This window comes from Sphingomonas sp. CV7422 (assembly GCF_027945725.1).
Taxonomy (GTDB): domain Bacteria; phylum Pseudomonadota; class Alphaproteobacteria; order Sphingomonadales; family Sphingomonadaceae; genus Sphingomonas; species Sphingomonas kyungheensis.
On record NZ_CP115900.1, the window covers coordinates 2,455,001 to 2,569,281 of the forward strand.

Consider the following 114,281-nt stretch of genomic DNA (forward strand, 5'->3'; position numbering starts at 1 on the left):
GCGGCGGGCGCTGCAACTTCACCAATGTGCACACCGCGCCCGACCGCTATGTCTCGGCCAACCCGCATTTCGCCAAATCGGCGCTCGGCCGCTATCGCGCCGCCGACTTCCTCGCCCTGGTCGAGCGATACGGCATCGCCTGGCATGAGAAGACGCTCGGGCAATTGTTCTGCGACGGCTCGGCGCGGCAGATCGTCGCGCTGCTGCTCGATCAATGCCGACTCGGCGGGGTCGAGATCGCCCGGTCGTCGGCGTTCGGCGAGATCGGCCATGACGGCGATCGTTTCACCGTCGCGCTGCCCGGCCGAATCGTCACCGCGCCGCGCCTCGTCCTCGCGACCGGCGGACCATCGATCCCCAAGCTCGGCGCGACCGGCATTGCCTATGACATCGCCCGCAGGTTCGGCCTCAAGGTGGTCGAGCCGCGGCCGGCGCTGGTGCCGCTCACCCTCGGCGGCGACGAGGCTTTGTTCCGCACGCTTTCCGGAGTCGCCGCGACCGTCACCGCCAGCGCCGGCAAGGCGCGCTTCCGCGAGGCGGCGCTGTTCACGCATCGCGGCCTGTCGGGACCGGCGATCCTGCAGGTGTCGAGCTATTGGCGGCCGCGCGAGCCGATCGCGATCGATTTCCTCCCCGATGCGGAGCGCGACTGGCTGATCGGCGCGAAGCGGGCGCAGCCGCGGACGACGCTGCGCCGCGCCTTGGCCGCCACCCTGCCCGACCGGCTGGCCGAGGCGCTTGCCGAGCGACTCGCCTTGCCCGGCGAGCTCGGCGCGACCACCGACCGGCAGCTGGACGAAGCGGCGACGCGCCTGTCCGCCTGGCGCTTCCTGCCCAACGGCAGCGAGGGATTTGCCAAGGCCGAGGTGACGGTCGGCGGGATCAGCACCGCCGATCTGTCGTCGCAGACGCTGGAGGCGCGGCGCGTGCCGGGGCTGCATGCGATCGGCGAGGCGGTGGACGTCACCGGCTGGCTCGGCGGGTATAATTTCCAATGGGCCTGGGCGAGCGGCTGGGCCGCGGCGCAGGTGCTCTAGATCAATCCTGCGCGGCGGGGCCGTCGGTCGACACCGGGATCGCATGCACCGCCGCATCGGACGAGGCGAGCAGATAGTCGGCGCTGGTCAGGAAGGGGATCGGGTTGACCGCATGACCGTCGATGCGGACCTCATAATGCAGGTGCGGGCCGGTCGAGCGGCCGGTCGAGCCCATCAGCGCGATCAGCTGGCCGCGGGTGACGCGCGCGCCGTCGGTGACGAGGATCTTCGACAGATGGCCGTAGCGGGTGGCGATGCCCTTGCCGTGGTTGATCTCGACCATATTGCCGTAGCCGCCGAGCCGCGACGCGTGATCGATGATGCCGTCGGCGGTGGCATAGATGGGCGTGCCGACCGGGCCGGGGATGTCGACGCCGGCATGCATCGCCGCGGTGCCGCGGAACGGATCCGAGCGGATGCCGAAGTTGCTGGTGAAATTGAGATGCTGGACCGGCTGGACCGAGGGGATGGCGATCACGCCCTGCGGCCGGGTGTCGAGCTTCTTCCAGCTCTGGAACAGGGTGCGGAACTGCGCGTCGGCGGCGAGATCGGCCTGCGCCTCGGCACCGTTGGCGGCGAGCATCGGGCCACCCGTGCCGTCCGTCGCGCTCGCCGGCGTCGCGCCGCGCGATACGCCGTCTTCCGCCTGGGCCGCGCCATAAGCGAAGGACAGGGCGCCGACGGTGGCGACGATCGTAGCTGCGCGGAAGATGCTCATCGGACCCCAATATGATGCGCCGTATCCGCCGGAGCGGCGGACCCGAACATTGACCTGTCGTGAAACCGCAGCCCCACCCGCGTTCCTGACCCGCTTTGTCTGCCCGCATTTGCCGGCGCCAGACAAGAGCGGGCGCGTGACGCCGCGATCAACCGCCGTCGCGTCGCGGCGAACCGAGCAACCCTTGGCGCGATCAGGCGATTCGGATCAGTAGCCCTGACGTTATCCATCGCCTGCCGCGGCTTTCGGCGGCATCAGGCGCGCAAAGGACGACGGATCGCGCGACAAGGCATGACGGCGCCCGTGGCTTTCCGTATAAGCCCCCTGTCTTCAACTGGATGCCTAGCATGCTCGATACCGCTTCCGCCCAGGTCCCCACGCTCAGCCTCGCCGATCAGGCGCGCGACCCCGATGGCTTCGCCGCGGCGTTCGGCGCGTCCTTCGAACGGTTCGGTTTCGCGATCGTCGCCGACCACGGCATCGCCCAGCCGCTGATCGATCGGGCGTGGCGCGAGACCGAGGCGCTGTTCGCCTTGCCCGAAGCCGAGAAGCGCGACCATTTCATCGCCGGCGGTGGCGGTGCGCGCGGCTATACGCCGTTCAAGACCGAGATCGCCAAGGACGCCAAGCACGTCGACCTCAAGGAATTCTGGCATATCGGCCGCGAGCTGCCCGCCGGGCATCGCTTCGCCGCAGTGATGGCGGACAACGTCTGGCCGGTGCGGCCGGAGGGGTTCAAGGACACGTTCCTCGAGCTGTTCACCGCCTTCGACCGCGCCGGCGACCGGTTGCTGTCGGCGATCGCCCGCTATCTCGACCTCGCGCCCGACTGGTTCGATCCGGCGGTGCGCGACGGCAATTCGGTGCTGCGCCTGCTCCACTATCCGCCGATCCCGGTCGATGCCGAGGGCGTCCGCGCCGGCGCGCATGAGGACATCAACCTCATCACCTTGCTGCTCGGTGCCGAGGAAGCCGGGCTCGAGCTGCTCGACCGCGCGACCGGCGACTGGCTGGCGATCAAGCCGCCCGAGGGGGCGATGGTGGTCAATGTCGGCGACATGCTGCAGCGGCTGACCAACCACCGCTTGCCGTCGACCACCCACCGCGTCGTCAACCCGCCGCCCGAGCGGCGCGGCCATTCGCGCTATTCGATGCCCTTCTTCCTCCACCCGGCGCCCGACTTCCTGATCGAGACGCTGCCGCAGACGATCGATGCGGAGCATCCGAACCGCTATCCCGAACCGATCACCGCGCACGATTATCTGCATCAGCGGCTGGTCGAGATCGGCCTCATCAAGAACTAGGCCGCGGCTCAGTCGAAGCCGCGCTCCAGATAGCGGGTGGCGACGGCGCAGTGGATCGCGATGCCCTGCGCCATCACCGATTCCTCGATCGTCATCCGCGTATTGTGCAGCGGCGGATTCGTCGCGGGATCGCTGCCCTGCGGCGCGGCGCCGATGAAGGCGAAGGCGCCGGGGATCTTGCGCAGCACATAGGAAAAGTCCTCGGCGCCCATCATCGGCTGCGGCATCGGCGCGAACGGTCGGTCGAGCTCCACCGCGACCTGCTCGATCAGCGCCGCGCCGCGGGGATCGTTGACGACGACCGGATAGCCCTCGTCGATCCACGCCTCGGCGGTCGCGCCGTGCGCCGCGGCGATATGCGTCGCGATCCGGTCGATCGCGGCGCGCATCGTCGTCCGCGTCGCCTCCGACAGCGTGCGCAGCGTACCGAGCATCCGCACCTCGCCTGGGATGATATTGTGCGCCGACCCCGCCTCGATCTTGGTGATCGACAAGACCGCCGGGTCGGTGACGGCGATGTTGCGCGCGACGAAGGTCTGGAAGGCGGTGACGATTTCGCAGGCGACCGGCACCGGATCGATACAGTCGTGCGGCATGGCGGCATGGCCGCCGGCGCCGCGCACCACGACATGGACGGTATCGGCCGAGGCCATGATCGGGCCGCTGCGGGTGATGACGACGCCGGCCGGTGCATTGGGGGTGATGTGCAGGGCGAAGGCGGCGTCGGCCGCGGCGATGTCGAGCAGCCCGTCGTCGATCATGAAGCGCGCACCGTGATGCCCCTCCTCGCCCGGCTGGAACATGAACACCACCGTTCCCGGCAGGGCGTCGCGCCGCGCCGACAGCGCCCGCGCCGCGCCGACCAGCATCGCTGTGTGCGAATCATGGCCGCAGGCGTGCATCCGGCCGGGGATGGTGCTGGCGAAGGCGAGCCCCGTCTCTTCCTGCATCGCCAGCGCATCCATGTCGCCGCGCAGCAGCACGGTGCGGCCGTTGTCGCCCTTCTGCCCGCGCAGGATCGCGATCAGCCCGCTGGTCGAGCCGCCCTCATGATATTCGAGCGGCAGCCCGGCGAGCGCCGCCTTGATCTTGGCGGTCGTCTCGCGGCAGTCGAGCCCGATCTCCGGCTCGGCATGGATCGCGCGGCGCAGGCTGACGGCGTCGTCGAGTTCGGCCTCGCCGGCCGCGGTCCATTCGCTGGTGCTGAGGTCTAGGGACATGGTCTGGCTCCGTTTCGCGGCGCAGTGTGAGCCGGTGCGCGGCGAATGTCGAGGTGGCGGGGGTTGGCCGGGAGGGGGGCGGCGGCGGGTGGCTGGTGGCGGCGGGTGGCTGGTGATTGGTGGCTGGCCGCTGGCCGCTGGCAGTTAGCAGTTAGCAGGAGGAGGCGCAGTGCGACGAACGGGAGGCAGGAGCCAGAAGGCGAAGACGAGCGGCGGCGGCGCGGCGGGCGGAAAGCCGCTTGCAGCCGTTGAGAGACGAGGGCCTTCACCTACGTCAGCCCGCCTCCCGTCCTGTCGCTCTTCGCCACCCAGTCCCCCACTCTCGTCATCCCGGCGCAAGCCGGGATCCATGGAGGCGGGACGCGAATGGCAGCGCGCCGACGCCGGTCCACCGTGTCCATGGATCCCGGCTTGCGCCGGGATGACGAATGGGGGTGAGAGAAATATCACTCAACGAGGCGGTGGACGCGCCTGCACGATCGCGGCGAGGTCCCGTCGAGCCGTCCGCCCCTCATCGCATCGGGCTGCCCAGCACTCTGCGCGGCACCGTCCCCTACCACGTCAGCCTGACCCACGACGGATCGCCCTCCGGCCCGCTTCGCAGTCACCCCCCACTCTCGTCATCCCGGCGCAAGCCGGGATCCATGGAGGCGGGACGCGAATGGCAGCGCGCCGACGCCGGTCCACCGTGTCCATGGATCCCGGCTTGCGCCGGGATGACGAATGGGGGTGAGGGAAAGATCACTCAACGAGGCGGTGGAGGCGCCTGCACGATCGCAGCGAGGTCCCGTCGAGCCGTCCGCCCCTCATCGCATCGGGTTGCCCAGCACGCTGCGCGGCACCCCCCTCACCGCATCAGATTGCCCAGCACGCTGCGCAGCACCGTCCCCATCAGACCGCCGCCGGCCGACCCGCGGCGCGAGCCGCTGCCGAACACCTGTTTGCCGATCTCATTGGCGACCTGCCGACCGATCGAGGCGCTCGCGGCGCGGGTGGCGGAGGTCATCGCCTTGGCCCAGGGCGAGTTGGCGGCCTCGCGCGCCTGCGCCGCCTGGGCGCGCGCGGCCTCCTTGGCCGCCTGCGCGTCGGCCTTGGCCTGGACCGCGGCAGCCTTGGCGGCATCGTCCTGCGCGCGCGTCGCGGCCGCCGCCGCGGCGGCCTCCTGCGTCTTGGCGGCGAGGATCTCTTCCGCCGATTCGCGGTCGACCGCGGTGTCGTAGCGGTCGCCGATCGCATCGGTCTGGATCATCACGCCGCGCTCCTGCGGCGTCACCGGCCCGACGCGGCTCGCCGGCGGCTTGATCAGCGTGCGTTCGACCGGCGACGGCGCGCCGTCCGCCTGCAAGAGCGACACCAGCGCCTCGCCGACCTTGAGCTCGGTGATCGCGGTGGCGACGTCGACGCCGGGATTGGCGCGGAACGTCTCCGCCGCCGACCGCACCGCCGCCTGATCGCGCGGGGTGAAGGCGCGCAGGGCATGCTGCACCCGGTTGCCGAGCTGCCCGGCGATCGTATCGGGCACGTCGATCGGGTTCTGCGTGATGAAATAGATGCCGACCCCCTTCGACCGGATCAACCGCACCACCTGTTCGATCTTGTCGAGCAGCGCCTTGGGCGCGTCGTCGAACAACAGATGCGCCTCGTCGAAGAAGAAGACGAGCTTGGGTTTGTCGGGATCGCCGACCTCGGGCAGATGCTCGAACAATTCGCTCATCAGCCAGAGCAGGAAGGTGCTGTAGAGCTTGGGCGCCGCCATCAATTTGTCGGCGGCGAGGATGTTGACGATCCCCCTGCCCTTGTCGTCGGTGGCGATCAGATCGGCGATGTCGAGCGCCGGCTCGCCGAAGAAGTGATCGCCGCCCTGCGTGCGCAATTGCAGCAGCGCGCGCTGGATCGCACCGATCGACTGTTTGGAGACATTGCCGTAGCTGGTGGTGAGCTCGTCGGCCCGGGTCGCGCAATGCGCCAGCATCGCCTGCAGGTCGTCGAGGTCGAGGAGCAGCAGCCCCTCCGTGTCGGCGACATGGAAGGCGATCGTCATCACGCCCTCCTGCACCGTATTGAGGTCCATCAGCCGCGACAGCAGCAGCGGCCCCATCTCGCTCACCGTGGTGCGGATCGGATGGCCCTGCTCGCCGTACAGGTCCCAGAATTGCACCGGCGTGTCGGCATAGGCCCAGTCGCTCTCGCCGATCTCGGCGGCGCGGGCGGCGAAGGCCGCGTGCGTCTTCGCCTGCGGCGATCCGGCCATGGCGAGGCCGGACAGATCGCCCTTCACGTCGGCGACGAAACTCGGCACGCCGACCCTCGAAAAGCTTTCGATGATCCCCTGCACCGTCACCGTCTTGCCGGTGCCGGTCGCGCCGGCGATCAGCCCGTGGCGGTTGGCGCGCCTCAGATCGAGGGTCTGCGGCTTGCCACCGCCCAGTCCGATGAAGATGCCGTCGCTCATGTCCGTTCCTGTCCCTTGTCCCGAGCAGACCTACCGCGGCTGACCGGGAAAAGGAAAGGGCCGCCGCTCCGATGGGAGCGACGGCCCTGACGGCGTCCGGACAGCGGCTTACTTGACCTTCAGCGCCAGGAACTGCGGCACGCCGCGGCCGCGCTGCACCAGCAGCAGCACCTGCGGGCGACCCGCCGCCTTGGCCTGCGCGACCAGTCGCGCCATGTCCGCAGTGGTGCGGACCGGCGTACCGTTGATCGCCTGGATCACGTCACCGCGCTTCAGCTTGCCGGCCGCGTCGCTGTTCGAATCGACGGTGGCGATCACCAGCCCCTGCACGCTCGAATCGACGCCGATCGCGCGCGCGATCCCCGGCGTCAGCGGCTGGACGTTGAGCCCGAGCGGGGCGGTGCTGCCCTGCGTCGAGCCGTCGCTGTCGTCGTCGCCGTCCGTCTGCGGATCGTTCGGCCCGAAGCCGCCCGAATCCTCGCCGCCGTTCGCCAGCGCGCGGATCTGATCGTTCGACGGGCGGGTCGCGACCTGGATGTTGACCGACACCGGCTGACCGGCACGCAGCACCTCGAACCGGGCGGTGGTGCCCGGCTGGAGGTTCGAGACGAGGCGCGTCAGCGTCTGGTCGGGGGTCACCTGCTGGCCGTTGATCTTGGTGACGACGTCGCCGGCGCGCAGGCCGCCCTTCGCCGCCGGACCGGCCGGCTCGACGCGGGCGATCAGCTCGCCCTGGTTCTTGGGGATGCCCAGTGCCGCGGCGGCATCGTCGTTGACCGCGCCGCCGATCGTCACGCCGATATAGCCGCGGGTGATCTTGCCGCCCTTCATGAACGTCTCGATGATCGGCTTGGCGGTCGCCGCCGGGATGGCGAAACCGATACCGATATTGCCGCCCGACTGGCTGAAGATCTGCGAATTGACGCCGATCACATTACCGTTGAGGTCGAACATCGGGCCGCCCGAATTGCCCTGGTTGATCGAGGCGTCGGTCTGGATGAACTGGTCATAGGCGCCGCCCTGGCCGGTGACGCGGTTGATCGCCGAGATGATGCCCGCCGTGACGGTGCCGCCGAGACCGAACGGCTCGCCGATCGCCAGCACCCAGTCGCCGACGCGCGCGCGGCTCGAATCGCCCCATTTGACGAAGGGCAGGCCGGCGGCGTCGATCTTGAGCAGCGCCAGATCGGAATCCTGGTCCTTGCCGATCACCCGCGCGGTATATTCCTTGTTGTTGCTCAGGGTGACGGTGATCGAATTGACCGTCGCCCCCTCCGCACCCGGCGCGATGACGTGGTTGTTGGTGACGACATAGCCATCGGGCGAGATCAGGAAGCCCGACCCCAGCGACGCGCCCTCGCGCTTGACCGGCGCACCGCCCTGCCCGCCGCCCATGCCGCCGAACAGATCGCCGAACGGCGTGCCCGAGAAGGGGTTGGCCGGCTGGCGCTGGACGATCGTCTGCTTGGTCGAGATGTTGACCACCGCCGGCTGCAACTTGGCGACCATGTCGGCGAAGCTCATCGGCGCGCCGGCGCGCGGCACCGCCGCCTGGATCGCGCCGGGCTCGTTCTGCGCCTGCTGCGCGGTGCTCGGCTGGAGCGCCAGGGTGGCGGTCGCGCCGCCGAGGAGAAGCGCACTGGTGATGGCGTAAGCGTAGCGCACTAGGAGAAGATCCTCTTGATAAGGGGCATTCGGACGTGGTGCCTTACTGCGACCAAACGCCTGAACGCCGCTTGAATGTTCATACTGCCGAAAGTTGGGGGCTCATTTCCCGCGGATCAACGCCCCCGCCCTTCGAACTCACGCAAGTAACTGTTTCCGGGCGACAGGATGATCGACGTCGACCCGCTCGGCGGAGTGCCGCCATCCGCGCCGAAGGTGTGGCGGTAGGACTGCATCGCCCGGTAGAAATCGTAGAAGTCGGCGTCCTTGGTGAAGCTTTGCGCATAGATGCGCGCCGCCGCGGCATCCGCCTCGCCACGGATGATCTGCGCTTCCTTCTGCCCCTGCGCGCGGATGGTCGTCGCCTGCTGCTGGCGCGCGGTCGCCATCCGGGCGAGCGCGCGGTCGAGCGGGCTGCCGTCGGGCAGGTCGGCATGTTTGATCCGCACGTCGACGATCTGCACGCCATATTGGCTGGCGAGCCGCTGCATCCGCGTCTGGATATTGTCCATCACCTGATCGCGCTCGGGGCTGAGCAGCGTCGCGAACGGCTGGTTGCCGAGCTCGTTGCGGATCGAGCTGCCGAGCAGCGGACGCAGCGCCTCGGTGATCGCGCTTTCCGTCTGCGAGGTACTGCCGGTGGCGTTCACCGCCTTCAGCGGATCGATGATGCGGAAGCGCGCATAGGCGTCCACCTCCAGCCGCAGCTGGTCGGAGGACAGCACCTGCTGATTGTCGTAATCGACGTCGAGCACGCGCTTGTTGAGCCAGACCAGTCGGTCGATGAACGGGATGCGCAGGATCGGCCCGGCGCCGGTGCGGCCGAACTGCTCGTTCGGCCGCCACGCGTTGACGGTGCGCACCGGCTGTTCGAAGCGCAGGATCACCGCCTGCTGCGTCTCCGGCACGATGGTGATCGTCGCCGACAGCAGGATGACGAGGATCAGCGCGCCGAGGCCGAGCGCGATCGGATGCCGCCAGAGGCCGGTCACTGGCCGCCTCCCGCTGCCGAGACAGTCGGCTCGGTGGCCTGCACCTGCGGCGGCTGCGTGGCGTCGGGCAGGCGACGCGCATTGCCCATCGGCAGATAGGGTACGACGCCGTTCGGCTCGACGATCGTCTTGTCGGACTTGGCCAGCACGGCCTCCATGGTCTCGTAATACATGCGGCGGCGGGTCACCTCGGGGGCGAGGCGATATTGTTCGTACACCTTGTCGAACTGCGACGCTTCGCCTTCGGCGCGGGCGACGACCTGCTTGGCATAGGATTGCGCCTGGTTGCGCAGGCCCTGCGCATCCTGTTGCGCGGCGGTGACGTCCTTGAACGCATCGTTGACGCGCGCGGGCGGATCGGCCTGTTTGATGCCGACGCCGACGACGACGATCCCCGACTTATAATCGTCGAGCACCTTCTGCATCCGCTCCTGCACCTGATTCTCGATCAGCGCGCGGCCCGGCCCGAGCGCCGAATCGAGGCTGACGTTCGCCACCACCTCGCGCATCGCGCTCTCCGCGGTGGCGCGCACCGTGTCGCGCGGGCGATCGATCTGGAAGACGTAATTCTGCGGGTTCGAGATCTTCCAGCGCACCGCATAGGCCAGATCGATGATGTTCTGGTCGCGGGTCAGCATCAGATTCTCGGTGCCGCTCTCGGGGAAGTTCTCGATGCGGATATTCTGGACGTCGACCTTGACGACGCGGGCGATCGGCGCGGGCATCGTCATCGCGATGCCGGGATCGAGCGTCCCCGAATAGCGGCCGAGATAGGTGACGACGCCGCGTTCCTGCGGCGCGATCGGGTGGATCGAGGTGTAGAGGATCCATACCAGCAGGATGATCCCCGCCCCGATCAGCCACAGCGCGCGCGGGTTGGACGATCCGGGCAGGCCGCCGAGCCCGCCGCCATTGTCCCCGCCGCCGCCGCCGCGCGCCTTCTTGAGAAACTCGTCGAGCGCGATCGGTTTCACGCCGGGCTTGCGTGCGCCGGGGGGCAGCGACCAGGGATTGCGCGGGCCGCCGCCGTTGGCGTCATCACCCTGTCCCCAGGGCCCCTTGGGCGTTTCGGTGGCGAGAATGGGAGGGCGCGATCGGCGACCCGGCAGAATTGTCATCCGTTCCTTATAAGAAGGCGAACGCGGAAAAACAGTGGCAAGCCGCCGCCGCGGGCCTATCTGGTGCGCGATGATACAAGACGTAACGAAAGCCGCGGTGCGCGCCGCCGCGGGCGACCGCGCGACGCTCCGCTTCGACGGGACGCGCGCCGGCATCGTCCTCGACGCGACCGGGCTCGGCGGCGCGGAACGCGACGCGCTCGAGGCGAAGGTGCGCGCGGCGGCGGAAGCGACCTGGTCGGGCGAGGTGCGGCTGGTCGTCACCGCCGAGCGGATCAACCGCCGCATCATCGCGGTGGCGAGCGGCAAGGGCGGTGTCGGCAAGTCGACGCTCGCCGCCAATCTCGCCATCGCGCTCAAGGCGCGTGGTCGCCGCGTCGGATTGGTCGACGCCGATATCTACGGCCCGTCGCAGCCGCGGCTGATGGCGGCGGAGGACGAACGGCCGACCGCCAAGGACAAGGTGCTCGATCCGGTCGCCACCCCGTTCGGCGTGCCGATGCTGTCGATGGGCCAGCTGATCGCGCCCGGCAAGGCGATCGCCTGGCGCGGCCCGATGGCGGCGGGCGCGCTCACCCAGCTGGTCGACGCCGACTGGGGCGCGACCGACACGCTGGTGCTCGACCTGCCGCCGGGCACCGGCGACGTCCAGCTGACCATGGTGCAGAAGCACAAGCCGGCGGGCGCGGTGATCGTCTCGACGCCGCAGGATCTCGCGCTGATCGACGCGACCCGCGCGATCGACCTGTTCGACAAGGCCGGAATCCCGATCATCGGACTGGTCGAGAATATGGCGGGCTATATCTGCCCGCATTGCGGCGAAGCCTCCGACCCCTTCGGCAACGGCGGCGCGCAGGAGACGGCGGCGCGGCTCGGCCTGCCCTTCCTTGGCCGGGTACCGCTGGCGATCGGCATCCGCACCGCCTCCGACGCGGGCGCACCGCCGGCGGCGGGGAACGGCGCGGACGGCGTGGCGTTCCACACGATAGCCGCAGCGGTCGACGACTGGCTGCATCAGCATTGAGGAGACGGGCATGCCGCTGACCGACGACGCCGCGATCAAGGCGCTGCTCGAAGGCGCGCGTACGATCGCGATGGTCGGCGCCTCCGATCGCCCTGACCGCCCCTCCTATGGCGTGATGGCGATGCTGCAACGGCACGGCTATCGCGTCATCCCGGTCAATCCGCAGATCACCGGCGAGCACGTCCATGGCGAATTCGTCTTCCGCGACCTGCACCAGCTCGGCGACCCGATCGACATCGTCGACATCTTCCGCCGTCCGGAGGCCGCCGGCGAGGCGGTCGACGAGGCGATTGCGATCGGCGCCAAGGCGGTGTGGCTGCAGCTCGGCGTCATCAACGCGGCCGCGGCGGCGCGGGCCGAGGCGGCAGGCTTGCAGGTGGTGATGGACCGCTGTCCGGCAATCGAGATCCCGCGGCTGGGGGTCGCACCGATCGCGGCTTGATTCGCGCCGGCGGCTGGACGACACTGGCGGCATCACCCGTCGTGGGAGCCGATGCCGATGCTTGCGCTGCTGTTGCTCCTGACCGCCGCCGACGACGATGCCGCGACGATGCTCGCCCGCTCCCAGTCGATGATCGCCGGCGAGCGCTGCGCCGCGGACAGAGACCATACCGACATCACCGTCTGCGGCCGTCGCCGCGCCGACCGCTTCCGCGTGCCGTTCGTCGGCTACGAGCCCGGCGATCCCAAACATGAGGCGGTGGCGGTCGAACGCGATCGGTTGCTCCACCGCACCAACCCCGTCGAGGAGCTGACGCCGTTCCTCGTCGGCGGCGGCATGGCCGGCGCGACGATCAGCAGCCGCACCGGCGTCGGCGGGATCCGCGACCGGCCGCTCGCGCCATGATCGGGCTGGCGCTGCTGATCCAGGCCGCGACGGCCGCGGCGACTCCGGCACCGGGGTCCGAACGCTGGTCGATCCTCGCCCCGCAACCCTGCCCGACCCGCGACGACAGGAGCGACATCGTCGTCTGCGGCAACGGCAGGAGCGCGCAGCGGCTGCCGCTTCCCGACGAGGTCGATCCGCCGGCGGGCCGCGGCGCCAATCCCGACCGGTCCACCACCAAGGTCTTCGCGCTCCAGGCGCCACCCTGCGCGGCGCGCCTTGAGGGCTGCACCGTCGGCGTCGCGCCACCGATCGTGCCGATCGTGACCGCGTTGGTGAAGGTCGCCCGATCCGCCGTCGCTACGAAGCCAGACAAGCGCGGGCGGGTAGCCATCGATCTCGGCGAGCCGGCGCGGTGACCGGCGGGAAGGAACGCCAACGGTCGCCCGACCAATTGCGCACCACCCCGGCGCAGGCCGGGGTCCAGTTGGGTAAGATGCAGGGATAAGACGCGACGATCTCCCAACTGGACCCCGGCCTCCGCCGGGGTGGTAAGGGAGATATCTGTCACACGTAATCGCACAGGGAGGTGTCTCGGCCACGCTCGGCAGGCGCGCAGGGCGTCGACACCATGCCCCCCGCCTGCGCGGGAGCACGGAACCAATCTTGGCGACTGACCCGGCGGCCGACAATCTCAGCGACAATCGTCGACGGGCCACCCGACACGCCGCTCACCCCAGGATCGGCATCCACAACGGCTGTCCCGACAGGCTCTGCGAGCCGCGCAATTTCTCCAGCGCCTGCGCGACCGACCGCTCCGGCCCCTCGTGGGTGACGATCGCGACGATCGCGCCGCCCTCGGCGGTGACGCCGCGCTGGATCAGGCTCTCGATCGAGACGCCGGCGTCGCGCATCGCCGCGGCGATCTCGGCGAGCACGCCGACGCGATCCTGCACGGTGAAGCGCAGATAGGCGCGCGAGCGGCGTTCGCCAGTGTCGGCGGCGGGCTCGGCGGTGAGCGCCGCGGCGGGCATCGCATAAGGCGCGCCATATTCGCCGCGCGCGATATCGATCAGGTCGGCGACCACCGCGCTCGCGGTCGGCCCCTCGCCCGCGCCGGCGCCCTGGAAGAACAGGCGGCCGACATAATTGCCCTCCGCGACCACCGCGTTGAGCGAACCGGTGACATGCGCGAGCGGATGGTCGATCGGCACCAGATGCGGGTGGACGCGCTGGAACAGGCCATGCGCATCCGCCTCGGCGACACCGACCAGCCGCACCCGATAGCCGAGCGCCGCCGCCTCGGCGATATCGGCGGCGATGACGTGGCGGATGCCGGTCGCCGACACGTCGCCGAACGCGGGCCGCGTGCCGAAGGCGAGGCTGGCGAGGATCGACAATTTGTGCGCCGCATCGACGCCGTCGATGTCGAAGCTCGGATCGGATTCGGCATAGCCGAGCGCCTGCGCCTCGGCGAGCACCTCCGCGAAATCGCGGCCTTCGGCCTCCATCTTGGACAGGATGAAATTGCAGGTGCCGTTGAGGATGCCGTAGACGCGGCCGATGCGGTTGGCGGCGGCGCCCTCGCGCAGCCCCTTGATCACCGGCACGCCGCCCGCCACCGCCGCCTCGAACTTGAGCGGCACGCCCGCCGCTTCCGCCGCGGTCGCGAGCTCCAGGCCGTGATGCGCGATCATCGCCTTGTTGGCGGTGACCAGCCCCTTGCCCGCGGCGATCGTCTGCCGCGCCAGCGTGAGCGCCGGGCCGTCCGAACCGCCGATCAGCTCGACGACGATATCGGCGGCGGCATGGCCGGCGAGATCGCGCATATCGTCGACCCAGGCGAAGCGCGTCGCGTCGAAGCCCCGATCCTTGCTGCGATCGCGCGCGGAAATCGCAACGATTTCAATCGGACGGCCGGCGCGGCGGGTGATCAGATCGCGGTTGCCGTCGAGCAGACGGACGACGCCGCCGCCGACCGTACCGAGCCCGGCGAGGGCGACGCGCAAGGGAGTGTTGGTTTTCATGGCTGCCGCCTAGCGGAAAGCCGCGTCATCTGTCGAGCCGGCGCAGCTTTATGTCGTTCACGCCGCAAGCATTGCCCGACCGGTTCGCCTCGTGCCACAACCCGCCGCCTGTTCCCTTTGCCAGCGAGCGCATTACCCCCATGGCCACCGCCCCCAGCCCCGCCGCGCGGCCCGTCGCCGAACTCACCGTTCGCGGCATCCTGCTCGGCGGGCTCATCACCTTGCTGTTCACCGCCGCCAACGTCTATCTCGGGCTCAAGGTCGGGCTGACCTTCGCCACCTCGATCCCCGCCGCGGTGATCTCGATGGCGATCCTGCGCTATCTGCCCGGCGCGACGATCCTCGAAAACAATATCGTCCAGACGGTGGCGTCGGCGGCGGGCACGCTCGCGGCGATCATCTTCGTGCTGCCGGGGCTGGTGATGATCGGCTGGTGGCAGGGCTTCCCCTATCTGCTCACCGCCGGGATCACGATGACCGGCGGCATCCTCGGCGTGATGTTCTCGGTGCCGCTGCGCCGCGCGCTCGTCGTCGATACCGATCTGCCCTATCCCGAAGGCCGTGCCGCCGCCGAGGTGCTGATGGTCGGCGCGGGCAGCCGCGCCGGTGAGGCGGAAAGCAGCCGCGGATTGCGGCTGATCGTCGTCAACGCTTTGGTCTCGGCCGGCTTCGCGATCCTCACCCAGACCAAGCTGGTGGTCGCCGAGGCGGCGCATTTCTTCCGCGTCGGCGGCGGTGCCACCGCGATTTCGGGCGGGCTCTCCTTCGCGCTGATCGGCGCCGGCCATCTCGTCGGCCTGTCGGTCGGGCTGGCGATGTTCGCCGGCGTGATCATCGGCTGGTGGATCGCGCTGCCGATCCTCACCGGCCTGTCGCCCGCCGCCGCGGGTGTGGGCCTCGAGGACTGGGTCGGCGGCGTGTTCCGCACCGACGTCCGCTTCCTTGGCGCGGGCGTGATCGGCGTCGCGGCGATCTGGACCTTGCTCAAGATCATCGGCCCGGTGCTCGGCGGCATCCGCTCGTCGATCGCGGCGAGCAAGGCGAAGCGTGGCGGCGCGGTGCTCGAACTCGGCGAGCGCGACCTGTCGATCGGCCTCGTCGTCGCGGTGACGCTGGCGACGCTGGTGCCGATCGCCGGGCTGCTCTGGTCGGTGATCGCGGGCGGGCCGCTGGCCGGCTCGGCGCTGGTGCTGATCGCCGGCGCTTTGGTCTTCGTTCTGGTGCTCGGCCTGATCATCGCCGCGGTCTGCGGCTATATGGCGGGCCTGATCGGCGCGTCGAACAGCCCGGTGTCGGGGATCGGCATCCTGTCGGTGCTCGCCGCCAGCCTGATGCTGGTCGGCCTGTTCGGCCGCGGCGCGGGCGCGGACACGACGCAGGCGCTGGTCGCCTATGCGCTGATCGTCACCGGCATCGTCTTCGGCGTCGCGACCATCTCCAACGACAATCTGCAGGACCTCAAGACCGGCCAGCTGGTCGGCGCGACGCCGTGGAAGCAGCAGGTCGCGCTGATCTTCGGCGTCATCTTCGGCAGCCTGGTGGTGCCGCCGGTGCTCGAACTGCTCGCGACGACGCTCGGCTTCCAGGGCGCGCCGGGCGCCGGCCCCAATGCGCTCGCCGCGCCGCAGGCGGCGCTGATCTCGGCGCTCGCCAAGGGCGTGCTCGGCGGTGATCTCAACTGGGCGATGATCGGCTATGGCGCGCTCGTCGGCGTCGCGGTGATCGCGCTCGACGAGGCGCTCGGTCGGGCGGGCAAGCTGCGGCTGCCGCCGCTCGGCATCGGCCTCGGCGTCTATCTGCCGATGGCGGTGACGCTGCCGGTGGTGATCGGCGCGGTGATCGGCGCGATCTACGATCGCTGGGCGGAGCGGACGGCGGATGTCGAACTCGCCAAGCGGATGGGCGTGCTGACAGCGACGGGCATGATCGTCGGCGAAAGCCTGTGGGGCGTCGGCTTCGCGGTGATCGTCTACCTCACCAATTCGGACGCGCCGCTGGCGATCGCGCCGGCCGGCTTCGCGCCCGCCGCGCTGATCGGCGGCACGATCGCCTTCCTCGCGCTGATCGCCGGCCTGTATCGCTACACCCGGCGCTCCGTCGCGGCGTGAAATGCGGCCAACCGTTGGTCGCGGTGGGAACGCGGTCGGACATCGTCCGTTTGACCGACTGAACCCGGTGATCGCCCCGCCATCCCCCCCCTCGGCCGGCGATTGCCGGGTTTGCCGTTTGCGTCTTGTAGGGTCAGTCGTGACATCGTCAGCAAAAGAGCAGCGTGACCGCCTGTCGCGCGTCGGCGAGGCGTTACAGTCGAGCGTCGCGGTGCCGACCGATACCTTCATCACCGACGACATCCCGCTGCTGCTGACGAAATTGTCGCGGATACCGGCGAAGCGGAAGGGCAAGGGCAAGACGGACGAAGGCGAGGGCTAGACCCGCCGCGGCGCAATCAGCGTCGTCACTCGTGCGACTGTCATCCCCGCCTGCGCGGGGATGACATTAATAGATTGTGCCAAAGCGGCCGATGCCGAGCCGCAGGACTGGGCGCTCGCCGGACGCCCGCCTCCTCACACCATCGCGGCGAGCAGATCCGTGATCTTGACGAAGGCGAAGCCCACCGAACTGTCGGCGATGCCATAGGGCAGGAACAGCGTGTCGCCATGGCGGATCGCGCCGCAGCTGTAGACGACGTTGGGCACATAGCCCTCGCGATCCTGGTCCTTCGCGGCGAGGATCGGCTCGCGCGTCCGCCCGAGCACCTTGGAGGGATCGTTCTTGTCGAGCAGTGCCGCGCCGATCGAATATTTGCGCATCGCGCCGACGCCATGGGTCAGCAGCAGCCAGCCCTCGTCGAGCTCGATCGGCGGTCCGCAATTGCCGATCTGCACCAGCTCCCAGGGGAAGACCGGCGTCAGGATCTTCTCGCCCTCGTCCCAATGTTCGAGGCTGTCCGACTTGAGCAGGAACAGGTTTTCGCCGTCCTGCCGGCCGATCATCATATACTGGCCGGCGACCTTGCGCGGGAACAGCGCCATGCCCTTGTTGCGCGCCGCCGGGCCCGACATCGGCACGAGATCGAACGCGCGGAAATCGCGCGTGCGCAGCAGCTCGGACTGGATCACCGAGCCGTTATAGGCGGTGTAGGTGCCGATCCACTCGATGGTGCCGTCGTCATGCTGGAAATGGACGATGCGCAGATCCTCCAGCCCCTTCGACTGCGCCTGGGTGATCGGGAAGATCACCGTGCCCGACAAGGTCGAATCGCGATGCCGCCAGACCGTCACCGGCCCTTCCGGCATCTCGTCCTCGCCGGCGCCGACGACGTCGGTCGCGGTGGCGAAGGGCGGCTCGGGCGCGAGCTTCAGTTCATGGTCGCTGGTGATGATCCCCTCGCGGAAGGCGACCGAGGAGATATGCCCCTCACCCACCGACCGCAGGCTCATCAGGATGCGCATCGATCCTTCCGGCATGCCGGTCTGGTCGAAATGCGGCACCGCGCTGGGATTCATCAGCGCCGCGGCGGCATAGCTGTATTCGTGGCAGAAATAGGCGCCGATCAGCTGGCGCTTCTCGTCGCTGATCTCCGCCCCGTCGAGGCCGAGCAGATCCTCGATCTCGTCATAGCGGGTCATGAACACGCGCCGCGTCTGCCAGTGGCGCGCCTCGAAGTCCTTGAGCACCTCGGACAGCTGCTCGCGCGCTTCGCTCGTCGACATGGCGAGCACCTCGCCGACCAGTCGCTCGGTACGGTTGGGCGGGCCGCCCTTGCCGCCCCACGCAATGTGGAACGGCCGGACGACGACGCGGGACGGATCGGCATGAAGCCGCAAGCGGTGGGTGAACAGATCCATCGCGATTGTTAAGCCTCGCCGGTCGGGTCGTTGACTGAGCGGTCGCCCGAACCGATCAGGCGACGCGGGTCGTCCCTGCCACGCCTTGGACTGACTTTGAAAGCCCCGAAATCGCGCAGCTGGCGAGTTGCAGCGCCAAAATCGACTCGGCGCCCTGATTGCGGTTGAGCCCGGTCGGCATCAGACCGTCGAAACAGCCGCCGTCCGCCGGGCTGGCAAGCGGCAGATCGAGGTCGTTCTGACCGAGATACCAGGCATAGGCACGCTCCGCCTCGGCGACCCAGCGCGCATCGCCCGTCGCCTGCCACGCGGACAGGCAGGCATCGACCGTCGCCTGCGCCTCGAGCGGCTGCTGGTCGAACTGCAGCGGATCGGCATAGGGCCGACCGAAGCTCTCGGTCCCCACCGCGCGGAACCGCCCCTCGGGCGAGGTCTGTTTGGCGACGATCCAGTCGAGCGTCTCCAGCCCGCAGTCGATCAGGTCCTTGCGGCCCAGCGCCTTGCCGGCGACGATCAGCGCCTGCGGCAGGCGCGCGTTGTCATAGGCGAGGACGATCTCGAACCACTTCCACTCCGGCCGGCGCGCCTCGGCGAGCAGCGCGAGCTGGTCGTCGGGGAAGCGCTCGAGGATCGACCGGGCGAGATCATGGCCGGGCGAGGCTTCGAGCATCGCCGCCGCGCCGAGCATCGCGAACGACTGCGCGCGCAGCGAGCCGAGGTCGAGCGCGAGGCTCGCGGTCGCGTCGAACATGTTGCGCGCCCAGTCGCGATGCTTGGCATCCTTGCCGTCACGCGCGGTGACGCCGAGCGCCCAGATCGCGCGGCCGTTCGAATCCTCCGACCCGACATCCTCGCACCAGGTGCGATCGAAGTTCATGAAGTTGCGGAAGCGGCGCTCGTCCGGGTTCCACGCATATTGCACGAAGGACGCATAGATCGTCGTCCATTTGTCGCGCTCGACCGGGTCGAGATCATCCATCGCGCTCATCAACATCAGCGCGCGGGCGTTGTCGTCGATACAATAGCCGTGGCGTCGATCCGGCACCGAATAGATCGAATGCTGGAGCATGCCGGTGGCATCGCTCATCCGCTCGACCGCGGCGAAATTGGGCTTGAGCGCCCGCACCCCCTGCGGCTGCGCCTGCGCCAGCCGCCTAGGGCGGGCGGCGACGGCGACCTCGGTCTCGTGCAGCGTCGCCTCGGCGAGGCGCGGCCAGATCATCGTGCGGCCGCGGTCATAGGCCCGCTGCGCCAGCCGGTTGCGATCGCGCGCGCTGGTCAGCAGCCGGTCGATCTCGCGCGCGAAGGCGGCGACGTCGCGGAAGTCGACGAGCACGCCGTGCCCGTCGGCAAGGATCTCGGTGGCGTGAACATAGGGGGTGGAAATCACCGCCTTGCCGACGCCGACCGCATAGGACAGCGTGCCCGAGGTGATCTGCGCCGGGTTGAGATAGGGCGTCGCGTAGATATCCGCCGCCTGCAGATAATCGATCAGCTCGTTATGCTCGACGAAGGCGTCGATGAAGGCGACATTATCGGCGACACCGCGCTCGGCGGCGAGCGCCTTGAGCCGGTCGCGATACGCCTCGCCCTCATGCGCAACGAGATTGGGATGCGTCGCGCCGAGCACGACGTAGAGCAGATTGGGGTGCCGTTCGGCGACCGCGGGCAGCGCATCGATGATCGTCTCGATCCCCTTGTTCGGGGCGAGCAGGCCGAAGGTCAGCACGACGTCGCGCCCCTCCCAGCCGAAGCGCGGCTTGAGCGTCTCGGGATCGACGAACAGACGGTCGGGCACGCCATGCGGGATCATCGCGATCTGGCGCGGCGCGGCGCCATAGACGCGGCGGAGGATATCGCGGCCACGCTCGGCCATCACCACGACCTTGGCGGCGCGGCGCAGCAGGCCTTCGAGCACGCGGCGTTCGTCGGCATTGGGCTTTTCGAGCACGGTGTGCAGCGTCACGATCACCGGCAGCGTCGTGCGGTCGAGCAAGGCGAGCAGATGCTCGCCCGCCGGGCCGCCGTAGATGCCATATTCGTGCTGCACCCAGATCGCCTGCGCGCCGCTCGCCTCGATCGTCCGGGCGGTCGTCAGATAGGCCGACAGCTCGTTCTGCGGGATCGTGCCGGTCACCGCTGGCGGATAGTCGTAGCGCCCGGGATGATCGTCCATCGCATAGACGTCGACCTGCACGCCGGGGAAGCGATCGCGCATCGCCTGATACACGTCCGTGGTGAAGGTCGCGAGACCGCACTGGCGCGGCAGGAAGTTGCCGATCATCGCCAGATGCTGGATTGCGTCGCCATTCCCCGCCGTCGTGACCATGCCCGTCCCTTCATTGATGCCGATCAGGGCGCACCCATGACCTTGCAACAGGATGAACACGCGCCCGGCCCAAAGGTTGCATGGTTGTTGCAGTGCAACCAAAGGATCGGGCTGATTTGGATCAACCTCGCCCGCGGTACGGCGCAACCCCCTGATCGGGCAGCCAGAGGTCAGCGGGCGGCGCGCCCGATTGCCAGAAGACGTCGATCGGGATGCCGCCGCGCGGATACCAATAGCCGCCGATGCGCAGCCACAGCGGCTTCATCTCGCTGAACAGCCGCTGGCCGATGCCAACGGTGCAATCCTCGTGGAAGCCGGCATGGTTGCGGAACGCGCCGAGGAACAGCTTGAGCGACTTCGATTCGACGATCGTCTCGCCGGGCGCATAGTCGATGACGAGATGCGCGAAGTCGGGCTGGCCGGTCACCGGACAGAGCGAGGTGAACTCCGGCACCGCGAAACGGACGAGATAGGTCGTGCCGACGCGCGGATTGGGAACATAATCGAGCACCGCCTCTTCGGGAGAAGCGGGCAGCTGGCTGGTCTGGCCGAGATGCTTGGGGGTCATGCCCCGCCATGTAGGACGTCGACCCCGATATGAAAACGCTCGTTCCCGTACTCGGCGATCAGCTCACCATGACGCTGTCGTCGCTGCGCGACGCCGATCCGGCGGAGACAGTCGTGCTGATGATGGAGGTTGGCGACGAGACGACCTATGTCCGCCATCACAAGCAGAAGATCGCCTTCATCCTTTCGGCGATGCGGCATCACGCCGCGGCACTGCAAAACGTCGGCTGGACGGTCGATTACGTCCGCCTCGACGATCCCGCCAACAGCGGCTCCTTCACCGGCGAGATCGCCCGCGCGGTGCAGCGCCACGCCCCCGACCGGATCGTCGTCACCGAGGCGGGCGAATGGCGCGTCGTCGCGATGATCGACGGCTGGCAGACGCTGTTCGGCACCCCGGTCGAGATCCGCGGCGACGACCGCTTCGTCTGCGACCATGCCGAGTTCGAGGCCTGGGCCAAGGACCGCAAGCAGCTGACGATGGAATTCTTCTATCGCGTCATGCGGCGCAAGACCGGGCTGTTGATGGACGGCAAGGACCCGGTCGGCGGCCGCTGGAACTTCGACAAGGAGAATCGCAAGCCCGCCAAGGCCGACCTGTTCATGCCGCACCCGCATGTCTTCAAGCCAGACGTGACCACCCGCGAGGTGCTCGCGCTGGTCGCCGAGCATTTTGCAGATCATCCCGGCACGCTCGACGGCTTCGGCTATGCCGTCACCGCCGCGCAGGCGGAAAAACAGGCCGCCTATTTCCTGGACCAGGCGCTGCCCAGGTTCGGCGACTATGAGGATGCGATGCTGACCGGCGAGCGCTATCTGTGGCACTCGATCCTGTCGCCTTATATCAACGCCGGCCTGCTCGATCCGCTCGACCTCTGCCGCCGTGCCGTCGCCGAATATGAGGCGGGCCGCGCGCCGCTCAATTCGGTCGAGGGCTATGTCCGCCAGATCATCGGCTGGCGCGAATACATGCGCGGCATCTATTGGCGCGAGGGGCCGGACTATGTCAGCCGCAATTTCCTCGACCATCATCGGCAGCTGCCCGGCTGGTATTGGACCGGCGACACCGACATGCATTGCCTGAAAGAGGCGATCGGCCAAACGATCGCCACCGCGCATGCCCATCATATCCAGCGGCTGATGGTCACCGGCAATTTCGCGCTGCTGATCGGTGCCGACCCCGCCGAAGTGCATCGCTGGTATCTCGAAGTCTATATCGACGCCTATGAATGGGTCGAGCTGCCCAATACGCTCGGCATGAGCCAGTTCGGTGACGGCGGCCTGCTCGGATCGAAGCCCTATATCTCGTCGGGCGCCTATATCGACCGGATGAGCGACTATTGCGGCCATTGCCGCTACGACGTGCGCAAGCGGGTCGGCGAGAACGCCTGCCCCTATAACGCGCTCTACTGGGATTTCCTGCACCGCCACCGCGACAAGCTCGGCGACAAGATGCGGCTGCGGATGCCCTACAGCACGTGGGACAAGCAATCTGCGCAATCTCGTAACGAAACGCTAGGTCAGGCCGAAACATTCTTGCAAGCACTGGACGCATCGGGTCCGGCCGGCTATTGACCGGCGGCGGGCATTCCTCCCCAGTCGTTCGCCCGGTCAAGCTATGTGCAGGAGGAATGCTATGGACGCGTTGGTGACCACCGAATGGCTGGCGACGGAGATGGGCGCAAGCGATCTGCGGATCGTCGATGCCACCTATTTCGCCAACTTCCCCGGCGAAGCGCCGCGCGACGCCGCCGCCGAATATGAGGCCGCGCATATCCCCGGCGCGGTGTTCCTCAACCTCGGCGAGTTGCGCGATACCGACAGCGACCTGCCGATGATGCTGCCCAGCGCCGAGAAATTCGCCAGCCGCATGCAGAGCCTCGGCCTCGGCGACGGCAGCCGCATCGTGCTCTACGACAATTCGCCGCATCACACGGCGGCGCGCGCCTGGTGGATGCTGCGCACCTTCGGCGCGCATGACGTCGCGATCCTCGACGGCGGCCTCGCCACATGGCAGGCGGAGGGCCGACCGACGGCGAGCGGCCGGGAGGCGTTGCGCCACCGCCATTTCACCGTCTGGTCGGATCGCGGCAACGTCCGCACGCTCGACCAGATGAAGGCCAATATCGACAGCGGCGCCGAACAGGTGGTCGACGCCCGCTCGGCCGCGCGCTTCACCGGCGAGGAGCCCGATCCGCGCCCCGCGACTCACGCCGGCCATATCCCCGGTTCGCGCAACCTGCCGCAGGGCAAGCTGTTCAATGCCGACGGCACGTGGAAACAGGGCGACGCCCTGCGCGAGGCGTTCGCCGCGGCGGGGGTCGATCTCGACCGGCCGATGGTCGCGACCTGCGGCTCGGGCATCACCGCGGCGGTGCTCGCCTTCGGCGCGCATCTGGTCGGCAAGGCGATGCCGATCTATGACGGCAGCTGGTCGGAATGGGGCGCCGATCGCTCGACCCCCAAGGCCATGGGAGCCAGAGAGACAGTTGACGGATAAAGCGAGCAAGGACCGTGACCTGGCCGACGCGACCCGCGTCGTCCAGGCCGGGCGACGCGCCGAATGGACGCAGGGCATCGTCAATCCGCCGGTGTGGCGCGCCTCGACGATCCTCTACGACAGCATCGCCGATCTGCGCGCCAATGCCGGGCGCGACACGCATCACCGCCTGTATTACGGTCGCCGCGGCACGCCGACGCAATGGAGCCTCGCCGATGCGCTGACCAGCCTCGAACCCGGTGCGGAGGCGACCTTCCTCTATCCGTCGGGCGTGGCGGCGATCGCCGCGGCATTGCTGTCGGTGCTGTCGCCCGGCGACGAGCTGCTGCTGGTCGACAGCGCCTATGACCCGACCCGCGGGCAGGCGATGCAATTGCTCAAGCGCTTCGGCATCACCACGCGCTTCTACGATCCGCTGATCGGCGCGGGGATCGAATCGCTGATCGGCCCGGCGACCCGGGCGATCTTCATGGAAAGCCCGGGCAGCCTGACCTTCGAGGTGCAGGACGTGCCGGCGATCGTCGCCGTCGCCAAGCGCCACGGGCTGGTCACCCTGCTCGACAATACCTGGGCGACGCCGCTGTTCTTCCCCGCAATCGAACAGGGGGTCGACCTCACCATCCTCGCCGCGACCAAATATGTCGTCGGCCACAGCGATGCGATGCTCGGCTCGGTGACCGCTGCGCCCGGCCATTTCGCGCGGCTGCGCGACATGAGCTTCCAGCTCGGCCAGGTCGCCTCGCCCGACGACAGCTGGCTCGGCAGCCGCGGCCTGCGGACGATGGCGGTGCGGCTCGCGCAGCATCAGCGCAGCGCGCTGGCCGTCGCGCGCTGGCTGGAAACGCGGCCCGAGGTCGCGCAGGTGCTCCATCCGGCGCTGCCCGCCTGCCCCGGTCACGCGACATGGGTGCGCGACTTCAAGGGATCGAGCGGCCTCTTCTCCTTCGTGCTCGACGGCGGCGGCGAGGCGTCACGCGCGGCGCTGATCGACGCGTTGGAGCTGTTCGGCATCGGCTACAGCTGGGGCGGGTTCGAAAGCCTCGCCATCCCCGCCGACCCGGCGCGCATCCGCACCGCCGCACCGCGCGACTATGCCGGCCCGCTGGTCCGCCTGCAGATCGGCCTGGAGGATGCGGACGACCTCATCGCCGACCTCGACCGCGGCCTGGCGGCGTTCCGCGCGGCTTTGTAGAGGGGGCCTTCGTCAGACCCGGCGGGGGTTCCTGCGGACGCAGGAGCCCAGGGTCGCGAAGCGTCCGGCTTCGCTCCGCTGCGATGTGGCCCTATCTTCGCAGATCGTCGGACACGACAATCCTTTGCGCTATCCTGAGCCCCACCCCGGTGAAGGCCGGGGTTCGGTTGGATCAAGCTCCGTGACAGCTCGCGACTGCTTTCCCACCTGGACCCCGGCCTCCGCCGGGGTGGGGATAAGAAATCGGCAGCGGCTTCGTGCCCGCCGAAATGCACGCCAACCTACCACCAAGCTCAGTCGGTTATCCCGCCCGCGGCGTTACTGCGCAGACGCGCGGGCGTCCTGACCGTCGCCCTCGGGCGCCGCAACGATGTCGCGCGTCGTCGTGCCCTTGTCGACGACGTTGGTCGCCGGATCGCCGACCGACGAGCGGATGCCGGTATCGGCGACGTCGCCGCCGGCCTGGTTGACGACGCCATTCTCGGCGGCGCTGCGCTGCGTGTTGCCGCCGAACAGCGCGTCGAGAGTCTGGGCGCTGTTGGCATTGTCCTGCGGGCGGGCGGCGCCCGGCTGCGGCGGGACCAGCGCATAATCGGGCGGGATCACCAGCGGCGCCTGACGGGCGACGGCGAATTCGTCGGGACGCGCCCGGTCATAGCCACGCTTGCCGCAGCCCGAGAGGAGGACGACGCAGGCGAGGCCGGCGAGAATCGGAACTGACTTACGCATGGGGATTCTCCGAGGGAATGTCGCGCTTGTCGCGCATCAGGAGCGCGCGGACAAGCAGCACCAGCACGCCGAGGGTGATCGCCGCATCGGCGACGTTGAAGACGAGGAACGGCCGCCAGTCACCGAAATGCAGGTCGGCGAAGTCGACGACATAGCCGAACCGCACCCGGTCGACGATATTGCCGAGCGCGCCGCCGAGCACCGCGCCCAGCGCCATCTGATCGCCGCGCTGCGGCTCGCGCGTCATCCAGATCGCCACCGCCAGCGCGATCGCCCCGGTCATCGCGACCAGCCCCCAGCGCATCGTGTTGCTGTCGGCATGGAGCAGCCCCAGCGAGATGCCGTGATTGGCGACGAAGCGCAGGTTGAAGAACGACGTCACCGTCCGCTCCGCGGTCAGCTCGTTGAGCTGCAACACGTCGGTGATCGTCACCTTGGTCAGCTGGTCGACGACGAACAGCACGGCGGCGGTGGCGAGGCCTGCGATCGGCAGCTTACGCATGCTGGACGACCTCAGCGCAGCGGTTGCACAAGGCGCCGTCCACCGTCACCTCGGGCAGGTGTCGCCAGCAGCGCCCGCATTTGTGGTAATCGGTCCGCGTCACGGTGACGTCCTCGCCCTGCGCGACATCGGCGACGATGAACGTCTCGGCGAGCGCGGCGGCGGACAGCGGCAGCGCCGGCACCGTCACCTCCGCCTCCAGGCTGGAGCGCACCGTCTTCGCGCGGCGCAGCGGCTCGATCGCCTCGGTCACCGTCGCGCGCAGCCGGCGGACGTCGGCCCAGTCGGTGGCGAGCGGCTGATCGCCGGGCAGCGCCGGCAGCTCGGGCCATTCGAGGAAATGGACCGATCCGTCCTCGCTCGGGAAGCGCGCCTGCCACACCTCTTCCGCGGTGAAGCAGAGGATCGGCGCGGCATAGCGGACGAGCGCGTGGAACAGCGTGTCGAGCACCGTCCGATACGCCCGCCGCTTGGGATCGTCCGCGGCGTCGCAATAGAGCGAATCCTTGCGGATATCGAAGAAGAAGGCCGACAGATCTTCGTTGGCGAAATCGGTCAGCCGGCGCAGATAGCGGTTGAACTCATAACCGTCCGCCGCCTCGCGCAGGTCCATGTCGAGCTGGCCGAGCAGGGTCAACACATAGCGTTCCAGCTCCGGCATCGCCGCGACCGGCACCCGCTCCGCCTCGGTGAAGCCGTCGAGTGCGCCGAGCAGATAGCGGAAGGTGTTGCGCAGCTTGCGATAGGCGTCGGACGCGGTGCCGAGGACCTCCTTGCCGATCCGCACGTCGTCGAAATAGTCGGTCGATGCGACCCACATGCGCAGGATGTCGGCGCCGCTCTCGCCGATCACCTTGAGCGGATCGACGACATTGCCGAGGCTCTTCGACATCTTGCGCCCCTGCCCGTCGAGCGCGAAGCCGTGGGTCAGCACCGCATCATAGGGCGCGCGGCCGCGCGTGCCGCAGCTTTCGAGCAGCGACGACTGGAACCAGCCGCGATGCTGGTCGCTGCCTTCCAGATAGAGGTTGGCGCGGACGTCCGCGCCATAGCGCGCCTCGACGGTGAAGACGTGCGTCGAGCCGCTGTCGAACCAGACATCGAGAATGTCGTTCTGCGGTTCGTAATCGGCGAGGTCATGATCCGCGCCGAGCAAGGTCTGGTGATCCGCGGTGAACCACGCATCCGCCCCGCCGTCGCGGAAGGCGGCGATGATCCGCGCGTTGACCGCGGGATCGTTGAGATAGTCGCCGGTGGCGCGATCGACGTAGAGCGCGATCGGCACGCCCCAGGCGCGCTGGCGGCTGATCACCCAGTCGGGCCGCCCCTCGACCATCGAGCGGATGCGGTTCTGCGAGCGCGCCGGCACCCAGCGCGTATGTTCGATCGCGTCGAGCGCGGTCTCGCGCAGCGTCGCGCCGTTGCTTGCCCCCTCACCGCCGTTGAGGATCGGCCGGTCCATCGGGATGAACCATTGCGGCGTCGCGCGGAAGATCACCTTCGCCTTCGACCGCCACGAATGCGGATAGCTGTGCGCGAAATCGTCCGACGCCGCGAGCAGCGCGCCGACCTCGCGCAGGTCCGAACAGATCGGCCCGTCGCTGCCGACGAACTTCTTGTTGATGACGCTGCCCTGCCCGCCCAGCCACGGCCAGTCGGCGCGGTACATGCCGGCGCCGTCGACCGCGAACACGGGTTCGAGCCCGTTCGCCTTGCACAGCAGGAAATCGTCCTCGCCATGGTCGGGCGCCATATGGACGAGGCCGGTGCCCGCGTCGCTGGTGACGAAGTCGCCGCTGAGGAACGGCCGCGGCCGCGCGAAGAAGCCGCCGCGCGCGTGCATCGGATGCCGTGCGGTCGCGCCCTCCAGCGCGCTGCCCTTGACCAGCGCGACGACGCTGTCGACCGCAAGGCCGGTGCGCTTGCCGAACGCCGGCAGCAGGTTTTCCTCGACGAGGAAGCGCCGCCCGCCGCTCTCGAACAGCACGTAATCGAGCGCCGGATTATAGGCGAGCGCCTGGTTGACCGGGATCGTCCACGGCGTCGTCGTCCAGATCACCGCAATCGCGCCGACCAGCAGCTCGGCCTCCGGCGCGGAGGCGATCTCGAAGCCGACGTCGATCTGCGTCGAGACGACGTCCTCATATTCGACCTCCGCCTCGGCGAGCGCGGTCTTCTCGACCGGCGACCACATCACCGGCTTGGCGCCGCGATAGAGCTGGCCGCTCTCGGCGAATTTGAGCAATTCGCCGACGATCGCCGCCTCGGCGTCGTAGTTCATCGTCAGATAGGGATCGGCCCAGTCGCCCATCACGCCGAGCCGCGCGAACTGGTCGCGCTGCACGCCGACCCACCGGTCGGCATAGGCGCGGCATTCGGCGCGGAACTGCGCGACCGGCACCTCGTCCTTGTTCTGCTTCTTGGCGCGATACGCCTCCTCGACCTTCCATTCGATCGGCAGGCCGTGGCAGTCCCAGCCGGGGACGTAGGGCGCATCCTTGCCCATCAGCGACTGGCTGCGGACGATGATGTCCTTCAGCACCTTGTTCATCGCATGGCCCATATGGATGTCGCCATTGGCATAGGGCGGGCCGTCGTGGAGGATGAACCGCTCGCGCCCGGCGCGCTGCTCGCGCAGCCGGTCATAGACGCCGATCCGCGCCCAGCGTTCGAGGATCGCCGGCTCCTTGGAGGCGAGGCCCGCCTTCATCGGGAAGTCGGTCTTCGGCAGGAAGACGGTGTCGCGCCAGTCTGGCGCGGTTGTTGGGGCGTCGGTCATACGGGGCGCGTCTTATCGTGAGTGTCGGTCAGCACAAAGCGCATAAACGCGAACGGTTAACCGCCCAGCAACGCCCGTGCCGCGGCGCAATCGCGCGCCATTTGCCGGGTGAGCGCGTCGAGGCTGTCGAATTTCGCCTCCGCGCGCAGATAGTCGATCAGTGCGACCTCGATCGGCTGGCCATAAAGATCACCCGAGAAATCAAAGAAATACGGCTCGAGCAGCTCTTTCGGCGGATCGAAGGTCGGCCGGATGCCGAGGTTCGCCGCCCCGTTCAGCCGCCGCCCGTCGGCGAGCGTCGCCGTCACCGCATAGATGCCGTACGCCGGACGGAGATATTTGCCCATGTCGAGATTGGCGGTCGGATAGCCGATCGTCCGGCCGACCTTGTCGCCGTGCTGGACGATTCCCTCGACCGCGAAGGGCCGGGTCAGCAGCCGCGCCGCCTCGCGCGGCTTGCCCGCGCGCAGCAACGTGCGGATGCGCGTCGACGAGACCGGCTCGCCGTCGAGCGTCACCGCCGCCACCGTCTCCGCAGTGAAGCCGTGCGCGCTGCCACGCGCGGCGAGCAGGGCGACATTGCCGCTCTTGCGATGGCCGAAGGTGAAATCCTCGCCGGTCACCACCCCCGCCGCGGCGAGGTTACGGTGCAGCCCGGTCGCGATGAAGTCTTCCGCCGACAGGGCGGCGAGCGCCGCGTCGAAGTGGAAGATGACCATCGCATCGACGCCGGCCGCGGCGAACAGCCGCTGGCGCTGGTCGGGCGTGGTCAGCCGGAACGGCGGCGCGTCGGGCCGGAAGTGGCGCACCGGGTGCGGATCGAAGGTCGCGACCAGCGCCGGCCGCCCCTCGGCGCGCGCACGCGCGACCGCCCGACCGACCACCGCCTGGTGCCCGAGGTGAAAGCCATCGAAATTGCCGAGCGCGACGATCCCGCCCGCCAGATGCGACGGCACCGCCGAGCCACCGTCCAGCCGCTCCATCGCCCGCGCCTTAGGCCGCGCGCGGCGATCGGGCAACAGGGTGCAAACGCCCTCTTTCCGCCCCCTCCCCGGCGCGGGTAGAAGGGCGGGCATGACGACCCTCCCCTCCCTCGGCAACGGCCTCGCCGCAGAGCCGATCGTCGCGCGGCTGCTCGCCCAGCCCGGCCTGCAGAAGGTGCCGAGCCCCAAGCTCGACCTGTTCATCGCGCGCGACTTCATCGGCGCCCTGCTGTGCGAGGCGCTGATCGAGCGGATCGACGCGGTGCGTCGCCCGTCGACGATCGCCGATGCCAACGGCGACGCCACCTTCCGCACCAGCGAGACGGGCGACCTCTCCGCCACCGATCCGGTGGTGCAGGCGGTCGAGGCGCGCCTCTCCGCCTTCACCGGCCTCGACCCCGCTTATGGCGAGCCGTTGCAGGGCCAGCGCTACGCGGTCGGCCAGGAATTCAAGGGCCACACCGACTATTTCGACCCGCAGGGCGCCGACTTCGCGCAATATTGCTCGGTGGCGGGCAACCGCACCTGGACGGTAATGGTCTATCTCAACCAGCCCGAGGCGGGCGGCGCCACCCGCTTCAAGGCGGTCGACAAGATCATCCAGCCGGAAACCGGCAAGCTCGTCGCCTGGAACAACCGCCGTCCCGACGGCTCGCTCAACCCGGCGACCCTCCACCAGGGGATGAAGGTGCGCACCGGCGTCAAATACGTCATCACCAAATGGTATCGCGAGCGGGAGTGGGCGTGACGCGGGCGGCGTGACCGCAGGTACTTCCGACCGGCACGCCCCAAACCGAAGGGCCGCGACGCGGATCGCCTGATCGCATCCTAAAAGACAGATGGTCTCATCCTCATCTGCGCGGTCCTCTCATGATTGTCGGCATCGACCTCGGCACGACCAACAGTGCCGTCGCCTGCTTCCGGAACGGAGCGCCCGAGCTCATTCCGAACGCGCTCGGCGAGCTGTTGACGCCGTCCGCCGTCAGCCTTGCCGACGATGGGCAGCTGCTGGTCGGGCGGCCGGCGCGGGATCGCCAGTCGACGCACCCCGCGCAGACCGCGACCGTCTTCAAACGCCTGATGGGCACCGGCAGGACGATGCAGCTCGGCCGCCACACCTATCTGCCCGAGGATCTTTCGGCGCTGGTGCTCGCCAGTCTCAAACGCGATGCCGAGGCGTATCTCGGCGCAGCGGTCACGCATGCGGTGATCACCGTGCCGGCCTATTTCAACGATCGCCAGCGCAAGGCGACACGCCGCGCGGGCGAGATCGCGGGGTTCACGGTCGACCGGCTACTCAACGAACCCACCGCCGCCGCCCTCGCCTATGGCATTCACGACCGGCAGGATCGCGGGCCGTTCCTCGTCTTCGACCTGGGCGGTGGCACCTTCGACGTGTCGGTGGTCGAGGTGTTCGACGGGGTGGTCGAGGTGCGCGCCTCCGCCGGCGACAACCGGCTGGGTGGCGAGGACTTCAACGATGTCGTCATGCGGCTCGCGCGCGAGACGATCGATCCTGCCGACGCCTTGGCGGGCGGCGCGCGCGCCGATCGGTTCGAGGCGGTGTGGCGCGCGGCAGCCGAACGGTGTCGCCGCACGCTCAGCGAAGCCGAGGAGGCGCTCTTCCGGATCGTCTGGGACGGGAAGGAGCATGTCGCCACCCTCACCGCGCACGCCTTCGAGGCGGCGGCCGAGCCGCTGCTGCACCGCCTGCGCGATCCGGTGCTGCGCTCGCTCCGCGACGGCGGCCTGCGCAGCGACAGCCTGTCGGACATCGTCCTGGTCGGCGGCGCGACCCGCATGCCGATCGTCCGCCGCGCGGTGACGCGCCTGTTCGGCCGCTTTCCCAATGCGTCGCTCCACCCCGATCATGCCGTCGCGCTGGGGGCGGCGGTACAGGCCGGGCTGAAAGCACGCGATGCCGCCTTGGAGGAGGTGCGGCTGACCGACGTTTGCCCCTTCACGCTGGGTGTCGCCGCCGCCGACCACGATACCTTCGGCAACCTCCACCATGACGTCTTCGTGCCGATCATCGAGCGCAACAGCGTCGTGCCGCTCAGCCGGTCGCACGGGTTCCAGACGATCGTCGACCGGCAAACGAAGATCCAGTTCCAGATCTATCAGGGTGAGGCGCGACGGGCATCGGACAACGTCCTGCTCGATACCGTGGAGGTCGCCGTACCGCCCCGGCCCGCCGGCGAGGTGCGGGCGGACGTACGCTTCTCCTATGACGCGAGCGGCCTGCTTGAGGTCGATGTCACGATCCCGATCACCAAGCAGACGTTCCAACGGGTGGTGAGCGAAGGGGATGGCGACGCCGACACGCTCGATGCGCGGCGGAGCGCACTGGCGGCGCTCAAGATCCATCCCCGCGAGGCGGCGCCCAATGCGGCGGCCATGGCCCGCGCCGAACGCTGCTACGAATCGTTCCTCGGCGACCAGCGCGAGCGGATCGGACAGATGGTCATGGCCTTCCAGGCCGTGCTCGACCGGCAGAAGCCACATGCGATCGCCGATTTGCGCCGGGAGCTTGAGGCGATGCTCGACGCCATGGAAGGCGAGCGCTTCCTATGAACGACGCGATCTGGCACCGCCTGAAGATCGCCGCGACGCGCGACGAGGCGAGCATCCGTCGCGCCTATGCCGTGCAGCTGAAGCGGATCGATCCCGAGGGGGAGCCCGCGGCATTCATCGCTCTCCGCCACGCCTTCGAACAGGCGCGCGCCTTCGCCAGAGCATCGCCGGACGAGGATGAGGCGGCGCCGTTCGATGCGTCGGACACCGACGCCGGGATCGCACCCGACGCACCCGCCAGCGTTACGGAGGTGCCGAATCGCATCCCGGAGCCCGCGCAAGCCCCGGCGCCGCTCGCCGCCGCACCGCCGGCGTGGATGGCGGACGTCGAGGCCGTCGAGCGGCTCATCTGGAGCGATACGCCCACGACGGAGATACGGGACGACCTGATCGCGCGCACATCGCGGATCCTGCAAGACCCCGCGATGCTCTCGATCGCTCATGCCGCCGAGATCGAACGCTGGGCGATAGACATCGCGATCGACGGCATGCCGCGATCGGACGCCCTGCTGATCCTCGCCGCCGACCATTTCGACTGGGTCGCCACGGCCGAGCGCTGGGATTGCCCGCCGCGCATCCGCGAGGTGATGAAACGCTATTGGGACATCGGCTGGATCCAGTCGCTCGAGCGCGACGGCCGTGCGGACGAACGCTTTGACGAAGTCTATGCGCTCGCGCTGCTGCGGGATCCGAGCCTGCCGCCGCGGGGCGGCCCGGCCGCGATGGTCGCGGCGCTGCTGGGGGTCATCCGGCGCCATCACCCGACCGCGCTCCACGATGTGTCACCGGCCGCCGTGACGGCGTGGGACGCCTATCTCACCCGCCGCGACGCCCGCTGGTATCGCCGCGCCGGCCGGTGGCTGCTGAGCCTGTCGCCTGCCGCCTGGTATGACCGACGCCAGCCCGGCACGCAGGCGATCCTTGCCCGCATCTGGCAGTATCTGGTGTGGACGATCGGTGGCGCCGCTTTCCTGTTCCTGTGCCTGGTCCTCATCGCCATTGGGCCGATTGGCTGGGTGGCGGCCTATAATATGATGTCCCACCGGTCCGGCTATCGATCGTAGGACAAGCTGTCCGACCGGGGATAGCTCCGGACGCCGGGCGGGTGCCGGCCAGACGCCGCCCCCGCCCTGCCCCCATCAGAACGTCGTGCTCACCCCGAGGCTGAACACCCGCCCGAGGTTATAGCGGTTGATATAGACCTCGTTGCCGTTGCTGAACGTCTGGCTCTCGCGATAGCGGGTGCGCGTCAGGTTGCGCGCCTCCGCCTTGATCTCGAACTTGCCGCCGATCAGCTCGAATCCCTGGCGCGCGACGAGGTCGAGCCGGATACCGGGATATTCGACGATGTCGGGTTGGAAGCCGGTACCGCTGAGCAGCGACGGCCCGCGATTGGTGACGCGCTTGCTCGCATAGTTGAACAACAGCGTGATCTGCGACAGCGCCGCGCTGTCCTCGATGCCGAGTTGCAGATTGACGAGATGATCCGACTGGCCGGTCAGCGGCGCGCCATCGCGGAACAGCGACGAAGCCGGCGCGAAGCCGACCGGGCAGCCGCCGACCGCCTGCGTCGACGAGGCGACCGAGGGGGCGCATTCGCCGTTCGCGGTGATCCGCGACTTGGTATAGGTGTAATTGGCGATCAGCAGCGCTCGCCGCGTCGCAAAGAAGTCGCCGCCGAAGACGTTGGCGAGCGGGAAATATTTCTGCACCTCGACCTCGCCGCCGTATAGCGTCGCCTTCGGCAGATAGGTGAAGCCGGTCTGCAACCGGTCGTCGGCGCCGGTGTAGAAGCCGACCTGCTCGATCGGATTGTCGATCCGCTTGTAGAAGCCCGCGAGCGTGAAGCGCTGGTCGCGCTTGAAGAACCATTCGTAGCGCGCTTCGAGATTGTAGAGCTTCGAATCGCGGAGCAGCGGGTTGCCGAAGAACAGCCGGTCCGAATCGGGATCGCGGAACTGCTGCGGCGCGAGCTCGCGGAACTGCGGGCGCGAGATCGTCTTGGCGGCGCTGGCGCGCAGCTGCATGTCGGCGGCGAAATTCCAGGTCAGCGTCGACGCCGGCAGGAAATAATCGTTCTTGAGCCGGGCCAGCCCGGTGGTCACCCCGAATGGCGTCACGCGCTCGTCGCCGCGCTCGTAGCGCACGCCGACCACCGCGCGCAGCCCGTCGAACGCCTCGCCCTCCGCCTGCACATAGCCGGCATGGACGTCGAGGCTGGCATCATAGCGATAGGCGCCCGCCGCGGTGTTGAACTGCAACTGGATCGTGCAGGGCGCGGTATTGGCGGTCAGCGGACAGGCGTTATTGAGCACGTCCGGGCTGAGCAGATAGTCGGGCCGCAGCAGATTGTACGGATAGCCCGGCGCGGTGCCGCCGCCGTTCGAGGTCTGATAGTTGAACTGCAGCCGCGACGAGGTGCGGTCGGTGCCTTGATAGAAATAGCCGGTCGACAATGTGATCGGCCGGTCGCCATCGATCTTGTACGAGGCGTCCGCCTGGCCGGTCCACAGATTCTCGTTGAGCTCGCTGAAGATGATCGAGGCGAACGGCGTGAAGCGCTGCGTCACCTGATAGGCGCCGGCGCATTGATAGCCGCCCGCCTGCTGCTCGCCGTCGCTGGTGATCGGCAGGCCGGTGGTGGTCGTCGCCGAGCAGAGATAGTCGAACTGGCGCTCATAGGGCGCGTTGCGCTTCGAATTGGCATAGGCGCCGCGTGCGTCGATCTTCAGCGCGTCGCTGAGCTTGAACTCGCCGACCAATTGCGTCTCGATCAGCTGGCGCTCGAACCAGTTGGTGTTCTGCTGGAAACGCAGCCCGCTGGCATTGTTGTACAGCGTCGCCGCCGAGCCGCGGCCCTGTTTGAGCGTGTCGTGGATATAGACGTTGGTCCAGCGGATCGTATTCTCGCCGAATTCTAGCCCGACGCCGACCAGTGCATTGGCGACGATGCGATTGTCGGTGATTAGCGTGGTGAAGTCGTTGCGCAGCGTGCCGTCCGCCGACACGCTGTCCTGCTGGTTGGCGAAGCGCGTGCGGAAGGTGTTGCTCGCGCTCAGCGAGGCGATCACGCCGAGCCGCGAGCCGCCGATGTCATAGACCGAGCCGCCGCTGATCTCGCCCGACCAATTGGCCGGCAGCTGGTTGTTGCGCTGGAGCAGCGTCGTCGAGGCATTGGAGAGCTGCGCCACCTGTTCGGCGGGGATGATGCCGCTGCCGTCGGGGGCGTTGCGGATGAAGGCGGGCACCTTGCGCGTGCCGTCGTCATAGCCGATCCAGTCGGCGTCGCCGCCGGCATAGGTATAGCCGAGCTCGCTGGTCGTCGCATCGTCGGCGGCGATCGTCGCGCCGAACGAGAGGAAGTTCTTGTCCGGAATCGCCTTGGTGGTCAGGTTGATGACGCCGCCGCCGAATTCGCCGGGATAATTGACCGAATAGGTCTTCTGCACCAGCGCCGAACCGACGATCGTCGTCGGGAAGATGTCGAGCGGCACCGACCGGCGCAGCGGCTCGGGGCTCGGCAGCGGCGATCCGTTGAGCAGCGACGACGAATAGCGGTCGCCGAGGCCGCGGACATAGACGAAGCCGCCGCCGACCACCGACAGGCCGGTGACGCGGGTCAGCGCCCCGGCGATGTCGCCCTCGCCCGTGCGCGCGATATCGGCGCTCGACAGGACGGAGACGATCTGCGGCGTCGCGCGGACGACGTTGGGGATGTTGCGGCCGACGACGACGATATCGCCGGCATCGCCGTTCATGCCGGGCGCGGACACCTCGACCGGCGCCTCCTGCTGGTCGTTGGCGGTCGGCTCGGCGCTTTGCGGATCGCTCGCGCCGCCGGGCTGCGAGGTGGCGGGGGTCGAGGTCTGCGCCGGCGGCGGCGTCGGTGCCGCGGTGCCGCCCGCGGTCTGCGCAAGCACGGCGGGCGCGACCAGCATCGAGGAAAGTGAAAGAAGGGTGGCGAAAGCGAGCCGCTGCGGCATGACCGTCAATCCCGGATCAGAAGTCTGGATACAGGTGTCCGCAGGTGGCGGGATCGCCACCTGCGGCACCGATGCTGGGTCGGGGCACCGTCAGGCGCCCCATCGCCTCAGCGGCCCTGGCAGGCGAAATAGACCGAGTTGAACGACGGCGGGCCGAAGTCCTGCAGCGTCGTATCCGCCGGGCGCACCGTGGTCCGGCCGCCGCTGGTCTGTTCGCCGGCGATGATGTTGACGCAGGCGACGTTGCTCACCGTCTTCACCACGCCGTTGACGAAGCGCATGTCGCTGCCGCCGCGCTGACGGATCGCGGCGGGGGCCAGCGCGGTCTGGACGAAGGTGAAGTTGGCGTAGGTCGCGAAGGTCCGCGGCAGCAGGTCCTCGGCGTTGTTCGAGTCGATCTCGGTCGAGAAGCTGTCGACGGTCGCGCCGCTGGTCCGCTGCGCGGCGATCATGAACTGGATGAAGCCGCGATAGCCGTTGTCGATGTCGAAGCCGTCGTCGTCCGCGCCGGTGATCGCGATATATTTGAGGTTGCTGGTGCCGCCGAAGATCTCGATGCCGTCGTCCGCCGAATTGTGGCTCTGGATATGGTCGAGCACGGTGCCCGAACCGGTCGCGCCGAGCGTCAGGCCCTGCAATTCGTTGCCGTCGCTGATCGCGATGCCCGAATAGCGGATCTGGACATAGGACATCTGGCCGCTCGAGTCGGCGGTGTTAGTGCCGCCGTAGAAGCGGCCGGTGACGCCCTCGATCGCGAGCTGGCACGGCGTCGGGTTGCTGCCGCCGCTGCCGGTCGCGCACACCGCGGTCGGCGCGCGGCCGAGCAGGATGATGCCGCCCCAATGGCCCTGGCTGGTTTCCGATTCGCCGGTCGCCGAGCTGACGTTCTGCTGCGAGGTGAAGATGATCGGCGCATCGCGCGTGCCGATCGCATTGAGCTTCGAACCGCGGTTGACCAGCAGCAGGTCGTTGGTCGACTCATTCGCGTTCGCGAAGACGGTGACGCCGGGCTCGATCGTCAGCGTCACGCCGCTGCCGCCGGTCGCGCCGAGATCGGTGCCGACCTCGGTCTGGCCGGTGAAGCGATAGGCGATGCCGGCGATGCGCGGCAGCGTCAGGCTGGAGGTGATCGCCTGCGGGAGGTCGCAGACCTTGAAGCCGCCGATCGTCGCCGCGGTCGCGCTGCCGCTGCCGCCGGTCGCGGCGGTGGTGCCGCTCGGGCAGGCGGCGCCGCTCGCCAGCGCGCCGATCGCCGGCACCGCGGTGCAGCGCGCGCCGCTGCCGCCGAATTCGGCGGCGGTCGAATTGCAGGTCCAGCCCTGGAAGCTGGTATCGGTCGGCCCGCTCAGCGCGCCGACATAATTGGTGCTGGTGAAGAAGCTGTTGATCGTCGACGGATCGATCGCGGTGGTCAGCGACGTCGCCGAGGTCGGATAGACGCCGTTCAGCACCGAGCCGACGCCGTTGACGTTGTTGTTCGACCCGGCGTTGACGATCGCGAGCTGCTCGTCGGCGGTGACCGAGATGCCGTTGACCGTGGTGACCGCAGCGAATTGCGCGGCGGTGATCGCGCTCGGCGTCGCCGACGGGGTCGGGGTCGCCGCCGGGGTCGGCGTCGGCGAGACGATCGTCACGCTGCCCGCGCCCGGCGAGGCGACGCTGTCCGCGCCGCCGCAGCCGGCCAGCGCGAGGCAGGCGCTCGACGCCATGAGGATGGTACCGATGCGCATGTGGCTCGCCATGATCGAAAGCTCCCGGTCGTATATCGTGTCGGCCGGCCGAGGCTCCCCCTGCGGCCGGTCCCTGAGAGCCGCGGTACGAGCGGTAAATGACTCCTGAATGAGATTCGGGAGACAGAATGATGACGGTGATGTGATGCTTTTGTTACGACGGCGGCGGAGGGCGGCATCCAGGCCCTGCCCGCCGCTTCAATCCGCGCTGCATCGAAGGATTTAAATCATGCCGCCGGCCGCCCCGGCGGAGGCCGGGGCCCAGTTGGGTTAAGGCCGCTATTGCTCGCACAGCGTCACCGAACTGGACCCCGGCCTGCGCCGGGGTAATCCGGAGGAGGAAAGGATCGTCGCCCCCAACGCAAAACGGGCGCCCCTCTCGCGAGGGACGCCCGTCGAAACGCCGATCAGGCGAAGCTTACTTGTCGCCGTCCTTGACGCCGACCGCAGGCACCGAGATCGTTTCCTTCTTGGTTTCGACCTTGGGCACCTCGACCGTGGTCTCCTTGGTGCCGACGACGACCTTCTTCGAATCGAGGTCAACCTTCGGCAGCGAACCGCCCTTGGCGCTGACGTCGACCGACGGCAGCGAGCCCTTCTTGGTCACGTCCGCGCTCCAGAAGCCGGTCAAGAACAGCAAGGCGACGATGATGATCGCGATCACGGCGATGATCGCCAGCACGCGGCCCGCGCCGCCGCGACGCTCGACGATGACACGATCGCCATTCCGGTCGGTGGTGTATTCAACCATGATCACTCTCCCTTTGAACTGAGGAAGGTAATCCGGTCAGCAACATATTGTTCCCTGCCCGCAACGACCGGGCGATCGGCGATGGCCCGCGGCGGGACGGCGCCGGAGACCAAAAAGCCCGCCGATCGGTGGATCGGACGGGCTGATATGGTGGGCGCGACAGGGATTGAACCTGTGACCCCACCCGTGTGAAGGGTGTGCTCTACCGCTGAGCTACGCGCCCGAAACTGTTCGGAGGCGCGCCTTTACGGAACGCCGCCGCCGCTGTCCAGCCTCAGTTGACCGAATCTTTGAGGCCCTTGCCCGCCTTGAACTTGGGCTGGTTGGACGCCTTGATCGTCATCGGCGCCAAGGTGCGCGGATTGCGGCCCTGCGAGGCCTTGCGCTTCGTCACCGAAAAGGTGCCGAACCCCACCAGGCGCACTTCGTCGCCCTTCTTCAAGCTGTCGGTGATCGCTTCGAAGACCGCCTCGACCGCCTTGATGGCATCGCCCTTGGCGAGCCCGGACGTATCGGCGACGGTCGCGATCAGCTCTTGCTTGTTCATGAAATGCAGCCCCCTTCGGTATTCCTGGAGAATCATTGCCGAGCCAGAACGATCAGTAACGCGCTCCGGCCCGGCCGAGTCAATCGATATGCCGCCTATGAAGGCAATGTGGTTTCAAAACCTTAACCGCCGTGCTCGGCAGCAGCTGGTCAGTGATGCAACTCGCCGCCGGCCGGTGCAACCCCCGCGGGCGGCAGCGCGGCGAGTTCGTCGGCGTCGGTCCATTCGATCGCGGCGAGCGGTTCGGTCAGCGCGAGCGTCAGCACCTCGTCGACATGGCTGACCGGCACGATCGTCAGCCCGTCCTTGATGTTCTGCGGAATGTCGGCGAGATCCTTCTCATTCTCCTGCGGGATGAGCACCGTGGTGATGCCGCCGCGCAGCGCCGCGAGCAGCTTTTCCTTGAGCCCGCCGATCGGCAGCACCCGGCCGCGCAGCGTCACCTCGCCGGTCATCGCCACATCCTTCTTCACCGCGACGCCGGTCAGCGTCGAGACGATCGAGGTGACGAGGCCGATGCCCGCCGACGGACCATCCTTAGGCACCGCGCCTTCGGGCAGGTGGATGTGGATGTCCTTGCGGTGGAACAGCGACGGCTTGATGCCGTAGCTCGGGCTGCGCGCCTGGACGAAGCTGAAGGCGGCCTGCACCGATTCCTTCATCACGTCGCCGAGCTTGCCGGTCGTCTTGACCGCGCCCTTGCCGGGCACGGTGACGCTCTCGATCGTCAGCAATTCGCCGCCGACCTCGGTCCAGGCGAGACCGGTGACAGCGCCGATCTGATGCTCGGTCTCGCCGAGGCCGTGGCGGAACTTCTGCACGCCGGCAAACTCGTGGAGATTGTCGGGCGTGATCGTCACGCGCGTCGCCTTGCCTTCGAGGATCTGGCGCAGCGCCTTGCGCGCCAGCTTGGCGATCTCGCGCTCGAGCGTCCGCACCCCAGCCTCGCGGGTGTATTTCTGGATCAGCGCGCGCAGGCCCTCCTCGGTCAGCGTGAACTCGCCGGCCTTCAGGCCATGCGCCTCGATCTGCTTCTCGATCAGATGGCCCTTGGCGATCTCGACCTTCTCGTCCTCGGTATAGCCCTCCAGCCGGATGATCTCCATCCGGTCGAGCAGCGGCTGCGGCAGGTTGAGCGTGTTGGCGGTGCAGACGAACATCACGTCGGACAGATCGATGTCGATCTCGAGATAATGGTCGTTGAACTTGCCGTTCTGCTCGGGGTCGAGCACCTCGAGCAGCGCCGAGGCGGGATCGCCGCGGAAATCCTGGCCGAGCTTGTCGATCTCGTCGAGCAGGAACAGCGGATTGCCCGTCCCCGCCTTCTTGAGGTTGGTGACGATCTTGCCCGGCAGCGAGCCGATATAGGTGCGGCGGTGGCCGCGGATCTCGGCCTCGTCGCGCACGCCGCCGAGGCTCTGGCGGATGAACTCGCGTCCCGTCGCCTTGGCGATCGACTTGCCGAGGCTGGTCTTGCCGACGCCCGGCGGGCCGACGAGGCACAGGATCGGCCCCTTCAGCTTGTTGGTGCGCGCCTGCACGCCGAGATATTCGACGATCCGGTCCTTGACCTTCTCCAGCGCGTAATGATCCTCGTCCAGCACCGCCTGCGCGGCGGCGATGTCCTTCTTGATCTTCGACTTCTTGCCCCACGGCAGGCCGAGCAGCACGTCGAGGTAATTGCGCACCACCGTCGCCTCGGCGCTCATCGGCGCCATCGTCTTGAGCTTCTTCAGCTCCGACGTCGCCTTGCTGCGCGCTTCCTTGCTCAGCTTGAGGCCGGCGATCTTCTGCGTCAGCTCGGCGATCTCGTCGCCGTCGCTCTCGTCGTCGCTATTGCCCAGCTCGCGCTGGATCGCCTTGAGCTGCTCGTTGAGATAATATTCGCGCTGCGTCTTCTCCATCTGGCGCTTGACGCGGCTCTTGATCTTCTTCTCGACGTGGAGGACGCCGAGTTCGCCCTCCATAAGCGCATAGGCCATCTCCAGTCGCTTGACCGGATCGGGCTCGACGAGCAGCGCCTGCTTGTCGGCGACCTTGACCTGGACGTTGGCCATGATCGCATCGGCGAGCTTGGACGCCTTGATGATCTCGCTCAACTGCTGCGCGGTCTCGCTCGGCAGCTTCTTGTTGAGCTTGGCATAGGTTTCGAACTGCTCGACCGCCGAGCGCATCAGCGCCGCGACCTCGACACCCTCCGCCTCGCGCTCCTCGAGCATCTCGACGGTCGATTGCAGATAGCCGTCCGCCTCGGTCAGCTCGCCGAGCCGGCCCCGCGCCTTGCCTTCGACCAGCACGCGCACCGTGCCGTCGGGCAGCTTGAGCAATTGCAGCACCGTCGCGGTGACGCCGACCTCATACAGGTCCTCGCGCGCGGGATCGTCCTCCGCCGGGTCGAGCTGCGCGACGAGGAAGATCTCCTTGTCCGCTCCCATCGCCGCTTCCAGCGCGGCGACCGATTTGTCGCGGCCGACGAACAGCGGCACGATCATATGCGGAAAGACGACGATGTCGCGCAACGGCAGTACGGGAAAACTGGTCATGGATACTCCGGCGCCGCCTCGAACGGGGCGGCTGTGACCCTCTATATGGGGTCGGAGGCCTATCCATCAATCGTTGCGCGCACGGCACGGCGGGACTTGTCTTCGCTCCGCCGAGCGTGGAAACCCGCCGCTTCCACCCGGGAGTATCGAATGTCGCCTCGCCTGCCGTTTGCCGCCCTGCTGCTGCTGTCGACCGCCGCTTATGCCGCCGAGCCGGGCAAGCCGCCGCTCAGCGCACAGACCGCGGCCTCGGGCGGGCCGCTCGATCCGGCGCAGAAGAAGGTGACGTTCGACACCGCCGATCTGCAGATCGAGGTCGATCCGGTGCGCGAGGTGATCAACGGCACCGCGACTTTGGTGTTCACCGCCAAGGAGCGTACCGACCGGCTGGCGATCGACCTCGACAAGAATTTCACCGTCACCGCGGTGACGGTCGACGGCGTCGATCCGGCGAGCGTCGCCAATCCCGAAGGCCGCATGACGATCAAGCTCGCCAAGAAGGTCGCCAAGGACGCCAAGCTCACCGTCAAGATCACCTATGGCGGCCGTCCGCATACCGCCGTCCGCGCGCCGTGGGACGGCGGCTTCGTCTGGGCCAAGACCCCCGCCGGCGCGCCGTGGATCGCCACCGCGGTGCAGGGCGAGGGCTGCGACCTGTTCTGGCCGTGCATCGACTATCCGACCTACGAGCCGCAGAAGGTGACGCTGCACATCACCGTGCCCAAGGGGCTGAAGGCGCCGTCGAACGGCAAGTTGCTCGGCGTCGATCATCTCGACGACGGCCGCACCACCTGGAACTGGGAGGTGGCGCACCCCAACCCCTATACGATCGCGCTCAACGTCGGCCCTTATGAGGAGCTGTCCGGCACCTATAAGAGCCGGTTCGGCAACGAGATCCCGATGTTCTACTGGTATCTGCCCGGCGAGAAGGACAAGGCGGAGAAACTGTTCGCCGAATTCGCCCCGACGCTCGACTTCTACGAGAGCGTCGTCGGCCCCTACCCCTGGGCGGACGAGAAGGTCGGTGTGGTCGAGACGCCGCACAAGGGCATGGAGCATCAGACGATCAACGCCTACGGCAACGACTATGCCAAGGCGCCCGAGGGGTTCGACTGGCTGTTCCAGCATGAGTTCGGCCACGAATGGTTCGCCAACCAGATGACCGCGCCCAATTGGGACGACTTCTGGATGCACGAGGGTTTCACCGAATATATGCAGCCGCTCTACGGTCGCTGGCGCGAGGGCGAGGCCCGCTATGCGGCGATGATGCTCGAGATGCGGCCGAAGATCCTCAACCAGTCGGCGCTGGTCGCCGGCAAGCCGCAGACCGCCGAGGAGGTCTACAAGACCGCGCCCGGCCGCGGCGGCGACATCTATTACAAGGGCGCCTGGGTGCTGCACACCTTGCGCAACGCGATCGGCGACAAGGCGTTCGACGAGGTGCTGCGCTGGACCGTCTACGGCCGCGCCGATCCCGCGCCGGGCAATTTCCAGCCGCTGTTCCGCTCGACGCCTGAATTCATCGGCTATGTGAAGCAGGTGACCGGGCAGGACTGGCAATGGTTCTTCGACGTCTATCTCTATCAGGCGGCGCTGCCCAAGCTGACCGTGACGCGCAACGCGACGCAGCTGTCGCTCAAATGGACGACGCCGACCAACAAGCCCTTCCCGCTGCCGGTCGAGGTATCGGTCGACGGGAGCGTCCAGACGGTGCCGATGAGCGGCGGGCTGGCGACGATCACCGTGCCGGCCGCCGCGCATGTGATCGTCGATCCGATGGCGCGCGTGCTCAAACAGGATGACGCGATCGACGCCTATCAGGCGTGGCGCGCCGCCCAGCCCAAGCCGAAATGAGCGGAGGACGCCCGATGACCGACCAGCCCTGGACCGCGCGTGCCGCCGAGATGGCGGCGATCTTCATGGTCGGCGACGGCCTCGTCGGCCTGCTCCAGCCCACGCGCCACGTCGACCTGTGGAAGGACGAGGCGCTCGGTGCCGAGGCGACGGTGCGCCCGTTCGTCGGCCGCCCCGGCCGTCGGCGGCTCTATGCGCTGGCGCAGATCGCCGGCGGCCTGTGGCTGGCGAGCCGCCAGCGGCCACGCGCCGGTCAGGGCACGATCGTCGTGAACAGATAGGCTGCGAAGATCACCAGATGCACCACCCCCTGCAACACGGTGGTGCGTCCGGTGCCGAGCGAGATCGTCGTCACGAACAGCGACAGCGCCAGCAAGGTCATGCTCTTCGCGCCGATGCCGAGCGTGAGCGGCAGGCCGAGCATCAGGCTGACGATCGCCACCGCCGGGATGGTCAGCCCGATCGTCGCCAGCGCCGATCCGAGCGCGAGGTTGAGGCTGGTCTGCAGCCGGTCGCGCCGCGCGGCATTATAGGCGGCGAGGCTCTCCGGCGCGAGCACCAGCGCGGCGATCACCACGCCGACGATCGCCAGCGGCAGCCCGGCGGCGAGGATCGCCGCCTCGACCTGCGCCGACAGCCCCTTGGCGAGCAGCACGACGACGACCAGTGCGACGAGCAGCACGCCGAACGCCGTCCAGGCGGTGCGGTCGCTCGGTGGCGCGGCATGGTCGTCGGGCTCGACGTCGCCGGCGGGGAGGAAATAGTCGCGATGGCGCACCGTCTGCACCAGCACGAAGGTGCCGTAGAGGACGAGGCTGACGATCGCGACGAAGACGAGCTGCGACGGCGCATAGGTCGGCCCCGCCGCGCTCGTCGTATAATTGGGCAGGATCAGCGACAGCACGGCGAGCGCCGCGAGCGTCGCCAGCGCCGCGCTGATCCCGCGCAGCGTGAAGCGCTGCTCGCCATGCGCGATCCCGCCGGTGAGCAGGCACAGGCCGATGATGAAGTTGAGGATGATCATGATCGCCGCGAACACGGTATCGCGCGCCAGCGCCGCGACGTCGCCCGATCCCGACAGCATCAGCGACACGATCAGCGACACCTCGATCACCGTCACCGCGATCGCCAGCACCAGGGTGCCGAACGGCTCGCCGACGCGATGCGCCACCACCTCGGCATGATGGACCGCCGCGATCACCGCGCCGATCAGCACCACCGCCGCGACGATCGTGCCGACCAGCCCCATCGCATAGACCGATCCCAGCACCGCCGGCACGCCCACCGCCGGAAAGAGGATCGCCCAGCGCGGCAGGCCGATCCATCCGTTCGTCGCCGTCATCGCCATGGTCCGCACATCGTCATGGCAAGCGAATGCTCGGTCGCGCCGAAAGCTCCGGTACGGCCCTGACGCATGCGCGCCGTTCACACTTTAACACAATGGCCCCCACGGATGCGGCGGTCTGCCGACCAGCGGGCCGGCCTCACCGCCCCTGCGCCGCGCGCGCCTGCGCCGGCCGGTCGAACGCCTGGTCCTTGTAGCGCCCGTCCTTCTCCACCCAGTGCAGGAAGAGATGCGCCGACCAGCTGTTGGGATTGGGGTCGAGCCGGCCATGCCGGTGATGCGTCCCCTGATAGAGCACGCCATCCCCCGCCGCCATCGCCACCGAACCATAAGGCTGGCCACCGAAATCATCGCTGACCTCGGGCTGCGGCACCGCGATACGGTCGCGTCCCACCGACAGCGCCCACGGCTTGTCCTCGCCATAAGCGATGGTCAACGACAGGCTGTGCTCGCACGCCTGCCGGTCGGAATGGATGCGGCAGACATCGCCCTGCCGATAGGCGCGGAAATAGGCATAGGTCGGCAGCAACGTCGCCCCCACCACCTCGGCGACACGCGGCGTCAGCCCCCAGAGGAAGGTGAGCATCGGCGCATATTGAAACGCATAGACCTCGATCGCCGGCTGGCGCAGCAACGGTCCGCGCGCCGCGAAGCTCTGCAACGGCCGCCCCGCCGCCTGGAGATCGGCCTGCATCATCCGGTAGAAAGCGAGCAGCACTTCCGGCGCGAACAGCTGCGGCAGCGCGACATGGCCCTCGGCGCGATAGGTGTCGGTCGCGGTCACCGCTGGAGAAAGCTCTGCATCTCCAGCGACCTAGACCGATTCCTCGGTCATCGCCACGACCGATCGCGCCACCGCCTCACTGGCCGAACACCATCAGCAGCGCCGGAAACAGATTCTGAAGGACGTGCACCGCGATGACGACGCCGACCGCCACCCAGAAGCCGCGCGGCCGCCAGGTGACGTAGAGCGTCGAGAAGATCAGGAACGGCCACCAGATCACCGCCCCCCACAGGGGCGTGGCGAGGCTGTGCGCGATGCCCCACAGCAGGCTGCTCGCCAGCACCGCCTGCCAGCCCTTGAGGACGTAGAGCAGCAGCGTCAATACCGCCGCCATGATCAGCGTCTCGACCACCGGACTGAAGCCGGCGACGAGGAACAGCTTCATCGGCCCCGAGGTATCGCCGAGGTCCGGCCCCGGATGGCCCGGTGCGAGATGCTCGATGATCCAGCTGAGGATGAGGCTGCCGCCGATCGTCAGCAGCCAGCCGACGAGGATCGCCAGCCACGCCCGCCGGTCGCGGAACAGCAGCGCCGGCAGCACCGCCAGCGGCCCCCGCCCCGCCTGCCACGCCGGACTGCGCTCCACCGCAGGGTCTATTCGTGTCGCCATCATCGCTCCGTCGCTTGCCGCCCCGCTGTGCGGCGCGCCGGGTTAACGCGCGATGAGGGAAACGCGATGCGCGAGGAGCGGCGTTACGGCGCGAGGCGGGGATGCGGCGCGACGTGGCCGCGGCTTGGCGAGCGCGTGGGGGTTGTTCGAAGGTCGCTCAGCCAGCGCAGGATAGCATCGCCTTCGTCCCATCGAAACGGGTGCGAAGTCGTTCCGCTAGCCAGAGCCCCAGTGTTCCCGCGCAGGCGGGAACCCAGTGGCCCAGCAGAACAACGGCGGCGCGAAAGCAGAAACGGAGCTCCCGCCTCCGCGGCAGCACTGGAGGTACGGCAAACGCCCCGCCCCGTCGCGGAAAGCGCATTGGCGGCACGAAAAGACCACAAACCGCGTAAACCCGCCGCCTCCGACCGCCCGCACGAAAAAAGGGCGCCGCTTCCGCGACGCCCCTTCCTCAACCCAGACCCAACCGATCAGGCGGCGGCGCCGGCGCCGTCCTTCTTCTTCTCGGCATAGACGCGGATCGGCTCCTTGCGGCCCTCGATCACGTCCTTGTCGATCATCACCTCGTCGACGCCGTCCATGCCGGGCAGATCGAACATCGTGTCGAGCAGGATCGCCTCGAGGATCGAGCGCAGCCCGCGCGCGCCGGTCTTGCGCTCGATCGCCTTCTTGGCGACCGTGACCAGCGCATCGTCGGTGAAGTCGAGCTCGACCTGCTCCATCTCGAACAGCTTCTGATATTGTTTGACCAGCGCGTTCTTCGGCTCGGACAGGATCTTGACCAGCGCCGGGATGTCGAGGTCCTCCAGCGTCGCGATCACCGGCAGACGGCCGACGAATTCGGGGATCAGGCCGAACTTGAGCAGATCCTCGGGCTCGGTCTGGCGCAGCAGCTCGCCGGTGCGCTTCTCCTCGGGCGCGGCGACATAGGCGCCAAAGCCGATCGACTTGCCCTGCAACCGGTCGCCGATGATCTTCTCGAGCCCTGAGAACGCCCCGCCGCAGATGAACAGGATGTTGGTCGTGTCGACCTGGAGAAATTCCTGCTGCGGATGCTTGCGCCCACCCTGCGGCGGCACGCTCGCGGTGGTGCCTTCCATCAGCTTGAGCAGCGCCTGCTGGACGCCCTCGCCCGACACGTCGCGGGTGATCGACGGATTTTCAGCCTTGCGGCTGATCTTGTCGATCTCGTCGATGTAGACGATGCCGCGCTGCGCCCGCTCGACGTTATAGTCCGAGGCCTGGAGCAGCTTGAGGATGATGTTCTCGACATCCTCGCCGACATAGCCCGCCTCGGTCAGCGTCGTCGCGTCCGCCATGGTGAACGGCACGTCGAGGATGCGCGCCAGCGTCTGCGCGAGCAACGTCTTGCCGCAGCCGGTCGGCCCGACGAGCAGGATGTTCGACTTGCTCAGCTCGACGTCGGCACCCTTGGCGCCGTGGTTGAGCCGCTTGTAATGGTTGTGCACCGCCACCGACAGCACGCGCTTGGCGCGCTTCTGGCCGATGACGTAATCGTCGAGTACGTCGCAGATCTCCTGCGGCGTGGGGACGCCGCCGTCCTTCTTCGAGACGAGCGCCGACTTGGTCTCCTCACGGATGATGTCGTTGCACAGCTCGACGCACTCGTCGCAGATGAACACGGTGGGTCCGGCAATCAGCTTACGGACCTCGTGCTGCGACTTGCCGCAGAACGAGCAGTAGAGGGTGCTCTTCGAGTCGCCACCGCTCAATTTCGTCATTCACACTTCCTTGTCGCGGGTGAGGCCCCGCTGGTGAGGCCGACCATGGTAGACCGGCCAATACGCAAACCACAACGCCCAAACGATCTTAACGGATCGGCCGGGCGCGTTACCGCGCCTTTATGCCGACGGCGCGGTCTCGTCCGCCGGCGTCGGGCGCTTGTCGAACACCTCGTCGACGAGGCCGAAATCCTTCGCCTCATTCGCTTCGAGGAAGGTATCGCGATCCATCCGGCGCTCGATCTCCTCGAGCGGCTGGCCGGTGTACTGCGCGTACAGCTGGTTCATCCGCGCCCGGATCCGCAGGATCTCCTTGGCCTGGATCTCGATGTCGCTGGCCATGCCCTGCGCACCGCCCGACGGCTGGTGGATCATGATCCGCGCATTGGTCAGCGCCACGCGCATCCCCGGCTCGCCGCTGGCGAGCAGGAAGCTGCCCATCGACGCCGCCTGGCCGATGCACACCGTGCCGACGCGCGGACGGATATATTGCATCGTGTCGTGGATCGCCATGCCCGCCGTGACGACACCGCCCGGCGAGTTGATGTACATGAAGATGTCCTTCTTCGGGTTCTCGGACTCGAGGAAGAGCAGCTGCGCGGTGATCAGGCTGGCCATGCCGTCCTCGACACCGCCGGTGACGAAGATGATCCGCTCGCGCAGCAGGCGGCTGAAGATGTCGAACGAACGCTCGCCGCGGTTCGACTGTTCGATGACGATCGGCACGAGGCCGGCTTGGGTCTGCTGCAAACCAAGGCCGGCGTGGGCGATCGGGCTCATGAAGTCGCCGGTCTCGAACGGATTGTGCATGGAAATCTCTCTATAGGCCCCGAAGATCGCCAACATCGGCGCTCCGGCGGGGGAGTTCAAGCCCCGCCGGACGGGGCGGGGTGGGTCAGATAGGCGAGCCGGCGCACCTCGCGCCGCCCGCGCACCACGGTATCGAGGATCAGCCCGGCAAAGCCGCACAGCGCGGCGATGATCATCAGCCCGGTGATCAGGATCGCGGTCGGGAAGCGCGGCACCAGATGCGTGTGCATATAGGTGATCGCCAGCGGCACGCTCAGCCCCACCGCCAGCGCGGCGAGCAGCGCGCCGATCGCACCGAAGAACAGCAACGGCCGCTCGATCCGGTACAGCGTCAGGATGGTCCTGAGGATGCGGAAACCGTCGCCATAGGTGCTGAGCTTCGACTGCGATCCCTCGGGCCGCGCGAAATACGGCGTCTCGACCTCGGCGCAGGGCATCTTGAGTTCGAGTGCGTGAACGCTGATCTCGGTTTCGATCTCGAACCCCGCCGACAGCGACGGGAAGCTCTTGACGAAGCGGCGCGAGAAGACGCGATAGCCGGACAGGATATCGGTGAAGCTGCGCCCGAACAGCCGCGCCAGCATGCCGGTGAGCAGCGCATTGCCGAAGCGATGGCCCCGGCGATAGCTTTCCTGCACCTGGCTCACCCGGCTGCCGACCACCATGTCGCACGGTTCGTCGAGCAGCCGCGCGACCAGCGCCGGCGCGGAGGCGGCGTCATAGGTCGCATCGCCATCCGCCATCACATAGACGTCGGCATCGATATCGGCGAACATCCGGCGGACGACATTGCCTTTGCCCTGGATGCGCTCGCTGCGCACCACCGCGCCCGCGGCGCGGGCGACCGCGATCGTGTCGTCGCTCGAATTGTTGTCGTAGACGTAGATCGTCGCGTCCGGCAGCGCGGCGCGAAAGCCGGCGACGGTCTGCGCGATCGCCGCGGCCTCGTTGTAGCAGGGTAGCAGGACGGCGATCGTCGGTGGCGTCACGTTGGTCTGCGTCCCACGATATTTGAGCCTGAGTCTTCTGGATCGTCATCCCGGCTTTCGCGGGACCTCTGCTAAACTGCCGCAGCGCTCCTGCGCACGCAGGAGCCCAGGGCCGCGCAGAGTATCAGTCGTTGCTCTGCTTGACCCTGGGTTCCTGCTTTCGCAGGAACACGGTGAGGTTAAGCGATAACGCCAACTTCTACAAAGGCCCGGCTCGCGCCGGTATGACGAAGCGAAGGAGGGGAGCCGATGCCCCCCTCCCCGTCGATCAACCCTCGGTCGGCGCAGCGGCCTTCTTGGCGCGCGGCTTCTTCGCCGGCGCGTCGGCTGCCTCGGTGCCCTCCGCCGCCTCGGCCGCGACCGGCGAGGATTCGGTCACCGCCGTCTCGGCCTCGACCGGCGCGGCCTTCTTGGCGCGCGGCTTCTTGGCAGGCGCCTCCGTGGCGGCCTCGTCGGTCGCAGCCTCGGCGGCCGGCGTCTCGGTCGCAGCATTGTCGCCCTCGGCGACCGGCTTCTTCGCGGCGGCCTTCTTCGGCTTGGCCGCGCCCTCGCCGGCGGCCTTCTTGGCGCGCGGCTTGTGGTTGTCATGGTCGTGCGAGTGCGTGCCGGTGGCGAAGCCGTCCTCGCTCTCGATCGCCGCTTCCAGCTCCTCGCGGGTCGCCTCGCGATCGGTCACCTCGGCCTTGTCGAACAGGAAGTCGACGACCTTGTCCTCGTAGAGCGGCGCGCGCAGCTGGGCAGCCGCCATCGGCTCCTGCTGGATATACTGGATGAAGCGCTGCTGGTCCTCGCCGCGATATTGCTGCGCGGCCTGGCCGATCAGGCGGTTCATCTCCTGCTGCGACACCTCGACGCCGTTCGCCTGGCCGATCTCGGAGAGCAGCAGGCCGAGGCGGACGCGGCGCTCGGCGATCTTGCGGTAATCGTCGCGCTCCGACTCCATCTCGGCGAGCGCCGCCGCGGGGTCTTCCTCGTGCGTCGCCTCATGCTCCAGCTGCTGCCAGATCTGCGCGAACTCCGCCTCGACCATCGACGGCGGCACTTCGAAATCATGGCCCTCGGCGAGCTGGTCGAGCAGCTTGCGCTTCATGTGCGTGCGGGTGAGGCCGTTATGCTCCTGCTCGATCTGACCCTTGATCAGGCCGCGCAGCTGCTCGAGGCTCTCGAGGCCGAGGTTCTTGGCGAGATCCTCGTCGATCTTGCTCTCGCCGGCGACCTGGATCTTCTTGACGGTGATCTCGAACGTCGCGGGCTGCCCGGCGAGATTCTTGGCGCCGTAATCCTCGGGGAAGGTCACGTTGAGCACCTTCTCCTCGCCGACCTTGGTGCCGACGAGCTGCTCCTCGAAGCCGGGGATGAGCCGGCCCGAGCCGATCTCGACGCCCATGTCGGTGCCGGTGCCGCCATCGAAGGCGACGCCGTCGGCGGTCTTGCCGACGAAGTCGACGGTGACGAGGTCGCCAGTCGCGGCGGCCTTGTCCTCGGGCGCATCGTCCCACTTCTTCGACTGGTCGGCGAACTTCTGCAGCTGCTCGTCGACGAGATCGTCGGCGACCGGCACGGTCAGCCGCTCCAGCTTGAGCGAATCGATCGCCGGCGCCGGCACGGTCGGCAGCACTTCCAGCTCGACCGTCACCGCGGCATCCTTGCCCGGCGCATAATCCTCGTTGAGCGCGACCGAGGGCTGCATCGCCGGACGCAGCGCCTTGTCGGCGATCAGCTGCTGCACGCCCTGCTGGATCGCGCTGTTGAGCGCGTCGGCGGCGAGCGCCTCGCCGTGCATCTTGCGGACGAGATTGACCGGAACCTTGCCGGGGCGGAAGCCGGGCATCTTCACCTGCGGCGCGACCCGCTTCACCTCGGCATCGACCTTCGCGTCGATGTCAGCGGCGGTGATGGTCAGCGTGTAGGCACGCTTCAGGCCCTCGTTCAACGTCTCGACAGTCTGCATGTTCGGCCTTCAATCTTGAGAAATCTGACGGAAAATCTTCTAAGGCTGTCGTCCCGCCCACAGGAGCGCGGGACTGGTGCGGGCGAAGGGACTCGAACCCCCACATCTTGCGATGGCAGGACCTAAACCTGCTGCGTCTACCAATTCCGCCACGCCCGCACGAAGGACCCGCCGTTGGGCGCGCGTCTATACCAGCCTGACGCCCGGGGGCAAGCCAAGAGGCAACCGGCGCGCACCCGGAACGTTGGGTCATATGAAGGAGAGACCGACATGGCAACCCAGCCGCCACCCGAAAGCCCCGTTCCCGATTCGCAGCCGGTGCAGCCGAGCGCCCCGCCGCCGGAGATCCAGACGCCGGCACCCGATATCGACGTGCCGTCGCCCGCGACACCGGCGACCGATCCCGGCACCTCGCAACCGGCGGAGATCTGACCCATGGCCGAGTCCATCCCGGCCGGCGCGCCGGACAGCAACCCCGACGATCGGCGTGACGACGAGCGCAGCGACATCGAACAGGCGGTCGAGGCGCGCGCCGACGCCGTCGCCCGCGGCGAAGGCGGCGAGGAGCCGTCGCGCTTCACCGATACCGGCGCGTTCGACGGCAACAGCGGCACCGGCGGCGAGGTGAAGAATCAGGACCTGACCCAGCAATGACCGGCGGCCCCGCGGGGCCGCCTCCTACGGGACGATTCGCGCCGTGCGGATCGTCACCTTGCTCGCCGGCACCTCGCCCTTGAACGACCCGCCGATCGTCTCGGTCGGCGACACCGGCGCGTCGAGGATATGGACGATCACGTCCATCCCCTCGACGACGTGACCGAAGGCGGCATAGCCGAGATTGTCGCCCGGCTTGGCGGGATCGGCGTCGAGCGACGCGCTCTGATCGCCGACGCTGATCGTGAAGTCGCCGCGTGCGCTGCCCGGCGCGAACCGCGCCACCGAAATCGCACCGTCGGTATGATGCAGCCCGGTCTGCGTCGTCGGCTCGTGCTTGATCGGCGGCAACGTCCGCTTGGCGTCACCATTGGTGCCGAACTGGACGAAGCCGAACCGGTCGGCGACCCTGACCGTGCGGTAGAAGACGGTGCCGTCGAGCCGCTTGCCCGCGACATATTTGAGGAAATTGCCGGCGGTGATCGGCGCATGCTGCGTATCCGCCTCGATCACGATCCGCCCGGCGCTGGTGTCGAGCGCGACGCGCGGCAGCGCGGATGCGGGCGTCGACGGCGCGGGCGCGGGCGCCGGCACCGGTGGCGCCGTCCCGACTGCCTGCTGCGCCATGGCTGGCATCGCGAACGACACCATCATCATCAGACCGACCATCCGCTTCATCGCCACTCTCCTTCGGCACATGGCCTTACCCGACCTGCGTCGACCCGTCGCCCCGGTGATGGGCCGGGGCTGCGGAATAGGCTGCTCGCTCGAAGGCAAGGCGCCCCGGCGCATCCCTTGCCGCGCGGACGTGTCCCGGCATCCTCCGCTCCGCGAGGCGGAATCCGCCCCACCACCCTCCTGACCGCCCCGGCGAAGGCGGGGGCCCAGTTGGGAGACCGTCGTAAGTCACGACGAAGCTTCCCCCATCTGGACCCCGGCCTTCGCCGGGGTGGTGCGTGGGGTGCGATGGTGGCCGCATAGGGGCCGTGCGGGCCTGAGGCTCCCGAAACCGCTCCGAAATCCCTCCGCGCTTGCTGAACTCAGCCGAACCGCCTGCCAAATCCCCAGTATTCCCGCGCAGGCGGGAATCCAGTGGCCAAGCAGAGCAACGGTTAGCGGTCAAAGGAACACTAGGCCCCCGCCTTCGCGGGAGCACTGGTGAAACTTACTGCCCTGCCCCGACCACTATCCGGTGACGACGCCGCTCAGACGACGACAGCCTCCGCTCTCGCACCCCCACAAAAAAGCCCAAAGCCCCCTCGCCTCAGCTCAGCGCCTTCTTCAGCAAGTCGTTGACCACCGCCGGATTGGCCTTGCCGCCCATCGCCTTCATCGTCTGGCCGACGAAGAAGCCGAACAGCGTCTCCTTGCCGCCGCGATATTGCGCGAGCTGGTTGGGGTTCCTGGCGATCACCTCGGCGATCACCGCCTCGATCGCGCCGGTGTCGCTGGTCTGCTTGAGACCGCGGTCCTCGACGATCTTGGCCGGGGCGTCGCCCGTCTCCAGCATCACCTCGAACACCTGCTTGGCGAGGCTGCCCGACAGCGTGCCGTCGGCGACCAGCGCGAGCAGCTCGGCGGCCTGCGCGGGCGACACCGGCGACTGGGCGATGTCGTGCCCGCCGCGGTTGAGCGCGCCGAACAGTTCCGACGTCGTCCAGTTCGCCGCCGCCACCGGCTTGGCCCCCGCCTCGAGCAGCGCGTCGAACCAGCGCGCCGCCTCGACCTCGGCGGTCAGCACGTCGGCCTGATAGGCGGAGATGCCGAGCGCCTCGTAGCGCTTGCGCTTGGCGTCGGGCAGTTCGGGCAGGCTCGCGCGGCATGCGGCGAGGAATGCCTCGTCGAGTTCGAGCGGCAGCAGGTCGGGATCGGGGAAATAGCGGTAATCGTGCGCGTCTTCCTTCGACCGCATCGACCGCGTCGTGCCGCTTTCGACGTTGAACAGCCGCGTCTCCTGCACGACGCGGCCGCCGTCCTCGATCAGCTCGACCTGCCGCTTCGCCTCATATTCGATCGCCGCCATGACGAAGCGCACCGAATTGACGTTCTTGGTCTCGGTGCGCGTGCCGAGGTCGTCGCCGGGCTTGCGCACGCTGACGTTGACGTCGGCGCGCATCGACCCCTCCTCCATATTGCCGTCGCACGAGCCGACATAGCGCAGGATTGCGCGCAGCTTGCGCAGATAGGCCCCCGCCTCCGCCGGCGAGCGCATGTCGGGCCGGCTGACGATCTCCATCAGCGCGACGCCCGAGCGGTTGAGGTCGACATAGGAGCGCGTCGGATGCTGGTCGTGCATCAGCTTGCCGGCATCCTGCTCGACGTGGATGCGTTCGACGCCGATCGTCTTGGTCGCGTCCGGATTCCTGTCGTCGGGGCTGATCTCGATCGCGCCCTCGCCGACCAGCGGATGGTAGAGCTGGCTGATCTGATAGCCCTGCGGCAGATCGGCGTAGAAATAATTCTTGCGGTCGAACCGCGACCAGCGGTTGATCTCCGCGTCGATCGCCATGCCGGTGCGCACCGCCTGGCGGATGCACTCCATGTTCGGCACCGGCAGCATCCCCGGCATCGCCGCATCGACCAGGCTGACCTGCGTGTTCGGCTCCGCGCCGAAGGCGGTCGCCGCGCCCGAGAACAATTTGGCGTTGGAGGTGACCTGCGCATGGACCTCGAGGCCGATGACGACCTCCCACTCGCCGGTGGCGCCCTGGATGCGGTAGCTGGATTCCGTCATTTCGATTCCTGCCGATCAATTCGTATCAGGGCTGGCACCCGTCCGGCCATCATACCGGCGCTCCTGCCCCATGATTTTGTCCTAGGGCGATTACTCGGCTCTGCCGGGCAAGCGCCTCCACGTCGCCTGGCTGGCCGATCATCATTCCGACGGCGAAGCTTGCCGGCGAGACCCTCAAAAATGCCGAGAACCTCGCAAATGCCTGCGACGATCTCTGCAACATGCATCACCTACCACCACGTCTGCGGCCGCGCGGTGAAGCCCGCGCGCTGCTCGATCGCCAGTCCGGCGTTCAGCACGCCCTGCTCGTCGAGCGGCTTGCCGATGATCTGCAACCCCAGCGGCAGCCCTTGCTTGTCGAGCCCGCCCGGCACGCTCATCGCCGGCAGGCCCGCGAGGCTCGACGGCACGGTGAACACGTCGTTGAGATACATGGCGATCGGATCGGCCGACTTCTCGCCGAGCGCGAACGCCGCCGACGGCGCGGTCGGGGTCAGCAGCACGTCGCAGCTCTCCCACGCCCGCTCGAAATCGCGCGCGATCAGCGTCCGCACCTTCTGCGCCTGCGTGTAATACGCGTCGTAGAAGCCCGCCGACAGCACATAGGTGCCGATCATGATGCGGCGCTTCACCTCCGGTCCGAAGCCGGCGGCGCGGGTCGCGGCGTACATGTCCTGCAACCCCGCCCCCTCGGGCAGCTCACGCAGGCCGTAACGCACGCCGTCATAGCGCGCGAGGTTGGACGAGGCCTCCGCCGGCGCGATGATGTAATAGGCCGGCAGCGCGTACTTCGTATGCGGCAGCGACACGTCGACGATCTCCGCGCCCGCATCGCGCAGCCAGTCGATCCCCGCCTGCCACAGCGCCTCGATCTCCTCGGGCATCCCGCCGACGCGATATTCCTTGGGGACACCGACGCGCTTGTCGGCGAGACTGCCCGACAGGCCCGCCTCCCAGCGCGGCACGTCCTGGCGCAGCGAGGTCGCGTCCTTGGCGTCGAACCCGGCCATCGCCTCGAGCAGGATCGCGCAGTCGCGCACATCGCGCGCCATCGGCCCCGCCTGATCCAGCGACGAGGCGAAGGCGATCGTCCCCCAGCGCGAGCAGCGGCCATAGGTCGGCTTGATGCCGCTGATGCCGGTGAACGCCGCCGGCTGGCGGATCGAGCCGCCGGTGTCGGTGCCGGTCGCGCCGGGGCACAGCCCCGCCGCCACCGCCGACGAGCTGCCGCCCGACGATCCGCCCGGCGCGAGCGGCGCATCGCTGCCCGGCCGCCGCCACGGCGAGATGACGTTGCCGAACGCGCTCGTCTCGTTCGACGAGCCCATCGCGAACTGGTCCATGTTGAGCTTGCCGAGCATCCCCGCGCCCGCGTCCCACAGATTCTGCGACACGGTCGATTCGTAGGTCGGCACGAAGCCTTCGAGGATATGGCTCGCCGCGGTGGTCGCGACGCCCTTGGTGCAGAACAGGTCCTTCATCCCGATCGGCACGCCGGCGAGCGGCTTGAGCGTCTCGCCGGCCGCGCGCGCGGCATCGGCGGCGCGTGCCGCGGCGAGCGCCGCGTCGGGCGTCTCGACGAGGAAGGCGTTGAGCGGCTTGGCCTTGGCGACCTTGACGATGAAGGCGTCGGCGACCTCCACCGCGGAGAAGGCGCCACTGCGCACGCCGTCGCGGATCGCGGCGACGCCGAGGTCGGTCAGGTCGGCCATTATTCGATCACCTTGGGAACGGTAAAGAAGCCATGTTCGGCCTGCGGCGCATTGGCCATCAGGCTGTCGCGGATGCCGCCGCCGGTCAGCGGATCGGCATCGACGACATCGTCGCGCAGCCGCAGCTGGTTGGGGATGACCGCGGTCATCGGCGCGACGCCGGCGGTGTCGACCCCCTCCAGTTGCTCGATCCAGCCGAGGATGTTGCTGAGTTCGGGGGCGAGGCGGCTCGCGTCCTCGTCGGTGATCGCGATGCGCGCGAGCGCGGCGACCTTCTTCACGGTGGCGGTGTCTACGGACATGAGGTTGCGGCTAGCAGAGGCAGCTTCGCCGATGCAACCTCGTGTTGCCAGTTCGGCGGGGCTCGTCCATCAGAAGCGCTCCCTGCCCTGCCCGGACACCGACACGCTTGGCCCGCAAATTCCTCTATGTCTTCGCCGCGCTGATCGCGCTCGTCATCGCCGGGGCGCTCGCCTATCGCCTGTACGGCGTCGAGATCCTGCGCATGGCGCTGGTCCCGTCGGAGGCGTTCAGGGCGCAGCCGCGCGTCGACGCCCAACGCTATGAAGCGCGCGCGATGTGGATCGCCCGGCCCGACATCGCCGGCAATCCGGCGCTGTGGACGCCCGCCGGCTATACGCCCGCGACCGCGCCCAGGGCGGCGGTGTTCTTCATCCACCCGACCTCCTACATCGGCCGCGACCATTGGAACGCCGCGCTCGACGATGCCGAGACCAACGCACGCGCCGCGATCTTCCTGCGCGGCCAGGCGAGCGCGTTCAACGCCGCCGGCGAGATCTGGGCGCCGCGCTATCGCCAGGCGACGTTCGGCGCCTTCCTGACCAGCGTCGCCGATGCCAATCGCGCGCTCGACCTCGCCTATGGCGACGTCGCCGCCGCCTTCGCCGCCTTCGTGGCGCAGGTCGATCCCAAGCGGCCGATCATCCTCGCCGGGCACAGCCAGGGCGCGCTCCACCTCACCCGCCTGCTGCGCGAGCAGATCGCCGGCAAGCCGATCGCGCGGCGCATCGTCGCCGCCTATGTCGTCGGCTGGCCGGTGTCCGAGGCGCACGATCTCGCCGCGCTCGGCCTGCCGCAATGCACGCGCCCCGATCAGGTGCGCTGCCTGCTGTCGTGGGAGAGTTTCGCCGAGCCCGCCGATCCGCGCCAGATCACCGACATCTACGACGCGACGACCGGCTTCGACGGCGCGCCCCGCAAGGACAGCGACATGGTCTGCACCAATCCGCTGACCGGCACCGCCGATGCCGCCGCGCCGGCGAGCGCCAACCAGGGCACGCTCTACCCCAGCGCCGACCTCAGCAGCGCGACGATCGCCGCCGGCACGGTGCCCGCGCGCTGCGGCCCGCGCGGCTTCCTGCTGATCGGCACGCCGCCCGATCTCGGCAGCTACGTGCTGCCCGGCAACAATTACCACGTCTACGACTATAGCCTGTTCTGGGCCAACGTCCGCGCCGATGCGCAGCGCCGCCTCGCCGCCTTCGGGGCGTCGCGATGATCACCCCCGACCGCGCCGTCTTCCGCGAGGCGCTGCCGGACGGCGGGCGGCTGCTCGGGCTCGACCTCGGCAGCAAGACGATCGGCACCGCGCTGTGCGACGCCGGCTGGAGCTTCGCCAGCCCCGCGACGCTGATCCGCCGCGCCAAGTTCACGCAGGACAAGGCGGCGCTGGTCGCGCTTATCGCGGCGCAGCAGGTCAAGGGGCTGGTGCTGGGCCTGCCGCTCAACCTCGACGGCAGCGAGAGCCCGCGCAGCCAGTCGACCCGCGCCTTCGCGCGCAACTGCACCGACCTCGGCCTGCCGATCCTGCTGTGGGACGAACGCTGGTCGACCGTCGCGGTGGAACGCGTGATGATCGAACAGGACATGAGCCGCGCGAAGCGGGCGGAGCGGGTGGATAATCTTGCGGCCGCGCATATCCTGCAGGCGGCGATCGATGCGCTGGTGATGGTTTAGGGTTAGATGTGGGCCTACAGAACGTTCGCTTTTGGTCGCGCGCCCGCTTCCGATACAGCATAGCGTAACATCATATATTAGCGCCTTCAATCTAGAACTAATTTCTTGGTATTCAATACTTATATATGATATTGTCTCTACCAACTCTCGTCAGGCAATTTTGGTAGCGTCTGGCACATCATAGATGTTAGTCGAAAAGGCGGATGAGAGGCGATGATCGAGTAAAGCGGTGATTATATCACCGCAGCTGCCTTCGGTGCATACAATTCTATCTTTTGCGTCAAATTCCAAATTCAGCCCGTGAGCAGCATAGCGCCTCTTTAATTTTGTCATGAAATTCTGATCTTTGTAGTGCCCCTTCTGTCGGATGGAACACATCCGACGCAAATGAATCTTGTTGTCTCCGACGTAAGCCGTCAATGGACCAAAATCCGAGAATATCCGCGCGAACTCTTTTTCTGCCTGTAATTGGGCAAATTCATCCGCATGAGCCTGCCGATAACTTAACACCGACTCGAAATTAGCTTTGTTAGGGATAATTATCTTATCGTTAGCGATAAAGAAGTCGACGTGCCTCGAAAGCGAAAAACTCGGTTCTCTATCAAGCTCAAGCGCATTGTCACGAAATCCAATATCAATAAAACTTCGCCTCTGCTTTGATCTCCATGAGCTATCGGTCTTACGAACTGCAATTAGAACACGATCGCTGTCGACCAGACGAATTACAAAAAAGTTCGTGTTGGCAACCTCTTTTTCGCTTTTCACCTTCTTCTGGACAGTAGGATTTGAAGATTGCGCCACGATCAGACCGGCGTTCGTTTCAACAGTGTCAATTAAAAGCGCGCTTGCCTCATTATTCTGAGCGAGCAGTCCATACTCGTGAATCTCGTTAATGCGCGCCCTAGCCTCAATGAGCGACGCTTTTAGCGCAGCATCAAGATCCGGCTGAGTTGTGATCCAGCGGCCAGTGTACGTTGGCGCAGCACCAGCAGTACCGCCCGACTTCTTGAAGAGCCAAATCGTCAGACTAGCATTTTCAATATCAAAGCCGCTTAGCGCTGCGGGGATTGCCATCGGACCTCCTAAGGTTTTATGATTTGAATGTCCTGCACCGGACACTGATTATAACGTCCAGGCTCTAAATAACCCTTAACAAGAGCTCTGCCTTTAAAATTATCGGCGCTACCCGGATACTCATAGGTTACATTGTAAAGACGCCAACCTAAAGCTATCAAGACAGGATTCAGCAGCACTTGTCCAGATCTATGAGTTATCCAGAACATCCATACCAAAAAAACGCAAAAGCCGACGAATTTACTTGTTTCGTTATAGTTTATTCCCATAAAAGATACCACGTATGGGAGGGTGTAATTCATTAAATCAGTAGGCACGTATTCGGCTTCTTTGACGATGACACCCTGCTTCGGACGAATAAGAGCTAGAGAGAGAATAGTCAGTCCAAAACAGGCAAGGGTTATGCCTAGCAAAGTCACAGAATACCCCGCCTCATGGAGGGGTAATTGACAACTGCCAGCCGCCAATGGAAAACAGAAATCTCGATGCCACGCCTTATAGTCAATATTCTGTGAAAACAATATCACAGATAGAGGCAGATACGACCCCAAGAACACGACTATGGCGGTTAGGAGCCTGAACTGCATCTTTGCTCCCTTTTTGTAACTCCACCCACGAGCTATATACCAGCGTCGCGATAAAGAAAACCATGGTCGGCAGAATAAGATTTTAGCCCGAGAGGTCTTACCGACAGGTTATCAGTTATGGCACGACGCCACTAACGAAACCGGCCGCTCAATGGCCTATCCGCGCCGGACGACGTCAGATTGCAGCACGCGCAGCGAACCGCGAAGCATTACAAATACCGTAAGGTGCCGTCTTGCCGGCCTCCGGCTGTCGCTTCAATACGTCAGCTAAGCCTGTCCTATACCCCTCCCCTCTGCTACACCCCCAACCGGCTCTTTCGCATTGCGAGTCCCACCACCACCAAATCCGAAACGATCCCCCCGGATCGTTTCCATCAAGGTGTCCAACTTGTCCATGTTGCCGCATTGCTGCCACAATCCGTCGGCGGCAGCGGCCCCGCTTGCTCCCGCCCGCCCTGCGCGCTAACCGGCGCGCTTGATGAACCGTTCGGACCACCGCCCCGCCGCCCTGATCGAGGGCGGTGCCGTCTTCCCGCACCGGCACCTCACCGGCATCGACGGGCTCCAGCCGCATGAGATCGCCTTCCTGCTCGACGAGGCGGAAAGCTGGGTCGCGGCGAACCGCAGCCATGCCGCGCCCGACAAGCGGCTCGCCGGCCTCACCCAGATCAACGCCTTCTTCGAAAACAGCACGCGCACGCTGCTGAGCTTCGAGATCGCCGGCAAGCGGCTCGGCGCCGACGTCGTCAACATGCATGCGGCGCAGTCGAGCGTGAAGAAGGGCGAGACGCTGATCGATACCGCGCAGACGCTCAACGCGATGCGCGCCGACGTCATCGTCATCCGCCATATGGCAAGCGGCGCGGTGCGGCTGATCGCCGACAAAGTCGATTGCCCGGTGCTCAACGCCGGCGACGGCCGCCACGAACATCCGACGCAGGCGCTGCTCGACGCGCTCACCATCCGCCGGCGCAAGGGCAGCATCGCCGGCCAGCGCGTGGTGATCTGCGGCGACGTGCTGCACAGCCGCGTCGCGCGCTCGAACATATTGGCGCTCACCGCGCTCGCCGCCGAGGTGCGCGTCTGCGCGCCGTCGACGCTAATGCCCGCCGGGATCGAGCGGATGGGTGTGGCGCCGTTCACCGATTTCGATGCGGCCCTGGTCGGCGCCGACGTGGTGATGATGCTGCGCGTCCAGAACGAGCGGATGGCGGGCGGCTATATCCCGTCGAGCCGCGAATATCGCCTCCGCTACGGGCTGACGCCGGAGCGGCTGGCACGGCTGCCGGACGCGCTGGTGATGCATCCGGGGCCGATGAACCGCGGCGTGGAGATCGATTCGGTGGTGGCGGACGGGCCGCAGTCGGCGATCACCGAACAGGTGGAGATGGGCGTGGCGGTCCGGATGGCGTGTCTCGACGTGCTGACGCGACGCGCACGCGGCGTGGAGGGCTGGGCATGAGCGCGATCGCCTTTCTCGATGCGACGCTCGCCTGCCCGGTCGGCGGGGTGACGCGCGGCGGGCTGCTCGTCCGCGACGGCGTGATCGTCGCGCGCGGCACGTTCGATCTGCCGGGCGATGCGGTGACGGTCGCCTGCGACGGCGCGACGCTGGCGCCGGGGATCGTCGATCTCGGCGTGTTCAAGGTCGATCGCGCCGCCTTCCGCGCCGGCGGCATCGTCCGCGTCGCGCTGATGCCGGACGGCAATCCGGTGCTCGACGACCCCGGCGTCGTCCAGCGCGCGGCGCTGATCGGCAAGCCCGATTTGTGGATCCACCCGATCGCCGCCGCGACGCAGGGGCTCGCCGGCACCGACATGGCGGAGATGGCGATCTGTCTGTCGGCGGGGGCGAAGGCGGTCGGCACCGGGCGCGGCTGGATCGCCGACACCGGCGTGATGCTGCGCGTCCTCGCCTACGCCCGCGACCTCGACATCGCGGTGATCGCGCATGGCGAGGACGGCACGCTCACCGCCGGCGCGGTGGCGACCGACGGCGAGACGGCGACGCGCCACGGCCTCCCCGCCGCCCCGGCGATCGCCGAGGCGCTGGCGGTGGCGCGCGACCTGATGCTCGCCGAGGAGACCGGCGCGCGCCTCCACATCCGCCAGGCGACCACCGCCGCGGCGTTCGACCTGATCCGCGCCGCCAAGCGCCGCGGGGTGCGCGTCACCTGCGGCATCACGCCCGCGCATCTCCACCTGTCGGACATCGCGATGAGCGACTTCCGCACCTACGCCCACCTCTCGCCGCCGCTGCGCAGCGAGGGCGACCGGCAGGCGGCGCGGGCGGCGGTGGCGGACGGCACGATTGACGTGCTGTGCTCGGGCCACGACCCGCACGGACCGGAGGCGAAGCGGCTGCCCTTCGTCGATTCGGCGGCGGGGATGGCGGGGGCGGAGACGTTGCTGCCCTTGGGGCTGCTGCTGGTCCGCGACGGCGTGCTGCCGCTCGACCGGCTGCTGGCGATGCTGGCGGCGAATCCGGCGCGGGTGCTCGGGCTCGACACGGGGACGCTGGAGGTCGGCAAGCCCGCCGATCTGATGCTGTTCGATGCCGACACGCCGTGGCAGGTCGACGGCATGGCCTTCGCCTCGGCGGGCAATACGCCGTTCGACGGCCTGCCCGTCCAGGGCCGCGTGCTGCGCCTCTGGAAGGCCGGCCGCGAGATCTAGCCGGTCAGCGCGACGCCATCTGCACCGGCGTCCGCAGCCATTGCGCGATGCGGTCCCCCGCCTCGCGCCGGACGAAACAGGTGCCGCCCTCGGCGCGGAAGCGGTCGCACATCCGGTCGGCCTGGTCGCGGTCGAACCCGCCGATCGACAGGCGGTAGAGCGATCCTTGCGCGGCGGCGACGGTCGTCCCGGTCGGGCGATGCCCGGTCAGCGCGGAGAACCGTCGCTCCGCTCTGTCCCAGCCGGCATGCGCCGCCGCGGCGCTGCTGTACGCGCCGATCTGGACGTACCAGTCGCCCTCGCCCCGCGCGGCTATCGGGGTGACCGTCGCGCGGCGCACCGTGCTTCTGTCGACCCGCGCCATCATCGTCGGCAGCGGCTGCACCACCTCGCGTGCCGGCGCGAAGACGATCTTGGCGAAGGCAGCGCGGCTCGCATCCGGTGCCGGCGCGACCGTCGGCGCGGCCTCCGCGAGCTGCACCGGCGCCTCCGCGGCCGGCATCACCGGCGCCGGCGCGTTGAGCGCGAGCGCGACCGGGCGGCCGGCATCGGGCGCAGGCGTCACGCCGAGCAGGCTCGCGACCTGGTCCGACGCCGATTTGGGCTGCGCGAAGGCCGCCCATTGTTCGAGCCGCGCGTCGACGTCGGCGGCGGACATGTCCGCCGCCGCCGCCACCCGCGCCATGTTCCACTGGCCGGCGAGCGCATAGCTCAGCGCGAGATTCTGCCGCACCTTGGCATCGGCACCCGGCGCCCGCGCCGCAGCGTTGAGCGTCGCGATCGCCGCCGCCGGATTGCCCGCCAGCGCCGTGGCGAGGCCGAGATCGCCGATCGGGATCACCGCCTGATGCTGGGCGAGCGTCGCCTGCGCCGTCGCCCAGTCGCCGGTCGCGATCTGCGCGAGCGCGAGGTTGAGCGCCGCCTTGCCGTTGCCGGGGGCGAGCTGCACCACCTCGGCAAAGGTATCCCGCGCCGAGGCGAACCGCCCCGCCTGCTGATAGGCTTGCCCCAGCAACAGGCGATAGCCGGCATCGCGCGGCGCCAGCGCCACGGCGCTTTCGGCGAGCTCGATCGCCTGGGTGGCATCGCGGCGGGCGAGCGCCTTGCCCGCTGCGGCGGCATCGCGCGCGGCGGTCTTCGCCTGCACCTTGGCGCTGCGATCGCTCGCCGCGGCGATCCGGTCACCGCCGCCCGCGCAACCGACGACCGAGCCGCCCAGCATCAGGGCCGACAGGCCGAACGACAGGATCAGACGGGCACGCATCGCGGAAGCTCCATGAGGTGGTCGGGCGGTAAGGGCATGGGTCATCCGGCGGTCACCCGCCGGCCGAAGCCGCCGGTCGCAGGACGCGCACCGAAGCCGCCGCCGTTGACGGTCGGCACGCTGAACACGGTGCGGCGGAAATTCTTTTCGAGCCGGCCGCAGATATGCGTCCACAGATGCGCGATCTCCCCGGCGGGATCGCCGTCGGGGTCGCTCTCCATGACGGTGCCGCCGTCGATCATCGCTGCGGCATAGTCGGCACGCTGGTGGACGGTGACCGGCGCGACGCTGCCGTGATGCGACAGCGCGACGGTCGTCTCGGCGTTGAGCGGCGCATCGGGAGTCGCGCCGTTGAGCACGAAGACCAGCGGCTTGCCCGCACGCTGGCAGAGATCGACGGTGGCGGCGGCGGCGCGGACGTCATGCGGCGAGGGCCGCACCGGCACGACGACGAGCTCGGCGACATGGACGACGCCCTGCGTCACCACCGCATTGCCGGGCGGCGTGTCGATCATCGCCAGCTTGAACCCCTGCTGCCGCAGCACGTCGAGATCGGCGGACAGACGCGTCGCGCTGGTCTGGGCGAAGGCGGGGCGGTCGCCGCTGCGATCGTCCCACCAGTCGGACAGATTGGCCTGCGGGTCGAGATCGAGCAGCACGACCGGGCCATGGCCGGCGCGCTCGGCCTGCACCGCCAAATGCCCGGCCAAGGTCGTCTTGCCCGAACCTCCTTTTTGCGATGCCATCGCGAGAACGCGCATAGGGCCCCTTGAATTGCTGTCGCCACCCGTCAGCATGACTGCCACGACAGCGCTAACAAGCAGTTAAGGGACCCCTTCGCGCCGATCCCTCTTTGCGGCGGCAAGCGTCCGGGGCATGGTGCGGTGGATGGTGAAAAGGGTGACAAGCATGCGGAACACCGGTTGGATCGCAGGCGCGCTGCTCGCCTGTCTCGTGGCTGCGCCGGCCGTGGCGCAGGACGTCAAGGCGGGGGTCGACGCCTGGGGCCGCGGCGACTTCCCCGCGGCGGTGGCGCAGTGGCGCGGTCCGGCGATGTCGGGCGACGCCGACGCGCAGTTCAATCTGGGGCAGGCCTATAAGCTCGGCCGCGGCGTGCCGCTCGATCCGGCGCTGGCGGAAAGCTGGTTCCGCAAGGCGGCGCTGCAAGGCCACCCCCAGGCAGAGGACAATTATGCCTTCGCGCTGTTCCAGGCCGGCCGCAAGGCGGAGGCGCTGCCCTGGCTGGAGAAGTCGGTGAAGCGCGGCGAACCGCGGGGGCAGCTCGTGCTCGGCACGATGCTGTTCAACGGCGACGGCGTGCCGCGCGACTATCCGCGCGCCTATGCGCTGATGACGCTGGCGTCGCAGGCGCGGCTCAAATCGGCGTCTGAGACGCTCGCGCAGATGGATCAATATATCACACCGGCGGACCGCGAACGCGGCATCGCGCTGGCGCGGCGCTATTCTGCGGACCTGGATGCTGCGCCCGCCGCCGCCGCGCGCGACGTCGCCGCCAGCGAACCGCGCCCGCCCGCCGCCAAATCGGCCCCCTCGCCCGCTCCGACGGCAACGCGCAAGCGTGCGCCGGCCGAACTGTCGCCCGATCGTCCGGTCGCCGACCGCATCACGCCGCTCGCCAAGACGCCGCCCCGCCCCGCCGTCGCGCCGGCGGCGACCGGCGGCGCGTGGAAGATCCAGCTCGGTGCCTTCAGCACGCAGGCCAATGCGCAGACGCAATGGTCGCGCGTCCGCGGCAAGCTGTCCGGCGCGCAGCCCATCTATGCCAAGGCGGGGAACGTCATTCGCCTGCAAGCCAGCGGGTTCGGCTCCCGCGCGGCGGCGCAGAAGGCATGCGCGGCGTCCGGCGTCTCCTGCGTCGTCGTCGCGCCGTAACTCACTCGACCCATTCGGTGCGGCGATAGCCCTGCGCGTAGAGCAGCGCGGACAGGTCGCCATGATCGATCCGCGCGGCTGCCGCCGCGGCGACGATCGGCTTGGCATGATAGGCGACGCCCAGCCCGGCGCGTCCGATCATCGCCAGGTCGTTCGCGCCGTCGCCCACCGCGAGCGAGCGCGCGCGTTCGATGCCGCGCTCGACCAGCCAGTCCCCCAGCGTCTGCTCCTTGGTCGCCGAACCGACGATCGGCTTGGTCACCGTGCCGGTGAGGCGACCGTCGGCGACCTCCAGCACGTTGGCGATCGCGCGATCGAAGCCGATCTCCGCAGCCACCGGCTCGGCGAACCGGGTGAAGCCGCCGGAGACCAGCACGGCCGCGGCGCCATGCGCCCGCATCGTGCGGACGAGCGACTTGGCCCCCGGCATGATCCGCACCCGTTCGGCGAGACATTGCGCGATCACCCGTTCGTCCAGCCCCGCGAGCAGCGCCACCCGCGCATCGAGTGCGCCCTCGAAGTCGAGTTCGCCGCGCATCGCCGCCTCGGTCACCGCGGCGACCTGCGCCTTGATGCCGGCATAATCGGCGAGCTCATCGATACATTCGACCGTGATCATCGTCGAATCCATATCGGCGACGAGCAGCGCCTTGCGCCGCCTAGCGGTCGGCTGAACGATCACGTCGGTGCGTGCGAATGCCCCCTCCAGCGCCGCCCGCGCCGCGTCGGGATCGGCGGCGAAGGCGAGGTCGGCGGCGACCTCGGGCTCGAGCCATGTCGTGCCGGCCGGTGCGCACCCCGCCGCCGCGAGCCGGTCGCTCGCCGCCGACAGATCGCCTGCGCCGATCGTTTCGCCTATAAGCGTCGCGGTGAACATCGCAGTCTCCAACCCCAAGCCGAAGGTCGCGCTCATCGCAGGGCCGACCGCGAGCGGCAAGTCCGCCGCGGCGATCCGCCTGGCTCAAACGCACGACGGCATCGTCATCAATGCCGACGCAAGCCAGGTCTATGCCGATCTGCGCATCCTCACCGCCCGCCCCGATGACGCCGACATGGCGGGCGTACCCCACCGCCTGTTCGGCCATGTCGATGCCGCCGACGCAGGCTATTCCGCCGCACGCTGGGCCGCCGAGGCGCGGACTGCGATCGCCGCAGCGCATGCCGAGGGCCGCGTGCCGATCCTCGTCGGCGGCACCGGCCTGTATCTGCGCACCCTGATCGACGGTATCGCGCCGGTGCCGCCGATCGACCCGGCGGTGCGTGCCGAGGTACGCGCGCTGCCGGTGGCGGTGGCGTACCGCCTGCTCGCCGAGGAAGACGCCGCCGCGGCGGCCCGGCTCGCCCCCGCCGATACGACGCGCGTCGCGCGTGCGCTGGAGGTGGTGCGTTCGACCGGGCGACCGCTGGCGGCGTGGCAACAGGATCGTGCCGGCGGCATCGGCGACGCGATCACGCTCGCCGCCGCGGTCCTGCTGCCCGACCGTGACGCGTTGTTCGACCGTATCGACACGCGCTGCATCGCGATGATCGCCGAGGGCGCGGTCGATGAGGTGGCGGCGTTGCTCCGCCGCGACGATATCGCCGGCGATGCGCCGATCCGCCGGGCCATCGGTGTGCCGCCGATCGCCGCCCTGCTCTCCGGGACGATCGACCGGACCGAAACGCTCGCCCGACTCCAGCTCGACACGCGCCGCTATGCCAAGCGGCAATATACCTGGTTCCGTAATCAACCTCCCAGCCAATGGGTGCGAGAGACAGATTCATTCGCTTTAACATCATCAATAGCAACTTTGTTGCTTGATTAGGGTTGACCCTACTGGAGCCGGGCGCTAACCGCACCGCACCATTTTTCGAGGTTGGAGACATACCGTGGGCGAAAAGAGCGGAGCAGACATCCTGGTCGAGGCGCTGTGCGATCTCGGCGTGGAGGTCGTGTTCGGCTACCCCGGTGGGGCGGTCTTGCCGATCTATGACGCGATGTTCCGCTCGGGGCGGATCAAGCACATTCTCGTCCGTCACGAACAGGCCGCGACGCATGCCGCCGAAGGCTATGCCCGCTCGACCGGCAAGCCGGGCGTCGTGCTCGTCACCTCCGGGCCGGGGGCAACGAATGCGGTCACCGGAATCACCGACGCACTGCTCGATTCGATCCCGATGGTCGTCATCACCGGTCAGGTGCCGACCGCGCTGATCGGCACCGACGCCTTCCAGGAGGCGGATACGGTCGGCATCACGCGGCACTGTTCGAAGCACAATTATCTGGTCAAGGACCCGGCGCTGCTCGGGGCGACGATCCACGAGGCGTTCCATATCGCCACCTCGGGCAGGCCCGGGCCGGTCGTGGTCGACATCCCCAAGGACGTCCAAGTCGCGACCGCGCGCTACAGCAAGCCCGGCCCGATCCAGCACAAGACCTATCGGCCGCAGCTCAAGGCGCCGCAGACGCAGATCGAGCAGGTCGTCGACATGCTCGCCGCCGCCGAGCGGCCGATCCTCTATACGGGCGGCGGGATCATCAATTCGGGTCCGGCCGCGTCGCAACTGTTGCGCGAACTGGCGCGGATCACCGGTGCGCCGGTGACGTCGACGCTGATGGGTCTCGGCTGCTTCCCCGCCTCGTCCGACCAGTTCCTCGGCATGCTCGGCATGCACGGGACCTATGAGGCCAATATGGCGATGAACCAGGCCGATCTGATCGTCGCGATCGGCAGCCGCTTCGACGACCGCGTCACCGGCCGGCTCGACGCGTTCAGCCCGAACAGCCGCAAGGTCCATATCGATATCGACCGGTCGAGCGTGAACAAGAACGTCCGCGTCGACCTCGCGATCATCGCCGATGCCGGCCATGCCCTCGAGGACATGGTGCGCATCTGGAAGTCGCGCCAGCATCCGCGCCCCGATACGCGCGCATGGTGGGACCGTATCAACGGCTGGCGGGCGAAGCAGAGCCTCAGTTTCCCGGAGACGGGCGAGGCGATCATGCCGCAGCGCGCGGTGCGCGCCCTGTGGGAGGCGACGCATCACCGCGATCCGATCATCACCACCGAGGTCGGCCAGCATCAGATGTGGGCGGCGCAGCATTTCGGCTTCGAAAAGCCCAACAAATGGCTGACCAGCGGCGGGCTCGGCACGATGGGCTATGGCCTGCCCGCCGCGATCGGCGCGCAGCTCGGCAATCCGCGCGCGCTCGTGATCGACATCGCCGGCGAAGCGTCGATCCAGATGAACATTCAGGAGCTCGCCACCGCCTCGCAATACCGGCTGCCGGTCAAGATCTTTATCCTCAACAACGAATATATGGGGATGGTGCGCCAGTGGCAGGAGCTCACCTATGAGAGCCGCTATGCCGAAAGCTATTCGGACTCGCTGCCGGACTTCGTCCGGCTGGGCGAGGCCTATGGCTGGAAGGGCATCCGCATCGACGCCCGCGCCGATCTCGACGACGGCATCCAGGCGATGCTTGACCATGACGGGCCGGTGATCGTCGACTGCCGCGTCGCCAAGCTCGCCAATTGCTTCCCGATGATCCCGTCGGGCGCCGCGCATACCGAGATGATCCTGCAGGCGAACGAAGTGTCGGGCACGATGGACGACGAGGCCAAGGCACTGGTTTGACCCGATTCTCCCCGGCACGGGGAGTAGGACCATGCGGAACATGGTGGAGGGGGAATGCGGCAGGCGGCGACGCGGGTGGAGGTCCCCCTCCACCACTCGCTGCGCGATCGGTCCCCCTCCCCGTTCCGGGGAGGAATGACATTGCATATCAAGACCGAAGCTGCCGAACGCCACACGCTGGCGGTGATCGTCGACAACGAGCCGGGCATCCTCGCCCGGATCGCCGGCCTGTTCACCGCGCGCGGCTACAATATCGAGAGCCTCACGGTGTCGGAGATCACCGCCGACAAGTCGGTCAGCCGCATCACCATCGTCACCAGCGCGTCGCCGGCGACGATGGAGCAGATCATCGCCCAGCTCGACCGATTGGTGCCCGTGCACAAGGTCACCGATCTGACGGCTCAGGGCGCGCACGTCGAGCGTGAGTTAGCCCTGATCAAGGTCGCGGGCAGCGGCGATCACCGGATCGAGGCGCTGCGCCTCGCCGACGTCTACCGCGCGCGGGTGGTGGATGCGACCACCACCAGCTTCGTCTTCGAGGTGACGGGCTCGATCGAGAAGATCGACAAGTTCGTCGAGCTGATGGCGGAGGTCGGGCTGATCGAGGTCGCCCGCACCGGCATCGTCGCCATCGCCCGCGGCCGCGACGCGGCGTAAGGCACCGCGATCGTCTTCGTCATCCCCGCGCCGGCGGGGAACCATCATCACTGACCGCAGCGGGTATGGATTCCCGCCTCCGCGAGAATGACAAAGGGACCGAATACCATGAAAGTCTATTATGATCGCGACGCCGATCTGAACCTGATCACCGACAAGAAGATCGCCATCGTCGGCTATGGCAGCCAGGGCCACGCGCATGCGCAGAACCTGCGCGACAGCGGCGTCAAGGATATCGCGATCGCACTCCGCGAGGGTTCGGCGACGGCGAAGAAGGCGATCGACGCCGGTTTCAAGGTGCTGTCGAACAAGGAAGCGGCACAATGGGCGGACATCGTCATGATCCTCGCCCCCGACGAGCACCAGGCGGCGATCTGGGACGCCGACCTGAAGGGCAACATGAAGCCCGGCGCAGCGCTGGCCTTCGCGCACGGCCTCAACGTGCATTTCGGCCTGATCGAGCCGCCCGCCGACATCGACGTCATCATGATCGCGCCCAAGGGCCCCGGCCATACGGTGCGCAGCGAATATGTCCGCGGCGGCGGCGTCCCCTGCCTGATCGCGATCCATCAGGATGCCAGCGGCAATGCGCATGACGTCGCGCTCGCCTATGCGAGCGGCGTCGGCGGCGGCCGCTCCGGGATCATCGAAACCAACTTCCGTGAGGAATGCGAGACCGACCTGTTCGGCGAGCAGGCGGTGCTGTGCGGCGGCATCACCCACCTGATCCAGGCCGGGTTCGAGACGCTGACCGAGGCCGGCTACGCGCCGGAGATGGCCTATTTCGAATGCCTGCACGAGACCAAGCTGATCGTCGATCTGCTGTATGAGGGCGGCATCGCCAACATGCGCTATTCGATCAGCAACACCGCCGAATATGGCGACATCACCACCGGCCCGCGGATCATCACCGACGAGACCAAGAAGGAGATGAAGCGCGTGCTCGCCGACATCCAGTCGGGTCGCTTCGTCAAGAACTTCGTCCTCGACAACCGCGCCGGCCAGCCCGAGCTGAAGGCGGCGCGCAAGCAGGCGGCGGCACATCCGATCGAAAAGGTCGGCAGCGACCTGCGCGCGATGATGCCGTGGATCGGTGCCAACAAGCTGGTCGACAAGGCAAAGAACTGACCTGACGCGAGGGGCCGCCTGTCCGGGCGGCCCTTTTCCGCCGCAGCCGACCCGGACTCGCTTCGCGAACGATCCGTTTCGGCTTTGCCTCTTCCGCTCCGATCGGCGTCATGGTTTAACCTCCGAAACAATTCGGAGCTTCCCATGCGTCTTCTTCTCGCCGCCCTGATCGCCACCGCCGCCGTGCCGGCCATTGCGCAAGCCCCTGCCGGACTGCCCGGTGCGCCGAACAAGGCTCTCGTCACCGCCGGCACCTATGCGGTCGATCCGGCGCATACGCAGGTGACGTGGACGCTCAACCACATGGGCTTCAGCATGCTGAGCGGCCAGTTCGGCGCGCAGGGCGGCACGCTGACGATCGATCCCGCCAAGCCGGCGGCGACCAAGCTCGACGTCACCTTCGCGATCGACCAGCTGTCGGTCACCGCCGAGCCCTTCTCCCATCACCTGAAATCGAAGGACTTCTTCGACGTCGCGACCTACCCCACCGCCCGTTTCGTCTCGACCGGCGTGGTCGCCAACGGCACCAGCGCCAGGATCACCGGCAATCTGACGATCAAGAACGTCACCAAGCCGGTGACGATCGACGCGACCTTCGTCGGCGCCGGCACCAATCCGATGAACAAGAAGCTCAACTTCGGCTTCCGCGGCACGGCGTCGATCAAGCGCAGCGATTTCGGCCTCGGCTATGCGACGCCGATCGTTGCCGACGACGTCAAGCTCGACATCAACGCCGCGTTCACGGCGCAATAAGCGACGGGCGCGTCGCCGCTCAGGCGGCGCGCCGGACCTTGGCGAAGCCGGCGAAGGTCGCCTGGACCATCGGATCGGCCTGCGCGGTCAGTTGCTCGATACGCGCCATCGCCGCCTCGCCGTCGTTCGCCTGCGGATAGGCCATCGCCCATTCGCCGAATTCGCGTTGCTCGATCTGACGGTTGGACAGGATGACCAGCGCATGATGGCGGTCGTCCGCCTGGATGCGCGCGAAGGTGGCGTCCACCGTCGCCGGATCTCCTTCCAGAGCTTGCAGAAAGCGTTTGCCGTCGAAGAACAGCAGGCCGGTGATACGCGCCCGCGCATTGTTGCGGCGCGATTCGGCGAGGATCGCGGCAGGATCGACTGTCGCCTGGCGCCGAATGCTGCTGATATAGACGAGTTGCTGCACCATAAGCCTTTCGAAACCACCGCGTTCCCACAGATCACGGAGCATGTCCGGCTAGCCTGAGCAGCCTTAACGACCCGTCAACGGCGTTTCCCGGTGCCATCACGGCTGGACAAGCGCATCCGCCTCCGCCAAGACTGCGTCCATCATGGACCGCACGACCCTTCTCCTGCGACTTATCCGCCCTTAGGGCGGCCGTTGCTCGTGCACGCTTCCCTAAGGGCCGGATAGAGCTTCAGCGCCCCATCAGCCGCGCCTCGTCCCGACGATGCGCCGCGCGACCAGACGGAACCGAGACATGCTGCGCGATCCCGCGACCAAATACCGCCCCTTCCCGACGATCGACCTGCCCGATCGGCAATGGCCCTCCCGCGTCATCACCCGCGCGCCGCGCTGGCTGTCCACCGACCTGCGCGACGGCAACCAGGCGCTGATCGATCCGATGGACGCGGAGAAGAAGACGCGGCTGTTCGACCTGCTCGTCAAGGTCGGCCTCAAGGAGATCGAGGTCGGGTTTCCGAGCGCCGGCGCGACCGAATTCGACTTCATCAGCGGGCTGGTCAAGACCGGCCATATCCCCGACGACGTCTTCGTCCAGGTGCTCACCCAGTCGCGCCGCGACCTGATCGAGACGAGCTTCGCCAGTCTCGACGGTGCGAAACAGGCGATCGTCCATCTCTACAACGCGGTGTCACCGGCGTGGCGCAAGATCGTGTTCGGCATGACGCGCGACGAGGTCAAGCGGATCGCCGTCGAGGGCGTCAAGGTGCTGCGCGACGAGGCGGCGAAACGCCCCGACACCGACTGGCGCTTCCAGTACAGCCCGGAAACCTTCTCGACCGCCGAACTCGATTTCTCGCTCGACGTCTGCGTCGCGGTGATGGACGTGTTGCAGCCCACCCCTGAGCGGCCGATCATCTTCAACCTGCCGGCGACGGTCGAATGCGCGACGCCCAATGTTTATGCCGACCAGATCGAATGGTTCGCGCGCAATATCCCCAATCGCGACGCGGTGGTGATCTCGCTGCATACGCATAACGATCGCGGCACCGGCGTCGCGGCGGCGGAACTGGGGCTGATGGCGGGCGCCGACCGCGTCGAAGGCTGTCTGCTCGGCAATGGCGAGCGCACCGGCAATTGCGATCTCGTCACCGTCGCGCTCAACATGTACACGCAGGGCGTCTCGCCCGAGCTCGACCTGTCCGACATCGACGGGATCGTCAACACGATCAATTATTGCACGAATATTCCGGTGCATCCGCGCACCCCCTATGCCGGCGATCTGGTCTTCACCGCCTTCTCGGGCAGCCATCAGGATGCCATCAAGAAGGGCTTCGCCGCACAGGCCGCGCGCAACGACGAACTCTGGGAGGTCCCCTATCTGCCGATCGACCCGGCCGATCTCGGCCGCAGCTACGAAGCGGTGATCCGGGTCAATTCGCAGTCGGGCAAGGGCGGCGTCGCTTGGGTGATCGAGCAGGACAAGGGATTGAAGCTGCCCAAGCGGCTTCAGGCCGACTTCAGCCGCCACGTCCAGGCGCTCGCCGACGAGACCAGCCGCGAGCTCGGCGCCGCCGATATCTGGGCGCGGTTCGAGGCGACCTATCTGCCGCGCGACGGCGACCGCTTCGTGCTGCGCGACTATGAGGAAAGCGGCGGTGCGGGCGAACGCCTGTTCGTCGGCCGCGTCGCCATCGACGGCGAGGAACGCTCGCTCAGTGGACGCGGCAACGGTTTGATCTCCGGCGTGATCGCTGCGCTCGGCGACACCGGGCCGCAGCTCGACGTGGTCGACTATAGCGAACATGCGATCGGCCATGGTGCCGACGCGCAGGCCGCCGCTTACGTCGAATGCCGCACCGCGGACGGCCGCACCGTCTTCGGCGTCGGGATCGACAGCGACATCGCCACCGCGAGCGTCCGCGCAGTGCTCAGCGCCGCCAACCGCGCCTGACGTGCTGGCACTGATCGCCCTCGCGCTCGCGACACCGCAGGTCTGTACCGAGCAGACCAGAATATGTCGCGCGTGCACGACGCGGCTCGGCAAGCCGGTGTGCTCGACGGTCGGCATTGCCTGCCAGCCGCGGGTGCGGCGTTGCTCCCCTCCCCCGCCTCAGCATGACGGTCGGTCGGTACGTCCAGATCACCGCCGGCCTTCATGACGGCACCGGCTGCTAGCGCGAGCGGACGATCTCGCAGCCGACCGCCGCATCGGGATAGACGTCGGGCTTGAGCGAGCGGACGCGCACCGATCGCACGCGCGGATCGGCGAGGCACAGGCTCGCCACCGCCTCGACCAAAGTCTCCTGCAGGGCGAAGCCGGGGCCGGCCGCCATCGCGCGGATGCCGTCGCGCAGGAAATCGTAATCGAGCACCGCGTCGATCGTATCGCTGTCCGGCACCGCGGGATAGGCCACCGTCATCCAGACCGACAGGCGCACGCGCTGCGGCTCGGCCTCATGGGGATGGATGCCGAGCCGCATCGCCACCTCGAGCCCCTCGAGGATCGTCGTATATTCAGCCATGCCGGCCTGCGAACATCACGTCGCCGTCGCGGCGGATGAACCGCTGCCCGCAGTCGACATAGAGCGTCTGCCCGGTCACGCTGCGCGCATCCAGCAGATAGACCACCGCCGCGGCGACCGCGTCCGCCCCCACCGGGTGCCGCAGCAGATTGTCGGAGGCGACCGCGGCGAACTCGGCCTCGTTCTGGTCGCCGCTCGGCAGGGTGATCCCCGGCGCCACCGCATTGACCCTCACCTTGGGGGCGAGCGCCTGGGCGAGCATCTCGGTCGCACCGGACAGCGCATATTTGCTCATCGTATAGCTGAAGAAATCCGGATTAGGGTTGGCGAGCTTCTGGTCGAGCAGATTGACCACCGCCGCATCCTCGACGTCCGGCTGCGCCGCGAGCGCCGCGGCGAGCCGCGCCGGTGCCACCGCGTTGATGCTGTGCAGCCGGGTGGCGAGCGCCGGATCGATCGCCTCAGGCTGGTCGAAGGCGAAGAGCGACGCGCTGTTGACCAAGGCGGTGATCGCGCCGCCTGCCGCCTCGCGCGCCTGCGCGATCAGCATATCGACCACGGCGGCATCGGCAAGGTCGCCCTGCACCATCGTGCCGCCCAGTTCGCCGGCGAGCGCCTGCCCCGCTTCGGTCGAGCCATGGCAATGCACTACCACCCGCCATCCGGCGGCGGCGCAGGCCCGCGCGATCGCCGCGCCGAGCCGCTTCGCACCGCCGGTGACAAGCACGGTGCGGCTCAACATCCCATCAGCGCCAGCACTTCCTTGCGGCTGCGGTCATCGTCCCGGAACACGCCCATCATCCGGCTCGTCACCATGCTCACCCCCGGCGTGCGGACGCCGCGGGCGGTCATGCAGGCGTGGCTCGCCTCGATCACCACGGCGACGCCCTGCGGCTTGAGATTGTCCCAGATGCAATCGGCAACCTCGGCGGTCAGCCGCTCCTGCACCTGCAACCGACGGGCGAAGCCGTGCAGTACGCGGGCGAGCTTGCTGATCCCGACGACGTGATCCTTGGGCAGATAGGCGATATGCGCCTTGCCGATGATCGGTGCCATATGGTGTTCGCAATGCGACTGGAACGGAATGTCCTTGAGCAGCACGATCTCGTCATAGCCGCCGACCTCCTCGAACACCCGCGACAGGTGGCGCGCGGGATCGTCGGCATAGCCGGCGCAATATTCCTTCCACGCCTTGGCGACGCGCCGCGGCGTATCGACCAGCCCCTCGCGCGTCGGATCGTCCCCGGCCCAGCGGATCAGCGTGCGGACCGCGGCCGCGACCTCCTCGGGGACGACCGCCGCCTCACCGGCGGGAAGATCGCCCTCGTCGGGGGCGTCGTGCTCATCGATCATCTGCGTTCCTTTGCCTCGCCGTCACCGCGCTCGCGCCATCCTTAAATACGATTCGACACCCCGTCCAATCGCGGTTTCTCCGCCGATGCAACCGTTTGACGCGGCTACGCGCTGTTGCCGTCACCAGCGATGGAGAGAGACGATGACCGAACTGAAGAAGGGCGACGAAGTGACCTGGAAGAGCCATGGCGGCACCGCGCATGGCAAGGTCGAGAAGAAGCAGACCAGCGATACCGAGATCAAGGGCCACACCGTCCGCGCATCGAAGGACGACCCCCAATATATTGTAGAGAGTGACAACGGCGGAAAGGCAGCGCACAAGGCGGCCGCGCTGAAAAAAGCGTAACGTTCACCGCGCCCGGGCTGGACCGGGCGCGAGCAGGAAGGAATGCGATGGCTACGACTACCAAGACCGGCGGCATCCACGCGCCCGTACAGCCCTCCCCGGAGCTGAGCGCGATCGTCGGCAACGAGAAGCTGCCGCGCAGTCAGGTGATCAGCAAGGTGTGGGACTATATCAAGTCGAACAACCTGCAGAACCCTGAGAACAAGCGCGAGATTCTCGCCGACGACAAGTTGCAGAAGGTCTTCGGCCGCGACAAGTGCACGATGTTCGAGATGAACAAGTACATCTCGCAGCACGTCAAGGCCTGAGCTTTACGGTTCGTCAAGCGGGGGCATCGCGCCACAGGGCCGGCGATGCTCCCGCACTGACGGGAACCGCGAACCGTCTAGCCTAACGCCGGTCGGTCGCGACGAACGGCAAGGCGATCGCCGAGGCGATGATCATCACCACACCGGCTAGGACGTAGAGCCAGAAGGCGAGCGGCTTGCCGCGCGAGCCGGCAACCGGCGCGGCTTGCGCCGGGTCGACCGCCACCGGCGTCGTCACAGAAATCGTCTGGCTCACCACGTTGATCCCGAAATATGATCCGTTCGATAACATAGCGTGGCTATGTTGCTGCTGTTTTACAAGGTCGGCAGCCTGCGCCGCCCGCTGCCGGGGGCACGATCATCAGGCACGGCGCTATGCCTTGCCCGGTGTAGTCAGGCAAGCCGGTCCGTTCCGGCCGGGTGGCAGGATGGTGACCCCGGCGCGATTCGAACGCGCGACCTACAGATTAGGAATCTGGCGCTCTATCCGGCTGAGCTACGGGGCCACTGCGCGCCTTGATACCGGGCGGCGCGGGGCGGGTCCAGCGGGTCAGTTGGTCTTTTCGGGTGGCACGACCGGGCACAGCAAGGGCGCGACCGGGACGCCGTCGTCGACGAGCGCCTTCGCCTCGGCGAGGCTGGCCTGACCGTGAATCGGCCGCACCGTCTCGGCGCCATCGTGCATCGCGCGGGCGCGGCTCGCGAAATCGGTGCCGACCCAGGACGACCCCGCAAGCGCCTTGGCCTGTTCCGCAGCGATCGACTGAAGCGCGGCCTTGATCGCCTCCGGAGCGACATCGCGGCGCCGGTTGCCCTCGGCGGCGATGCTCGGCGCCATCAGCGCCTTGCCGATCGTGGTATCGCCGCACATCGGACAGACGAGCTGCCCGGCCGCGCGCTGATCGTCATAGGCGCTGGTCGAGGCGAACCAGGCCTCGAAGACATGGTCGCCGCTGCACCGCAGATCGAAGACGATCATGACCGCGTCACGGGCGGGATCGTCCGCGCATGGTCGAGCACCGGGATGCGCGCGCGGACGTCGGCGACACGGGCCGGATCGATCTCGGCGAGGCCAAGCCCCCGCGCCTCGCCCATGTCGAGCAGCACGTCGCCCCACGGATCGATGACCAGCGAATGGCCATAAGTGGTGCGGCCATCCTCATGCGCGCCGGCCTGCGCCGCGGCGATGACGTAGCAGCCGGTCTCGATCGCCCGGGCGCGCATCAGGGCATGCCAATGCGCGGCTCCGGTCGGGCGGGTGAACGCCGCCGGGATCGCGATCATCTGCGCACCCGCCTGCGCCAGCGTCGCGTACAGCGCGGGAAAGCGCAGGTCGTAACAAATCGACAGGCCTAACGGCCCGATCGGCGTATCCACGACCACCGCATGATCGCCGGGCGCGTAGGCCGCCGATTCCCGCCACGACTCGCCGTTAGGCAGGTCGACATCGAACAGATGCAGCTTGTCGTAGCGTGCCCGGATCGCTCCGCTTCCGTCGATGACGAAGCTGCGGTTGGCCAGCTTGCCGTCGTCACGGCGTACCGCGAGCGAGCCGATATGCACCCAGATACCGGCGCCCGCCGCCGCCTGTCGCGCCGTCGCAAGCACCGGATCATCGGCCTCGCCGCGGATCGACGCGGCGGCGCGCGCCCGGTCGCGATCGATCAGCCCGGCCATTTCGGGCAGGAAGAGCATGCCGGCGCCATTCGCCGCCGCGGCAGCGATCCCGTGGCGGATATCCGCGGCATTGACGGCGGGGTCGATCCCGCTCGTCATCTGCAGCAGCGCGATCTTCATGCCGCGAGCAGCGGATCCAGTCCTCCGCGCGCGTTGAGCGCGGCGAGATCGTCCGAGCCGCCGATATGCTTGCCGTCGATGAAAATCTGCGGCACCGTAGTACGGCCATGCGCGCGCTGGATCATCTCCTGCCGCTGCGGCCCACCCATCGAGATATCGTGTTCCTGCGGCGCCACGCCCTTGCTCGCCAGCAGCGCCTTGGCGCGCGTGCAATAGGGGCAGAAGGCTTTGGTGTAGATTTCGACATGTGCCATGCCAAGGAGGTGTGGGCTGATGCGCGGCTTGTCAATCGCCGCCCGATCCCACCACCCGCGCCCAGCAGACGATCGTCACCGCGCTCGCCCCCGCCGCCAGCAGCACCTGCGTACAGGCCGCGGCGGTAGCGCCGCTGGTATAGACGTCGTCGACCAACGCGATGCTGCGGCCGGCGATCCGCGTCGGGTCGGGGACCGCGAACGCGCCCGCCACCGCCGCGCGGCGCTGGCTGCGGCCGAGCGACCGGAGCGGCACGGTGGCGCGGCGGCGGCGCAGCGCGAAGGGATCATGCGGAATGGCGGTGCGGCGGTGGATCGCCGCGGCGATCAGCGCCGCCTGATTATAGCCGCGCTGCCACAGCCGCCAGCGGTGCAGCGGCACCGGCACGAGCAGATCGACGCCCGGCGGGACGATCGCCGCCATCCGCGCCGCCATCGTCGCGGCGATGCCGATCCGCCCGCCATATTTGAGCTTGAGCGCCAGCCGCCGCGCGATCGCGCCATAAGCCACCGCGGCGCGGATGCCGGCGTGGCGCGGCGGATCGACGCGACACCGTTTGCAGACCTCCGCTCCCCGCTCCTCCGGCAGCGGCCGATTGCACGTCGCGCACCAGGGCGGGGTCAGCCAGCGCAGCTCGCCCCAGCAGCCTCCACAGAAGAGATGATCCGCCGCGACCGGCGTGCCGCAGCCGGGGCATCGCGGCGGCAGCAACGCCGCCACGACCGTCGCGATGCCGGCGCTGATCATCCGCCATGCCAGCGCCCTGCCCGCCCGTCGCCCCCCGATCGACCGCATGCCTGCTTGTCGCGCACGCCGCTAACGGGCACAAGCCTGCGGGTGACCGCCGACATCTTCGATCGCTCCGCCCGCCGCCTGCGCCGCGACCGCGCCGCCGCGCATTATCCCGATCATGCCTTCCTGCGCGACGTGATGGTCGAAGGGTTGCTCGAACGGCTCGACGCGGTGAAGCGCGACTTCCGCGACGTGCTCGACATCGGCGCCCCCGATTGCAGCCTGACGATCCCCGGCGCCCGCATCGCGCGGATCGATCCCGGCTTCCGCTTCGCGCAGGCTGCCGGCGGCATCCAGGGCGAAGAGGATCATCTGCCCTTCGCCGACGCCAGTTTCGATGCGGTGCTGAGCGCCGGAGTGCTCGACCAGGTCAATGATCTTCCCGGCGCGCTGACGCTGATCCGCCGGGTGCTGCGCCCCGACGGCCTGTTCCTCGGCGCCTTCCTCGGCGGCGGCAGCCTGCCGGCGCTGCGGGCAGCCTTGCGCATCGCCGAGGGCGAACGGCCGGCAGCGCGGCTGCATCCGCAGATCGACGTGCGATCGGCGGGCGATCTGCTGATGCGGGCCGGGCTGACCTTGCCCGTCGCCGATATCGAGACGTTCGATGTCCGCTATGCAAGCTTCGGGCGGCTGCTCGACGACCTGCGCGGCATGGCGGCGAGCAACATCCTCGCCGCACGCTCCGCCATGTCGCGCGAGACGCTCGCGCGCGCCGCCGCCGCCTTCGCCGCCGCGGCGGGCCCGGACGGACGGACAACCGAACGGTTCGCGATCGTCTTCGTCACCGGCTGGGCCCCCGATCCGTCGCAGCCCAAGCCGGCGCGACGCGGCAGCGGCACCTCGTCGCTCGCCGCAGCGCTGCGGGTCCCGACCAGCCCGCCCGACGCCTAGACGGCGCCCACCGCTCCCCGGGCGGCGAGCAGCCCGGCTTCGAGGCCGCGCAACTCGGCGAGCCCGCGCAGCCGCCCGATCAGCGAATAGCCCGGATTGGTCTGACGATAGAGGTCGTCGGCCATCTGATGGCCGTGGTCGGGCCGCATCGGCAGCGATCGTCCGCTCCGCTGCTGAAGATCGAGCACCGCCGCCATGATCGCCGGCATGTCGGCGTCGCCCCGCAGATGCTCCGCCTCGTGGAACGCGCCGTCCGGCTCGCGCTGCACCGAGCGCAGATGCAGGAAACCGATCCGCTCGCCCAACCGATCGACGATGCCGGGCAGATCATTGTCCGCGCGCACGCCGAGCGAACCGCTGCAGAAGCACAGGCCGTTGGCCGGTGACGGCACCGCCGCGAACAGTGCCGCGAGATCCGCTTCGGTGCTGACGACGCGCGGCAGCCCGAAGATCGGGAACGGCGGATCGTCGGGATGGACGACGAGATGGACCCCTTCCGCTTCGGCGACCGGGCAGACGGCGGCGAGGAAGGCGTGGTGATGCGCGCGCAGCCGGTCGGCGTCGATCGAGGCATAGCTGCCGATGTGGCGCAGGAAGTCGGCGGAGGTGAAGCTTTCCTCGCTGCCCGGCAGACCGGCGATGATCGTCCGTTCGAGGCGGGTCCGCCCGGCTTCGTCGAGGCTGTCGAAACGGCGCGCCGCCGCGTCGACCACGTCGGCGGCATAGTCCTGCGCCGCGCCGGGCCGGCGCAGGATGTGGATGTCATAGGCGGCGAGCGCGACCGGCTCGAAGCGCAGCGCACGGGCGCCGTCGGGCAATTCCCAGCCGAGGTCGGTCCGCGTCCAGTCCAGCAGCGGCATGAAGTTATAAGTGACGACGTGAATCCCCTGCGCGGCGAGCCGGCGCAGGCTGACGATATAGGCTTCGATCAGCTGGTCCCAGTCCGCCGACCGCGTCTTGATGCCCTCGGCCACCGGAAGGCTTTCGACCACTGTCCAGTCGAGCCCGGCATCTTCGATCATCGCCTTGCGCGTGGCGATCGCCGCCTCCGGCCAGGCCTCGCCATTGGGGATGTCATGCAGGGCGGTGACCACGCCGGTCGCGCCCGCCTGACGGATCGCGGCGAGCGGCACCGGATCGTTCGGGCCAAACCACCGCATGGTCTGGGTCATCGTCATCTGTGCCTCGCCCCATCTGTTATCGGACCGGGCGTAGCAGCGCAATGATTGGTCTGACAACCTTTTAAAGGTGGTAAGCCACGCGTCTCACGCCGCCGGCGCGACGCCGAAGCGCTGACGCGTCGTCGCCAGCGAGCGCCGGACCTCTTCGACCGCCAGTTCCTCGGTGCGGAACAGCAGGTGATCCATGACGGCCGACAGATGGGCCCGCATCGCCGCCCGCGCCGCATTGGCGTCGCGCGCGCGCAGGGCGTCGATGATCGTGATATGCTCCTCGACGACCGGCCGCACCTTGGCGTTCCGCGCCTTCGCATGGAGCAGGGCGCATTCCGGCGAGGTCGATCGCAGATGCCAGAGATCCTCGATCGTCCGCAACACGCCGGCATTGCGTGTCGCGCCGGCGATGGTGAGGTGGAAATCGCGGTCGGCCTCCTCGGTCACCTCGGGAAGCAGATTCTCCGTCTTCATCGCGGCGACGAGCGCATCGAGCCGGTCGATCTGCTCATCGGTGATGTGCAAAGCAGCGAGCGCCGCGGCCTCACCCTCGAACAGGAGACGCGCTTCGGTCAATTCGAAGGCGGTGATCGCGAAGCCCGGCTCCTCGCCCTGCCCCGGCAAGCGGCAGACATAGGCACCCGACCCGACCCGGACCTCGATGAACCCCTGTACCTCCAGCGCGATCAATGCCTCACGGACTGCGGGCCGGCTCGCGCCATAGGTGATCGCGAGCTCGCGCTCGGCAGGAAGGCGATCGCCGACCAGATAGGCACCCGATGCTATCTGATCGAAGAGCTTGCGGGCCAGCCGCTGATAGAGGCGGTCGCTGGCGGCGTCCGCTAAGGGTTCGTCCTTTGCCGGCCGGCGGATCATCGTCTTGGACATCGGACTTACCAATCAGTAGGGTAGAGGAATCCTTCTACACCGACAAATACGGCGATTGGAAGTGCGCTCAATTCAGAACCGCGCCATCGGCGTCGCGCGCCATGATCCGGCCCATCGCCTCGAACAGGGCGTCCATCGCCACCGGCTTAAACAATACGTCGTCGGCACCCGCAGCCAGGCAGCGTTCGCGCAGATCGAGCGCCGTATCGGCGGTGATGACGATGATCGGCACGCTCGCCTTGGCATCCTGTCGGGCGCGGATATGATGGATTGCGGTGATGCCATCCATGCCCGGCATCCGCAGATCGATCAGCAGCATATCAAACGACTGGGACTCGATCGCCGCGAGGCCGACCTCGGCATTCTCGGCCTCCATCATCGTCACGCCGGCGACATCGAGCATGTCCCGAACCACGCGGCGGTTCATACGGTCATCCTCGATGAACAGAACGTTCATCGCGGCGGCCGCAGGGTCGATGGATTTTGCAAGAACATGTCTTTGTGTCTACGCCTCAAGCCGCCCGTGACACAAGCGGCTCATTGGTCGGCGCATAGACGAAATCGACTAATGCCGCACCCGTTATCGGCTTGACGATGCTGCGGAAAGCGCCGTTCGTTTCGCAAACGATATGATTTGTTTCACTATGCGCGGGCCATAGCAGAACCATGTCCGAAGCATCGGCTACCCCGGCGATCCGCCCCAATGCCTCGCTCAGCGCATCGCCCTCTCCGAGCGCCGCCACGTCGATCAGCAGATGATCGAAACGCGTCGTCGTCAGGCCCGCCAGCGCTTCGTCCAGGGTCGCGACCGACGTGATGTCCGTGGCATGCGCAGCCATCAAGGTGCGCAGCATGCTTCGTGTGATCGGGTTGCGATCGAGGATCAGCAAACCCGCGGCGGTCGCAGCATCCTCGCTAATCGCGGGCGCGACGCCGAGGGTCAGCGGCAGGTCGACGATGAAGCGCGAGCCTTCGCCGATCGTGCTGGTGACGGTGACGTCGCCGCCCATCGCCCGTGCCAAATTGCGGCAGATCGAAAGCCCGAGCCCGGTGCCGCCGAAGCGCCGTGTCGTGCTGGTATCGGCCTGACGGAAGGATTCGAAGATCGTCTCGCAGGTATCGGCGCTGATCCCGATGCCGGTGTCGGCGACGGTGATGCACAGGCGCGCGTCGTCGCTCGCGGCGGCGCGCAGGGTGACGCTGCCGGTCGAGGTGAATTTGAGAGCGTTCGACATCAAATTGAACACGATCTGCCGCAGCCGCGCCGCATCGCCGACGATCATGCCGGGGCAGTCGTCGATCTCGCGATGGAAGGCGATCCCCTTGGCCGCCGCCTGATCCTGCCACATGCACGTCGACTCCGCGAGCATCGCGCGCAGGTCGAACGGCGCCTCCTCGACGGTGAGGTGGCCCGTCTCCATCTTGGCGACGTCGAGGATATCGTCGACCAGCGCGCGCATGGTCACGCCGGCGCTGTGAACGACGCCGAGCCGGTCGCGCGTGCTGCCGACGACCTTCGTATCGGCCAGCATCACCTGCGTCATGCCGAGGATGCCGTTGAGCGGCGTACGGATTTCGTGGCTCGTCGTGGCGAGGAACTCGGTCTTGGCGGCGAGCGCCTTGCCGAGCGCGGCATTGGTGACGGCGAGGTCGTCGTTGGCGGCGCGCACCTCGTTGCGACTCCGGCGCAGCGCGAGAATGCCGAAGCCGAGCAGCAGGATCGCGACCAGCGTCGACGCCACCACGCCGATGAAGACATTGCGCTGGGTCCGCGCGCGCGCCTGCTCGAAGGCGACGTTGCGGCGTGCCTCGTCACGTTGCAGGCTGGCGATCTTCAGCTCCTGATTGGCGAAATCGAACCGCGCCGCCATCAGCGCCGCACTGGTCGAGCGTGCGAGCGCCGTTGATTCGTCATCGAGCCGCTTGAGCGCCACGAGATGCTCGAGCGCGCGATCGGGCTGCCCGGCCGCACGATACACGGTATAAGCGGTGCGATGCGCCTCGCGATCGACCAATGTGGTACGGTCGAGCGGCTCGCCGTCGAACCGTTCGGTAATAAGCGCGACAGCGCGGGACAGATCGCCGCGCTGATAAGCGGCCTGCGCGGCGAGTCCGATCAACGTCTTGCGAAAGCCTGCCGCCTCGCCGCGCGTCGACAGCGTCAGCCCCTGATCGATCGCCCGCTGCGCGCCTGCGACGTCTTTGCCCATCAGCCGCGCCTCGGCGATATTGCCGAGGATGAGGACGCGCAGCAGCGGGCTGTTCATCCGCTCGGTGAGGGCAAGGCCGTTGCGGAACTGCTGGACGGCCTCCTTAAACCGTCCAAGCGATTTCAAGGCGATGCCTCGATTGTTGTACAGCGCCACCGCCAGCATGGGGTCGGCGCGATACAGTGAGAGGGCTTGGTCATAATAGCGCAGCGCGCTGAGATGATCGTTCGCCTCGCCATAGAGTGAGCCGATCGATTGAAGTGCCTTCGCCTGACTGCGCGTGTTGCCGAGCCGTTGGAAGATGCGGTGGGCATGTTGGTAGGCGCCAAGCGCATGGGAAACGTCGGCATGTACGGTGGCAATCCAGCCACTCGCGAGCAAGGCGTCGCCTTCGAGGTTTGACCCCGGGGCATATCGAGAAGCTACCGCGGCGGCGTGCTTGATCAACGGTTCTGCCGCAGCGACATCGTTCAGTCGCAGCAATGCCTCGCCCCGAAGCCAATCGGCGGTGGCCTCGCGAACGATGCGCTGACGTGAAGGTGGCTCCTGCTTCGCAAGCCGTGCCGCCGCTAAAGCTCGGTCGGCGGTAACGTTCGGGTCGCTGAGCATCGCTGCCTTGGCATCGGCAACGAGTGAGTCGAAAGCATCCGCCGATGCCGCGGTCGGCGTGAGGGCAAGCAGCCCAGCTGCGAGCCACGACCAGCGGACAGACAGGCGCATGGTCAGACGACGCGACGCGTCGCAGCGAACCCCCCGAAGCCGGCGAGCGGATCGGGCGCGGGCGCACGATGCCGCCCCTCGTCGAGATATTGGATCAGGGACTCGAGCACGACCGGTCGGCTGATCAGGAAGCCCTGCACCATGTCGCACCCCATCACCGTCAGCAGCGCAAGCGCCGCATGCGTCTCCACTCCCTCCGCGACCACTTCCATCTCGAGCGCATGAGCGAGATCGATCGTCGACCGCACGATCAACGGATCGCGGTTCGAGCTGGTCAGCTGCGTGACGAACAATTTGTCGATCTTGAGTTCGCGCGCCGGCAATTGCTTCAGATAGGCTAGGGACGACAGGCCGGCACCATAATCGTCGATCGCTATCGTAATGCCGAAATCAGCGAAGATCTGCAGATTGGCGATCGCGCTGGCGGGATCACGGATCACAGACGTTTCGGTGATCTCGAACCCGAGCTTGGCATCGCTGCCGCCGACCAGATCGCAAGCCGCCCGGACGAAGGCGCTGTCGGCGAGCAGCTGCCCGGCGATATTGATGAACAGGCGAAGGTCGTGACCGCGGGCGGCGAGATCGCGCTGATCCTCGATCGCGCGGCGGATCGTCCACAGCGTCATCCGGTCGATCAGCATACATTCTTCGGCGACCGAGATGAAGTCGTTCGGCATGACCAGCCCGCGCTCGGGGTGGTTCCAGCGCACCAAGGCCTCGGCGCTGCGGATTTCCTGATGCCGGACGTGGATCTTGGGCTGATAGTGGAGGACGAGCTCGCCGCGATCGATCGCGAGGTCGAGCTCGCGCGCGACGCGCAGCACATCGCGGGTCGCGCGGGGCGCCACCGCGTGCGTCACGGTGCGGGTCGCCATTCGCGCCTCGGCGAGCGCATTTTCCGCTTCCTCGACCAGCGCAACCTCGTCGAGTGCGGTCGCCGGTGCCGCGGCGGCACCGAACGTCAGGCGGACCTCGACATGCTGATCGTCGATCGTGACGGGACGTTCGAACGCGTGCTCGATCGCGCCGACGTAGCGATCGATGGCGCTGCGGTCCGCGTCGCGGAAACCGCTGGCGATCTGCGTGCGGCTGAGGATGGCGACGCTGGCACCCGGAATCACCCGCGCGACTCGGTCGGCGACGAGACCGGCAAGCAGTTCGGCGCGCGCGCAGCCGAGGCGACGGCGCAGCTCGGCAAAATTAGCGATCTCGGCGATGAGCTGAAACCGATAGGCGGGCTTGGCGGCGCGGCGTGCCTCTTTGATCGCCCGAGAGGCCAGCGTTTCCACGGTTTCCGAGCGGTGCGCGACGGTCATGCAGCCTGGGTACGGGCCAGGATTGAAGATAAGATTAATCGCGCATGAGCCATTCAACCCGTTGCGAGCCCGATTGTTTAATTCTTAACAATCCGTTAAGATCGACCCGCATCCTGGAGATGCCACGATAAGGGAGATTAGCATGTCGGTAGTTTTCGCACTCGTCCTCGCGACCATCTCGGTTTACATCAAGCCCTGGTAATCAGGTCCGCGGTTCGGTCCGTATCGGCACCTACAGCCTCACGCTGGTGCCGGTTCGGGCCGGATCGTATTACGGGGATCGCGTCCTCCCAGCCCGTCACAGGTGACCGGGCGAACGGACTGCTCCAGCGCCGTCATGATCCGCGCGGATGCCGATGGCATCGCCGTGCTGCCGATCCGGCGCTTCCATCGATTTCACCTCTGACCTGACCGGAACCGCGCCGCCCATCGGGGCAGCGCGGCCGTGTTCAATAGTCCTTGGAATATTTGAGGCGGGCGTCCGAGCCACCCGCCGACCCGGTCGAGGTCAGCAGGCTCAGCGCCTTGGTCAGCGCGATCTCGAGCTGGGTCGCGGTATAGCCGCGTGCGTCGGTGACGATCTCGACATAGATGTTGTCGGTCAGGTACTTGCCCGCGGCGAGGCTGGTGCCGCGCCCGCTCGCCTCGTCGGCGCCCAGCACGCGCAGGCGATCGAAACCGGTCGCCGAGCGCAGTTTGCCGAGCGGATTGAGCCCGCCGCCCGAGCCACGCAGCGAGTTGAGCGCGCTCGCCAGCTGGATCGCCTCGGTCGCCGACAGATTCTCGGGGTTGGTGCCGAACAGCAGGCGGCTGAGCACCTCGTCCTGCGGCAGCGCCGGCGTCGAGGTGAAGGCGATCTGCGGACGCTGGCCGGTGCCGGTGATCGCGATCACGGCGGTGATGCCATTGACCGTGGTCGACGCCTGGATGTTGATGTCCGGGTCGGTCAGCTGACCACCACGGAAGCGGATCGTGCCGCGCGTTACGTCGAACCGCTTGCCGGCGAACGAATAGGTGCCGCGCACCAGATCGAGGCCGCCGGTGATCTGCGGCGCGACCGAGGTTCCGCCGATCTTGAGGTTCATCTCCCATTCCGACTCGAGGCCCATGCCAGAGACGAACAGCTGGTTGTTGGCGCGTACCGTCAGGTCGAGACGGATCGTGCTGACCGGGGCCGGCTTGGGCCGATCGGTCGGGCGCGGCGTGACGATCTGGCTTTTGCGGCGGATGCCGGTGAGTTCCGGGACCTCCGCCGAACCCTGACGGATGATCTCGTAGCGCGCCTCGGGCACGATCAGATTGCCCTGCAGCAGCCCGCCGTCCCGACCATAAGTGAAATGCAGGTCGCCGGTGGTGGTGGCGGCAAGGGCATCGCTCTTGGCGAGCTGCGCGTTGGCGAGCCGGGCGCGCAGGTCGATCGGGAAGCCGCTGTCCGCGGCGAGGCCGACGCTGCCCTGCGCCTGCACCGTGCCGTCACCGGCACGCGCACTGAGGCTGGTGAGATCGAGTCGGTCGTTGGTGAAGCGCGCCGCAATCTTCATCTGCGACAGGCGCGTGCCGTACGTCTCATTGTCATAGGTCAGATTGTCGGCGCGGATCAGCCCGTTGAGCTGCGGGGCGGAAACCCGGCCCGAGAAATCGGCGGCTACCGCAATCGGTCCGCTGAGCTGCTGGTTGGGCAAGGCAGCGAGGCTGAACAGCACGCCGGACGGACCGTTGTAGCGGATACCGCCCGACAGCGGCGCCTGCATCAGCCGCGTCATCCACGATCCCGATCCCGGCGGCAGCGGCCGCAGCGTCGCGAGTAGGCGGCCGACCGGGGTCGCACCCCGTTTGATCAGCGCCCGCGCCTCGCCGCCATCCGGGACGAGCCGCCCGACGAACTGGACGTCGACGGGCTCCGACACCGCGGCGAGCCCGGTGCGCTGGAAATTGGCGATGGTGATCCGGGCATCGGCCTGGGGAATGGCATTGCCTTGCTGGCGATAGTCGAGGCTGCCGGTCACAGCGCCTGACAGGCCGAGGTTGGGCATGAACGCCGACAGCATCGACAGGTTGAGCCGGTCGAGTCGCGCCTGTGCCGCGGTGACGCCGCCGCCGAACGACGCGGCGACCCGCGTCGAGCCGGCGGTCGGCCCCTGACCGAAGTCGATCCGCGTCGCGGCGAGACGGTAGCTGCCCCCGGCCTTGGTGATATGCGCCGGATTGACGGTGCGGAACGGGATGTTGTTCGCCTGCCCCTGGGCGGCGATCAGATAGTCGTCCGGCGCCAGTCGCGCGTTGACCGCGACGCGCAGCGGCACGCCGCTCGATCCGGTCAGCAGCGCCTGCGCGGTGCCGCGACCGCCGACATAGTTCACCTTGGCCCGCATCGCCTCGATGACAAAGGCATTGTAGCGGGTGTCGCCGATCTGGACGTCGGCGACGACCTGCGGCGCCTTGGGCGTCATCACCACGCTGGCGTTGACGATGGCGCGGCCGATGGTGAAGTCCGCATAACCCGGGATCGTCGCGTTGGAGGCACGCGCGGCGACATCGGCGCGCTGATAGCCGCCCTGATCCGCGAGGCGGACGTTGCCGGTGATGCCGCGGCCGCCGAATTGCAGCGCGCCGGCGAACGGCCCGGCTGGCGTGGCGGCGATCCGTCCCCGTCCGGTGATGCCGGCGAAGACGAGGCGGTTGACGTCGACGGTCAGGCGCGGGCTCGGCCGGACCAGCACGTCGGCGGTAAACGGGCCGTAATTGGTGCCGCCGCTCGCCGTGACGGCATAGGCGCCACCGCGTCCGACGATACGCGCGTCGAGATTGACGAGACCGACGCCGACGCCGGGTTTCGCCGCGCGCAGCACGACGACGGGCGCATCGGCGCTGCCGGTGACCCGCGCGGTCACCGGCCCATATTGCGTTGAATAGGCATCCGCCGACACCGCGACCGCGCCGCTGTCAGGATCGAACCGTCCCTCGCCACGGGTGATGCGGAATTGCGGCGCGTTCATCCGCAGGTTGCGGAAGGTGACGATGCCCTCGGGGCTGTAGCCGATGTCGCTGCGCACCACCGCATTGCCGCCGAGGAAGTCGCGGACGCCGCTGTTGAACAATTGCTTGGTCTGCGCGACGACGCGTCCGGTGATGCCGAAGCCGCCGCGGGCGCCGGGGACGAGCTTGGCGTCGGTCGACAGGTCGATGATGCCGATGCTCTCGAGCCGGTAATTGTTGACCCGCCCCTTGAGCGCACCGGTGTAGCGGCCGGTCGCGGTATTGGCGACGACGATCGCGGTCGCATCGATGTTGTCCGAGCGGATGCGCAGATTGTCCGACAGGATGGTCGGCATCGCGATCGCGAAATCACCCTGGATGCGGACGTTGTTGGCGAGGCCGCCGACCGCGGCGTTGAGACCGGTGATGCGCCGCGCACGGGCCTTGACCGGCACGAGGATCCGGTCGCTGTTCACCCGCGCCAGCCCTTCGGCATAGACGTTCTCGACCATCGTCGTGCCGAAGCCGAGCGCCGCAGCGCTGATCTTATAGTCGACCGTCGGGGTCGCGAAGGCGCCGTCGAGCACGACGCGCGCCATCACGTCGCGACCGCGCACGTTGGGGGCGATCGCACCGGGGGTGAGCAGTCGCGCATCGACCGCGAAATTGCCGAACTTGCTCGCGGCAAGATCGAGCAGCCCGCCCGCGTCGACCGCAAGCGCGTCCGACTTGAGCTTGATCCGCGTATCCGCCTTGCGATCGTTGAGCGTCGTGTCGATCGCGAGATCGAGCCGCGGTGCGGTCAGGCGCTCGACCGGCCCTTCGAGATACAGGCCGGGCGTCGCGAAGCCGCGCAGCGCGATATGGCCGCTGCGGGCATCGATCGCGACATTGGCGAGCTGGCCACCGCCGAGCGTCGCGAGGGCGCGGCCCTGCCACGCCTGCCAGCTGCCGCGACCGTCGACCGAGGCGGTCAGCGGCGCCTTGAGCGAGGCCATCGACGCGACCACCCCGCCGACCGGCGCGTCGAGCTTCAGATTGACGTCGAGCTTGTTCTGCGCCGGCACCGCGTCGAGCCGCAGGCGGAGGCGATCGCCGCCGGCCACCCCTGACCCGCGCAGCGCTGCCGCGTCGGTGACGAGCTGCGCGCGGCGGTCGGCGATATGGACGGCGCCGTCGATGCGGACGATATGCGTCTGCCCGGTGACCGGCTTGGCGATCACCAGCCGGCCGACGTGCAGGCGGTTGACGTCGATATCGAGATCGGGGAGCAGCGGCGCGTTCGGATCGCTCGGCGTCTGCTTCAATTCGGGCTTGCGCGCCAGCGTCACCAGATCGGTCGACAGGCTGCGCACATCGACATGGTTGCTGGCGAAGGCGAACGGCCGCCAGTCGACGCTCAGCCGCGGACTGGTCAGGAACACGCCCTTGGGATCGGCGACGCGGACGTCGGACAGGATCATCTGGCCGTAGAGCGACCCGTCGATCCGCCCGACCTTGATGTTGAGGCCCGACGCCGTCGTATAGCCGCCGATCCGGTTGGCGACGAAACGGCGACCGGGATCGGTGTTGATGCCGAGGACGACGACGCCCACCAGCACGACGATCGCGAGGATCGCGTACAGCACCCATTTGAGGATACGCTGCCAGAGCGGGCGCCGCGTCACGACCGCGGCAGTTTCGACGTCATGTTCGGGCTGCGCCATCAGAATGCCTGCCCGATCGAGATGTAGAGAGCGACCTTGCCGTCACCCGGTCGCGGATTGAGCGGCGTCGCCACGTCGATCCGCATCGGCCCGAAATTGGTGTAGAACCGGCCGCCGATGCCGGCACCGAACCGCAGGTCGGACGCGCTCGGCAGGCTCGATTCATAGCTGTTGCCGGCGTCGAGGAACGGCACGATGCCGAAATTGCCGAACCGGTAGCGCGCCTCGAGCGCGAACTCGTTGAGGCTGCGCCCGCCGACCGGATTGCCCTGCGGATCGAGCGGCCCGAGCCGCTGATAGCCATAACCGCGCACCGAGCCACCGCCGCCGCCATAATAGCGGCGCGACGGCGCGAGATCGTCGCGCTCGATGCCCTGGATCGACCCCGCCTTGGCGCGCCCGGCGATCACCAGCTTGGCCGAGACGGGATAATAGAAGGTGCCCTCTACCATCGTCCGCACATAGGGGCTGATGCCGCCGTTGACCGACGTCTCCGGGCTGACATTGAGCCGCAGCCGATAGCCGCGGGTCGGATTGAGCAGGCTGTCCGACGTGTCCCACTCGACCTGGCCGGGAAGCGCGACGATGCCGTAGGTGCGGCGCACGGTATCGCCGCGGGCGAAGTCGTAGACGCTCTCGTTGGTGCCGACGAGCTCACCGCCGTAATAATAGGTGAAGCGCTTCTGCCAGATCGGCGTCGACACCCGGCTCCAGCGCGCCGACAGCGTGCCGGTGAAGGCATCGAAGGCGTCGTAGCTCTGGTGGACCGCACTGGCGATCGCGGTGAAGGTCTTGTCGCGCTGCCCGGCGTTGGAGCGGCGGAACGTCCCCGACAGCCCCTGCTCCTGCGTGCCGGCGACGACGGTGCCGATCAGCGCGCCTTCGGGCGGGAACAGGTTGCGATGCGTCCAGCTGCCTTCGGCCTTGAACCCCTGCCCGGTCGAATAGCCGGCACTGCCGGCGAGGCTGCGCGGCGGGCCTTCGGTCTGGCGGACGAGCAGGTCGACCGCCTCGGTGCCATCGGCATCGACGCGGCCGGTGCGCTGCGGTTCGACCGCGACGCTGCGGAACAGGCCGGTCGCGACCAGCGCGTCGCGCAGATCGTCGGTCTTGCGGCTGTCGTAGATGTCGCCGCTCTTGAAGCGCGGGAAGACGTTGAGATGTTCGACGCCGAACACCGGATCGCCGGTGGTGACGAGCTGGCCGAAGCGAGCGCGCGGCCCCGTATCGACCGGCAGCGTATAGGCGCCGGTCGCCTGTCCGGACACGTCGTCGAGCAGGATGTCGCGTTCGCCGACCTTGACGAAGGGATAGCCCTGCTGCGGCAGGACGAGACTGACATTCGCCTCCGCCCCCTGGATTCGCGCCGCCTCGATCGGGTCGCCGACGCGCAGCGGCAGATTGTGCGTGACGAGATCAGGCGGCACGACCGGCTGCGCATCGACCTTGATCGACGACAGATGATACAGGCGGCCGGGCGTGCCGGTAACGGTGGCGATCAGCTTGCCGGGCGTCTTGGCGTCGGCACCCGGCTGCGTCTCGATCACCGAGACGGCGGTCGCGTCATAATAGCCGAGCGACTTCATCAGCCGCACCGCCAGCGCCTCATCCTCGCGCGCCCGCGCCGCGACCTGGGTGGCGTTGGCGGCCTTGCCCTTGCCCTGCTTCAGCGCGGACAGGCTGTTGAACTGGCTGGCGAGATTGAGCGACTCCAGGCCCTTGAGCGCAGTCTCGTACCGGATCTCCGGCGCGTCCTTGTCCTTGACGTCGGCGGCGGTCTGGAGCGGCGTGGTGTCGAAGCTGCTGAGCGGCACCAGCGGCTGCGCCAGTTCGGGGCTTTCGGCTGCGGCGGGCGGCAGCGTGCCGTCGGGCTGAACGGGTGCCGTATTGACGGTCGCGGGGGCGTTCGGCTGGGCGCTGATCGGTACGAGCGGTGCGTTGATGTCGCCGCTGATCGGCGGCAGGCTGGCGTTGAATTCGCTGTCCGGGACGATCGGCGCGTCGCCCTGCTGCACGGCCGGGTCCGTTTTGGGGGCGTCGGGACCGCGCGCCGGGGCGCGGCCCTGCTGCTGGTCGAGCTGGGCGGCTGCGGGGGTGGTCGCAAGCAACGCCACCGCCAGCCAATAATGTCGTCCGGTCAAACCTCGCACGCGTTCCCGTCCCCTTTGAGAGAGCGTTCGCGTTCGAAATCACCCCCAAGCCCGTTCATAACGGCGCAAGCCCCGTTTTGGTTGCACCGCAGCGTCCGCTTTGCCGCACGGCCGCCATGAAAATCACTGATCTACATGGTTTATCGCTCAGTCGCGGAGCAGATCGTTGATGCTGGTCTTGCTGCGCGTCTGGGCGTCGACACGCTTGACGATGACCGCGCAATACAGGCCCGGCTTGCCGTCGCTGCCGCCGGTCGTGCCGGGGACGACCACCGCATAGGGGGGCACTTCGCCCTTGAAGGTCTCGCCGGTGGCGCGATCGATGATCTTGGTCGACGCGCCGAGATAGACGCCCATCGACAGCACCGCGCCCTCGCCGACGCGCACCCCCTCGGCGACCTCGGAGCGGGCGCCGATGAAAGCGCCGTCGCCGATGATGACCGGATCCGCCTGCAGGGGTTCGAGCACCCCGCCGATGCCGGCGCCGCCGGACAGATGGACGTTGCGGCCGATCTGCGCACAACTGCCGACCGTCGCCCAGGTGTCGACCATCGTCCCCTCGCCGACATGGGCGCCGATGTTGACGAAGCTCGGCATCAGGATTGCGCCCGGTGCGACATAGGCGCCGCGACGGACGACGCTGCCCGGCACCGCGCGGAAGCCGGCGGCGCGGAATTCGGCCTCGCTCCAGCCGCTGAACTTGGACGGCACCTTGTCGAACCAGTGGCCGGCACCCGGACCATTGTCGATCAGCGCATTGTCGTTGAGGCGGAAGCTGAGCAGCACCGCCTTCTTGAGCCACTGGTTGACGCGCCAGCCGCCGGCGCCGTCGGGCTCGGCGACACGCGCCTCGCCCGCGTCGAGCAGCGCCAGCGCGCGATCGACCGCGAGCCGCACCTCGCCGGTGGTGGTGAAGCCGAGCGCGGCGCGATCCTCCCACGCCTGGTCGATGACGGTGCTGAGATCCTGGCTCATGATGCCTCCATGATATGGGTCAGCCACGATGCGAGATCGTGGACGGTGAAGTCGATGAAATCGCGTGCGGCGTCCGGCCCCTGCTCGGAGCCGTTGTCGATCCACACGGTGGTCATGCCGATCGCCTTGGCCGGCGCGAGGTTGCGCGCCATGTCCTCGACGAAGACGGCGCGGGTCGGCTCGATCGCGAGGCGCGCGCACAGATTGGCATAGGCGGTCGGGTGCGGCTTGGGCACGAGGTCCATCGCATGGATGTCGTGGATCGCCTCGAAATGCGTGCCGAGGCCGAGGCGGTCGAGCACGCGCAGCGCATAGGGCTTGTCGCCGTTGGTGAAGACCAGCTTGCGCCCCGGCAGCGTCGCGATCGCCGCGGCGAGCGGCGCGTCCGCTTCGAGCACGTCCATCTCGATATCGTGCACTTCGGCAAGGAAGGCATGCGGATCGACCCGATGCTCCGCCATCAGGCCGGTCAGCGTCGTGCCGTGCCGGTGGAAATAGTCCTTCTGCAACACGCGCGCCTCGTCCCACGGCAGGTCGAGCAGCCGCGCGATGTAATCGGTCATGCGATGATCGATCTGCGCGAACAGATTGGCGCGTGCCGGGTACAGCGTGTTGTCGAGATCGAAGATCCAGGTGTCGATGGAGGCGAGCCGCGGGTGCATGCCGGCGCGTCTAGGCGGCGATCGCCGCATGTACAAGCAAGCGGCGGTTTGCACCGCCGCGCGTCTTCGGTAAGGATTTCGAAGGGCGAGCGACTTAGGGGGGCGCCGCCAGGGGGTGGGTGTGCGTATCAGGATCGGAACACGGGTCGGGGCAGCATTGGTCTGGCCGCTGTTCGTCGCAGGCTGCGGCGGGGGCGGTGGCGGCGGGATCAATTCGACGCCGACGCCGCCCGCCGCGCAGGTGCCGACGCCCGTCGTCACGCCCGCGCCCGCCCCGGCGCCCACGCCGACCCCGGCCCCGACGCCGACCCCGACCGCGACCAATTACGACACCAGCGAATATCGGGCGACGGTCGGCGCGGTGTCGATGAATGCGCTCGCCGCCTACAACAAGGGCGCGACCGGCGCGGGCGTCAACATCGCGATCATCGACAGCGGCATCGATCTGACCAGCCAGGAATTCGGCGGCCGGGTCAGCACCGCGTCGCAGGACGTCGCCGGCAACAGCTCGATCGCCGACGAGGGCGGTCACGGCACCGCGGTCGCCTTCACCGCCGCCGGACGCCGCAACGCCGCCGGATCGCAGGGCGTCGCCTTCGATGCGACACTGACCGTCCTGCGCGCCGACCGGCCGGGATCGTGCGCCGCCTCGACCGATGCCAGCACCGATACGTGCAAATTCGGCACGGATGCGATCACCAAGGGCGTCGATGCGGCGCGACTGGCGGGGGCGCGGGTGATCAACCTGTCGCTCGGCGGCGCGACGATGCCGCAGGGACTGATCGACGCGATCGGCCGCGCCACCGCACGCGGCATCATCGTCGTCATCGCCGCCGGCAATGACGGCGCCGACAATCCCGATGCCTTTACCTCGGTCGCCGGCGACGCGGCGGCACGAAACCTGGTGATCGTCGCCGGTTCAGTCGGCGCCACCGACGCCATCTCGACCTTCAGCGACAAGGCGGGGACCGGCGCCGCCCATTACCTCGCCGCGGTCGGCGAGCGGGTGCGCGCGCCCAACCAGAGCGGCACCGCCTATCTCTGGTCGGGCACCTCCTTCGCCGCGCCGCAGATTTCGGGCGCGATCGCCCTGCTGGCGCAGGCCTTTCCCAATCTCACCGGCGCGCAGATCGTCGACCTGCTGTTCCGCACCGCGCGCGACGTCGGCGCGAGCGGCGTCGACGCGATCTACGGCAACGGCGTGCTCGACCTCACCCGCGCCTTTCAGCCGGTGGGCACCGCCAGCGTCGCCGGATCACATATCGCGGTGTCGCTGAGCAGCAACGCGACGCTGTCCGCGCCGATGGGGGACGCCGCGGTCGGGCAATTGGGCGCGGTGGTGCTCGACAGCTATGCGCGCGCCTTCGCGATCGACCTCGCCGGCACGATCAACCGCGCCGGACCGACGCCGGTGCTGGTCGGCGCGTTGCAGAACCGCCAGCGCAACATCGCGCTGGCGGCGGGCGACACGATTGTCTCGCTGACGCTCGCGCCGCGCGCCAACGGCGACGTCGCGCTCGAGCGCAGCCGGCTCAGCGCCGGTCAGGCGATGACCGCGCAGGCGATCGCCGGCGCGGTGACGCAGCGGCTCGGCGCCGGCACCAGCTTTGGCTTCGCCTTCTCGCAAGGCAGCGGCAGCCTGACCGCGCAGATGACCGGACAGGCACAGCCCGCCTTTCTCGTCGCCGGCCAGAGCGGCCTCGGCTTCGACAGCGTCGCGCGCTCGGCGGGCGCGTTGCGTCAGGAGCTCGGCGGCATCGGCGTCACCGCGACGATCGAGAGCGGCGACATTCTGGCGCGGCGCGATGCGATGCTCGCCGGCCTCAACACCTATCGGCGTGCGCCTTACGACCGGGTGACGCTGACCGCGGATCATCGCTGGGGCGGGCTGGCGACGACGCTGGCGGTCAGCTCCCTCAACGAGACCGCGTCGCTGCTCGGCGCGCGCTTCGACGGCGGGCTCGGCGCGGCGCGGGCGCGCACCCTGTTCGTCGATGCCGATGCGCGCTGGAGCATCGGCGCGGGCTGGACCCTCGGCGGGTCGTGGCGCCGCGGCTGGAGCGCCGCCCAGCTCAGCGGCGGCATGGCGGGCAGCGGCCGGCTGCTCACCGAAGCGTTCGCCGCGGATGTCGGCAAGGACCGCCTGTTCGGCCGCGACAGCCTCGGCCTGCGCCTCGCACAGCCGCTGCGCGTCGCGCGCGGCGGGCTCGATTACCGCTTGCCGACCAACTGGGACTATACGACGCTCACCGTCACCGACTGGACGACGCAACGGCTCAACCTCGCGCCCCAAGGCCGCGAGATCGATGTCGAGGCGCGCTATCATATCCTGCTCGGCGACGGCGATCTGCAGACCAACATTTTCTGGCGGCGCGATCCCGGCAATTACGCGGCCTTGCCCGCGGACGTCGGCGGAGCGGTCCGCTATACGGTCGGCTTCTGATTGCAGGCACGACGGGGCGTTCCCATCTTGCCTCGCATGACACGCTTCTCCCTGCTCGATCTGGTGCCCGTCGTCGAAGGCGGCACCGTGGCGCAATCGCTGGCCAATGCCGCCGACCTCGCCCGCCATGCCGAGACGCTCGGCTTCCAGCGTTACTGGGTCGCCGAGCATCACGGCATGCGCGGCATCGCCAGCGCCGCGACCGCCGTGGTGATCGCGCATATCGCCGCTGCGACCAGCCGCATCCGCGTCGGCGCCGGTGGCATCATGCTCCCCAACCATGCGCCGCTGGTGATCGCCGAGCAGTTCGGCACGCTCGACGCGCTGTTTCCGGGGCGGATCGATCTCGGCCTCGGCCGCGCGCCGGGATCGGATCAGCGCGTCGCCCGCGCGATGCGACGGACGCTGGAGACCGACCCCAACGCCTTCCCGCAGGACGTGATGGAGCTGCAAAGCTATTTCGCCGACGACGGCCGCACCGGCATCGCCGCGACGCCGGGTGCGGGCGCCAATGTGCCGCTGTGGATCCTGGGGTCGAGCACCTTCGGCGCGCAGCTCGCCGCGGCGCTCGGCCTGCCCTATGCCTTTGCGTCGCATTTCGCGCCGGACGCGCTCGACGCCGCGCTGGCGATCTATCGCCGCGACTTCCGGCCGTCGGCGCAGCTCGACAGGCCTTATGCGATGGCAGGGTTCAACGTCTTCGCCGCCGAGACGGATGCGGAGGCGGAACTGCTGGCAAGCTCGCAGCAGCAGTCGTTCGTCGCGCTGCGCACGGGCAATCCCCGCCAGCTGCCGCCGCCGGTCGAGGGCTATCGTGCCGGCCTGGGGGCGCAGGGTGCATTGATCCTCGACCATGTGCTGCAATGTTCGGCGGTCGGCTCACCCGCCACCGTCGCCCGCCAGACCGCCGCCTTCATCGAGCGGACCGGGGTGGACGAGGTGATGGTCGCGAGCGCGATCTACGATCACGACGCCCGCAAGCGCAGCCTGGCGATCACCGCCGAGGTGATGAGCGGACTGACCGTTCCCGCCTGATCGCGGCGTGACGCGCGGCGGCGGCGAGCAGCGCGTCGAGGTCGGCGCGGGCGATGTCGAAGCTGTCGCGCATATCGGCAAGTGCCGCGTCGACGTCTTCGGGCGCGAAGACCGAAGGCGGCGCCGGCATGGGGCGATGCGGATAGGCGTGCCCCGCCAGCCGATGAAAGAGGATGCCGCTGCCGACCAGCAGTGCCGAATCGAGCGCGACCGGCAGGAAGGGATAGAGCCAGCCGAGCGGGGTATGCGCCGCGGCGAGCGCGACGCCGAGCGCGACCGCGCCGCCCGGTGGGTGGAGGCAGCGCGCCAGCGACATGACGATGATCGCGAGTCCGACCGCGACCGCCGCCGCCGCGACCGGATCGCCGATCAGCCGCACGACGATCAGTCCGCAGATCGCCGACAGCATATTGCCGCCGATCACCGGCCAGGGCTGTGCGAGCGGGCTCGCCGGCACCGCGAAGACGAGCACGGTGCTCGCGCCGATCGGCGCGACGAGCAACGGCGCGGCGCTATGACCGAGCAATGCTGCGATGAGGCCGGTCAGCGCCACGCCGATGATCGCGGCGACGCCGGCGACCAGCCGGTCACCGAGCGCCGCACCGGCGAGAATGGGGCGAAAGATCCGCATCGCCGCCGGCGCTAGCGGGTGCGCCCACCCCCCGGCAAGGCCCGAGTGACAAGCCTCTACCCGCGCGACATTATCAGCCGCGACTCAATTCGCCGCGGGCAGCCGTAGTCGCACCAGCAGACCGCCGAGATCCTCGCTTTCCTCGAGACTGACGGTGCCGCCGTAGATTTCCGCAACGTCGCGCACGATCGCGAGGCCGAGGCCGGTGCCCGGCTTGCCAGTATCGAGACGCACGCCGCGGTCGAAGATGCGGACGCGGTCCTCCTCCGGGATGCCGAGTCCGTCATCCTCGATCAGCAGCTCGACGAAGCCCGCATCGGCACCGACCGTGACGAAGACGCTGCCGCCGCCGTATTTCGCCGCATTCTCGATGAGGTTGCCGAGCATCTCGTCGAGGTCCTGCCGCTCGACATGGACCTGCAGGTCGCGCGGCCCGGTCACGTCGATACGGATGTGGCGGTAGAGCCGCGCGACCGCCCGTTCGACCGATTCGAGGCTGGGCCAGACCTCGGCGCGACTGTGCGCCGAGCCGCGGCGGCCGACCGCGCGGGCGCGGGCGAGATGGTGATCGACCTGCCGCCGCATCGTCCGCGCCTCGCGGATCACCGTGTCGGCGAGATCGTCGGCCTGCGCGGTGGCGGCGTTCATGATGACGGTGAGCGGCGTCTTGAGCGCATGGGCGAGATTGCCGGCATGGCGCCGCGCCTCCTCCGCCTGCCGTTCGTTATGTTCGATCAGCGCGTTGAGCTCCTCGACCATCGGCGCGACCTCGTCGGGCATCGGCACCGTGATGCGGTTCGATTGCCCGGCCCGCATCCGTGCAATCTCGTCCCGGACGCGGCGGAGCGGCCACAGGCCGTAGAAGGTCTGCAACCAGACCAGCACGACCAGACCGAGGCCGAGAAGGGCAAAGCTGCGGATCAGGGTGCGACGGAGGATGGTGATCTGCGCGTCGAGGTCCCGTCGCGTCTGCGCCACCTGAAAGCGCCAGTGGATTTTCGATCCCGGGATTTGCGCGTCGCGCTCGGCGATCCGCAGCCGCTCGTCCGGGAACTGATCGCTATCGTAGAAATGGATGTTGCGATCATTGTGCCTGTCGCCGAAATCAAGGCGACGATCCCACAGCGACCGCGACGGAAAGGCCTCGGTAACCGGCCGACCGGGTGCCGAAATCTGCCAATAGAGACCCGAATTGGGCTCGAGGAACAGCGGGTCGCCCGTCGCATCGCGACTGAGAATCACCTCGCCCTCCGGCCCGATCTCCGCCGACACGAGCAGCGATCGGATGACGTTCTGCATCTGCGCGTCGAAATTGTCGGTCACCGCATTGGTCAGCACGCGGTCAAGCGCGAAGCCGCCACCGAACAGCAGCAGTCCGATCCACGCCGCCGCGATCAGGATCATCCGTCGCGACAGCGATCCCGTCGTTCTGGCCCGCTCACGTGGCACGACTTCGGCGAGGGGCGGCGTGTCCATGCGCGCGACTCCCGCCGATCAGGCGTCCGGATCTTCGAGGCTGTAGCCGAGCCCGCGGATGGTGGTGATGACGTCCTGGCCGAGCTTCTTGCGGATGCGCGTGACGAACACCTCGATCGTGTTGGAGTCGCGGTCGAAATCCTGATCGTAGATATGTTCGATCAGCTCGGTGCGGCTGACCACCTTGCCCTTGTGATGGAGCAGATAGCTGAGCAGCTTATATTCCTGCGCGGTCAGCTTGACCGGCTCGCCTGCCTTGGTCACCTTGCCCGAGCGGGTATCGAGCCGCACGTCGCCGGCGGTCAGCTCGGACGAGGCATTGCCCGAGGCGCGGCGGATCAGCGCCCGCAGGCGGGCGATCAATTCCTCGGTCTGGAACGGCTTGGCGACGTAATCGTCGGCGCCCGCGTCGAGCCCGGCGACCTTGTCCGACCAGCTGTCGCGCGCGGTGAGGACGAGCACGGGCATCGTCTTGCCCTCCTTGCGCCAGCGGTCGAGCACGGTCAGCCCGTCGATCTCGGGCAGGCCGAGGTCGAGCACGATCGCATCGTAATTCTCGGTCGAGCCGAGGAAATGCCCCTCCTCGCCGTCGGTCGCGAGGTCGATCGCATAGCCGGCGCCCTCCAGCGTGTTCTTGAGTTGCTGGCCGAGGTTCGGCTCGTCCTCGACGATCAGAACGCGCATGCAGATCCCCTCTTAATTACCGGTACGGCCGATGATCTGGCCGGAACGGCCATCGACGTCGACCCAGACGATGACGCCATCGCGCATGAACTTGAGCGTGTAAACCGCAGTGCTGAAATCGAGATCGAAGCCGAGATATTCATAGCCCTTCATCGTCGGGATGACGCGCGCCTCGATGGCGCGCGGCGACAGCACTTCCCCCTTGCGGCGCGCATCATAGGCGCGCGCCTGATCGCTGCGCCGTTGGTCGGGCGCCTGGGCAAGCACCGGAGAGAGCGCGGCGGCCATCGCTAGCAACATTGGAACGACCATCTTCATGACGACTGGCATAGGCGGAAGGCATTGAACAGCCTGTGAATGGAGCGGGTGGAAAGCGTCCGCGCGACAATGGGTTCCCGGCTGCGCTTGCCGCGGGCGTGCGCGCCGCCTACCTGCGGCGGCCATGGCTGCCCCAATCCTTGCATACGAAGACCTTGGCGTGATTCAGGGCCACGGCTGGCTGTTCCGCCACCTCGACATCCATATCGGCGCGCGCGACCGCCTCGCGCTGATCGGCCGCAACGGCGCGGGCAAGACCACCTTGCTCAAGCTGATCGGCGGGCTGATCGACAGCGACGAAGGCCGCCGCGTGATCGTGCCGGGCACCCGCGTCGTGCTGCTCGAACAGGAACCGAGCCTCGCCGGCTGCGCGACGCTCGCCGATTATGTGCTCGGCGGCGAAGGCGCGCCCGAGCGGCACGAGGCCGATGCGATCGCCGACCAGCTCGGCATCGACCTGTCGCGCGAATCGGCGTCCGCCTCGGGCGGTGAGCGCCGCCGCGCCGCGATCGTCCGCGCGCTGGCGCAGGACCCGGACGTGCTGCTGCTCGACGAGCCGACCAACCATCTCGACATCGGCGCGATCGACTGGCTGGAGGACTGGCTCGGCCGCTTCCGTGGCGCGTTCGTCGTCATCAGCCATGATCGCACTTTCCTCACCCGGTTGACCAAACAGACCTTGTGGATGGATCGCGGCGCGATCCGCCGCGCGGAGATCGGCTTCGGCGGGTTCGAGGCGTGGACCGAACAGGTCTATGCCGAGGAGGAGCGCAACGCACAGCGGCTCGACGCCAAGCTCAAGATCGAGGAACACTGGCTGCAACGCGGCGTCACCGGGCGGCGGCGGCGCAACCAGGGCCGGCTCGCCAAGCTCAAGGACATGCGCGCCGAACGCGCGGCGATGATCGGCCCGCAGGGCGCGGCCAACCTCGTCACCGCGGCGGACGACAGCAAGACCAAGGTGGTCATCGACGTCAAACATGCCTCGAAGAGTTTCGGCGACCGCACGATCATCCGCGACCTGACGCTGCGCGTGACGCGGGGCGACCGGATCGGCATCGTCGGCCGCAACGGCGCGGGCAAGACGACCTTGCTCAAGCTGCTCACCGGCGAGCTGGCGCCCGACGAGGGCGAGGTCAAGCTCGCCAAGACGCTCGACGGCGTCATCATCGATCAGCAGCGCAGCCTGATGGCGCCGACCAAGACGGTGCGCGAGGTGCTGGCGGACGGCGGCGACTGGATCGACGTGCTCGGGGTGCGCAAGCACATCCACGGCTATCTCAAGGAGTTCCTGTTCGACCCGTCGCTCGCCGAGGCCAAGGTCGGCACGCTGTCGGGCGGCGAGCGGTCGCGCCTGCTGCTCGCGCGGGAATTCGCGCGAGAGTCGAACCTGCTGGTGCTCGATGAGCCGACCAACGACCTCGACCTCGAAACGCTCGACCTGTTGCAGGAGGTGATCGCCGATTACGCGGGCACGGTGCTGATCGTCAGCCACGATCGCGACTTCCTCGATCGCACGGTGACGGTGACGCTGGGGCTCGACGGATCGGGCAACGTCGACGTCGTCGCCGGCGGCTATGAGGATTGGGAGCGGCAGCGGCGCAAGCCGGTCGAGGCCAAGAAGGCCGCCACCGCCAAGGCCGCCCCGCCGCCGCCCGCCCAGGCGAAGACCAAGCTGAGCTACAAGGATCAGCGCGACTATGACCAATTGCCGGCGCGGATCGAAACGATCGACGCGGGTATTGCGCGGGACGAGGCGCTTTTGGCCGATCCGGCGCTGTACGTGCGCGATCCGAAGCGCTTCGACGCGCTGACCAAGGCGATCGAGGCGGCGCGCAGCGAGAAGGAGGCGGCGGAGATGCGCTGGCTCGAACTCGCCGAGCAGGTCGAGGGGCTGGGTTAGGCCGGCAGGTCCATCGTCACCGTCGTACCCTCGCGACCGCTCTCGGTGGTCAGCGTGCCGCCCGCCTGACGCGCAAAGGCCGGGATCAGCCGCGATCCCAGGCCATGGTCGAGACCGGCCGGCGCCGCGGCGGCCGGCATGCCGACGCCGTCGTCGCTGACCAGCAGCGTCCAGCCGCCGGGTCGCTGGCGGAAACCGACGGTGATCCGGCCGCCGGCGCGGCCGCCGAAGGCGTGTTTGGCGGCGTTGGTGACGAGTTCGTTGACGACGAGCCCGATCGACACCGCCCGGTCGCGCGGCACATCGACCTCGTCGCTTGAACAGGCAAGCGTGATGCCGCCGCGCAGCAGCAACGCATCCGCCAGCGCCGCGCACAGATCGCCGAGATAGGCGCGCATCTGCACCGCATCGCTCTGACCGACGCCGCGATAGAGGTGGCGATGCGCGCGCGCGATGCTCTCGACGCGGGCGAGCGCGGTGCCGAGGGCATCCGCCGCCTCGCCGTCCGCGCGGCGACGCTGGATGTCGAGGATCGACGCGACGATCGCGAAATTGTTCTTCATGCGATGGTCGATCTCCTGCAACAGCAGGTCGCGGTCGGCGATCTGCTGCTCGCGCTCGCGCGTCGCCCGCTCGACCGCGCGGCAGAAAAGTTCGGCGGTGGCGATCGTCAGCACGACCGCGAGCAGGATGAAGATCAACGTCACCCAGGCGGTGGCATCATCGCGGACGCCGAGCATCCCCGGTACGGTGACCGTCCAGGCATAACCGATGCCGAGCAGCGCCGAGATCGCCCCCGCCGGCCAGCGCGCGAGCAATGTCGCCAGCAGCATCATCGGGAAGCACAAGGCGAAGGGCGCCCCCTTCCCCACCGTGATCCGATCGAGCGCGCTGTACAGCAGGATCGCGAGCACGGCGCTGACCAGACCGACCGCACATTGCGTGACGATGCGCGGTATCCGCGGCGCGAAACGCGTCGTCAGGTCGAGTTGGCGGAACCGTTGCACGCGCGAATTGAGCCGCGACGGACCAATGCTGTCAAGTACAATAGAACCTAGATGACAAAGTGTTTACCTGATCTGCCGCAAGTCGCGCCCCGCACGGCCGGCGAGTTCGACGATATATTGCCACGCCACACGGCCCGATCTGCTGCCGCGGCGCGTCGCCCAATTGATCGCCTGCCCAGCGTCGAAGGGAAGATCATAATGTCCGGCATAGGCCGCGACGATCGCGCAATAGGCGTCCTGATCGAGGACGTGAAAGCCAAGGCTCAGCCCGAACCGGTCGGCGAGCGCGAGCTGGTCGTCGATACTGTCGCGCGGGTTGATCGCCTGTGCCTCGCTGCCGGCGCTCGCCGCGGCGCCCTGCTCGACCATGTCGCGCGCGACGAGGTGGCGGCGGTTGGCGGTGACGAGCAGACGGACATTGTCGGGCCGCGCCTCCGCACCGCCCTCGAGCAACGAGCGCAGCGTCCGCGCCTCCGCCGCGCCGTCGAAGCCGAGATCGTCGAGGAACAAGGCGAACGCCCGCGGCACGCCGGCCAGTCGGGCAAACAGCTTCGGCAGCGTATCGATCGCAGCGACCTCGACCAGTGCGATGTCGCCGCCCTCCGCCTGCACCGCGCCGATCGTCGCCTTGACCAGCGCCGACTTGCCGGTGCCGCGCGCGCCCCACAGCAGCACGTCCTGCGCCGCCGCACCGGCGGCGAGCCGGCGGAGATTGACGAGCAATGCGTCGCGCTGCCGCTCGACGCCGATCAACAGCTCGAGCGGCAGCGGCGCAAAGGCGCGCGCGGCGATCAGCGCGCCGTCACGCCAGACATAGGCGGGATGCGCGCGGGGATCGTCCCCGACGGGCGGCGGCGGGGCGAGGCGTTCGAGCGCGGCGGCGATACGCTCAAGAGGATCGGTCATGCCGCGCTCATGACCCCGCCCCGCCGCAGGCGCAAGGCGTCAGGCGGCGATACGGCGGGCGTGCGCGGCGATGACCGGGTCGGCGGGGGCAAGGCGCACCGCCTTGGCGGCGAGCTGGCGGGCGCCGTCCAGATTGCCGGCGGCGGCGAGCGCAACCGCATAGGCATCACAGACGGCGGCATTCATCGGCGCGAGGCGATAGGCCGCGCGACCGTAGCGGCTGGCGACCGCGCCGTCGCCATCGGCGTCGCTGCCCGCATAGGCGAGCGCGAGATCGGCGAGCAATGCGGCATCGCGGTTGCCGGCGATCCGGCGCACCGCCTCCAGCGTCTCGATCGCGGCGTCCTCGTCGCCGCCCTGCACCTGCAACCGACCGAGCAGGCGTCGTCCGACGAGGCTCTGCGGATTCTGGCCGAGGTAGAGCGAGAGCGCCGCCGCGGCATTGCGCGGGCGATCGGCGCGTCCCCAGGCATCGACCAGCCGCAGCATCGTCGGTTCGTCGAAGCTCAGGCTGGCGGCGCGGGCGTAGCTCTGCGCGGCATCGGCATAGCGCCCGGACACGGCGAGCGCATCGCCGAGCGCGATCTGCGCGGCGGGAGCGCCGGGACTGGCGGCGACGAGCGTCCGGGCGCGCGCTATCGCCCCCGCGGTATCGCCGGCGGCGAGCTGCGCGCGGATCACGCCCAGCAGGTAATTGGGATCGCCCGGCGCCTGGCGGGCGGCGGCGAGCAGGGTCGCGGCATCGTCGTCGCTGGCGAAGGCGATCGCGCCGCCATGCGCGCCGATCGCGGCACGATCGAGGAAGCGCGCTGCCGCGACCCGGTCGCCGCGCGCCTCAAATCCACGCGCGACCAAGGTCAGCGTATAGGCGTCGGCATCGTCGCGCAGCGCGATCGGACGAAGCTGATCGAGCCCGCCCTGAATATCGCCCGAGCGCAGCAGCGCGGCGCCGAGCAGGCGGCGGAGGCTGACGTTCAGCGGCTGATCCTCCGCGAGCGGACGCCAATCGCCGATCGCCCGCTCGGTCTGGCCGCGTGCGTAATCGAGGCCGCCGGCGAGCAGCGCCGCGCCCGGCAGATCGGCCACCGCATCCCCCGCCCGTTGCAGCAGATCGCGGGCTAGCGCGCCGCGTCCGGCACGCGCGGCGAGCACCGCCTGAAGATAGAAGGCCTGCGGGCTGCCCGGCCGGGCGGCGAGCGCGCGGCGGGTCGCGGCGAGCATGTCGACGTTGCGCCCCACCTCGCCGAGCGTCGCGGCATATTCGATCAGCGCCGGATGGTAATACGCGTCGCGGGCCAGCGCCGCCTCGAACCAGGGCAGCGCCGCGATCGGGCCATAGCGCGTGCGGACCACTTCCGCCTGCAACGCGAGCGCGACCGGATCGCCCGGCGCGAGCCGCTGTGCGCGGGTCGCGGCGTCGGCGGCGGCGGCGATCTCGCCCGCATCGAGCCGGATGCGGCCGAGGTCGGTCCAGGCCCCGGCGTCGCGCGGCGCGCGGGCGAGCCATGCGAGCAAATCATGCGCGGCGGTGGCGCTGCCGCCCTGCATCGCGCGCGCGCGGGCAGCGGCGCGGATCGCCTCGCCATCGCCGGGTGCGGTCGCGGCGGCATCGAGCGCGGCCGGCCAGTCGGACTGGAGGAAACGCGCCCGCGCCCGCAGGCCCGCCAGTCGCGCCGCCGGCTCATGCAGGGCGGCCGCCCGGCTCAGCGCACCCTCCGCGGCCAGGCCGTCGCCAAGTTGCAGATAGCTGCGCGCGAGAAGCAGCAACGCCGGCTGCGACTGCGGTCGGCTCGCCAGCGCGGCCAGCGCGTGATTGCGCGCCGCGCTATAGTTGCCAAGCCCGTAAGCGGTCCGCGCATCGCGCAGGGCAACGACCGGATCGGCGCGGGGCGGCGGGCGCAGCGCCAGCCATGCCGCCAGCAGTGTGGCGAGCAGCAGCACCGCCAGCGCGACCGCCTGCCCCCGTCGCAATCGCGGCAGGCGGGGCAGCCGCAGCCGGCGACGCCGCCCCGGCAGCAGCGGATAGCGCCGCTCAGCCATGCAGATCATAGCTTTTGAGCAGATCGTAGAGCGTCGGCCGGCTGACGCCGAGCAGCCGCGACGCGCCCGAGATATTGCCGTCCGACTGCGCCAGCGCCTGCCGGATCGTCCGCCGGTCGACGCTTTCGCGCGCGCTGCGCAGGTTGAGCGGCAACGCGACGTCGGGATCGGCGAGATCGAGGTCGGCGGCGGTGACGAGCTTGCCGTCGGCCATAATCACCGCGCGCTTGATGCGATTCTCCAGCTCGCGGACGTTGCCCGGCCAGCGCCACGCCTCGATCGCGGCGAGCGCGTCGGGGGCGAGGCCGGTGACGGCGAGGTTCATCGCCTCGGCGTGGCGACGCAGCAGCGCACGCGCGAGCAGGCTGGCATCGCCGGGCCGCTCGGCAAGGCTCGGGATGCGCACGACGATCTCGGCGAGGCGGTAATAGAGATCCTCGCGGAACCGACCATCGACGACCATCGCGGCGAGGTCCTGATGCGTCGCGCAGACGATGCGCGTATCGACCGGGATCGGCTTGCGCCCGCCGATCCGCTCGATCACCCGCTCCTGCAGAAAGCGCAGCAGCTTGACCTGCAACGGCAGCGGCACGTCCCCGATCTCGTCGAGGAACAGGGTGCCGCCGACCGCCTGTTCGATCTTGCCCGGCGTCGTCTTGACCGCCCCGGTGAAGGCGCCCTTCTCATGCCCGAACAGCTCGCTTTCGAGCAAGGTTTCGGGAATGGCGGCGCAGTTGATCGCGACGAACGCGCCGCGGCCGCGCGGCGAATGATCGTGCAGCCCGCGCGCGAGCAACTCCTTGCCGGTGCCGCTCGCGCCGAGCAGCATCACCGATACGTCGGCGGGGGCGACGCGCTCGACGGTGCGCACCACCGCCGCCATCTCGTCCGATGCGTAGAGCAGCCCGCCGAACCCGGCAGCGGGCGCGGCGCGCGCCGCGAGGCGGCGGTTTTCGGCTTCGAGCGTATGGACGTGAAAGGCGCGCGCGACGATCAGCGCGAGCGCGTCGATGTCGATCGGCTTGGCATAGAAATCCCACGCGCCGAGCGCGATCGCCTGCAACGCGCTCTCCCGCGCGCCATGCCCCGAGGCGACGATGATCTTGGTGTCCGGCTTGAGCGCGAGCATCTCGGCCAGCGTCGCAAAGCCTTCGCTGGTGCCGTCGGGATCGGGCGGCAGGCCGAGGTCGAGCGTCACCACCGCGGGCTCGTGCAATCGCAGCGCCTCGATCGCCTCGGCGCGGGTCGCCGCGGTGACGATCCGATAGCCCTCGAACGCCCAGCGCAACTGGCGTTGCAGCGCGGCATCGTCCTCGACGATCAGCAGGACGGGCGTGTCGGTCATGCAGCATGCTCCAGCAGGCGGGCGGCAGGCAGAGTGAGGCGGAAGCAGGTGCCCTCGCCCTCGCGGCTGACGACGGTGAGCGTACCGCCCATATCGTCGGCGAGCTGGCGCGCCTCATAGGCGCCGATGCCGAAACCGCCGGGCTTGGACGAGGCGAACGGGCGGAACAGCTGGTCGCGGATGAAGGCGGCGCTCATCCCGCAGCCGTGATCGATGACCTCGACGAAGGCGGCCTGCGCGTCGCCGCCGGCAATCAAAGCGATCGCCGCCCCCGCCGGACTCGCCTCGATCGCATTCTGGAGCAGATGGCCGAGCAATTGTTCGAGCCGGCCCGGCTGCGCCATGGCGACTCCCGAGCCCGAGACCTGCACCGGATGCTGCGCGCGCCGCGCCGCGGCGAGGCGCAGCGCGAGTGCGGCGAGGTCGACCGGCTGGACCGGCTCGGCGCTGGCGCGGTGATGCTGCGACAGGCGGGCGAGCAGGCCGTTCATCCGGTCGGCGGAGTCGCGCAGGGTGGCGACCATGTCGGCGCGGAAGTCGGGATTGTCGGCGTGGCGCTCGGCATTGCGCGCGACGAGACTGAGCCCGCTGACCAGATTCTTGATGTCGTGCATGATGAAGGCGAAGCGGCGGTTGAATTCGTCGAAGCGCGCGGCGTCGGCGAGCGCCGCATGGGCGCGATCCTCGGCGAGATAGCTCGCCGCCTGTCGCCCGGCGACGCGGAGCAGGTCGAAATCCTCCCAGTCGAGCGCACGGTCGATCGGCGGGCGGGCGAGCAGGATGGCGCCGATCAGGCTGGCGCCGTGGATCAGCGGCACCAGCGCCCAGGCGTCGGCCGACTCGCGCATCCAGTCGGGGATCACCGCCGCTTCGTCGGCGGGCGCGTCGCCGCGGCGGACCTGATCGAGCTCGACGATGCGCGCGCTGGTCGCGAGATGGTCGCGCAACGCCGCCTCGCCGCCGCCGGCCTCCTGCCATTGCCACGCCGCGCCGACGCCGAGGCCGTTGCCGTCCGGAACGAGCAGCAGGCCAGCGGGCGAGCCGGTGAGGTCGGCGATTGCCCGGACGATGCGGCGGTCGAGCGGGTCGGCGCCGGGCGCGCCGAGCGTCGCGGTGAACCGCTGCCATTCGGCCCGATAATCGTAGCGGTGGCGGAAGAAATGCTTGGCGACCTTCACCTTGAGCCAGGCGCGCAGCCACGGCGTCGACAGCAGGGTGATGAGCGCGGTGGTCGCGCCGAGGATGATCGCGGTTTGGACGAGGCGGACGGCGTCACCGGCATAACGGCCGGCGAACTGGGTGAGGAGTACCGTCGCGCCCGCATAGGAGAGGATCGCAAGCAGCGAGATCCCGCGCAGCACCACGCCATGCGATACGGCGAGCCCATGCACCCGGCGACGCACGGCGAGGACGAGCGCGACGCCGGTGACGGCAAAACCGCGCATCGCGATTGCCTGCGGCGGCGCCGCGCCGAAGCCGTAGGCGAGCATCGCGACGATCAGGTCGATCCCCCACAACCCGCCGAGCGCGACCGCGAGCGGCAGCGCCGGATGCGGCGTCGCGCTTTCGCTGCTCGCGACGTGATGCGCGAGCATCAGGCCGGCGACCGCGGCAAGCATCACCGCGATCAGCCGCAGCTCGCCGATCGCCTCGCGTGCGGTATGCGGCAGCGGCAGCACGCCGAGCATCGCGAGCAGCCCCGCCGCGGCAGTCAGCGTCGCCGCCACCGCATAGACGGCGTAGAGCGACAGCCCGCCGCTCCGCCGCCCGCGCACCGCGGCGAGCAGCACCGCGAGCCAGGCGAGATCGCGCAGGCATTCGGTCACCCGCGCGGCGACGTCGCCCGCGCCGATCCCGGCGACGGCGAGCGCCCACAAGGCAGTCAGCAACGCGGCGAGCGTGACGCCGCGATCCTTCTGCGCCAGCGCCGCCCGCAGCGCGCCGAGCGCAAGCAGCCCGAAAGCCAGCGCGGCAAGCGCATGGCCCCAGAGGATCAGCGCCGCCATCGGCTCAGCGCGCGCCCGTCGGCCACAGCACGACGCGCAACGTCTGCAACAGGATCAGCAGGTCGAGGAAGGGCGAATAGTTCTTGGCGTAATAGAGGTCGTATTCGAGCTTGTGGCGCGCATCCTCGATCGAGGCGCCATAGGGATAGTTGATCTGTGCCCAGCCAGTGATGCCGGGCTTGACCATGTGGCGCTCGGCATAGAACGGCAGCTGGCCTTCGAGCTGCTCGACGAATTGCGGGCGTTCCGGACGCGGGCCGACGAAGCTCATCTCGCCCTTCAGCACCGCCCAGGTCTGCGGCAGCTCGTCGATCCGCACCATGCGGATGATCCGGCCGATGCGGGTGATGCGCGGATCGTCCTTCTCCGCCCAGACCGCCTTGCCCGCGACCTCGGCATCCTGCCGCATCGAACGAAGCTTCACGATGTCGAAACACTGGTTGTACAGGCCGACGCGGCGCTGACGGTAGAAGGCCGGCCCCTTCGATTCGAGCTTGATCGCCGCGGCGGTGAGCAGGATCAGCGGCAGGGTCAGCACCAGCAGCAGCAGGCTGACGACGACGTCGAACGCACGCTTGAACACGCTCGACAGCATCCGCCCCGAGGCGAAGCCGTCGGAGAAGATCAGCCACGACGGATTGACCGAATTGAGATCGATCCGCCCGGTCTCGCGTTCGAGGAAGGTCGAGATCTCGCTGACCGCGACGCCCGTGGTGCGGACGCGGAGCAGGTCCTTGAGCGGCAGCGCATTGCGTCGTTCCTCGAGCGCGAGCACCACCTCGCCCGCGCCATGATCGACGACATGCGCGGCGAGATTGGGAATGGCGTCACGCGGCACCGCGCCGGCGACGACCGGCGGGCCTTCGCCCATCGCCACATAGCCGGCGACGATGACGTTGGCGCCGGGCTGGTCGGCGAGCGCGCCGATCCGCGCCGCCCGATTGCCGGCCCCGAGCACGATGATCCGCCGCTTGAACGTATCACCGCCGAGCGTCCGCCCGAGCAGCGCGCGCACCACGACGAGCAGCAGCGCCGCGATCAGCGTCGCATAAGCGAGGTTCGACCGCCACAGCGCGACCGGCGGGATCAGGAAGAACAGGATCGACAGGAAGGCGACGCCGATCAGCAGCGCGACGACCAGCCGCGCCGCAGCGAAGCGCAGCGACAGGAACGAGCCGACGCCATAAGCGCCGACCGCGATCAGCGCGATCTGCAACGCGGCGGCGAAGGCGAACAGCTGCGGCAGCCGCGTCGTCACCGGCAGCACGTCCATGCCGATCTGCCGCGCCCGAATCACCCAGCCGAGCTCCGCCGACACCAGCAGCAGCATCGCATCGACCACGCCGAGCAGCAGCACGGCATAGGGGACATAGTGCTTGAACAAGCGGATCATCCGAGCGCCTCCCCCTGTCGGCCTGTAAGCTTTTCCGACAGACGGGTAGGCAGGTGACACAAAAAGGGAAAGAAAAGTTGAACGACGCGCCCGCGACGGTCGTTTCGCCCTCGCCTCAATTCGGATAGGAAGACCTGTCCCCAAGGAGTTAAGCGACCATCATGACGATCGTACCTGTGATCCTTTCCGGAGGGTCCGGCACCCGCCTGTGGCCGATGTCGCGGCCCGAAATGCCCAAGCAGCTGCTCGCCCTGACCGCCGAGGAGACGATGCTCCAGCTCACCGCGAAGCGCGCGCACGGCGAGGCCTTCGCCGCGCCGATCGTCGTGGCCAATGCGCGCCACGCCGATCACATCGACGAGCAGCTCAATGCGGTCGGCGCGACGCCGCAGGCGGTGATCCTGGAGCCGGTCGCCCGCAACACCGCGCCGGCGATCGCGCTCGCCGCGCTCGCCGCCAAGGGCGAAGACGCGCTGCTGGTGATGCCGTCGGATCACGTCATCGCCGACGTGCCCGCCTTCCATGCCGCGATCGAGGCGGCGCTGCCGCTGGTCAACGACGGCTGGCTCGTCACCTTCGGCATCGCGCCCGACGCGCCCGAGACCGGCTATGGCTGGATCAAGGTCGGCGAGGCGCTCGCCGACGGCGTCCATCGCGTCGCGCGCTTCGTCGAAAAGCCGATCCGCGAACGTGCCGAAGAGATGCTCGCCTCGGGCGATCATGCCTGGAACGGCGGCATCTTCCTGTTCCGCGCCGACATCTTCCTCGGCGCGCTCGCCGCGCACGCGCCCGGCATGCTGACCGCGACGCAGGACGCGATGACCAAGGCGCGCCGCGACGGCGTGCGCATCTACCCGGACGAGACCGCATTCGGCGCCTCGCCGTCCGACTCGA

98 protein-coding genes, 3 tRNA genes and 1 pseudogene (2 of these 102 running past the window's edge) are annotated in these 114,281 nt (G+C 68.2%); 36 read left to right on the forward strand and 66 right to left on the reverse strand.

What is annotated here, in order from left to right; translation table 11 throughout:
* Positions 1 to 1,037, forward strand: partial view of an NAD(P)/FAD-dependent oxidoreductase gene (locus PBN85_RS11710; protein WP_271299108.1) — the 3' portion only. Its footprint begins 142 nt before the window's first position; only the last 1,037 of its 1,179 coding nucleotides appear in the window; its start codon lies off the left edge, out of view; the stop codon is at positions 1,035 to 1,037.
* A 1-nt stretch (position 1,038) separates the two neighbouring features.
* On the opposite strand, the pseudogene PBN85_RS11715 reads toward PBN85_RS11710, so the two are convergent.
* Positions 1,039 to 1,629, reverse strand: a pseudogene (locus tag PBN85_RS11715) (M23 family metallopeptidase); the annotation flags it as partial.
* A 473-nt stretch (positions 1,630 to 2,102) separates the two neighbouring features.
* Between PBN85_RS11715 and PBN85_RS11720 the strand changes: the two are divergent.
* The gene (locus tag PBN85_RS11720) at positions 2,103 to 3,059 is read left to right on the forward strand and encodes an isopenicillin N synthase family dioxygenase (RefSeq protein WP_271299109.1); all 957 of its coding nucleotides are present in this window, start codon (positions 2,103 to 2,105) and stop codon (positions 3,057 to 3,059) included.
* Between the two features lie 8 nt (positions 3,060 to 3,067).
* Here the strand turns inward: PBN85_RS11720 and PBN85_RS11725 are convergent, their stop codons facing one another.
* The 5 genes from PBN85_RS11725 to hflK all read right to left on the reverse strand — a co-directional run bounded on the left by PBN85_RS11725 (position 3,068) and on the right by hflK (position 10,506).
* Positions 3,068 to 4,279 (reverse strand): M20 metallopeptidase family protein, encoded by a 1,212-nt coding sequence (locus tag PBN85_RS11725; RefSeq protein WP_271299110.1) that lies wholly within the window; start codon positions 4,277 to 4,279, stop codon positions 3,068 to 3,070.
* Positions 4,280 to 5,126: 847 nt separating this feature from the next.
* Positions 5,127 to 6,731, reverse strand: coding sequence for a helicase HerA-like domain-containing protein (locus PBN85_RS11730; RefSeq protein ID WP_271299111.1), 1,605 nt, complete (start codon positions 6,729 to 6,731; stop codon positions 5,127 to 5,129).
* A gap of 108 nt (positions 6,732 to 6,839) precedes the next feature.
* A complete protein-coding gene (locus PBN85_RS11735) occupies positions 6,840 to 8,396 on the reverse strand; it encodes a Do family serine endopeptidase (RefSeq protein WP_271299112.1) in 1,557 nt (518 codons plus the stop codon).
* A 116-nt stretch (positions 8,397 to 8,512) separates the two neighbouring features.
* Positions 8,513 to 9,388 (reverse strand): protease modulator HflC, encoded by an 876-nt coding sequence (hflC, locus tag PBN85_RS11740; protein ID WP_200870370.1) that lies wholly within the window; start codon positions 9,386 to 9,388, stop codon positions 8,513 to 8,515.
* Positions 9,385 to 10,506 carry an FtsH protease activity modulator HflK gene (gene hflK / locus PBN85_RS11745; protein ID WP_271299113.1) on the reverse strand — a complete coding sequence of 374 codons (1,122 nt, stop codon included), beginning with the start codon at positions 10,504 to 10,506 and terminating at the stop codon, positions 9,385 to 9,387. Before hflK ends, hflC begins: the two co-directional genes overlap by 4 nt.
* Positions 10,507 to 10,576: 70 nt before the next feature.
* Between hflK and PBN85_RS11750 the strand changes: the two genes are divergently transcribed.
* From PBN85_RS11750 to PBN85_RS11765, 4 genes are read left to right on the forward strand one after another with little or no spacing between them, the layout of a single operon-like run.
* Positions 10,577 to 11,530, forward strand: a complete 954-nt coding sequence (locus tag PBN85_RS11750; RefSeq protein WP_271299114.1) for an Mrp/NBP35 family ATP-binding protein — start codon at positions 10,577 to 10,579, stop codon at positions 11,528 to 11,530.
* A gap of 10 nt (positions 11,531 to 11,540) precedes the next feature.
* Positions 11,541 to 11,972 (forward strand): CoA-binding protein, encoded by a 432-nt coding sequence (locus tag PBN85_RS11755; protein ID WP_271299115.1) that lies wholly within the window; start codon positions 11,541 to 11,543, stop codon positions 11,970 to 11,972.
* Positions 11,973 to 12,023: 51 nt separating this feature from the next.
* The gene (locus PBN85_RS11760; protein ID WP_235199683.1) at positions 12,024 to 12,377 is read left to right on the forward strand and encodes a hypothetical protein; all 354 of its coding nucleotides are present in this window, start codon (positions 12,024 to 12,026) and stop codon (positions 12,375 to 12,377) included.
* Positions 12,374 to 12,775: a hypothetical protein gene (locus PBN85_RS11765; protein WP_271299116.1), complete on the forward strand. Its 402-nt coding sequence runs from the start codon at positions 12,374 to 12,376 to the stop codon at positions 12,773 to 12,775. Before PBN85_RS11760 ends, PBN85_RS11765 begins: the two co-directional genes overlap by 4 nt.
* 312 nt (positions 12,776 to 13,087) lie before the next feature.
* Here PBN85_RS11765 and PBN85_RS11770 read toward each other — a convergent pair whose 3' ends face one another.
* The gene (locus PBN85_RS11770; RefSeq protein ID WP_271299117.1) at positions 13,088 to 14,383 is read right to left on the reverse strand and encodes a homoserine dehydrogenase; all 1,296 of its coding nucleotides are present in this window, start codon (positions 14,381 to 14,383) and stop codon (positions 13,088 to 13,090) included.
* 140 nt (positions 14,384 to 14,523) lie between these two features.
* Between PBN85_RS11770 and PBN85_RS11775 the strand changes: the two genes are divergently transcribed.
* Complete coding sequence (locus PBN85_RS11775; RefSeq protein ID WP_037533171.1) at positions 14,524 to 16,491, forward strand: OPT family oligopeptide transporter; 1,968 nt, start codon at positions 14,524 to 14,526, stop codon at positions 16,489 to 16,491.
* Positions 16,492 to 16,630: 139 nt separating this feature from the next.
* On the forward strand, positions 16,631 to 16,813 hold the full coding sequence (locus PBN85_RS11780) for a hypothetical protein (RefSeq protein ID WP_271299118.1): 183 nt from the start codon (positions 16,631 to 16,633) through the stop codon (positions 16,811 to 16,813).
* Positions 16,814 to 16,947: 134 nt separating this feature from the next.
* Here PBN85_RS11780 and PBN85_RS11785 read toward each other — a convergent pair whose 3' ends face one another.
* The 3 genes from PBN85_RS11785 to queF form a co-directional block, all read right to left on the reverse strand.
* The gene (locus tag PBN85_RS11785) at positions 16,948 to 18,231 is read right to left on the reverse strand and encodes a glycoside hydrolase family 130 protein (protein WP_037533169.1); all 1,284 of its coding nucleotides are present in this window, start codon (positions 18,229 to 18,231) and stop codon (positions 16,948 to 16,950) included.
* A gap of 55 nt (positions 18,232 to 18,286) precedes the next feature.
* Positions 18,287 to 20,560 carry a glycosyltransferase family 4 protein gene (locus tag PBN85_RS11790; RefSeq protein WP_271299119.1) on the reverse strand — a complete coding sequence of 758 codons (2,274 nt, stop codon included), beginning with the start codon at positions 20,558 to 20,560 and terminating at the stop codon, positions 18,287 to 18,289.
* Between the two features lie 121 nt (positions 20,561 to 20,681).
* Positions 20,682 to 21,128, reverse strand: a complete 447-nt coding sequence (gene queF, locus PBN85_RS11795; protein WP_037533167.1) for a preQ(1) synthase — start codon at positions 21,126 to 21,128, stop codon at positions 20,682 to 20,684.
* Between the two features lie 29 nt (positions 21,129 to 21,157).
* Between queF and PBN85_RS11800 the strand changes: the two genes are divergently transcribed.
* The 3 genes from PBN85_RS11800 to metC all read left to right on the forward strand — a co-directional run bounded on the left by PBN85_RS11800 (position 21,158) and on the right by metC (position 24,819).
* A complete protein-coding gene (locus PBN85_RS11800; protein ID WP_271299120.1) occupies positions 21,158 to 22,702 on the forward strand; it encodes a cryptochrome/photolyase family protein in 1,545 nt (514 codons plus the stop codon).
* A gap of 61 nt (positions 22,703 to 22,763) precedes the next feature.
* Positions 22,764 to 23,627, forward strand: a complete 864-nt coding sequence (gene sseA / locus PBN85_RS11805) for a 3-mercaptopyruvate sulfurtransferase (RefSeq protein ID WP_271299121.1) — start codon at positions 22,764 to 22,766, stop codon at positions 23,625 to 23,627.
* Positions 23,617 to 24,819: a cystathionine beta-lyase gene (gene metC, locus PBN85_RS11810; protein ID WP_271299122.1), complete on the forward strand. Its 1,203-nt coding sequence runs from the start codon at positions 23,617 to 23,619 to the stop codon at positions 24,817 to 24,819. Before sseA ends, metC begins: the two co-directional genes overlap by 11 nt.
* A 318-nt stretch (positions 24,820 to 25,137) precedes the next feature.
* On the opposite strand, the gene PBN85_RS11815 is transcribed toward metC, so the two are convergent.
* From PBN85_RS11815 to PBN85_RS11830, 4 genes are read right to left on the reverse strand one after another with little or no spacing between them, the layout of a single operon-like run.
* Entirely contained in the window at positions 25,138 to 25,548 is a 411-nt protein-coding gene (locus tag PBN85_RS11815; protein ID WP_037533161.1) for a DUF3035 domain-containing protein, read from the reverse strand.
* Positions 25,541 to 26,050, reverse strand: a complete 510-nt coding sequence (lspA, locus tag PBN85_RS11820) for a signal peptidase II (protein ID WP_037533159.1) — start codon at positions 26,048 to 26,050, stop codon at positions 25,541 to 25,543. Before lspA ends, PBN85_RS11815 begins: the two co-directional genes overlap by 8 nt.
* Positions 26,043 to 28,829: an isoleucine--tRNA ligase gene (gene ileS, locus PBN85_RS11825; protein WP_271299123.1), complete on the reverse strand. Its 2,787-nt coding sequence runs from the start codon at positions 28,827 to 28,829 to the stop codon at positions 26,043 to 26,045. The genes lspA and ileS overlap by 8 nt, the downstream gene beginning before the upstream one ends.
* 56 nt (positions 28,830 to 28,885) lie before the next feature.
* A complete protein-coding gene (locus PBN85_RS11830) occupies positions 28,886 to 29,812 on the reverse strand; it encodes a bifunctional riboflavin kinase/FAD synthetase (RefSeq protein WP_271299124.1) in 927 nt (308 codons plus the stop codon).
* 91 nt (positions 29,813 to 29,903) lie between these two features.
* Here PBN85_RS11830 and PBN85_RS11835 point away from each other — a divergent pair, with 91 nt between their 5' ends.
* The 3 genes from PBN85_RS11835 to PBN85_RS11845 all read left to right on the forward strand — a co-directional run bounded on the left by PBN85_RS11835 (position 29,904) and on the right by PBN85_RS11845 (position 33,450).
* Entirely contained in the window at positions 29,904 to 30,560 is a 657-nt protein-coding gene (locus PBN85_RS11835) for a prolyl hydroxylase family protein (protein WP_271299125.1), read from the forward strand.
* A gap of 122 nt (positions 30,561 to 30,682) precedes the next feature.
* Complete coding sequence (locus PBN85_RS11840) at positions 30,683 to 32,386, forward strand: molecular chaperone HscC (protein ID WP_271299126.1); 1,704 nt, start codon at positions 30,683 to 30,685, stop codon at positions 32,384 to 32,386.
* The gene (locus PBN85_RS11845) at positions 32,383 to 33,450 is read left to right on the forward strand and encodes a hypothetical protein (protein WP_271299127.1); all 1,068 of its coding nucleotides are present in this window, start codon (positions 32,383 to 32,385) and stop codon (positions 33,448 to 33,450) included. Before PBN85_RS11840 ends, PBN85_RS11845 begins: the two co-directional genes overlap by 4 nt.
* Positions 33,451 to 33,525: 75 nt before the next feature.
* Here the strand turns inward: PBN85_RS11845 and PBN85_RS11850 are convergent, their stop codons facing one another.
* The 6 genes from PBN85_RS11850 to lon all read right to left on the reverse strand — a co-directional run bounded on the left by PBN85_RS11850 (position 33,526) and on the right by lon (position 41,940).
* Positions 33,526 to 36,369: a TonB-dependent receptor domain-containing protein gene (locus PBN85_RS11850; RefSeq protein WP_271299128.1), complete on the reverse strand. Its 2,844-nt coding sequence runs from the start codon at positions 36,367 to 36,369 to the stop codon at positions 33,526 to 33,528.
* Between the two features lie 107 nt (positions 36,370 to 36,476).
* Positions 36,477 to 38,099, reverse strand: a complete 1,623-nt coding sequence (locus PBN85_RS11855) for a hypothetical protein (RefSeq protein ID WP_443026743.1) — start codon at positions 38,097 to 38,099, stop codon at positions 36,477 to 36,479.
* Positions 38,100 to 38,517: 418 nt separating this feature from the next.
* Complete coding sequence (locus PBN85_RS11860; RefSeq protein ID WP_037533141.1) at positions 38,518 to 38,850, reverse strand: hypothetical protein; 333 nt, start codon at positions 38,848 to 38,850, stop codon at positions 38,518 to 38,520.
* 148 nt (positions 38,851 to 38,998) lie between these two features.
* Positions 38,999 to 39,073: transfer RNA gene (locus PBN85_RS11865), tRNA-Val, on the reverse strand.
* Positions 39,074 to 39,124: 51 nt separating this feature from the next.
* Positions 39,125 to 39,397: an HU family DNA-binding protein gene (locus tag PBN85_RS11870; protein WP_037533138.1), complete on the reverse strand. Its 273-nt coding sequence runs from the start codon at positions 39,395 to 39,397 to the stop codon at positions 39,125 to 39,127.
* Positions 39,398 to 39,546: 149 nt separating this feature from the next.
* A complete protein-coding gene (lon, locus tag PBN85_RS11875) occupies positions 39,547 to 41,940 on the reverse strand; it encodes an endopeptidase La (RefSeq protein WP_271299130.1) in 2,394 nt (797 codons plus the stop codon).
* A gap of 150 nt (positions 41,941 to 42,090) precedes the next feature.
* Here lon and PBN85_RS11880 point away from each other — a divergent pair, with 150 nt between their 5' ends.
* Both PBN85_RS11880 and PBN85_RS11885 read left to right on the forward strand, forming a co-directional pair.
* Complete coding sequence (locus PBN85_RS11880; protein ID WP_271299131.1) at positions 42,091 to 43,794, forward strand: M1 family metallopeptidase; 1,704 nt, start codon at positions 42,091 to 42,093, stop codon at positions 43,792 to 43,794.
* 14 nt (positions 43,795 to 43,808) lie between these two features.
* Positions 43,809 to 44,075: a hypothetical protein gene (locus PBN85_RS11885; RefSeq protein ID WP_235199682.1), complete on the forward strand. Its 267-nt coding sequence runs from the start codon at positions 43,809 to 43,811 to the stop codon at positions 44,073 to 44,075.
* Here PBN85_RS11885 and PBN85_RS11890 read toward each other — a convergent pair.
* The 8 genes from PBN85_RS11890 to PBN85_RS11925 all read right to left on the reverse strand — a co-directional run bounded on the left by PBN85_RS11890 (position 44,048) and on the right by PBN85_RS11925 (position 52,184).
* The gene (locus tag PBN85_RS11890; RefSeq protein ID WP_271299132.1) at positions 44,048 to 45,136 is read right to left on the reverse strand and encodes a calcium:proton antiporter; all 1,089 of its coding nucleotides are present in this window, start codon (positions 45,134 to 45,136) and stop codon (positions 44,048 to 44,050) included. The two genes, PBN85_RS11885 and PBN85_RS11890, sit on opposite strands and share 28 nt — an antisense overlap.
* 142 nt (positions 45,137 to 45,278) lie before the next feature.
* A complete protein-coding gene (locus PBN85_RS11895; RefSeq protein WP_037533129.1) occupies positions 45,279 to 45,923 on the reverse strand; it encodes a hypothetical protein in 645 nt (214 codons plus the stop codon).
* A 76-nt stretch (positions 45,924 to 45,999) separates the two neighbouring features.
* Positions 46,000 to 46,533: a hypothetical protein gene (locus PBN85_RS11900; protein WP_235199681.1), complete on the reverse strand. Its 534-nt coding sequence runs from the start codon at positions 46,531 to 46,533 to the stop codon at positions 46,000 to 46,002.
* A gap of 470 nt (positions 46,534 to 47,003) precedes the next feature.
* Entirely contained in the window at positions 47,004 to 48,275 is a 1,272-nt protein-coding gene (gene clpX / locus PBN85_RS11905; RefSeq protein ID WP_037533125.1) for an ATP-dependent Clp protease ATP-binding subunit ClpX, read from the reverse strand.
* A 120-nt stretch (positions 48,276 to 48,395) separates the two neighbouring features.
* Positions 48,396 to 49,085, reverse strand: coding sequence for an ATP-dependent Clp protease proteolytic subunit (locus tag PBN85_RS11910; protein WP_037533123.1), 690 nt, complete (start codon positions 49,083 to 49,085; stop codon positions 48,396 to 48,398).
* Between the two features lie 56 nt (positions 49,086 to 49,141).
* Positions 49,142 to 50,074 carry a glycosyltransferase family 2 protein gene (locus PBN85_RS11915; RefSeq protein WP_037533121.1) on the reverse strand — a complete coding sequence of 311 codons (933 nt, stop codon included), beginning with the start codon at positions 50,072 to 50,074 and terminating at the stop codon, positions 49,142 to 49,144.
* A 268-nt stretch (positions 50,075 to 50,342) separates the two neighbouring features.
* Positions 50,343 to 52,025, reverse strand: coding sequence for a trigger factor (gene tig / locus PBN85_RS11920; protein WP_037533120.1), 1,683 nt, complete (start codon positions 52,023 to 52,025; stop codon positions 50,343 to 50,345).
* A 74-nt stretch (positions 52,026 to 52,099) separates the two neighbouring features.
* A tRNA-Leu gene (locus PBN85_RS11925) sits at positions 52,100 to 52,184 on the reverse strand.
* Between the two features lie 111 nt (positions 52,185 to 52,295).
* Between PBN85_RS11925 and PBN85_RS11930 the strand changes: the two genes are divergently transcribed.
* Positions 52,296 to 52,457, forward strand: a complete 162-nt coding sequence (locus PBN85_RS11930; RefSeq protein WP_271299133.1) for a hypothetical protein — start codon at positions 52,296 to 52,298, stop codon at positions 52,455 to 52,457.
* Between the two features lie 3 nt (positions 52,458 to 52,460).
* Positions 52,461 to 52,679 (forward strand): hypothetical protein, encoded by a 219-nt coding sequence (locus PBN85_RS11935; protein ID WP_271299134.1) that lies wholly within the window; start codon positions 52,461 to 52,463, stop codon positions 52,677 to 52,679.
* A 24-nt stretch (positions 52,680 to 52,703) separates the two neighbouring features.
* On the opposite strand, the gene PBN85_RS11940 is transcribed toward PBN85_RS11935, so the two are convergent.
* The 4 genes from PBN85_RS11940 to gatC all read right to left on the reverse strand — a co-directional run bounded on the left by PBN85_RS11940 (position 52,704) and on the right by gatC (position 57,427).
* Entirely contained in the window at positions 52,704 to 53,357 is a 654-nt protein-coding gene (locus tag PBN85_RS11940; RefSeq protein WP_271299135.1) for a peptidylprolyl isomerase, read from the reverse strand.
* A gap of 586 nt (positions 53,358 to 53,943) precedes the next feature.
* Positions 53,944 to 55,413, reverse strand: coding sequence for an Asp-tRNA(Asn)/Glu-tRNA(Gln) amidotransferase subunit GatB (gene gatB, locus PBN85_RS11945; protein ID WP_271299136.1), 1,470 nt, complete (start codon positions 55,411 to 55,413; stop codon positions 53,944 to 53,946).
* 230 nt (positions 55,414 to 55,643) lie between these two features.
* Positions 55,644 to 57,125 (reverse strand): Asp-tRNA(Asn)/Glu-tRNA(Gln) amidotransferase subunit GatA, encoded by a 1,482-nt coding sequence (gene gatA / locus PBN85_RS11950; RefSeq protein WP_271299137.1) that lies wholly within the window; start codon positions 57,123 to 57,125, stop codon positions 55,644 to 55,646.
* Positions 57,125 to 57,427: an Asp-tRNA(Asn)/Glu-tRNA(Gln) amidotransferase subunit GatC gene (gene gatC, locus PBN85_RS11955; RefSeq protein WP_037533111.1), complete on the reverse strand. Its 303-nt coding sequence runs from the start codon at positions 57,425 to 57,427 to the stop codon at positions 57,125 to 57,127. Before gatC ends, gatA begins: the two co-directional genes overlap by 1 nt.
* A gap of 107 nt (positions 57,428 to 57,534) precedes the next feature.
* Between gatC and PBN85_RS11960 the strand changes: the two genes are divergently transcribed.
* Positions 57,535 to 58,644 (forward strand): DUF3089 domain-containing protein, encoded by a 1,110-nt coding sequence (locus PBN85_RS11960; protein ID WP_271299138.1) that lies wholly within the window; start codon positions 57,535 to 57,537, stop codon positions 58,642 to 58,644.
* Positions 58,641 to 59,102 carry a Holliday junction resolvase RuvX gene (gene ruvX / locus PBN85_RS11965; RefSeq protein ID WP_037533098.1) on the forward strand — a complete coding sequence of 154 codons (462 nt, stop codon included), beginning with the start codon at positions 58,641 to 58,643 and terminating at the stop codon, positions 59,100 to 59,102. Before PBN85_RS11960 ends, ruvX begins: the two co-directional genes overlap by 4 nt.
* Positions 59,103 to 59,252: 150 nt before the next feature.
* Here ruvX and PBN85_RS11970 read toward each other — a convergent pair whose 3' ends face one another.
* Positions 59,253 to 60,176 carry a Kiwa anti-phage protein KwaB-like domain-containing protein gene (locus tag PBN85_RS11970; RefSeq protein WP_271299139.1) on the reverse strand — a complete coding sequence of 308 codons (924 nt, stop codon included), beginning with the start codon at positions 60,174 to 60,176 and terminating at the stop codon, positions 59,253 to 59,255.
* An 8-nt stretch (positions 60,177 to 60,184) separates the two neighbouring features.
* Positions 60,185 to 60,763, reverse strand: a complete 579-nt coding sequence (locus PBN85_RS11975) for a hypothetical protein (RefSeq protein WP_271299140.1) — start codon at positions 60,761 to 60,763, stop codon at positions 60,185 to 60,187.
* Positions 60,764 to 61,241: 478 nt separating this feature from the next.
* Between PBN85_RS11975 and PBN85_RS11980 the strand changes: the two genes are divergently transcribed.
* Both PBN85_RS11980 and PBN85_RS11985 read left to right on the forward strand, forming a co-directional pair.
* Entirely contained in the window at positions 61,242 to 62,225 is a 984-nt protein-coding gene (locus tag PBN85_RS11980) for an aspartate carbamoyltransferase catalytic subunit (RefSeq protein WP_037533096.1), read from the forward strand.
* Positions 62,222 to 63,439: a dihydroorotase gene (locus PBN85_RS11985; RefSeq protein WP_271299141.1), complete on the forward strand. Its 1,218-nt coding sequence runs from the start codon at positions 62,222 to 62,224 to the stop codon at positions 63,437 to 63,439. Before PBN85_RS11980 ends, PBN85_RS11985 begins: the two co-directional genes overlap by 4 nt.
* A gap of 4 nt (positions 63,440 to 63,443) precedes the next feature.
* On the opposite strand, the gene PBN85_RS11990 is transcribed toward PBN85_RS11985, so the two are convergent.
* The gene (locus PBN85_RS11990) at positions 63,444 to 64,703 is read right to left on the reverse strand and encodes an SPOR domain-containing protein (RefSeq protein ID WP_271299142.1); all 1,260 of its coding nucleotides are present in this window, start codon (positions 64,701 to 64,703) and stop codon (positions 63,444 to 63,446) included.
* Positions 64,704 to 64,744: 41 nt separating this feature from the next.
* Positions 64,745 to 65,464 (reverse strand): ParA family protein, encoded by a 720-nt coding sequence (locus PBN85_RS11995; protein ID WP_037533086.1) that lies wholly within the window; start codon positions 65,462 to 65,464, stop codon positions 64,745 to 64,747.
* A gap of 148 nt (positions 65,465 to 65,612) precedes the next feature.
* Here PBN85_RS11995 and PBN85_RS12000 point away from each other — a divergent pair, with 148 nt between their 5' ends.
* Positions 65,613 to 66,596, forward strand: a complete 984-nt coding sequence (locus tag PBN85_RS12000; RefSeq protein WP_271299143.1) for an SPOR domain-containing protein — start codon at positions 65,613 to 65,615, stop codon at positions 66,594 to 66,596.
* A gap of 1 nt (position 66,597) precedes the next feature.
* Here the strand turns inward: PBN85_RS12000 and serB are convergent, their stop codons facing one another.
* Positions 66,598 to 67,473 (reverse strand): phosphoserine phosphatase SerB, encoded by an 876-nt coding sequence (serB, locus tag PBN85_RS12005; protein ID WP_271299144.1) that lies wholly within the window; start codon positions 67,471 to 67,473, stop codon positions 66,598 to 66,600.
* Between serB and miaA the strand changes: the two genes are divergently transcribed.
* From miaA to PBN85_RS12030, 5 genes are all read left to right on the forward strand, one after another.
* Positions 67,472 to 68,401, forward strand: a complete 930-nt coding sequence (gene miaA, locus PBN85_RS12010; protein WP_271300887.1) for a tRNA (adenosine(37)-N6)-dimethylallyltransferase MiaA — start codon at positions 67,472 to 67,474, stop codon at positions 68,399 to 68,401. The genes serB and miaA overlap by 2 nt on opposite strands.
* 64 nt (positions 68,402 to 68,465) lie before the next feature.
* On the forward strand, positions 68,466 to 70,211 hold the full coding sequence (locus PBN85_RS12015; protein WP_271299145.1) for an acetolactate synthase 3 large subunit: 1,746 nt from the start codon (positions 68,466 to 68,468) through the stop codon (positions 70,209 to 70,211).
* A 141-nt stretch (positions 70,212 to 70,352) separates the two neighbouring features.
* A complete protein-coding gene (gene ilvN, locus PBN85_RS12020; protein WP_271300888.1) occupies positions 70,353 to 70,868 on the forward strand; it encodes an acetolactate synthase small subunit in 516 nt (171 codons plus the stop codon).
* A 108-nt stretch (positions 70,869 to 70,976) separates the two neighbouring features.
* Positions 70,977 to 71,996: a ketol-acid reductoisomerase gene (gene ilvC, locus PBN85_RS12025; RefSeq protein ID WP_037533080.1), complete on the forward strand. Its 1,020-nt coding sequence runs from the start codon at positions 70,977 to 70,979 to the stop codon at positions 71,994 to 71,996.
* 144 nt (positions 71,997 to 72,140) lie between these two features.
* A complete protein-coding gene (locus PBN85_RS12030) occupies positions 72,141 to 72,749 on the forward strand; it encodes a YceI family protein (RefSeq protein WP_271299146.1) in 609 nt (202 codons plus the stop codon).
* 19 nt (positions 72,750 to 72,768) lie between these two features.
* On the opposite strand, the gene PBN85_RS12035 is transcribed toward PBN85_RS12030, so the two are convergent.
* Complete coding sequence (locus tag PBN85_RS12035) at positions 72,769 to 73,206, reverse strand: BLUF domain-containing protein (protein WP_271299147.1); 438 nt, start codon at positions 73,204 to 73,206, stop codon at positions 72,769 to 72,771.
* Between the two features lie 250 nt (positions 73,207 to 73,456).
* Between PBN85_RS12035 and leuA the strand changes: the two genes are divergently transcribed.
* The gene (leuA, locus tag PBN85_RS12040; protein ID WP_037533071.1) at positions 73,457 to 75,112 is read left to right on the forward strand and encodes a 2-isopropylmalate synthase; all 1,656 of its coding nucleotides are present in this window, start codon (positions 73,457 to 73,459) and stop codon (positions 75,110 to 75,112) included.
* A gap of 220 nt (positions 75,113 to 75,332) precedes the next feature.
* Here the strand turns inward: leuA and PBN85_RS12045 are convergent, their stop codons facing one another.
* Genes PBN85_RS12045 through folE form a run of 3 tightly spaced genes read right to left on the reverse strand, consistent with a single transcriptional unit; the run spans position 75,333 to position 77,036 of the window.
* Positions 75,333 to 75,683: a dihydroneopterin aldolase gene (locus PBN85_RS12045; RefSeq protein WP_271299148.1), complete on the reverse strand. Its 351-nt coding sequence runs from the start codon at positions 75,681 to 75,683 to the stop codon at positions 75,333 to 75,335.
* Positions 75,676 to 76,425 carry an SDR family oxidoreductase gene (locus PBN85_RS12050; RefSeq protein WP_271299149.1) on the reverse strand — a complete coding sequence of 250 codons (750 nt, stop codon included), beginning with the start codon at positions 76,423 to 76,425 and terminating at the stop codon, positions 75,676 to 75,678. The genes PBN85_RS12045 and PBN85_RS12050 overlap by 8 nt, the downstream gene beginning before the upstream one ends.
* A complete protein-coding gene (gene folE / locus PBN85_RS12055) occupies positions 76,419 to 77,036 on the reverse strand; it encodes a GTP cyclohydrolase I FolE (RefSeq protein WP_037533065.1) in 618 nt (205 codons plus the stop codon). The genes PBN85_RS12050 and folE overlap by 7 nt, the downstream gene beginning before the upstream one ends.
* A 142-nt stretch (positions 77,037 to 77,178) precedes the next feature.
* On the opposite strand from folE, the gene PBN85_RS12060 reads away from it, so the two are divergent.
* Both PBN85_RS12060 and PBN85_RS12065 read left to right on the forward strand, forming a co-directional pair.
* Positions 77,179 to 77,382, forward strand: coding sequence for a DUF2945 domain-containing protein (locus PBN85_RS12060; protein WP_037533063.1), 204 nt, complete (start codon positions 77,179 to 77,181; stop codon positions 77,380 to 77,382).
* A 47-nt stretch (positions 77,383 to 77,429) separates the two neighbouring features.
* Positions 77,430 to 77,690, forward strand: a complete 261-nt coding sequence (locus PBN85_RS12065; RefSeq protein WP_037533059.1) for an SWIB/MDM2 domain-containing protein — start codon at positions 77,430 to 77,432, stop codon at positions 77,688 to 77,690.
* A gap of 82 nt (positions 77,691 to 77,772) precedes the next feature.
* Here PBN85_RS12065 and PBN85_RS12070 read toward each other — a convergent pair whose 3' ends face one another.
* The 6 genes from PBN85_RS12070 to PBN85_RS12095 all read right to left on the reverse strand — a co-directional run bounded on the left by PBN85_RS12070 (position 77,773) and on the right by PBN85_RS12095 (position 80,537).
* Positions 77,773 to 77,946: a hypothetical protein gene (locus PBN85_RS12070; RefSeq protein ID WP_271299150.1), complete on the reverse strand. Its 174-nt coding sequence runs from the start codon at positions 77,944 to 77,946 to the stop codon at positions 77,773 to 77,775.
* Between the two features lie 173 nt (positions 77,947 to 78,119).
* Positions 78,120 to 78,196: transfer RNA gene (locus PBN85_RS12075), tRNA-Arg, on the reverse strand.
* Between the two features lie 44 nt (positions 78,197 to 78,240).
* A complete protein-coding gene (locus PBN85_RS12080) occupies positions 78,241 to 78,669 on the reverse strand; it encodes a DUF1178 family protein (protein WP_271299151.1) in 429 nt (142 codons plus the stop codon).
* Positions 78,666 to 79,487: a carbon-nitrogen hydrolase family protein gene (locus PBN85_RS12085; protein ID WP_271299152.1), complete on the reverse strand. Its 822-nt coding sequence runs from the start codon at positions 79,485 to 79,487 to the stop codon at positions 78,666 to 78,668. Before PBN85_RS12085 ends, PBN85_RS12080 begins: the two co-directional genes overlap by 4 nt.
* On the reverse strand, positions 79,484 to 79,741 hold the full coding sequence (gene grxC / locus PBN85_RS12090; protein WP_271299153.1) for a glutaredoxin 3: 258 nt from the start codon (positions 79,739 to 79,741) through the stop codon (positions 79,484 to 79,486). Before grxC ends, PBN85_RS12085 begins: the two co-directional genes overlap by 4 nt.
* Positions 79,742 to 79,772: 31 nt before the next feature.
* The gene (locus tag PBN85_RS12095) at positions 79,773 to 80,537 is read right to left on the reverse strand and encodes a ComF family protein (RefSeq protein WP_271299154.1); all 765 of its coding nucleotides are present in this window, start codon (positions 80,535 to 80,537) and stop codon (positions 79,773 to 79,775) included.
* 42 nt (positions 80,538 to 80,579) lie between these two features.
* Here PBN85_RS12095 and PBN85_RS12100 point away from each other — a divergent pair, with 42 nt between their 5' ends.
* The gene (locus PBN85_RS12100; RefSeq protein WP_200870367.1) at positions 80,580 to 81,425 is read left to right on the forward strand and encodes a class I SAM-dependent methyltransferase; all 846 of its coding nucleotides are present in this window, start codon (positions 80,580 to 80,582) and stop codon (positions 81,423 to 81,425) included.
* Here the strand turns inward: PBN85_RS12100 and uxuA are convergent.
* From uxuA to PBN85_RS12145, 9 genes are all read right to left on the reverse strand, one after another.
* Positions 81,422 to 82,603 carry a mannonate dehydratase gene (uxuA, locus tag PBN85_RS12105; protein ID WP_271299155.1) on the reverse strand — a complete coding sequence of 394 codons (1,182 nt, stop codon included), beginning with the start codon at positions 82,601 to 82,603 and terminating at the stop codon, positions 81,422 to 81,424. The two genes, PBN85_RS12100 and uxuA, sit on opposite strands and share 4 nt — an antisense overlap.
* A gap of 87 nt (positions 82,604 to 82,690) precedes the next feature.
* On the reverse strand, positions 82,691 to 83,485 hold the full coding sequence (locus PBN85_RS12110; protein WP_373276496.1) for a FadR/GntR family transcriptional regulator: 795 nt from the start codon (positions 83,483 to 83,485) through the stop codon (positions 82,691 to 82,693).
* A 67-nt stretch (positions 83,486 to 83,552) separates the two neighbouring features.
* The gene (locus PBN85_RS12115) at positions 83,553 to 83,942 is read right to left on the reverse strand and encodes a response regulator (RefSeq protein ID WP_037533044.1); all 390 of its coding nucleotides are present in this window, start codon (positions 83,940 to 83,942) and stop codon (positions 83,553 to 83,555) included.
* 55 nt (positions 83,943 to 83,997) lie between these two features.
* Entirely contained in the window at positions 83,998 to 86,076 is a 2,079-nt protein-coding gene (locus PBN85_RS12120) for an ATP-binding response regulator (RefSeq protein ID WP_271299156.1), read from the reverse strand.
* A 341-nt stretch (positions 86,077 to 86,417) separates the two neighbouring features.
* Positions 86,418 to 87,788 carry an EAL domain-containing protein gene (locus PBN85_RS12125; RefSeq protein ID WP_271299157.1) on the reverse strand — a complete coding sequence of 457 codons (1,371 nt, stop codon included), beginning with the start codon at positions 87,786 to 87,788 and terminating at the stop codon, positions 86,418 to 86,420.
* A gap of 392 nt (positions 87,789 to 88,180) precedes the next feature.
* The gene (locus PBN85_RS12130) at positions 88,181 to 92,413 is read right to left on the reverse strand and encodes a translocation/assembly module TamB domain-containing protein (protein WP_271299158.1); all 4,233 of its coding nucleotides are present in this window, start codon (positions 92,411 to 92,413) and stop codon (positions 88,181 to 88,183) included.
* A complete protein-coding gene (locus tag PBN85_RS12135) occupies positions 92,413 to 94,554 on the reverse strand; it encodes an autotransporter assembly complex protein TamA (RefSeq protein ID WP_271299159.1) in 2,142 nt (713 codons plus the stop codon). The genes PBN85_RS12130 and PBN85_RS12135 overlap by 1 nt, the downstream gene beginning before the upstream one ends.
* A gap of 156 nt (positions 94,555 to 94,710) precedes the next feature.
* Positions 94,711 to 95,538: a 2,3,4,5-tetrahydropyridine-2,6-dicarboxylate N-succinyltransferase gene (gene dapD, locus PBN85_RS12140; RefSeq protein WP_271299160.1), complete on the reverse strand. Its 828-nt coding sequence runs from the start codon at positions 95,536 to 95,538 to the stop codon at positions 94,711 to 94,713.
* Positions 95,535 to 96,200, reverse strand: a complete 666-nt coding sequence (locus tag PBN85_RS12145; protein ID WP_271299161.1) for a pyrimidine 5'-nucleotidase — start codon at positions 96,198 to 96,200, stop codon at positions 95,535 to 95,537. Before PBN85_RS12145 ends, dapD begins: the two co-directional genes overlap by 4 nt.
* Positions 96,201 to 96,321: 121 nt before the next feature.
* Here PBN85_RS12145 and PBN85_RS12150 point away from each other — a divergent pair, with 121 nt between their 5' ends.
* Together PBN85_RS12150 and PBN85_RS12155 are read left to right on the forward strand one after the other, a co-directional pair.
* Complete coding sequence (locus tag PBN85_RS12150; RefSeq protein ID WP_271299162.1) at positions 96,322 to 98,643, forward strand: S8 family peptidase; 2,322 nt, start codon at positions 96,322 to 96,324, stop codon at positions 98,641 to 98,643.
* A 36-nt stretch (positions 98,644 to 98,679) separates the two neighbouring features.
* Complete coding sequence (locus PBN85_RS12155; protein ID WP_271299163.1) at positions 98,680 to 99,678, forward strand: LLM class flavin-dependent oxidoreductase; 999 nt, start codon at positions 98,680 to 98,682, stop codon at positions 99,676 to 99,678.
* Here the strand turns inward: PBN85_RS12155 and PBN85_RS12160 are convergent.
* The 4 genes from PBN85_RS12160 to PBN85_RS12175 form a co-directional block, all read right to left on the reverse strand.
* Positions 99,638 to 100,309, reverse strand: a complete 672-nt coding sequence (locus PBN85_RS12160) for an HPP family protein (protein WP_271299164.1) — start codon at positions 100,307 to 100,309, stop codon at positions 99,638 to 99,640. The two genes, PBN85_RS12155 and PBN85_RS12160, sit on opposite strands and share 41 nt — an antisense overlap.
* 84 nt (positions 100,310 to 100,393) lie before the next feature.
* Positions 100,394 to 101,713, reverse strand: a complete 1,320-nt coding sequence (locus PBN85_RS12165) for a sensor histidine kinase (RefSeq protein WP_037533027.1) — start codon at positions 101,711 to 101,713, stop codon at positions 100,394 to 100,396.
* 90 nt (positions 101,714 to 101,803) lie between these two features.
* On the reverse strand, positions 101,804 to 102,469 hold the full coding sequence (locus tag PBN85_RS12170) for a response regulator transcription factor (protein WP_037533025.1): 666 nt from the start codon (positions 102,467 to 102,469) through the stop codon (positions 101,804 to 101,806).
* 12 nt (positions 102,470 to 102,481) lie between these two features.
* Complete coding sequence (locus PBN85_RS12175; protein ID WP_333781829.1) at positions 102,482 to 102,757, reverse strand: hypothetical protein; 276 nt, start codon at positions 102,755 to 102,757, stop codon at positions 102,482 to 102,484.
* Between the two features lie 154 nt (positions 102,758 to 102,911).
* On the opposite strand from PBN85_RS12175, the gene PBN85_RS12180 reads away from it, so the two are divergent.
* Entirely contained in the window at positions 102,912 to 104,690 is a 1,779-nt protein-coding gene (locus tag PBN85_RS12180) for an ABC-F family ATP-binding cassette domain-containing protein (RefSeq protein WP_271299165.1), read from the forward strand.
* Here PBN85_RS12180 and PBN85_RS12185 read toward each other — a convergent pair.
* From PBN85_RS12185 to PBN85_RS12210, 6 genes are all read right to left on the reverse strand, one after another.
* Entirely contained in the window at positions 104,687 to 105,697 is a 1,011-nt protein-coding gene (locus PBN85_RS12185) for a sensor histidine kinase (protein WP_271299166.1), read from the reverse strand. The genes PBN85_RS12180 and PBN85_RS12185 overlap by 4 nt on opposite strands.
* Before the next feature lie 63 nt (positions 105,698 to 105,760).
* Positions 105,761 to 106,603, reverse strand: coding sequence for an ATP-binding protein (locus PBN85_RS12190; protein WP_271299167.1), 843 nt, complete (start codon positions 106,601 to 106,603; stop codon positions 105,761 to 105,763).
* Positions 106,604 to 106,642: 39 nt separating this feature from the next.
* Positions 106,643 to 108,643, reverse strand: a complete 2,001-nt coding sequence (locus tag PBN85_RS12195) for a tetratricopeptide repeat protein (protein WP_271299168.1) — start codon at positions 108,641 to 108,643, stop codon at positions 106,643 to 106,645.
* Entirely contained in the window at positions 108,636 to 109,988 is a 1,353-nt protein-coding gene (prsR, locus tag PBN85_RS12200; RefSeq protein ID WP_037533014.1) for a PEP-CTERM-box response regulator transcription factor, read from the reverse strand. The genes PBN85_RS12195 and prsR overlap by 8 nt, the downstream gene beginning before the upstream one ends.
* A complete protein-coding gene (prsK, locus tag PBN85_RS12205; protein WP_271299169.1) occupies positions 109,985 to 111,994 on the reverse strand; it encodes an XrtA/PEP-CTERM system histidine kinase PrsK in 2,010 nt (669 codons plus the stop codon). The genes prsR and prsK overlap by 4 nt, the downstream gene beginning before the upstream one ends.
* Positions 111,995 to 111,998: 4 nt before the next feature.
* Positions 111,999 to 113,387, reverse strand: coding sequence for a TIGR03013 family XrtA/PEP-CTERM system glycosyltransferase (locus PBN85_RS12210; protein WP_037533008.1), 1,389 nt, complete (start codon positions 113,385 to 113,387; stop codon positions 111,999 to 112,001).
* Positions 113,388 to 113,548: 161 nt separating this feature from the next.
* Here PBN85_RS12210 and PBN85_RS12215 point away from each other — a divergent pair, with 161 nt between their 5' ends.
* Positions 113,549 to 114,281 carry the 5' portion of a mannose-1-phosphate guanylyltransferase/mannose-6-phosphate isomerase gene (locus PBN85_RS12215; protein WP_271299170.1) on the forward strand. 308 nt of this gene lie beyond the right edge of the window, so the window shows 733 of its 1,041 coding nt (coding positions 1–733); it begins with the start codon at positions 113,549 to 113,551; its stop codon lies off the right edge, out of view.

What these genes read in the sequence shown, in the direction of transcription:
- PBN85_RS11815 (WP_037533161.1), bottom strand. Translation starts at nt 25,548, where the DNA reads ATGCGTAAGTCAGTTCCGATTCTCGCCGGCCTCGCCTGCGTCGTCCTC.
- PBN85_RS11755 (WP_271299115.1), top strand. Translation starts at nt 11,541, where the DNA reads ATGCCGCTGACCGACGACGCCGCGATCAAGGCGCTGCTCGAAGGCGCG.
- PBN85_RS11835 (WP_271299125.1), top strand. Translation starts at nt 29,904, where the DNA reads ATGACGACCCTCCCCTCCCTCGGCAACGGCCTCGCCGCAGAGCCGATC.
- PBN85_RS11855 (WP_443026743.1), bottom strand. Translation starts at nt 38,099, where the DNA reads ATGCGCATCGGTACCATCCTCATGGCGTCGAGCGCCTGCCTCGCGCTG.
- lspA (WP_037533159.1), bottom strand. Translation starts at nt 26,050, where the DNA reads ATGCGTAAGCTGCCGATCGCAGGCCTCGCCACCGCCGCCGTGCTGTTC.
- PBN85_RS12160 (WP_271299164.1), bottom strand. Translation starts at nt 100,309, where the DNA reads ATGCGGATCTTTCGCCCCATTCTCGCCGGTGCGGCGCTCGGTGACCGG.
- PBN85_RS12085 (WP_271299152.1), bottom strand. Translation starts at nt 79,487, where the DNA reads ATGAAGATCGCGCTGCTGCAGATGACGAGCGGGATCGACCCCGCCGTC.
- prsK (WP_271299169.1), bottom strand. Translation starts at nt 111,994, where the DNA reads ATGGCGGCGCTGATCCTCTGGGGCCATGCGCTTGCCGCGCTGGCTTTC.
- lon (WP_271299130.1), bottom strand. Translation starts at nt 41,940, where the DNA reads ATGACCAGTTTTCCCGTACTGCCGTTGCGCGACATCGTCGTCTTTCCG.
- PBN85_RS11880 (WP_271299131.1), top strand. Translation starts at nt 42,091, where the DNA reads ATGTCGCCTCGCCTGCCGTTTGCCGCCCTGCTGCTGCTGTCGACCGCC.
- PBN85_RS11990 (WP_271299142.1), bottom strand. Translation starts at nt 64,703, where the DNA reads ATGCGTGCCCGTCTGATCCTGTCGTTCGGCCTGTCGGCCCTGATGCTG.
- PBN85_RS12060 (WP_037533063.1), top strand. Translation starts at nt 77,179, where the DNA reads ATGACCGAACTGAAGAAGGGCGACGAAGTGACCTGGAAGAGCCATGGC.
- PBN85_RS12170 (WP_037533025.1), bottom strand. Translation starts at nt 102,469, where the DNA reads ATGCGCGTTCTGATCGTCGAGGACGAGCCGAACCTCGGCCAGCAACTC.
- PBN85_RS11770 (WP_271299117.1), bottom strand. Translation starts at nt 14,383, where the DNA reads ATGAAAACCAACACTCCCTTGCGCGTCGCCCTCGCCGGGCTCGGTACG.
- PBN85_RS12195 (WP_271299168.1), bottom strand. Translation starts at nt 108,643, where the DNA reads ATGGCTGAGCGGCGCTATCCGCTGCTGCCGGGGCGGCGTCGCCGGCTG.
- PBN85_RS11845 (WP_271299127.1), top strand. Translation starts at nt 32,383, where the DNA reads ATGAACGACGCGATCTGGCACCGCCTGAAGATCGCCGCGACGCGCGAC.
- ruvX (WP_037533098.1), top strand. Translation starts at nt 58,641, where the DNA reads ATGATCACCCCCGACCGCGCCGTCTTCCGCGAGGCGCTGCCGGACGGC.
- clpX (WP_037533125.1), bottom strand. Translation starts at nt 48,275, where the DNA reads ATGACGAAATTGAGCGGTGGCGACTCGAAGAGCACCCTCTACTGCTCG.
- PBN85_RS12110 (WP_373276496.1), bottom strand. Translation starts at nt 83,485, where the DNA reads ATGTCCAAGACGATGATCCGCCGGCCGGCAAAGGACGAACCCTTAGCG.
- PBN85_RS12130 (WP_271299158.1), bottom strand. Translation starts at nt 92,413, where the DNA reads ATGGCGCAGCCCGAACATGACGTCGAAACTGCCGCGGTCGTGACGCGG.
- PBN85_RS12030 (WP_271299146.1), top strand. Translation starts at nt 72,141, where the DNA reads ATGCGTCTTCTTCTCGCCGCCCTGATCGCCACCGCCGCCGTGCCGGCC.
- PBN85_RS11970 (WP_271299139.1), bottom strand. Translation starts at nt 60,176, where the DNA reads ATGGCAATCCCCGCAGCGCTAAGCGGCTTTGATATTGAAAATGCTAGT.
- PBN85_RS11930 (WP_271299133.1), top strand. Translation starts at nt 52,296, where the DNA reads ATGGCAACCCAGCCGCCACCCGAAAGCCCCGTTCCCGATTCGCAGCCG.
- PBN85_RS12000 (WP_271299143.1), top strand. Translation starts at nt 65,613, where the DNA reads ATGCGGAACACCGGTTGGATCGCAGGCGCGCTGCTCGCCTGTCTCGTG.
- prsR (WP_037533014.1), bottom strand. Translation starts at nt 109,988, where the DNA reads ATGACCGACACGCCCGTCCTGCTGATCGTCGAGGACGATGCCGCGCTG.
- PBN85_RS12035 (WP_271299147.1), bottom strand. Translation starts at nt 73,206, where the DNA reads ATGCTCCGTGATCTGTGGGAACGCGGTGGTTTCGAAAGGCTTATGGTG.
- PBN85_RS11900 (WP_235199681.1), bottom strand. Translation starts at nt 46,533, where the DNA reads ATGGCGACACGAATAGACCCTGCGGTGGAGCGCAGTCCGGCGTGGCAG.
- PBN85_RS11890 (WP_271299132.1), bottom strand. Translation starts at nt 45,136, where the DNA reads ATGACGGCGACGAACGGATGGATCGGCCTGCCGCGCTGGGCGATCCTC.
- PBN85_RS12115 (WP_037533044.1), bottom strand. Translation starts at nt 83,942, where the DNA reads ATGAACGTTCTGTTCATCGAGGATGACCGTATGAACCGCCGCGTGGTT.
- PBN85_RS12190 (WP_271299167.1), bottom strand. Translation starts at nt 106,603, where the DNA reads ATGACCGATCCTCTTGAGCGTATCGCCGCCGCGCTCGAACGCCTCGCC.
- PBN85_RS12080 (WP_271299151.1), bottom strand. Translation starts at nt 78,669, where the DNA reads ATGATCGTCTTCGATCTGCGGTGCAGCGGCGACCATGTCTTCGAGGCC.
- PBN85_RS11975 (WP_271299140.1), bottom strand. Translation starts at nt 60,763, where the DNA reads ATGCAGTTCAGGCTCCTAACCGCCATAGTCGTGTTCTTGGGGTCGTAT.
- PBN85_RS12155 (WP_271299163.1), top strand. Translation starts at nt 98,680, where the DNA reads ATGACACGCTTCTCCCTGCTCGATCTGGTGCCCGTCGTCGAAGGCGGC.
- PBN85_RS11730 (WP_271299111.1), bottom strand. Translation starts at nt 6,731, where the DNA reads ATGAGCGACGGCATCTTCATCGGACTGGGCGGTGGCAAGCCGCAGACC.
- gatC (WP_037533111.1), bottom strand. Translation starts at nt 57,427, where the DNA reads ATGTCCGTAGACACCGCCACCGTGAAGAAGGTCGCCGCGCTCGCGCGC.
- PBN85_RS11995 (WP_037533086.1), bottom strand. Translation starts at nt 65,464, where the DNA reads ATGCGCGTTCTCGCGATGGCATCGCAAAAAGGAGGTTCGGGCAAGACG.
- folE (WP_037533065.1), bottom strand. Translation starts at nt 77,036, where the DNA reads ATGATCGATGAGCACGACGCCCCCGACGAGGGCGATCTTCCCGCCGGT.
- PBN85_RS12210 (WP_037533008.1), bottom strand. Translation starts at nt 113,387, where the DNA reads ATGATCCGCTTGTTCAAGCACTATGTCCCCTATGCCGTGCTGCTGCTC.
- PBN85_RS12065 (WP_037533059.1), top strand. Translation starts at nt 77,430, where the DNA reads ATGGCTACGACTACCAAGACCGGCGGCATCCACGCGCCCGTACAGCCC.
- ileS (WP_271299123.1), bottom strand. Translation starts at nt 28,829, where the DNA reads ATGACCGACGCCCCAACAACCGCGCCAGACTGGCGCGACACCGTCTTC.
- PBN85_RS11850 (WP_271299128.1), bottom strand. Translation starts at nt 36,369, where the DNA reads ATGCCGCAGCGGCTCGCTTTCGCCACCCTTCTTTCACTTTCCTCGATG.
- PBN85_RS11980 (WP_037533096.1), top strand. Translation starts at nt 61,242, where the DNA reads ATGAACCGTTCGGACCACCGCCCCGCCGCCCTGATCGAGGGCGGTGCC.
- PBN85_RS11785 (WP_037533169.1), bottom strand. Translation starts at nt 18,231, where the DNA reads ATGGATCTGTTCACCCACCGCTTGCGGCTTCATGCCGATCCGTCCCGC.
- PBN85_RS11830 (WP_271299124.1), bottom strand. Translation starts at nt 29,812, where the DNA reads ATGGAGCGGCTGGACGGTGGCTCGGCGGTGCCGTCGCATCTGGCGGGC.
- PBN85_RS11760 (WP_235199683.1), top strand. Translation starts at nt 12,024, where the DNA reads ATGCCGATGCTTGCGCTGCTGTTGCTCCTGACCGCCGCCGACGACGAT.
- sseA (WP_271299121.1), top strand. Translation starts at nt 22,764, where the DNA reads ATGGACGCGTTGGTGACCACCGAATGGCTGGCGACGGAGATGGGCGCA.
- ilvC (WP_037533080.1), top strand. Translation starts at nt 70,977, where the DNA reads ATGAAAGTCTATTATGATCGCGACGCCGATCTGAACCTGATCACCGAC.
- PBN85_RS11750 (WP_271299114.1), top strand. Translation starts at nt 10,577, where the DNA reads ATGATACAAGACGTAACGAAAGCCGCGGTGCGCGCCGCCGCGGGCGAC.
- gatB (WP_271299136.1), bottom strand. Translation starts at nt 55,413, where the DNA reads ATGACGGAATCCAGCTACCGCATCCAGGGCGCCACCGGCGAGTGGGAG.
- PBN85_RS12180 (WP_271299165.1), top strand. Translation starts at nt 102,912, where the DNA reads ATGGCTGCCCCAATCCTTGCATACGAAGACCTTGGCGTGATTCAGGGC.
- queF (WP_037533167.1), bottom strand. Translation starts at nt 21,128, where the DNA reads ATGACCCCCAAGCATCTCGGCCAGACCAGCCAGCTGCCCGCTTCTCCC.
- PBN85_RS11940 (WP_271299135.1), bottom strand. Translation starts at nt 53,357, where the DNA reads ATGAAGCGGATGGTCGGTCTGATGATGATGGTGTCGTTCGCGATGCCA.
- PBN85_RS11985 (WP_271299141.1), top strand. Translation starts at nt 62,222, where the DNA reads ATGAGCGCGATCGCCTTTCTCGATGCGACGCTCGCCTGCCCGGTCGGC.
- PBN85_RS12175 (WP_333781829.1), bottom strand. Translation starts at nt 102,757, where the DNA reads ATGGCCGCCGCGCTCTCTCCGGTGCTTGCCCAGGCGCCCGACCAACGG.
- PBN85_RS11840 (WP_271299126.1), top strand. Translation starts at nt 30,683, where the DNA reads ATGATTGTCGGCATCGACCTCGGCACGACCAACAGTGCCGTCGCCTGC.
- PBN85_RS12095 (WP_271299154.1), bottom strand. Translation starts at nt 80,537, where the DNA reads ATGCGGTCGATCGGGGGGCGACGGGCGGGCAGGGCGCTGGCATGGCGG.
- PBN85_RS12145 (WP_271299161.1), bottom strand. Translation starts at nt 96,200, where the DNA reads ATGCACCCGCGGCTCGCCTCCATCGACACCTGGATCTTCGATCTCGAC.
- leuA (WP_037533071.1), top strand. Translation starts at nt 73,457, where the DNA reads ATGCTGCGCGATCCCGCGACCAAATACCGCCCCTTCCCGACGATCGAC.
- uxuA (WP_271299155.1), bottom strand. Translation starts at nt 82,603, where the DNA reads ATGACGATGACCCAGACCATGCGGTGGTTTGGCCCGAACGATCCGGTG.
- PBN85_RS11800 (WP_271299120.1), top strand. Translation starts at nt 21,158, where the DNA reads ATGAAAACGCTCGTTCCCGTACTCGGCGATCAGCTCACCATGACGCTG.
- PBN85_RS11935 (WP_271299134.1), top strand. Translation starts at nt 52,461, where the DNA reads ATGGCCGAGTCCATCCCGGCCGGCGCGCCGGACAGCAACCCCGACGAT.
- PBN85_RS11885 (WP_235199682.1), top strand. Translation starts at nt 43,809, where the DNA reads ATGACCGACCAGCCCTGGACCGCGCGTGCCGCCGAGATGGCGGCGATC.
- grxC (WP_271299153.1), bottom strand. Translation starts at nt 79,741, where the DNA reads ATGGCACATGTCGAAATCTACACCAAAGCCTTCTGCCCCTATTGCACG.
- tig (WP_037533120.1), bottom strand. Translation starts at nt 52,025, where the DNA reads ATGCAGACTGTCGAGACGTTGAACGAGGGCCTGAAGCGTGCCTACACG.
- PBN85_RS11910 (WP_037533123.1), bottom strand. Translation starts at nt 49,085, where the DNA reads ATGCACAATCCGTTCGAGACCGGCGACTTCATGAGCCCGATCGCCCAC.
- dapD (WP_271299160.1), bottom strand. Translation starts at nt 95,538, where the DNA reads ATGAGCCAGGATCTCAGCACCGTCATCGACCAGGCGTGGGAGGATCGC.
- gatA (WP_271299137.1), bottom strand. Translation starts at nt 57,125, where the DNA reads ATGGCCGACCTGACCGACCTCGGCGTCGCCGCGATCCGCGACGGCGTG.
- PBN85_RS12050 (WP_271299149.1), bottom strand. Translation starts at nt 76,425, where the DNA reads ATGTTGAGCCGCACCGTGCTTGTCACCGGCGGTGCGAAGCGGCTCGGC.
- PBN85_RS11860 (WP_037533141.1), bottom strand. Translation starts at nt 38,850, where the DNA reads ATGGTTGAATACACCACCGACCGGAATGGCGATCGTGTCATCGTCGAG.
- PBN85_RS12165 (WP_037533027.1), bottom strand. Translation starts at nt 101,713, where the DNA reads ATGATCCTGATCGCGGCGGCGTGGATCGGACTGCTGCTGTTCGGTGGC.
- PBN85_RS12045 (WP_271299148.1), bottom strand. Translation starts at nt 75,683, where the DNA reads ATGGCTGAATATACGACGATCCTCGAGGGGCTCGAGGTGGCGATGCGG.
- PBN85_RS11765 (WP_271299116.1), top strand. Translation starts at nt 12,374, where the DNA reads ATGATCGGGCTGGCGCTGCTGATCCAGGCCGCGACGGCCGCGGCGACT.
- PBN85_RS11720 (WP_271299109.1), top strand. Translation starts at nt 2,103, where the DNA reads ATGCTCGATACCGCTTCCGCCCAGGTCCCCACGCTCAGCCTCGCCGAT.
- PBN85_RS11790 (WP_271299119.1), bottom strand. Translation starts at nt 20,560, where the DNA reads ATGGTCACGACGGCGGGGAATGGCGACGCAATCCAGCATCTGGCGATG.
- PBN85_RS11725 (WP_271299110.1), bottom strand. Translation starts at nt 4,279, where the DNA reads ATGTCCCTAGACCTCAGCACCAGCGAATGGACCGCGGCCGGCGAGGCC.
- hflK (WP_271299113.1), bottom strand. Translation starts at nt 10,506, where the DNA reads ATGACAATTCTGCCGGGTCGCCGATCGCGCCCTCCCATTCTCGCCACC.
- PBN85_RS11775 (WP_037533171.1), top strand. Translation starts at nt 14,524, where the DNA reads ATGGCCACCGCCCCCAGCCCCGCCGCGCGGCCCGTCGCCGAACTCACC.
- PBN85_RS11870 (WP_037533138.1), bottom strand. Translation starts at nt 39,397, where the DNA reads ATGAACAAGCAAGAGCTGATCGCGACCGTCGCCGATACGTCCGGGCTC.
- serB (WP_271299144.1), bottom strand. Translation starts at nt 67,473, where the DNA reads ATGTTCACCGCGACGCTTATAGGCGAAACGATCGGCGCAGGCGATCTG.